The sequence below is a fragment of the Natronomonas salsuginis genome (assembly GCF_005239135.1).
Lineage (GTDB): Archaea > Halobacteriota > Halobacteria > Halobacteriales > Haloarculaceae > Natronomonas > Natronomonas salsuginis.
This window is the reverse complement of the sequence record NZ_QKNX01000003.1, coordinates 278,227-388,889: the sequence shown is the minus strand read 5'-3', so window position 1 is coordinate 388,889 and position 110,663 is coordinate 278,227. Positions and strand designations below refer to the sequence as shown.

General features: G+C 65.1%; 119 protein-coding genes, 3 tRNA genes and 2 pseudogenes (2 of these 124 only partly in view). 62 read left to right on the top strand and 62 right to left on the bottom strand.

Features of this window, described 5'->3' with window-relative positions:
- Positions 1-860, bottom strand: partial view of an NAD(P)H-binding protein gene (locus tag DM868_RS10295; protein WP_137276791.1) — the 5' portion only. It extends 28 nt beyond the left edge of the window; the window shows 860 of its 888 coding nt (coding positions 1-860); the start codon lies at positions 858-860; its stop codon lies beyond the left edge, outside the window.
- 241 nt (positions 861-1,101) lie between these two features.
- On the opposite strand from DM868_RS10295, the gene DM868_RS10290 reads away from it, so the two are divergent.
- The 3 genes from DM868_RS10290 (at position 1,102) to DM868_RS10280 (ending at position 4,642) form a co-directional block, all read left to right on the top strand.
- Positions 1,102-1,308, top strand: a complete 207-nt coding sequence (locus DM868_RS10290; protein ID WP_137276790.1) for a DUF7561 family protein — start codon at positions 1,102-1,104, stop codon at positions 1,306-1,308.
- Between the two features lie 134 nt (positions 1,309-1,442).
- The gene (gene alaS, locus DM868_RS10285; RefSeq protein WP_137276789.1) at positions 1,443-4,232 is read left to right on the top strand and encodes an alanine--tRNA ligase; all 2,790 of its coding nucleotides are present in this window, start codon (positions 1,443-1,445) and stop codon (positions 4,230-4,232) included.
- 122 nt (positions 4,233-4,354) lie between these two features.
- Entirely contained in the window at positions 4,355-4,642 is a 288-nt protein-coding gene (locus DM868_RS10280; RefSeq protein ID WP_394347529.1) for a hypothetical protein, read from the top strand.
- Positions 4,643-4,656: 14 nt separating this feature from the next.
- On the opposite strand, the gene DM868_RS10275 is transcribed toward DM868_RS10280, so the two are convergent.
- The gene (locus tag DM868_RS10275; protein ID WP_137276788.1) at positions 4,657-4,944 is read right to left on the bottom strand and encodes a DUF5789 family protein; all 288 of its coding nucleotides are present in this window, start codon (positions 4,942-4,944) and stop codon (positions 4,657-4,659) included.
- Between the two features lie 140 nt (positions 4,945-5,084).
- On the opposite strand from DM868_RS10275, the gene DM868_RS10270 reads away from it, so the two are divergent.
- From DM868_RS10270 to fabG, 3 genes are all read left to right on the top strand, one after another.
- On the top strand, positions 5,085-5,855 hold the full coding sequence (locus DM868_RS10270; RefSeq protein ID WP_137276787.1) for a PHP domain-containing protein: 771 nt from the start codon (positions 5,085-5,087) through the stop codon (positions 5,853-5,855).
- A gap of 84 nt (positions 5,856-5,939) precedes the next feature.
- Entirely contained in the window at positions 5,940-6,101 is a 162-nt protein-coding gene (locus DM868_RS15145) for a DUF6757 family protein (RefSeq protein WP_170964479.1), read from the top strand.
- Positions 6,102-6,301: 200 nt separating this feature from the next.
- Positions 6,302-7,042, top strand: a complete 741-nt coding sequence (fabG, locus tag DM868_RS10265; protein ID WP_137276786.1) for a 3-oxoacyl-ACP reductase FabG — start codon at positions 6,302-6,304, stop codon at positions 7,040-7,042.
- 6 nt (positions 7,043-7,048) lie between these two features.
- Here the strand turns inward: fabG and DM868_RS10260 are convergent, their stop codons facing one another.
- Both DM868_RS10260 and DM868_RS10255 read right to left on the bottom strand, forming a co-directional pair.
- The gene (locus DM868_RS10260) at positions 7,049-7,708 is read right to left on the bottom strand and encodes a metallophosphoesterase family protein (protein WP_137276785.1); all 660 of its coding nucleotides are present in this window, start codon (positions 7,706-7,708) and stop codon (positions 7,049-7,051) included.
- A 12-nt stretch (positions 7,709-7,720) separates the two neighbouring features.
- Positions 7,721-8,299 (bottom strand): IMP cyclohydrolase, encoded by a 579-nt coding sequence (locus tag DM868_RS10255; protein ID WP_137276784.1) that lies wholly within the window; start codon positions 8,297-8,299, stop codon positions 7,721-7,723.
- 222 nt (positions 8,300-8,521) lie between these two features.
- On the opposite strand from DM868_RS10255, the gene DM868_RS15645 reads away from it, so the two are divergent.
- Together DM868_RS15645 and DM868_RS15640 are read left to right on the top strand one after the other, a co-directional pair.
- The gene (locus tag DM868_RS15645) at positions 8,522-8,656 is read left to right on the top strand and encodes a hypothetical protein (RefSeq protein ID WP_281280695.1); all 135 of its coding nucleotides are present in this window, start codon (positions 8,522-8,524) and stop codon (positions 8,654-8,656) included.
- A 217-nt stretch (positions 8,657-8,873) separates the two neighbouring features.
- Positions 8,874-9,002: a hypothetical protein gene (locus DM868_RS15640; protein ID WP_281280694.1), complete on the top strand. Its 129-nt coding sequence runs from the start codon at positions 8,874-8,876 to the stop codon at positions 9,000-9,002.
- A gap of 64 nt (positions 9,003-9,066) precedes the next feature.
- Here DM868_RS15640 and DM868_RS10250 read toward each other — a convergent pair whose 3' ends face one another.
- Complete coding sequence (locus tag DM868_RS10250) at positions 9,067-9,381, bottom strand: hypothetical protein (RefSeq protein WP_137276783.1); 315 nt, start codon at positions 9,379-9,381, stop codon at positions 9,067-9,069.
- Positions 9,382-9,531: 150 nt separating this feature from the next.
- On the opposite strand from DM868_RS10250, the gene DM868_RS10245 reads away from it, so the two are divergent.
- The gene (locus tag DM868_RS10245; RefSeq protein WP_137276782.1) at positions 9,532-10,350 is read left to right on the top strand and encodes a homing endonuclease associated repeat-containing protein; all 819 of its coding nucleotides are present in this window, start codon (positions 9,532-9,534) and stop codon (positions 10,348-10,350) included.
- 27 nt (positions 10,351-10,377) lie between these two features.
- Positions 10,378-10,450 (top strand) — tRNA-Gln (locus DM868_RS10240).
- Between the two features lie 108 nt (positions 10,451-10,558).
- On the opposite strand, the gene DM868_RS10235 is transcribed toward DM868_RS10240, so the two are convergent.
- The 4 genes from DM868_RS10235 to DM868_RS10220 all read right to left on the bottom strand — a co-directional run bounded on the left by DM868_RS10235 (position 10,559) and on the right by DM868_RS10220 (position 18,082).
- Positions 10,559-12,073 carry a phosphoenolpyruvate carboxykinase (ATP) gene (locus DM868_RS10235; RefSeq protein ID WP_137276781.1) on the bottom strand — a complete coding sequence of 505 codons (1,515 nt, stop codon included), beginning with the start codon at positions 12,071-12,073 and terminating at the stop codon, positions 10,559-10,561.
- Between the two features lie 134 nt (positions 12,074-12,207).
- Complete coding sequence (locus DM868_RS10230; RefSeq protein WP_137276780.1) at positions 12,208-14,715, bottom strand: heavy metal translocating P-type ATPase; 2,508 nt, start codon at positions 14,713-14,715, stop codon at positions 12,208-12,210.
- 116 nt (positions 14,716-14,831) lie between these two features.
- Positions 14,832-15,605: an SDR family NAD(P)-dependent oxidoreductase gene (locus DM868_RS10225; protein ID WP_137276779.1), complete on the bottom strand. Its 774-nt coding sequence runs from the start codon at positions 15,603-15,605 to the stop codon at positions 14,832-14,834.
- A gap of 77 nt (positions 15,606-15,682) precedes the next feature.
- The gene (locus DM868_RS10220) at positions 15,683-18,082 is read right to left on the bottom strand and encodes a DUF2298 domain-containing protein (protein ID WP_137276778.1); all 2,400 of its coding nucleotides are present in this window, start codon (positions 18,080-18,082) and stop codon (positions 15,683-15,685) included.
- Positions 18,083-18,201: 119 nt separating this feature from the next.
- On the opposite strand from DM868_RS10220, the gene DM868_RS10215 reads away from it, so the two are divergent.
- From DM868_RS10215 to DM868_RS10205, 3 genes are all read left to right on the top strand, one after another.
- Complete coding sequence (locus DM868_RS10215) at positions 18,202-19,542, top strand: outer membrane protein assembly factor BamB family protein (protein ID WP_137276777.1); 1,341 nt, start codon at positions 18,202-18,204, stop codon at positions 19,540-19,542.
- A gap of 130 nt (positions 19,543-19,672) precedes the next feature.
- Positions 19,673-22,780, top strand: coding sequence for an FAD-binding and (Fe-S)-binding domain-containing protein (locus DM868_RS10210; RefSeq protein WP_137276776.1), 3,108 nt, complete (start codon positions 19,673-19,675; stop codon positions 22,778-22,780).
- Between the two features lie 129 nt (positions 22,781-22,909).
- The gene (locus DM868_RS10205; RefSeq protein WP_137276775.1) at positions 22,910-24,415 is read left to right on the top strand and encodes a hypothetical protein; all 1,506 of its coding nucleotides are present in this window, start codon (positions 22,910-22,912) and stop codon (positions 24,413-24,415) included.
- A 24-nt stretch (positions 24,416-24,439) separates the two neighbouring features.
- Here DM868_RS10205 and ilvA read toward each other — a convergent pair whose 3' ends face one another.
- From ilvA to DM868_RS10185, 4 genes are all read right to left on the bottom strand, one after another.
- Positions 24,440-25,648, bottom strand: a complete 1,209-nt coding sequence (gene ilvA / locus DM868_RS10200; RefSeq protein WP_137276774.1) for a threonine ammonia-lyase — start codon at positions 25,646-25,648, stop codon at positions 24,440-24,442.
- Positions 25,649-25,904: 256 nt separating this feature from the next.
- The gene (locus tag DM868_RS10195; RefSeq protein WP_137276773.1) at positions 25,905-26,744 is read right to left on the bottom strand and encodes an ABC transporter permease subunit; all 840 of its coding nucleotides are present in this window, start codon (positions 26,742-26,744) and stop codon (positions 25,905-25,907) included.
- Positions 26,741-27,649, bottom strand: coding sequence for an ABC transporter ATP-binding protein (locus tag DM868_RS10190; RefSeq protein WP_137276772.1), 909 nt, complete (start codon positions 27,647-27,649; stop codon positions 26,741-26,743). The genes DM868_RS10195 and DM868_RS10190 overlap by 4 nt, the downstream gene beginning before the upstream one ends.
- A gap of 74 nt (positions 27,650-27,723) precedes the next feature.
- The gene (locus tag DM868_RS10185; RefSeq protein WP_137276771.1) at positions 27,724-27,987 is read right to left on the bottom strand and encodes a hypothetical protein; all 264 of its coding nucleotides are present in this window, start codon (positions 27,985-27,987) and stop codon (positions 27,724-27,726) included.
- A 132-nt stretch (positions 27,988-28,119) separates the two neighbouring features.
- Here DM868_RS10185 and DM868_RS10180 point away from each other — a divergent pair, with 132 nt between their 5' ends.
- On the top strand, positions 28,120-28,677 hold the full coding sequence (locus DM868_RS10180; protein ID WP_137276770.1) for a GMP synthase subunit A: 558 nt from the start codon (positions 28,120-28,122) through the stop codon (positions 28,675-28,677).
- A gap of 161 nt (positions 28,678-28,838) precedes the next feature.
- Complete coding sequence (locus tag DM868_RS10175) at positions 28,839-29,819, top strand: A24 family peptidase (RefSeq protein WP_246049053.1); 981 nt, start codon at positions 28,839-28,841, stop codon at positions 29,817-29,819.
- Positions 29,820-29,838: 19 nt separating this feature from the next.
- On the opposite strand, the gene DM868_RS10170 is transcribed toward DM868_RS10175, so the two are convergent.
- Both DM868_RS10170 and DM868_RS10165 read right to left on the bottom strand, forming a co-directional pair.
- Positions 29,839-30,435: an RPA family protein gene (locus DM868_RS10170; protein ID WP_137276769.1), complete on the bottom strand. Its 597-nt coding sequence runs from the start codon at positions 30,433-30,435 to the stop codon at positions 29,839-29,841.
- Entirely contained in the window at positions 30,435-31,364 is a 930-nt protein-coding gene (locus DM868_RS10165) for a replication factor A (RefSeq protein WP_137276768.1), read from the bottom strand. Before DM868_RS10165 ends, DM868_RS10170 begins: the two co-directional genes overlap by 1 nt.
- 129 nt (positions 31,365-31,493) lie before the next feature.
- On the opposite strand from DM868_RS10165, the gene DM868_RS10160 reads away from it, so the two are divergent.
- On the top strand, positions 31,494-31,811 hold the full coding sequence (locus DM868_RS10160; protein ID WP_137276767.1) for a DUF7091 family protein: 318 nt from the start codon (positions 31,494-31,496) through the stop codon (positions 31,809-31,811).
- A gap of 22 nt (positions 31,812-31,833) precedes the next feature.
- The gene (locus tag DM868_RS10155; RefSeq protein ID WP_137276766.1) at positions 31,834-32,094 is read left to right on the top strand and encodes a hypothetical protein; all 261 of its coding nucleotides are present in this window, start codon (positions 31,834-31,836) and stop codon (positions 32,092-32,094) included.
- Positions 32,095-32,182: 88 nt separating this feature from the next.
- Here DM868_RS10155 and DM868_RS10150 read toward each other — a convergent pair whose 3' ends face one another.
- The 3 genes from DM868_RS10150 to DM868_RS10140 are packed head-to-tail and all read right to left on the bottom strand — an operon-like array spanning position 32,183 to position 33,986.
- Positions 32,183-32,971 carry an SDR family oxidoreductase gene (locus DM868_RS10150; protein WP_137276765.1) on the bottom strand — a complete coding sequence of 263 codons (789 nt, stop codon included), beginning with the start codon at positions 32,969-32,971 and terminating at the stop codon, positions 32,183-32,185.
- Positions 32,972-33,015: 44 nt separating this feature from the next.
- Positions 33,016-33,471: a Tfx family DNA-binding protein gene (locus tag DM868_RS10145; protein WP_137276764.1), complete on the bottom strand. Its 456-nt coding sequence runs from the start codon at positions 33,469-33,471 to the stop codon at positions 33,016-33,018.
- 53 nt (positions 33,472-33,524) lie between these two features.
- Positions 33,525-33,986 (bottom strand): TRAM domain-containing protein, encoded by a 462-nt coding sequence (locus DM868_RS10140; protein WP_137276763.1) that lies wholly within the window; start codon positions 33,984-33,986, stop codon positions 33,525-33,527.
- Between the two features lie 308 nt (positions 33,987-34,294).
- On the opposite strand from DM868_RS10140, the gene DM868_RS10135 reads away from it, so the two are divergent.
- Positions 34,295-34,504 (top strand): hypothetical protein, encoded by a 210-nt coding sequence (locus DM868_RS10135; RefSeq protein ID WP_137276762.1) that lies wholly within the window; start codon positions 34,295-34,297, stop codon positions 34,502-34,504.
- A gap of 170 nt (positions 34,505-34,674) precedes the next feature.
- Here the strand turns inward: DM868_RS10135 and DM868_RS10130 are convergent, their stop codons facing one another.
- From DM868_RS10130 to DM868_RS10110, 5 genes are all read right to left on the bottom strand, one after another.
- Positions 34,675-35,667, bottom strand: coding sequence for a radical SAM protein (locus DM868_RS10130; RefSeq protein WP_137276761.1), 993 nt, complete (start codon positions 35,665-35,667; stop codon positions 34,675-34,677).
- A 54-nt stretch (positions 35,668-35,721) separates the two neighbouring features.
- On the bottom strand, positions 35,722-36,156 hold the full coding sequence (locus tag DM868_RS10125) for a DUF302 domain-containing protein (RefSeq protein WP_137276760.1): 435 nt from the start codon (positions 36,154-36,156) through the stop codon (positions 35,722-35,724).
- 55 nt (positions 36,157-36,211) lie between these two features.
- Positions 36,212-36,604, bottom strand: a complete 393-nt coding sequence (locus tag DM868_RS10120; RefSeq protein WP_137276759.1) for a DUF5611 family protein — start codon at positions 36,602-36,604, stop codon at positions 36,212-36,214.
- A gap of 26 nt (positions 36,605-36,630) precedes the next feature.
- Positions 36,631-37,347 carry a DUF7093 family protein gene (locus tag DM868_RS10115; protein ID WP_137276758.1) on the bottom strand — a complete coding sequence of 239 codons (717 nt, stop codon included), beginning with the start codon at positions 37,345-37,347 and terminating at the stop codon, positions 36,631-36,633.
- Positions 37,348-37,561: 214 nt separating this feature from the next.
- Complete coding sequence (locus tag DM868_RS10110; protein ID WP_137276757.1) at positions 37,562-38,728, bottom strand: pyridoxal phosphate-dependent aminotransferase; 1,167 nt, start codon at positions 38,726-38,728, stop codon at positions 37,562-37,564.
- Between the two features lie 93 nt (positions 38,729-38,821).
- Here DM868_RS10110 and DM868_RS10105 point away from each other — a divergent pair, with 93 nt between their 5' ends.
- The 9 genes from DM868_RS10105 (at position 38,822) to DM868_RS10065 (ending at position 49,783) form a co-directional block, all read left to right on the top strand.
- Positions 38,822-39,106 carry a hypothetical protein gene (locus tag DM868_RS10105; protein ID WP_137276756.1) on the top strand — a complete coding sequence of 95 codons (285 nt, stop codon included), beginning with the start codon at positions 38,822-38,824 and terminating at the stop codon, positions 39,104-39,106.
- A 124-nt stretch (positions 39,107-39,230) separates the two neighbouring features.
- Positions 39,231-40,511, top strand: coding sequence for a glycosyltransferase (locus DM868_RS10100; RefSeq protein WP_137276755.1), 1,281 nt, complete (start codon positions 39,231-39,233; stop codon positions 40,509-40,511).
- A gap of 42 nt (positions 40,512-40,553) precedes the next feature.
- The gene (locus DM868_RS10095) at positions 40,554-41,591 is read left to right on the top strand and encodes a lysylphosphatidylglycerol synthase transmembrane domain-containing protein (RefSeq protein WP_137276754.1); all 1,038 of its coding nucleotides are present in this window, start codon (positions 40,554-40,556) and stop codon (positions 41,589-41,591) included.
- Between the two features lie 70 nt (positions 41,592-41,661).
- The gene (locus DM868_RS10090) at positions 41,662-42,615 is read left to right on the top strand and encodes an ABC transporter ATP-binding protein (RefSeq protein ID WP_137276753.1); all 954 of its coding nucleotides are present in this window, start codon (positions 41,662-41,664) and stop codon (positions 42,613-42,615) included.
- On the top strand, positions 42,612-43,427 hold the full coding sequence (locus DM868_RS10085; protein WP_137276752.1) for an ABC transporter permease: 816 nt from the start codon (positions 42,612-42,614) through the stop codon (positions 43,425-43,427). The genes DM868_RS10090 and DM868_RS10085 overlap by 4 nt, the downstream gene beginning before the upstream one ends.
- A 76-nt stretch (positions 43,428-43,503) precedes the next feature.
- On the top strand, positions 43,504-44,775 hold the full coding sequence (locus DM868_RS10080) for an MFS transporter (protein WP_137276751.1): 1,272 nt from the start codon (positions 43,504-43,506) through the stop codon (positions 44,773-44,775).
- A 57-nt stretch (positions 44,776-44,832) separates the two neighbouring features.
- Positions 44,833-46,884 carry an excinuclease ABC subunit UvrB gene (uvrB, locus tag DM868_RS10075; protein WP_137276750.1) on the top strand — a complete coding sequence of 684 codons (2,052 nt, stop codon included), beginning with the start codon at positions 44,833-44,835 and terminating at the stop codon, positions 46,882-46,884.
- 35 nt (positions 46,885-46,919) lie between these two features.
- The gene (locus tag DM868_RS10070) at positions 46,920-47,666 is read left to right on the top strand and encodes a hypothetical protein (RefSeq protein ID WP_137276749.1); all 747 of its coding nucleotides are present in this window, start codon (positions 46,920-46,922) and stop codon (positions 47,664-47,666) included.
- 86 nt (positions 47,667-47,752) lie between these two features.
- Positions 47,753-49,783 carry a DEAD/DEAH box helicase gene (locus DM868_RS10065; protein ID WP_137276748.1) on the top strand — a complete coding sequence of 677 codons (2,031 nt, stop codon included), beginning with the start codon at positions 47,753-47,755 and terminating at the stop codon, positions 49,781-49,783.
- A 22-nt stretch (positions 49,784-49,805) separates the two neighbouring features.
- Here the strand turns inward: DM868_RS10065 and DM868_RS10060 are convergent, their stop codons facing one another.
- Positions 49,806-50,093 (bottom strand): pro-sigmaK processing inhibitor BofA family protein, encoded by a 288-nt coding sequence (locus DM868_RS10060; protein WP_137276747.1) that lies wholly within the window; start codon positions 50,091-50,093, stop codon positions 49,806-49,808.
- An 84-nt stretch (positions 50,094-50,177) separates the two neighbouring features.
- Between DM868_RS10060 and DM868_RS10055 the strand changes: the two genes are divergently transcribed.
- Positions 50,178-50,250, top strand: a tRNA-Pro gene (locus tag DM868_RS10055).
- A 22-nt stretch (positions 50,251-50,272) separates the two neighbouring features.
- On the opposite strand, the gene DM868_RS10050 is transcribed toward DM868_RS10055, so the two are convergent.
- The 5 genes from DM868_RS10050 to DM868_RS10030 form a co-directional block, all read right to left on the bottom strand.
- Entirely contained in the window at positions 50,273-50,677 is a 405-nt protein-coding gene (locus tag DM868_RS10050) for a hypothetical protein (RefSeq protein ID WP_137276746.1), read from the bottom strand.
- On the bottom strand, positions 50,674-51,261 hold the full coding sequence (locus DM868_RS10045; RefSeq protein WP_137276745.1) for a DUF7344 domain-containing protein: 588 nt from the start codon (positions 51,259-51,261) through the stop codon (positions 50,674-50,676). Before DM868_RS10045 ends, DM868_RS10050 begins: the two co-directional genes overlap by 4 nt.
- Before the next feature lie 389 nt (positions 51,262-51,650).
- Complete coding sequence (locus DM868_RS10040) at positions 51,651-52,787, bottom strand: signal peptidase I (protein WP_137276744.1); 1,137 nt, start codon at positions 52,785-52,787, stop codon at positions 51,651-51,653.
- 69 nt (positions 52,788-52,856) lie between these two features.
- Positions 52,857-53,438, bottom strand: coding sequence for a hypothetical protein (locus tag DM868_RS10035; protein WP_137276743.1), 582 nt, complete (start codon positions 53,436-53,438; stop codon positions 52,857-52,859).
- A gap of 253 nt (positions 53,439-53,691) precedes the next feature.
- Complete coding sequence (locus DM868_RS10030; RefSeq protein ID WP_137276742.1) at positions 53,692-54,009, bottom strand: hypothetical protein; 318 nt, start codon at positions 54,007-54,009, stop codon at positions 53,692-53,694.
- Positions 54,010-54,163: 154 nt separating this feature from the next.
- On the opposite strand from DM868_RS10030, the gene DM868_RS10025 reads away from it, so the two are divergent.
- The 6 genes from DM868_RS10025 (at position 54,164) to DM868_RS10000 (ending at position 63,196) form a co-directional block, all read left to right on the top strand.
- Positions 54,164-55,345 carry a DUF5305 domain-containing protein gene (locus DM868_RS10025; RefSeq protein WP_137276741.1) on the top strand — a complete coding sequence of 394 codons (1,182 nt, stop codon included), beginning with the start codon at positions 54,164-54,166 and terminating at the stop codon, positions 55,343-55,345.
- Positions 55,346-55,504: 159 nt separating this feature from the next.
- A complete protein-coding gene (locus DM868_RS10020; RefSeq protein WP_137276740.1) occupies positions 55,505-60,757 on the top strand; it encodes an LAGLIDADG family homing endonuclease in 5,253 nt (1,750 codons plus the stop codon).
- Entirely contained in the window at positions 60,758-61,012 is a 255-nt protein-coding gene (locus DM868_RS10015) for a DUF7854 family protein (protein ID WP_137276739.1), read from the top strand.
- 39 nt (positions 61,013-61,051) lie between these two features.
- Positions 61,052-61,390 (top strand): DUF7855 family protein, encoded by a 339-nt coding sequence (locus tag DM868_RS10010; RefSeq protein ID WP_137276738.1) that lies wholly within the window; start codon positions 61,052-61,054, stop codon positions 61,388-61,390.
- Complete coding sequence (locus DM868_RS10005) at positions 61,387-62,688, top strand: DUF7856 family protein (RefSeq protein ID WP_137276737.1); 1,302 nt, start codon at positions 61,387-61,389, stop codon at positions 62,686-62,688. Before DM868_RS10010 ends, DM868_RS10005 begins: the two co-directional genes overlap by 4 nt.
- A 25-nt stretch (positions 62,689-62,713) precedes the next feature.
- A complete protein-coding gene (locus tag DM868_RS10000; RefSeq protein WP_137276736.1) occupies positions 62,714-63,196 on the top strand; it encodes a metal-dependent hydrolase in 483 nt (160 codons plus the stop codon).
- Here DM868_RS10000 and DM868_RS09995 read toward each other — a convergent pair whose 3' ends face one another.
- Genes DM868_RS09995 through dcd form a run of 3 tightly spaced genes read right to left on the bottom strand, consistent with a single transcriptional unit; the run spans position 63,197 to position 65,384 of the window.
- The gene (locus tag DM868_RS09995; protein ID WP_137276735.1) at positions 63,197-63,895 is read right to left on the bottom strand and encodes a class I SAM-dependent methyltransferase; all 699 of its coding nucleotides are present in this window, start codon (positions 63,893-63,895) and stop codon (positions 63,197-63,199) included.
- Entirely contained in the window at positions 63,892-64,791 is a 900-nt protein-coding gene (locus DM868_RS09990; RefSeq protein ID WP_137276734.1) for a thiamine-phosphate synthase family protein, read from the bottom strand. Before DM868_RS09990 ends, DM868_RS09995 begins: the two co-directional genes overlap by 4 nt.
- Positions 64,788-65,384 carry a dCTP deaminase gene (gene dcd / locus DM868_RS09985; protein WP_137276733.1) on the bottom strand — a complete coding sequence of 199 codons (597 nt, stop codon included), beginning with the start codon at positions 65,382-65,384 and terminating at the stop codon, positions 64,788-64,790. The genes DM868_RS09990 and dcd overlap by 4 nt, the downstream gene beginning before the upstream one ends.
- 112 nt (positions 65,385-65,496) lie before the next feature.
- On the opposite strand from dcd, the gene DM868_RS09980 reads away from it, so the two are divergent.
- The gene (locus tag DM868_RS09980) at positions 65,497-65,958 is read left to right on the top strand and encodes a DUF7109 family protein (protein ID WP_137276732.1); all 462 of its coding nucleotides are present in this window, start codon (positions 65,497-65,499) and stop codon (positions 65,956-65,958) included.
- Positions 65,959-65,979: 21 nt separating this feature from the next.
- Entirely contained in the window at positions 65,980-66,579 is a 600-nt protein-coding gene (locus tag DM868_RS09975; RefSeq protein WP_137276731.1) for an NUDIX hydrolase, read from the top strand.
- Between the two features lie 33 nt (positions 66,580-66,612).
- Here the strand turns inward: DM868_RS09975 and DM868_RS09970 are convergent, their stop codons facing one another.
- Positions 66,613-68,790 (bottom strand): ATP-dependent DNA helicase, encoded by a 2,178-nt coding sequence (locus tag DM868_RS09970; protein WP_137276730.1) that lies wholly within the window; start codon positions 68,788-68,790, stop codon positions 66,613-66,615.
- A gap of 65 nt (positions 68,791-68,855) precedes the next feature.
- Positions 68,856-69,017 (bottom strand): preprotein translocase subunit Sec61beta, encoded by a 162-nt coding sequence (locus DM868_RS09965; protein WP_137276729.1) that lies wholly within the window; start codon positions 69,015-69,017, stop codon positions 68,856-68,858.
- Between the two features lie 93 nt (positions 69,018-69,110).
- Between DM868_RS09965 and DM868_RS09960 the strand changes: the two genes are divergently transcribed.
- Positions 69,111-69,377: a thioredoxin family protein gene (locus DM868_RS09960; RefSeq protein ID WP_137276728.1), complete on the top strand. Its 267-nt coding sequence runs from the start codon at positions 69,111-69,113 to the stop codon at positions 69,375-69,377.
- A 4-nt stretch (positions 69,378-69,381) separates the two neighbouring features.
- Here the strand turns inward: DM868_RS09960 and argF are convergent, their stop codons facing one another.
- The 10 genes from argF to DM868_RS09910 form a co-directional block, all read right to left on the bottom strand.
- A complete protein-coding gene (gene argF / locus DM868_RS09955) occupies positions 69,382-70,275 on the bottom strand; it encodes an ornithine carbamoyltransferase (RefSeq protein WP_137276727.1) in 894 nt (297 codons plus the stop codon).
- Positions 70,276-70,278: 3 nt separating this feature from the next.
- The gene (locus DM868_RS09950; protein WP_137276726.1) at positions 70,279-71,385 is read right to left on the bottom strand and encodes a [LysW]-lysine hydrolase; all 1,107 of its coding nucleotides are present in this window, start codon (positions 71,383-71,385) and stop codon (positions 70,279-70,281) included.
- On the bottom strand, positions 71,382-72,509 hold the full coding sequence (locus tag DM868_RS09945) for an aspartate aminotransferase family protein (protein WP_137276725.1): 1,128 nt from the start codon (positions 72,507-72,509) through the stop codon (positions 71,382-71,384). Before DM868_RS09945 ends, DM868_RS09950 begins: the two co-directional genes overlap by 4 nt.
- Before the next feature lie 13 nt (positions 72,510-72,522).
- Complete coding sequence (locus DM868_RS09940) at positions 72,523-73,344, bottom strand: acetylglutamate/acetylaminoadipate kinase (RefSeq protein WP_137276724.1); 822 nt, start codon at positions 73,342-73,344, stop codon at positions 72,523-72,525.
- A complete protein-coding gene (gene argC / locus DM868_RS09935; protein ID WP_137276723.1) occupies positions 73,341-74,384 on the bottom strand; it encodes an N-acetyl-gamma-glutamyl-phosphate reductase in 1,044 nt (347 codons plus the stop codon). Before argC ends, DM868_RS09940 begins: the two co-directional genes overlap by 4 nt.
- A complete protein-coding gene (gene lysX / locus DM868_RS09930) occupies positions 74,381-75,244 on the bottom strand; it encodes a lysine biosynthesis protein LysX (RefSeq protein ID WP_137276722.1) in 864 nt (287 codons plus the stop codon). The genes argC and lysX overlap by 4 nt, the downstream gene beginning before the upstream one ends.
- 128 nt (positions 75,245-75,372) lie before the next feature.
- Positions 75,373-75,555, bottom strand: a complete 183-nt coding sequence (lysW, locus tag DM868_RS09925; RefSeq protein WP_137276721.1) for a lysine biosynthesis protein LysW — start codon at positions 75,553-75,555, stop codon at positions 75,373-75,375.
- 172 nt (positions 75,556-75,727) lie between these two features.
- Positions 75,728-77,230 (bottom strand): argininosuccinate lyase, encoded by a 1,503-nt coding sequence (argH, locus tag DM868_RS09920; RefSeq protein ID WP_137276720.1) that lies wholly within the window; start codon positions 77,228-77,230, stop codon positions 75,728-75,730.
- Between the two features lie 4 nt (positions 77,231-77,234).
- A complete protein-coding gene (locus DM868_RS09915; protein WP_137276719.1) occupies positions 77,235-78,434 on the bottom strand; it encodes an argininosuccinate synthase in 1,200 nt (399 codons plus the stop codon).
- A gap of 255 nt (positions 78,435-78,689) precedes the next feature.
- A complete protein-coding gene (locus DM868_RS09910; protein ID WP_137276718.1) occupies positions 78,690-79,538 on the bottom strand; it encodes a DUF7345 domain-containing protein in 849 nt (282 codons plus the stop codon).
- Here DM868_RS09910 and DM868_RS09905 point away from each other — a divergent pair.
- Both DM868_RS09905 and DM868_RS09900 read left to right on the top strand, forming a co-directional pair.
- Positions 79,537-79,716 carry a DUF7554 family protein gene (locus DM868_RS09905; protein ID WP_137276717.1) on the top strand — a complete coding sequence of 60 codons (180 nt, stop codon included), beginning with the start codon at positions 79,537-79,539 and terminating at the stop codon, positions 79,714-79,716. The two genes, DM868_RS09910 and DM868_RS09905, sit on opposite strands and share 2 nt — an antisense overlap.
- Positions 79,716-80,204, top strand: coding sequence for a 2'-5' RNA ligase family protein (locus tag DM868_RS09900; protein ID WP_137276716.1), 489 nt, complete (start codon positions 79,716-79,718; stop codon positions 80,202-80,204). Before DM868_RS09905 ends, DM868_RS09900 begins: the two co-directional genes overlap by 1 nt.
- A gap of 58 nt (positions 80,205-80,262) precedes the next feature.
- On the opposite strand, the pseudogene DM868_RS09895 reads toward DM868_RS09900, so the two are convergent.
- From DM868_RS09895 to DM868_RS09885, 3 genes and pseudogenes are all read right to left on the bottom strand, one after another.
- Positions 80,263-80,568: pseudogene (locus tag DM868_RS09895) on the bottom strand (phosphoribosylglycinamide synthetase C domain-containing protein); the annotation flags it as partial.
- A gap of 133 nt (positions 80,569-80,701) precedes the next feature.
- Positions 80,702-81,226, bottom strand: coding sequence for a hypothetical protein (locus DM868_RS09890; RefSeq protein ID WP_137276715.1), 525 nt, complete (start codon positions 81,224-81,226; stop codon positions 80,702-80,704).
- A complete protein-coding gene (locus DM868_RS09885) occupies positions 81,223-81,987 on the bottom strand; it encodes a nucleotide-binding protein (protein ID WP_137276714.1) in 765 nt (254 codons plus the stop codon). The genes DM868_RS09890 and DM868_RS09885 overlap by 4 nt, the downstream gene beginning before the upstream one ends.
- A 158-nt stretch (positions 81,988-82,145) precedes the next feature.
- Here DM868_RS09885 and DM868_RS15140 point away from each other — a divergent pair, with 158 nt between their 5' ends.
- Positions 82,146-82,286, top strand: a complete 141-nt coding sequence (locus DM868_RS15140) for a hypothetical protein (RefSeq protein WP_170964478.1) — start codon at positions 82,146-82,148, stop codon at positions 82,284-82,286.
- A gap of 45 nt (positions 82,287-82,331) precedes the next feature.
- On the opposite strand, the gene DM868_RS09880 is transcribed toward DM868_RS15140, so the two are convergent.
- Positions 82,332-82,994 carry a DUF7095 family protein gene (locus DM868_RS09880; RefSeq protein WP_137276713.1) on the bottom strand — a complete coding sequence of 221 codons (663 nt, stop codon included), beginning with the start codon at positions 82,992-82,994 and terminating at the stop codon, positions 82,332-82,334.
- Positions 82,995-83,077: 83 nt separating this feature from the next.
- Here DM868_RS09880 and ncsA point away from each other — a divergent pair, with 83 nt between their 5' ends.
- Complete coding sequence (gene ncsA, locus DM868_RS09875) at positions 83,078-84,061, top strand: tRNA 2-thiolation protein NcsA (protein ID WP_137276712.1); 984 nt, start codon at positions 83,078-83,080, stop codon at positions 84,059-84,061.
- 119 nt (positions 84,062-84,180) lie between these two features.
- Here ncsA and ftsZ read toward each other — a convergent pair whose 3' ends face one another.
- The 3 genes from ftsZ to DM868_RS09860 form a co-directional block, all read right to left on the bottom strand.
- Positions 84,181-85,365, bottom strand: a complete 1,185-nt coding sequence (gene ftsZ / locus DM868_RS09870; protein ID WP_137276711.1) for a cell division protein FtsZ — start codon at positions 85,363-85,365, stop codon at positions 84,181-84,183.
- Between the two features lie 3 nt (positions 85,366-85,368).
- Complete coding sequence (locus DM868_RS09865; RefSeq protein ID WP_137276710.1) at positions 85,369-85,542, bottom strand: ribbon-helix-helix domain-containing protein; 174 nt, start codon at positions 85,540-85,542, stop codon at positions 85,369-85,371.
- 227 nt (positions 85,543-85,769) lie between these two features.
- Entirely contained in the window at positions 85,770-86,330 is a 561-nt protein-coding gene (locus DM868_RS09860) for a double zinc ribbon domain-containing protein (RefSeq protein WP_137276709.1), read from the bottom strand.
- Between the two features lie 132 nt (positions 86,331-86,462).
- Here DM868_RS09860 and DM868_RS09855 point away from each other — a divergent pair.
- The 10 genes from DM868_RS09855 to DM868_RS15895 all read left to right on the top strand — a co-directional run bounded on the left by DM868_RS09855 (position 86,463) and on the right by DM868_RS15895 (position 92,227).
- Positions 86,463-86,536, top strand: a tRNA-Tyr gene (locus DM868_RS09855).
- A 175-nt stretch (positions 86,537-86,711) separates the two neighbouring features.
- The gene (locus tag DM868_RS09850) at positions 86,712-86,939 is read left to right on the top strand and encodes an RNA polymerase subunit sigma-24 (RefSeq protein ID WP_170964477.1); all 228 of its coding nucleotides are present in this window, start codon (positions 86,712-86,714) and stop codon (positions 86,937-86,939) included.
- Complete coding sequence (locus DM868_RS09845; RefSeq protein WP_137276708.1) at positions 86,936-87,328, top strand: hypothetical protein; 393 nt, start codon at positions 86,936-86,938, stop codon at positions 87,326-87,328. Before DM868_RS09850 ends, DM868_RS09845 begins: the two co-directional genes overlap by 4 nt.
- On the top strand, positions 87,325-88,983 hold the full coding sequence (locus DM868_RS09840; RefSeq protein WP_137276707.1) for a DUF7845 domain-containing protein: 1,659 nt from the start codon (positions 87,325-87,327) through the stop codon (positions 88,981-88,983). The genes DM868_RS09845 and DM868_RS09840 overlap by 4 nt, the downstream gene beginning before the upstream one ends.
- 338 nt (positions 88,984-89,321) lie before the next feature.
- Positions 89,322-90,266, top strand: a complete 945-nt coding sequence (locus DM868_RS09835) for a hypothetical protein (protein ID WP_137276706.1) — start codon at positions 89,322-89,324, stop codon at positions 90,264-90,266.
- Positions 90,267-90,546: 280 nt separating this feature from the next.
- Complete coding sequence (locus DM868_RS09830) at positions 90,547-90,804, top strand: DUF7692 domain-containing protein (RefSeq protein ID WP_137276705.1); 258 nt, start codon at positions 90,547-90,549, stop codon at positions 90,802-90,804.
- 71 nt (positions 90,805-90,875) lie between these two features.
- Positions 90,876-91,175: a type II toxin-antitoxin system HicB family antitoxin gene (locus DM868_RS09825; protein WP_222845520.1), complete on the top strand. Its 300-nt coding sequence runs from the start codon at positions 90,876-90,878 to the stop codon at positions 91,173-91,175.
- Positions 91,172-91,417: a type II toxin-antitoxin system HicA family toxin gene (locus DM868_RS09820; RefSeq protein ID WP_137276704.1), complete on the top strand. Its 246-nt coding sequence runs from the start codon at positions 91,172-91,174 to the stop codon at positions 91,415-91,417. Before DM868_RS09825 ends, DM868_RS09820 begins: the two co-directional genes overlap by 4 nt.
- Before the next feature lie 433 nt (positions 91,418-91,850).
- On the top strand, positions 91,851-92,012 hold the full coding sequence (locus DM868_RS15135; RefSeq protein WP_170964476.1) for a hypothetical protein: 162 nt from the start codon (positions 91,851-91,853) through the stop codon (positions 92,010-92,012).
- Positions 92,013-92,014: 2 nt separating this feature from the next.
- Positions 92,015-92,227, top strand: a complete 213-nt coding sequence (locus DM868_RS15895) for a DUF7563 family protein (protein ID WP_449289566.1) — start codon at positions 92,015-92,017, stop codon at positions 92,225-92,227.
- 140 nt (positions 92,228-92,367) lie between these two features.
- On the opposite strand, the gene DM868_RS09815 is transcribed toward DM868_RS15895, so the two are convergent.
- Both DM868_RS09815 and DM868_RS09810 read right to left on the bottom strand, forming a co-directional pair.
- Positions 92,368-92,601 (bottom strand): hypothetical protein, encoded by a 234-nt coding sequence (locus tag DM868_RS09815; protein ID WP_137276703.1) that lies wholly within the window; start codon positions 92,599-92,601, stop codon positions 92,368-92,370.
- The gene (locus DM868_RS09810; protein WP_137276702.1) at positions 92,582-92,800 is read right to left on the bottom strand and encodes a hypothetical protein; all 219 of its coding nucleotides are present in this window, start codon (positions 92,798-92,800) and stop codon (positions 92,582-92,584) included. The genes DM868_RS09815 and DM868_RS09810 overlap by 20 nt, the downstream gene beginning before the upstream one ends.
- Positions 92,801-93,149: 349 nt before the next feature.
- Here DM868_RS09810 and DM868_RS09805 point away from each other — a divergent pair, with 349 nt between their 5' ends.
- Positions 93,150-93,905: an orc1/cdc6 family replication initiation protein gene (locus tag DM868_RS09805; RefSeq protein ID WP_187349121.1), complete on the top strand. Its 756-nt coding sequence runs from the start codon at positions 93,150-93,152 to the stop codon at positions 93,903-93,905.
- Positions 93,906-94,416: 511 nt separating this feature from the next.
- On the opposite strand, the pseudogene DM868_RS09800 reads toward DM868_RS09805, so the two are convergent.
- Positions 94,417-94,782, bottom strand: a pseudogene (locus tag DM868_RS09800) (amidohydrolase family protein); the annotation flags it as partial.
- A 99-nt stretch (positions 94,783-94,881) separates the two neighbouring features.
- Between DM868_RS09800 and DM868_RS09795 the strand changes: the two are divergent.
- The gene (locus DM868_RS09795) at positions 94,882-95,091 is read left to right on the top strand and encodes a hypothetical protein (protein WP_137276700.1); all 210 of its coding nucleotides are present in this window, start codon (positions 94,882-94,884) and stop codon (positions 95,089-95,091) included.
- A gap of 52 nt (positions 95,092-95,143) precedes the next feature.
- Here DM868_RS09795 and DM868_RS09790 read toward each other — a convergent pair whose 3' ends face one another.
- Both DM868_RS09790 and DM868_RS09785 read right to left on the bottom strand, forming a co-directional pair.
- On the bottom strand, positions 95,144-95,584 hold the full coding sequence (locus DM868_RS09790) for a Rieske (2Fe-2S) protein (protein WP_137276819.1): 441 nt from the start codon (positions 95,582-95,584) through the stop codon (positions 95,144-95,146).
- 194 nt (positions 95,585-95,778) lie between these two features.
- Positions 95,779-95,964: a hypothetical protein gene (locus DM868_RS09785; protein ID WP_137276699.1), complete on the bottom strand. Its 186-nt coding sequence runs from the start codon at positions 95,962-95,964 to the stop codon at positions 95,779-95,781.
- A 274-nt stretch (positions 95,965-96,238) separates the two neighbouring features.
- Between DM868_RS09785 and DM868_RS09780 the strand changes: the two genes are divergently transcribed.
- Entirely contained in the window at positions 96,239-96,670 is a 432-nt protein-coding gene (locus DM868_RS09780) for a lasso peptide biosynthesis B2 protein (protein ID WP_137276698.1), read from the top strand.
- Between the two features lie 22 nt (positions 96,671-96,692).
- Here the strand turns inward: DM868_RS09780 and DM868_RS09775 are convergent, their stop codons facing one another.
- Positions 96,693-98,501, bottom strand: coding sequence for an ABC transporter ATP-binding protein (locus DM868_RS09775; protein ID WP_137276697.1), 1,809 nt, complete (start codon positions 98,499-98,501; stop codon positions 96,693-96,695).
- 137 nt (positions 98,502-98,638) lie between these two features.
- Between DM868_RS09775 and DM868_RS09770 the strand changes: the two genes are divergently transcribed.
- From DM868_RS09770 to DM868_RS09760, 3 genes are all read left to right on the top strand, one after another.
- On the top strand, positions 98,639-98,923 hold the full coding sequence (locus tag DM868_RS09770; RefSeq protein ID WP_170964475.1) for a PqqD family peptide modification chaperone: 285 nt from the start codon (positions 98,639-98,641) through the stop codon (positions 98,921-98,923).
- A gap of 508 nt (positions 98,924-99,431) precedes the next feature.
- Positions 99,432-100,346, top strand: a complete 915-nt coding sequence (locus DM868_RS09765) for a hypothetical protein (RefSeq protein WP_246049052.1) — start codon at positions 99,432-99,434, stop codon at positions 100,344-100,346.
- Positions 100,340-101,563, top strand: a complete 1,224-nt coding sequence (locus tag DM868_RS09760) for a nucleotidyltransferase domain-containing protein (protein WP_137276694.1) — start codon at positions 100,340-100,342, stop codon at positions 101,561-101,563. Before DM868_RS09765 ends, DM868_RS09760 begins: the two co-directional genes overlap by 7 nt.
- 4 nt (positions 101,564-101,567) lie before the next feature.
- On the opposite strand, the gene DM868_RS09755 is transcribed toward DM868_RS09760, so the two are convergent.
- Entirely contained in the window at positions 101,568-101,954 is a 387-nt protein-coding gene (locus tag DM868_RS09755; RefSeq protein ID WP_137276693.1) for a cupin domain-containing protein, read from the bottom strand.
- Between the two features lie 112 nt (positions 101,955-102,066).
- On the opposite strand from DM868_RS09755, the gene DM868_RS09750 reads away from it, so the two are divergent.
- From DM868_RS09750 to DM868_RS09740, 4 genes are all read left to right on the top strand, one after another.
- On the top strand, positions 102,067-102,816 hold the full coding sequence (locus DM868_RS09750) for an alpha/beta hydrolase family protein (RefSeq protein ID WP_137276692.1): 750 nt from the start codon (positions 102,067-102,069) through the stop codon (positions 102,814-102,816).
- A 152-nt stretch (positions 102,817-102,968) separates the two neighbouring features.
- A complete protein-coding gene (locus DM868_RS15130) occupies positions 102,969-103,112 on the top strand; it encodes a hypothetical protein (protein WP_170964474.1) in 144 nt (47 codons plus the stop codon).
- 48 nt (positions 103,113-103,160) lie between these two features.
- Positions 103,161-104,642, top strand: a complete 1,482-nt coding sequence (locus tag DM868_RS09745; protein WP_137276691.1) for an Hvo_1808 family surface protein — start codon at positions 103,161-103,163, stop codon at positions 104,640-104,642.
- 57 nt (positions 104,643-104,699) lie between these two features.
- Positions 104,700-104,948 (top strand): glutaredoxin family protein, encoded by a 249-nt coding sequence (locus DM868_RS09740; RefSeq protein WP_137276690.1) that lies wholly within the window; start codon positions 104,700-104,702, stop codon positions 104,946-104,948.
- Between the two features lie 15 nt (positions 104,949-104,963).
- Here DM868_RS09740 and hemL read toward each other — a convergent pair whose 3' ends face one another.
- Positions 104,964-106,304 carry a glutamate-1-semialdehyde 2,1-aminomutase gene (hemL, locus tag DM868_RS09735; RefSeq protein WP_137276689.1) on the bottom strand — a complete coding sequence of 447 codons (1,341 nt, stop codon included), beginning with the start codon at positions 106,302-106,304 and terminating at the stop codon, positions 104,964-104,966.
- Between the two features lie 400 nt (positions 106,305-106,704).
- Here hemL and DM868_RS09730 point away from each other — a divergent pair, with 400 nt between their 5' ends.
- Complete coding sequence (locus tag DM868_RS09730; RefSeq protein ID WP_137276688.1) at positions 106,705-107,220, top strand: phage tail protein; 516 nt, start codon at positions 106,705-106,707, stop codon at positions 107,218-107,220.
- Between the two features lie 6 nt (positions 107,221-107,226).
- Here DM868_RS09730 and DM868_RS09725 read toward each other — a convergent pair whose 3' ends face one another.
- From DM868_RS09725 to hemB, 3 genes are all read right to left on the bottom strand, one after another.
- Positions 107,227-107,697, bottom strand: coding sequence for an Lrp/AsnC family transcriptional regulator (locus tag DM868_RS09725; RefSeq protein WP_246049058.1), 471 nt, complete (start codon positions 107,695-107,697; stop codon positions 107,227-107,229).
- Positions 107,698-107,708: 11 nt separating this feature from the next.
- The gene (locus tag DM868_RS09720) at positions 107,709-109,529 is read right to left on the bottom strand and encodes an ammonium transporter (RefSeq protein ID WP_137276686.1); all 1,821 of its coding nucleotides are present in this window, start codon (positions 109,527-109,529) and stop codon (positions 107,709-107,711) included.
- 326 nt (positions 109,530-109,855) lie between these two features.
- A protein-coding gene (gene hemB / locus DM868_RS09715) for a porphobilinogen synthase (protein WP_137276685.1) crosses the window boundary here: on the bottom strand, positions 109,856-110,663 show its 3' portion. The gene runs 173 nt beyond the window's last position; the window shows 808 of its 981 coding nt (coding positions 174-981); the start codon falls outside the window, past its right edge; its stop codon occupies positions 109,856-109,858.

The following is a 110,663-nucleotide window of genomic DNA, read 5'->3' as shown; positions in this document are numbered from 1 at the left end:
GACCGGATCGCCTCGTCGAACGGGGTCAACTCGACGTCAACATGCTCGTCGATGCCCCGATCCTCGACGACGACGGTGTTTCTGAGTCCCGCGATGAGCGGGCGGGCGACGCCCGTCGGGACGTCGGTGAGAAGCCGGAGCCACAGCGCCGAGATCCGAGGCGACAGAACGGGAACCGGGACGATGTAGGGCGGGCGACCCGAGAGGTGTTCGGCCGTGTGTTCGAGCATTTCGCGGTAGGTCAACACGTCCTGGCCGCCGATCTCGAAGGTCTCGCCCGCGGTCTTCGGCGTCTCCAAGACGCCGACGAGATAGGCGACCACGTCGTCGATGAAGATGGGTTGACATCTCGTCTGAATCCACCGCGGCGTCACCATGACCGGCAACCGCTCGGCCAGTTGCACGATCAACTCGAAGCTCGCCGATCCGTGCCCGACGATGATCGCGGCTCGCAGCGTCGTCAGGTCGAAATCTCCGGTTTCGAGGGTGTGTTCCACTTCGCGCCGCGATCGGAGGTGCGCCGACAGTTCGTCGGTGTCGTCGCCCAATCCGCCGAGGTATATCACGCGACCGATGCCGGCGGCGTCGGCCGCGTCGACGAAGGTCCTGGCGGCGAGGCGATCGCGCGCCGCGAAGTCGTCCCCCGAACCCATCGAGTGAACGAGGTAGTAGGCTGCGTCGACAGCCGGGAACTCGATCGGCGGGTCGAGGAGATCGCCCTCGAGCAGTTCGACGTCGTCGGGGCCGTCGTACCGAGTCGCGTCTCGAACCAACGCGACGACCTCGTGGCCCCGGTCGAGCAACGTCGGGAGCAGTCGGCTCCCGACGAAACCCGTCGCCCCCGTCACGAGCACGCGCATACTCAAACGCACGGCCCGTACCATCTTAAACGACCCGCGGGTCGGACCGCGAGACGACTGAGATCGTCGGCAATGTGATGATCGGGGCCACTGTGGCGTCTGTATAACGTATCGGCGGCGGGCTCGTCACGCGGTCAGTTCTTGTGGGCTGATTAGTGGCGACCCCGCCGGCGCGAGAGCCGATCACCGGACTCGACCGCCGACTCGGATGGCTTTTGTCTCGTCAGTTCGAAACCGGACCATGGCCACGGATCCGTGTGACGCCTGCGGTGCGGCCGTCCCGATCGGCGGCGGGATCGCCGGCATCTGGTCGTCCGACCCGGACGGGACCGGCGGAATGACGCTGGCGTTCGACGACGGCAGCGAGTACTTCCTCTGCTTTTCGTGTATCGACGATCTCCCCGACGAGCCAACGGCGGCGGATCTCGCCGATCTCGGCGGCGAGTGACGGTCAAACGAGCGTTTCGATGGGGCGTTAATCCGGATAGATGGGCTGAACCGGGCGAAAAGAGAGATCACGACGAGTCGAATCTCTTTGGACACTCGAAAACCCTTTAGCCGATCACGGGCGAAACGGGTGTAATGAGCGAACTCGACGAGGAATATCAACTCGAGTATTTCCACCAAGAGGGCTTCGAGCGGAAGGAGTGTCCCTCCTGCGGGGCGCACTTTTGGACGCGGGATCACGATCGGGAGCGATGCGGTGAACCGCCGTGTGCCGAATACGAGTTCATCGACAACCCGGGATTCGACGAGCCGTACAGCCTAGAGGAGATGCGCGAGGCGTTTCTCTCATTCTTCGAGGACCACGACCACGAGCGGATCGATCCGTACCCGGTCGCGGCGAACCGCTGGCGCGACGACGTGCTGTTGACGCAGGCGTCGATCTACGACTTTCAGCCGCTCGTCACGTCCGGTGAGACGCCGCCGCCGGCGAACCCGCTGTGCGTCTCGCAACCGTGTATCCGCATGCAGGACATTGACAACGTCGGGAAGACGGGGCGGCACACGATGGCCTTCGAGATGATGGCCCACCACGCGTTCAACGCGCGTGAGGACATCGAGAACCCCGATACGTACGCCTACGAGGGCGAGGTGTACTGGAAGAACGAGACGGTGCGGTACTGCGATGAGTTCCTCGACTCCCTCGGTGCCGACGTCGAGGACGTGACCTACATCGAGGACCCCTGGGTCGGCGGCGGCAACGCCGGCCCGGCGATTGAGGTCATCTACCGCGGGCTCGAACTCGCCACCCTCGTCTTCATGTGCATGGAGCAGGACCCCGGCGGCGAGTACGAGCTCAAAGACGGGAACACCTACTCGTTCATGGACACCTACATCGTCGACACGGGCTACGGGCTCGAGCGGTGGACCTGGATGTCCCAGGGGACGCCGACCGTCTACGAGGCGGTGTACCCGGAGATGATCGACTTCCTGAAAGAGCACGCCGGGATCGAACACAGCGACGAGGAGGCCGAACTGATCGGCAAGGCCGCGCGGCTCTCGGGCCAACTCGACATCGACGACGTCGACGACGTTGAGGCGGCACGCGGTGAGATTGCGGCGACGCTGGGCGTCGACGTCGGGACGCTCCGCGACCTCGTCGAACCGCTCGAGAACATCTACGCCATCGCCGATCACTGCCGGACGCTCGCGTACATGCTCGGCGACGGGATCGTCCCCTCGAACGTGGGCACCGGCTATTTGACCCGGATGGTGCTGCGCCGAACGAAGCGGCTGGCCGACACCGTGGGCGTGGACGCGCCGCTCGACGAGCTGGTCGACATGCAGGCCGAGCGACTGGGCTACAGGAACCGCGATACGATCCGCGAGATCGTCCGCACGGAGCTGGAGAAGTACCGCGAAACGCTCGAACGCGGCGGCCGACAGGTCGAACGGCTCGCCGCCGAGTACGCCGACCGCGACGAGCCGATCCCCCTCGAAGAGATCATCGAGCTGTACGACAGCCGCGGGATCCAACCCGACATGGTCGAAGAGATCGCCGCAGAGCACGGCGCAACCGTCGAGATCCCGGACAACTTCTACTCGCTCGTCGCGGCGCGACACAGCGGCGATGACGACGCAGAAGACGGCGGCGGCCCGACGGCTACAGGCGACGAGCGCGTCGCCGAGTTACCGGAGACGGAGAAGCTCTACTACGAGGAACCGGAGCGAGCCGAGTTCGAGGCGGTCGTTCTCGACGTCATCGAGCGCGAGGACGGCTACGACATCGTCCTCGATCAGACGATGTTCTACCCCGAGGGCGGCGGTCAGCCGGCCGACGTCGGAACGCTATCGAGCGACGACGAGACGGTCGAGGTGCTCGACGTCCAGGAATCGAACGGCGTCATCCTCCACCGGGCGGACGGCGATCCCGGGAAGGGCGAGTTCGTTCGCGGGGCGATCGACAGGACCAGACGGCGACGGCTGATGGCCCACCACACCGCGACGCACATCATCGGCGCGGCGGCGCGCGAGGTGCTCGGCGAACACGTTCGGCAGGCGGGCGCACAGAAGGGGGTCGAGTCCTCGCGGTTCGACATCCAACACTACGAGCGCATCTCCCGCGAGCAGGTAAAGCGCATCGAGCGCGTCGCGAACGAGATCGTCACCGACAACGTCGCGGTCAAACAGGAGTGGCCCGAGCGCCGGGAGGCCGAGGACAAGTACGGCTTCGATCTCTACCAGGGCGGGATTCCGCCGGGCGAGAAACTGCGATTGATCCACGTTGCGGAGGACGTTCAGGCGTGCGCCGGGACGCACGTCCTCCGGACGGGCGACATCGGGACGATCAAGATCCTCTCGACCGAGCGCGTCCAAGACGGCGTCGAGCGGATCGTCTTCGCGGCCGGCGACGCCGCGATCGAGGCGACCCAGCGGACCGAGGACGCCCTCTACGCGGCGGCGGAGACGCTCGACGTCTCGCCGCAGGAGGTCCCCGAGACCGCGGCGCGCTTCTTCGAGGAGTGGAAGGCGCGGGGCAAGCGCATCGAAGAGCTCAAAGAGCAGCTCGCAGCGGTGCGCGCGGAGGGCGACAGCGGCGGTGAGGAGGTCGATCTCGGGGACGCGACGGCCGTCATCCAGCGAGTCGATGCCGACATGGACGAACTGCGGGCGACGGCGAACGCGCTCGTCGAGAGCGGCTCCGTCGCGGTACTTGGCAGCGGTCTCGACGGCGCGACGTTCGTCGTGGCGGTGCCCAGCGGCGTCGACATCAACGCGGGGGCGGTCGTGAGCGAACTCGCCGGCCGCGTCGGGGGCGGCGGCGGCGGCCCGCCGGACTTCGCGCAGGGCGGCGGTCCCGACGTCGAGGCGCTCGACGACGCGCTCGACGATGCGGCCGACGTGTTGCGCCGGCTTTTACAGGCTTGAATTGTGAACGGGCGGTCCGCACTGTGTTATAAAAGCCGGGCGTACCGGGTGGCGAAATGGTCACTGCGTTCATCGGCTCGATCGTCGCCTTCGTCGTCGCGTTGCTCGTCGGCTGACTCGCCATCCGCGTCAGCGCGAGCCTCGTCGCCGACGTCCAGGACTACGGCCACGCGGTCGTGACGGCGCTCGTCGGCTCGATCGGCTGGGCGCTGCTTTCGTGGATTCCGCTGATCGGAACGCTGCTCGCGCTCGTCGTCTGGGTCGGCGTGATCAACTGGCGGTATCCGGGCGGCTGGACGCGAGCGGCGATCATCGGATTCGTCGCGTGGCTGTCGGCGCTCGTGATCCTCTTCGTGTTGAACGCGGTGTTCGGCCTCGGTATCGGGGCGTTCGGTGTCCCCGGCGTCTAAAATCGTGAACCCGTTCAGAAAGAAACCGGCTCGGGGCCCGTCTCGCCGATCGATGGCGCGTCGCGGTCCGAGTAGTTCGGTCGGCCGATCGCGTCCTTGGAGACGGCGGAGTACGCAGCGAGACGCGCGTCTTCGGCGTCTTCGAACGTCGTATCGCCGAGCCGTCCCAGCGCGTCGCCGAACGTCTCGTCGCCGTTCGGCAGTTCGAGGTCGACGTCGCCGTAGGCGGCGATGAGTTCCTCGGACGTCGCGGGATAGCTGTGGGCGTCGATCCGTTCGTTGAGAGCTGCGAGTGTTCGCATACATCACCAAAGTTCAGGATCCTTCATGAATGTTTGCTATAAACTCATTGGTCAGAGGTAAGGACATTTAGTGTCATTATATTCCATGATGGTTGCGGCGAAGCGGCGGCGCTTTGCCGGTTCGCACCGAACCGGACGACATGGTCGTCGCCGATCTCCACGTTCACACGACGAACTCTGACGGCTCGCTGACGCTCGAGACGCTCCCCGCGGTCGCCGAGGCCGTCGACGTTTCCGCAGTTGCGATCACCGATCACGACCGGTTGCACCCCGATCTTTCGACCCCGGTCGCCACGGTCGGCGGCGTGACGGTCGTCCACGGAATCGAACTCCGGGTCGATGCGGGCGAATTTCGGGTTGATCTGCTCGGCTACGGCGCGCGACGAACGCCGGCCTTGGAGGCGTTGATCGAGCGGTTACAGGCGGATCGGATCGAGCGCGGCCGGGAGATAATCGCGGGGGTCGAGGACCATCTCGGCGTCGAACTGCCGATCGAACCGCGGCCGGGACTCGGCCGACCGCACATCGCGGAGGCGATCGCGTCGGTGTCGGAGTACGACTACGCGGGCGCGTTCGAGGCGCTCATCGGCGACGGCGGTCCGTGTTACGTACCCAGAGCGATTCCGGCGTTCTCCGAGGGGCTCGACGTGTTGGAGAGCGCGTGTGGACTCGTCTCGCTCGCCCATCCGTACCGATACGACGATCCCAAGGAGGCGCTGAAGCTGTGCGTGAATCTGGATGCCGTCGAGCGGTTTTATCCGTACGACCGCGAGATCGACCCGCGGCCGATCGAGCGTGCGATGGCGCGATACGACCTCGTCGCGACCGGCGGGAGCGACGCCCACGGCGAGACGTTGGGGGCGGCTGGACTCGATGCCGACGCGTACCGCCGGTTCCGGGGCGCGCTCTGATCGCGGCGGAGCCGTCCGCCGTTCGTCCGACGGTCGAATGACGCGAACGCTGGGTTCAAACCGTTCGACCGCATACGGCGCAGTATGCAGTGTCACTACTGTGACGAGGAGGCCGCGGTCGCGGTCGAGAAGGACCACATCAAGGTCGGCCTCTGCAAGCCGCACCTCCGCGATCGAATGGAGGAGCTATCGGACTCCGAGTGGCTCGAGGAGTTCCAATCGCAGATCGACGACACGCTCGAGTGATCGGCGTGGCGTCCGGATCGAAGCCGATACGATCGAGTTACGAGGACGGCTGATCGCAGGGATCCATAGCTCTCCACCGAAGAAACGAGAAGCGCCGCCCAAAGGCGGGCCTCGAATCCGTCGGTTGGCTGCGGTGCGCCCTACGAACGGGCGGAGATTGCATCAGCAACCCTTTTGCCGCTCCCATCGACAGGGGAGATATGCTCGAAGGGAAGACCTGTCTCGTCACCGGTGGATCGCGCGGGATCGGCCGCGGGATCGCCGAGGAACTCGGACGCTGTGGGGCGAACGTGGTCGTCAATTACCGCTCCTCGGCAGCCGAGGCCGAGGCGACCGCCGCGACAATCGTCGATGCAGGCGGTGACGCGCTCACGGCGCAGGCGGACATCTCCGAGTACGACCAGGTCGAGTCGATGTGCGAGTCGGTGCACGAGCGGTTCGGGGCGGTGGACGTGTTGGTGAACAACGCGGGGATCACGGTGGACAAGAAGTTCGAGAACATGACCCGCGAAGACTGGGACCGCGTCATCGATGTCAACCTCGGTGGGACGTTCAACTGTACGCACTGTTTCTTCGACGATATCCGGTCGGCGGCAGAGGGGCGGTTGATCAATATTTCGAGCGTGGTGGGCCAGCAGGGCAACTACGGGCAGGCGAACTACGCGACCACGAAGTCGGGGCTGTTCGGCTTCACCCGCACCCTCGCGCTCGAACTCGCCTCCGAGGGCTCCACCGCAAACTGCGTCGCCCCCGGCTTCGTCGACACCGGGATGCTCGAGATCGTTCCCGATCGGGTCAGAGAGAAGATCCGCCGTCGGATTCCGCTGGACCGGTTCGCGACGCCGGAGGACGTCGCGGGCATCGTCCGGTTCGTCGCGAGCGACGATTCCAGCTACATGACCGGGCAGATCCTCGCGGTCAACGGCGGCATGGAGTGGTGAGCGCGGTCATCGGCCCTTCCGAAGCCGCGCACCCGTCGCCTCCGGGAGCCCGACCGCCTCGATCTCCTCGATGACGGACTCGATGTCGTACTCGACGCGGCGTTCGGAGACGGTCATCGCCTCCAGATCGACGAGCGCGTAGGCGGCCGTCGGCTCCCCGTCTCGTGGCTGGCCGACGCTGCCTGGATTCAACACGATCCCCTCATCGAACCGCTCGTGGGCTTGCACGTGCGTGTGCCCCATGATGAGCACGTCCTCCTCGCCGAGCAAGCGAGCGGAGAACAGCGACGGATAGGTGTAGCGGTTCGGGTCGTCAGGGTGGCCGTGGACGATCCGAACTCGTCCGTCGAAGCAGTACCGCGACTCCGGGAGCCCCGCGAGCCACTCGATCCGATCGTCGTCGAGGACGTCCAGCGCGTATCGAACGCCGGCGTCCGCCATCCCGTTGCCGCCGAACCCCGTTTCGGTGACGACGGCGCGGTCGTGATTCCCCATCACCGTCGGCACGTCGTGAGACCGCATCTCGTCGACGCACTCGGCGGGCCAGGGGTTGTAGCCGACGACGTCGCCCGCGCAGACCATCGCGTCCACGTCGGGCATGTCGTCGAGCACCGCGTCGAGCGCGATCCGGTTGGCGTGGATGTCAGAGAGGACGCCGACGAGCATACCGGATCGTCGCTACGCGCCGTGATAAAAGCCGGTCTCGAAGCCGGACTCGTCGGCGGCGACCGCGGCCGCACAGACCGGGTGCTCGAACTCGGCGTCGTAGAGTTCGCGGGCCATCGCGTCGGGATCGGTCGCGTTCAACTCGATCGGTTCGGGCGCGTCCGCCTCGTAGGTGGCGACGAGCGTCGGTTCGGCCACCGCCTCGACGAGCACGGCGTCGCGGCGGACGATCCCGACGTAGCTCTCCTCGCCGACGACACCCGCGATCCGCGGCGTGTCGTAGTCGTCCTTCTCGTAGTCGAGCGCGAGCAGCGACTCGGCGAGCGCGTCCCGCGGCGGGTAGCCGAGGTCGAGTTTCTCCGTGATCGGATCGACCTGCGTGCCGTTGCCGATCACCGCGTGCTCGCCGTCCGTCGTGGTCCGGAGGCAGTTGTACGAGATGTAGGGGTTGTCCGTCTCGGGGGCGTCCTCGGTCGGGGCGACGGTGAGCGCCCCCTCGCGCGCGATGACCCGCCGGTTCGGAAACGAGCGCGAGGAGACGCGGTAGGCCGCACGATCGGGCGCGACGACGATGAACCGTCCAACGTACATACGGAGTGGTGTTCCGGGGGGAGTATGTCGGTGTCGGTCCGAAGTGGGGACCGGACCTCCCCATCGTTTTACCGTTCGTCCTCGAAGTCGAGACGGGTACACAGGTGGTACTAAACGGCATACCGGTGTCCGTGGCATCACGCTCGCCGGACGGCATGGCCAGTTTGGCGGCGAGACGGGGAGCGACCGGTGAAGATCTGAGGGACCGGCGGGCGCGTTCGAATGAGGGTGTGGGAGGCGACGATTGTGGCCGTCGGTACGGTGGGGGCGTTCGCCGGCGCGTGGCTATCGGGGCGAGGGCCGTGGGCTGTCGGCGTCGTGACGGTCGCAGCGGCGCTCCCGCGATCAGCGGTCTAGCGGCTCTCGGACCGACCCCCTCGGACCGTTTCGCCCCCGTGCTCGCACACGCCCTGCTCGGGCTCCTCGCGCTGTTCGCCGCGCTCGTCGTCCTCCCGATACTCATGTTTCGAGCGGATCTCAGAGCGCGACGGAAGAACGACAAACTGGAGTAGAAGACGGGGCGCTCGGTAACCCACGCGAAACGATTAGGCAGATTGGACGCCTAACCGCTAGTATGGGGGACACACGGGAAGGCCGAGACAAGAAGGGCCACGACGCCGAGACAGAACAGCGCGAGGAAGAACTCGAAGACGAACTGGAGTACGAAGCCGAGGCCGAAGAGCGCCGCGAGGAACACGAATAGGCCGAACGATCGTTGGGCGACGACGAGTGAGCGACGAGCACGGGACCGCTCAGACGGCGGGCGGCTACGCGTGCTCCAGTCGCTGGAGCTCGTATCGGTACGTCCGGTGAGCTTTTTTCACGAGGAGATACTGCGCGTCGTCCGTCCGTTCGAGCCGATCGAAGTGCTCGCCGAGATCGCCCGGATTCAGGGAGTCGCCTGGCGATTCGATGGCGAAGTACAGCGTCGCTGCCTCCCGTTTCACGTCGTCCGCCCGCCTCGCCTCGACCGCGAGGAGTTCGCCGCGGTCTCGGACGTCGACGGTCCCCGTGAGCTCCCACGCGTGATCGAGATAGCGCAGCTCCTTCCCCTGCAGCTCCGGCCAGTGCGTTTCGACCATGGAGGAAGTCGTCACTAACCGGTCGTAGGTGTTTAGCTGATTCGCAGCGGCTGCCGCTCACCGGAACCGTTTTATCGAACGTGGCAGCGGATCGCACAGCGGGACCGCTCAGCCGATAATTCATATACCCGGACGCGACCACTACCGCGTATGCCGACGACCGACGCGGCGTGTCTCGAAGCGCTCCGCGAGGCCGCCGAGCGTCTCGGAGCGTCACCGACGAAGGCACAATACGAGGAGCTGGGCCTGAAGCCGGCATCGGCGACGATTATCCGACAGATCGGTGGGTGGAACCGAGCCAAAGAGCGTGCCGGGTTGGAGACGAACGCCTCCAGGGGATCGCGGGTACAACCGAAACCCGAAGGGATCGAACTGCCCGAGGAGTTACAATGGGAAGACCTGTCGGTCGATCAGCGGTGGCACTATCGGAACAGGGAGTGGAACGCCGAACGGACGCGCCGTCGGCGGGCAACGCTGCGACGTTGGGTCAACGAGAAGAAGAGACGGGAGGGCTGCACGCGGTGTGAGGTCGATGCCCCGGCGTGTCTGGATTACCACCATCCAGAAACGGTGGAAAAGCGGATGAGCGTCGGAACGATGGTCACCTACGGATACGGGAAGCAAGCGCTCGAATCGGAGATACGGAAGTGTGCGGTGTTGTGTGCGAACTGCCACCGGAAGGAGCACCACTCACCCCCGACCGGAGAACTTCGGAGGTGGGTGTACGAGCGAAAACGCGCCGGCAGTGGCTGTTCGGCGTGCAAAGTCGACGACGCGGCGTGTCTCGAATTTCATCACGAAGCCGGCGAGAAGGTCGATACGATCGCTCGGATGCTCGCCGACGGGCGGCCGAGGGCCGTCGTTCGGCGGGAGCTAGAAAAGTGCACCGTCCTCTGTGCGAACTGCCACCGAAAACGGCACTTCGAGCCCCCCGAACGCCCGGACGGCGAACACGACAAAAATAAGTAGGCTGACGGCGTCGCTTCTAATGTCTGAAGTCCTGTGGTGTAGTGGCCAATCATAAAGCCTTCTGGGGGCTTTGACGGAGGTTCGAATCCTCCCAGGACTACTTCTTCGACCGTTCGAATCGGTGAGCCGCAACGCCGAGTGGTGTTCTACCGATATCTATCCGAGGATCTCAAGATCGTTTTCTCCGAAACGACGAACGCCGCCCCGTCTAATAAACGGCCGCTTCGATCTCGTTGTCCAACTCCTCGAAGGCCGCGAGATACGCTCGGCGCTCCGCGCGCAGGTCGGCGAGTTTCTCCTCGCAATCCTCGACGTGATCGGACACGGCGAACTGCTCGATATCCATTCCCGGCACCGACGCCGGGATCGTGAGTCCGATCGACTCGTCGACCGTCCACTCGACGGTTCCGCGGGCGATCTCCCGCAGCAGCGTCACCGAATCCTCGACGCCGATGTCCTTCGCCCGGTCGCCGAGGTGGCCGGTGTTGAGGACGAAACAGTCGAGGTCGAGGTCCGCGATGAGATCTCGGAAGCGGTTCCCCTCCGCGCCCTCCGAGCCCATGATGAAGGGGTTGGTCCCCACGACGCGGATCGACTCGCCAGCCTTCGAGGGGTCGCCCGCGCTCGTCTGGATCGACTCGCCGAGCATGAACGCGACGGCGGCCTCCTCGGGCGAGAGCTTCGCGACCGGCGGCATCACGGGGTTGCGCGTGATGAAAAAGACCTGATCGACGCGGTCGAGATCGATATCCTCACCGGCAGAAGAGAGGTGCTCGCGGCGGATGACCGCCCGTCCGTTCGTGGTGTGTTCACCGCTGTCGAAATCGACGGTCCCAGCGGCGTCGACGGCGACGTTCTCGAGGATCGCCGACTCGTGGGTCGCGGCGTCGTACATCGCGGGCTGTTCGTCGCGGTCCAGCCCGATCGTCTTGATGTAGAGGCCGTTGCCCTCACTGCCTGCGACGGTCCCGTCGGGCAACAGCGCACAGACGTCGTCCTGCAGCATCGTCGCCGATTCGGGCTCGTCGAGCCACAGGCCGTGGGCGGTCAGCGTGGACTTCCCCGTCGCCGAGAGCCCGAGGAACACCTGGCCGACGTCTTGGAGTTCGTCGGCGTCGTTCTCGAGTGTCACGCGTTTGCTGCCGGCGTGTAGGCCGAGCCCGCCGGCTTCCTTGGTTCGGCGCATGAACAGCCGGAGAAACGACTTCTTCGCCTCGCCGGAGTAGTCGCTTCCTAACACGGCGGTGACGCCGGATTCGGGGAGCACGCGAATGGCGATTTCGTCGGCCTCGGGCACCTGTACGGTGAGGAAATCGGGCGCTGCGCCCGTCTCGGCCGGTTCGAAGAGGTTCGTGACCGCGAGCGCGATGCGAGCGTATTTTTTCGGGACGTAGTACCGGCCGACGTAGGTGTGGTCGGGGTGTCGGCCGATCCGCCGATCGACACAGACCATCTCGTGCGTTTGGGCGTACTCGAGTGCGGTCTCGACGTGGGCGAGATCGTCCGCGTCGAACTCGTCGTCGATGGCGTTTTTCGTCCGATCCGAACAGCGCGAGCGCTGTTCGCTCACGTAGGCTGGAGAACTGAACTCGGTCGTCGTCTCGAGTTCTCGGGAGAACTCCCGGAGCCGCCCAGGCGACGGGTTGTATGCCACGTTTTTCGCTTCCGCCGGATCGGGAAGCGCCGTGTCCGGGGACGGAGACAGCAGACCGGAATCTGACATTGTATGAGAAAGGCGGACCCGAGAACGGATAAATATAGAGTATCTATCCCGGATGTGGGACGGTGTAGCCAACCACTTGCGGCGTTTCGCGTTCAGCTCCTTCGGCGACCGATCCCCGTTCGGGTCTCCGAAGCTCAGGACCGCGACTCCCCAGAGGGATCGGAATCGTCGACGAGTCGTCGCGAGGAGTTGCTCACGACGAGCAGGCTGCTCGTCGCCATCGCGGCGGCGGCGAACAGCGGATTCAACAGTCCGGCCAGCGCCAGCGGGATCGCGATGCCGTTGTAGCAAAAGGCCCACCCGAGATTCTGTTTGATCCGCGTACCCGCAGCGGCCGACAGTTCGAACACCGTTTCGACCGATTGGAGGTCGTCGTCGACGATCGCGACGTCGGCAGCGTCGACGGCCATCGCCGTGCCGCCGCCGAGCGCGATGCCGAGGTCGGAGCGCGCCAACGCGGGCGCGTCGTTGGTCCCGTCGCCGACCATTACGGTTTCGCCGCGGTCGCTCAGCCGGGCGACCGTTTCGGCCTTGCCTTCGGGTGGCACACCCGCGAACACACTGTCGATCGCCGGGTGCTCCCGGAACGTCGCGGCCGCGCGCTCGTCGTCGCCGGTCAACACGACGACCTCGATGCCGCGCTCGGAGAGCGATCGGATCGTCTCCTCCCAGCCGTCACGGAGTTCGTCGCCGACGACGACCAGGCCCCTCGCGGCCCCGTCGCGGCCGACGACGACCGGCACGCGGCCCATCTCGCTGGCCTCCCGCGCGGAGTCGGCGAGGTGCTCGGGGAGGTCCCAGCCGAGATCGGCGAACAAATCCGGATGGCCGACGACGACGTGACGGCCGTCAACGAGGCCGGAAACGCCGGTATCGTGGCTCTCGAAGGACTCGACGGTGAGACCGTCGTCGGACATCGAAGCGTCGACGCGCCGATCGAGTTGCCCGCCGTCAGTGGCGAGATCGGCCTCGGTCGAATCCGGGTCGGCGAGGGCGGCGATTGCCTCCCCGACGGGGTGCGCAGAGCGGCGTTCGAGGATCGCGGCGTCGTCGAGCAGGTCGTCGGGGAGATCCGACGCTACGACGTCCATCTCGCCGGTGGTGAGCGTGCCCGTCTTGTCGAAGACGATCGTGTCGGCCCCGCGGAGCCGCTCGAAAACGGTGTCGTCGAAGACGACGATCTGTCGTCTGAGCGCGTCGCGGAGCCCGGCCGCGACGGCGAGCGGCGTGGCGAGTCCCAACGCGCACGGACAGGAGACGATGAGGACCGTCAGCCCCACGAGCAGCGCCTCGGCGACGCTCCCGCCGAAGACGAGGTAGCCGACCGTCGCGACGGCGGCGAGCGAGAGCACGAGCGGGACGAACACCGTCGCAAGCCTGTCGGCCAGCCCCTGAATGCCGTGGTTCGAGCTCTGGACGTTCCAGACGAGTTCGGTGATCCGATCGAGGCTGCTGGTCGCCTGATCGTCGATCGAGACGGTGATCGCGCCGTCGGTCAGGACGGTGCCGCCGATGACCCGATCGCCGTCTCGTTTGGCGACGGGCATCGACTCGCCGGTGATGAGGGACTCGTCGACCGCCGCCTCGCCCTCGACGACCGTCCCGTCGACGGGGATTCGATCGCCCTTCCGCGCGGCGAGGCGGTCACCCACCTCGAGCTCGTCGACGGCGACGAGGTCGTGGCTCCCGTCGGGACGAAGGCGGCGGGCCTCGTCGACCTGCACGGAGGTGAGCTCGGAGAGCCGGTCGGTCGCGCGGCGTTTGAGGGTGGCCTCGTGGTAGTTCCCGACGGTGACGACGACCACGATCGCGACCGTCACGTCGTAGTAGACGTGCGGCTGCTCGACCACGATGACCGCGAGCGTGCTGTACAGGTAGGCGCTCACGGCGGCGATAGCGACGAGGAGATCCATGTTCGGTGTTCGCGTCCGGAGGGCGACGTACGCGCCCTGAAGGATCGGCTTCCCGGTCACGAGCAGGATGACGGTGGTCAACACGCCGACGATCGCGAAAAAGTAGTTGCCGCTCCCGTGGGCCATCGCGTCCATGAGGAACTGCGTCGTTCGCTCGTCGTAGTAGAGCCCGCCGAAGTACGTCGGGTAGATGATCGCGACGTACTGGAGCATGACCGCCATGCCGACCAACACGCCGACGGCGACCCGAACGGTCTCCATGTGGTTCGCCTGTCGCTCGCTGAAGGCGTCCTCGCGGGGGAAGGCGGTGTAGCCGAGTCCGGAGATCGCCTCGCGCAGTTCATCGGCGGTGGTCAGTTCGGGATCGTGGTCGATGCGGACCGTCTCGGTCACGTAGCTCACGCTCACCGATCGGACGCCGTCGAGTTCGGCGGCGACCGACTCGATGAACGCCTCGCAGGTGGCGCAGTACATCCCGTGGACCTTGAGGTAGGTCCGTTCGAGCGACTCGTTGGGCGTCGAATCGTCGAGGTCGGCCGGTTCGCTCCCGGCGTCGTCGAGACGTGACCGGACGTCGCCGGCGTCGACGTCTTCGAGATCGCCGAGCGTATCGTACACGTCGAGACAGCCGCGGCAGCAGAATTCGTTGCCTGCGTCGTCGGTGACGTCGACCCCCTCTGTCGGGAGCTCACACAGCGTACAGCCGGGGGCAGTGGTCTCGTCAGTCATACGCGATGTGGGACGGCCTCGGCGGCGTCATTGCCTCGCGTTAGGGTTCGAGCGGTTCTAAAGCTTCGTGTTGGCGAATATCCAGCGCACCGAACGGGGATTCGACCGCCGTCGACTCAGTACCAGGCCGACCCGCCGTCGACGTTGATGTCCTGGGCCGTCACGTGTCGACCGCGCTCGCTGGCGAGGTGAGCGACCATTCCGGCCACATCCTCCGGTTCTGTTAGCCGTCCGAGCGCGGTGTCGTCGGTGAACACCTCGCGCTTCGCCGCCTCGAAGGAGACGCCGCGCTGTTCGGCCTGGTTCTCGATCACGCGGTCGATCCGCGGGCCCCGGGTCGCGCCGGGACAGACGGCGTTGACGGTCACGTCATCGTCGCCGAGTTCGAACGCCAGCGTCCGCGTGAGTCCGATGACCGCCATCTTCGAAGTCGTGTACGGAGTTCGGCCCTCCAGGGGGCGCTTTCCGCTGATCGAGGAGACGTTGACGACGCTTCCTCGGTCGCTCGCCCGGAGGTGCGGAGCCGCGTGTTTGACACAGCGGAACATGCCGGTCACGTTGACGTCCATCGTGCGCTCCCACTCTCCGACCGTGACCTCCTCGACTGGCGCGGTGGGGCCGGCGATGCCCGCGTTGTTCACGAGACAGTCGAGTCCGTCGAACGTCTCGACGGTCCGCTGGATCGACGCGGCGACCGACTCCTCGTCGGTCACGTCCGTCTCGACGGCGAGCGCGCGCGAGTCGTCGAAGGCGGCGGCCGTCTCGTGAATTCCCTCGCCGCGGGCGGCGAGGGCGACGTTCGCGCCCTCCTCGGCGAGCGTCAGCGCGATAGTTCGCCCGATACCCTGGCTCGCGCCGGTGACGAACGCGGTCGTCCCGTCGAGCGTCATCGTCCCTCCCTGTTCATAGGTCACGCACATCAGGCAGGCGGTTAAATCCACGCGTTTTCGACGCTTCAGCGGGGGGACTACGATTCCTGACCGGAAACGGAGAGGGCGTCGCGGTCGATCTCGTAGATCGTCACGTTGCCGCCCTCGAACGCGACGGGGAACGCCTCGCGGTCGAACGAGCGCATGTCCTCGCCGTATCGTTCGATCTCGTTCGGGCCGACGTAGACGTAGGTGACGTTGTAGCGGGCGAGGTGGGCGGCGGCGACGTCCCACTCGGCGGTGTAGAGCTCGTCGACGTGGGCCACTCGGCGCTCGTACGCCTCGGCGCTGCGGTACTCCGCTTGGTGGTCCCAGCCGATCACCCCCGGGAGCCCCGAGTACGTCGCGGCGGGACTGGTCCAGCGATAGGAGTCGCCGGGCGCTTCGACGACCGTCGGGTGGCCCGATCGCTCGTCGAGCCACCGGAGCGCGTCGTACTCCTGCGGGTGAAACGCCTCGACGTAGGCGAACCCGTCGAGCGAGGAATCGTAGCGCGAGTCGTCCAGCTTCGAGCCGACCTCGACGCTGAACACCATCGCCGGGAACACCGCGCTCGCGAGGACGACCATCGCAACGAGAGCGATCGTGCCCGCCGCCCGGAGCGTCGGGACGGGATCGCGGTCGGCTGTCGGACCGTCGTTTGACGCCGAATCGGCGGCGGTCGATCGCAGGGACTGCACGCCAGGTGCCAGCCGCTCGGCGGATCGGGCGAGGAGGACGGCGATCGCCGCCCCCGCGCCGGCCGCGCCGAGCGTCCACCCCTGCACGGCGACCTTCAGCGACGTGTTCCAGCGCGGTTGGGGGATCAGCGGGAGGCGCGCGTGGACGACCTCGAAGGAGAGGAGCAGCCCGGTTCCGGCGATCAGCAGGACGACGGCGAAGTCGCCGCGACCGGAGCGGACCAGTATCCAGCCGGCGAAGATGAGCGGGCCGAGCACCGCGAGAACGGCGAAATCGAGGGCGAGGATCGTCGCCGCGACGGCCGCGAGGAGCGCGAGCGCGCCGCCGGCCACCCATCGACCCGGTACATCGGCGATCGCCGGCCGGCCGCGCGTCGCGACGTAGAGCCCGAAGACCGCGACGAGACCGCCGTAGATGACCAGGAAGGGGCCGAGCGAACTCCGCGGCGGGAAGAACCCGATCCCGTCGTTCGTCGGGACGTGGCCGAACACGAGGAACGGCGAGGCGACGGCGACGCCGACGAGGAGGACGACGCCGCCGGCGACGACGGCCAGCGTCAGCCGCCGGAGTTCATCGAGGAGGCGGGGGCGGTCGTCCGCGGCGGTCGCCGAAAGCGAAAGTCGCTCGCGCCACGACGCCGGCAGCAGCGTGTCCGGATGGGGATCGGCGAGCGCGACGGCCAACACGGTCAGGCCGGCGACCGTCGGCAGCGACCACGTGTTCATGAAGCCGAACAGGCCGGCGATCGACCCGAGGCCCCCGAAGAGGATCCCGGCCCGGAGCCGGCGGTCGGCGGCTGGGGTGACGTAGTAGGCGAAGGCGAGCGCGCCCGCGAAGAGGACGTAGCCGTTCGCGAACGCGTGCCCGTGGAGGTCGGCCTTGACGAACGAGTACAGCGGCACCTCTTGGATCGTTCCGGGGACGACGTACCTCGTGTACCACCAGTACCACTCGCCCGGGTTCGACAGCTCCGCGACCGTCCGCGCCAGATCGCCGCCGTTGAACCGGCTGGCGACGAAGCCGAACGCGGCGCGAGAGACCGGTTCGGCGATCGCGTCGGGCAGGTGCGGCGTCGCGAGGCGAATCGTCGTCGTCGTCGGGCCCGCGAGCGCAACGAAGAACGCCGCGAAGACGCCGCCGAGACGGTGCGAATACCCGCGGCGGTGGACGATCGCGCCCCCGAGCCCGTAGGCGACGACGAACAGGAGCCCGTAGAACGTCGCGATGCCGAGGTTGAATCCGTAGCGAACCGGCGTCCCGGTGAGCATCGAGAGGCCGGTGACCTGCAGTTGCGTCCCGTAGTAGTACTTCAGCGGCTCGCCGGCGAACCACATGTCCTCCGGCGGCAGGCTGTTCGCCCGTTCGAGGGCGTTGACGAGGCCGAAGTGGAGGAACTGCTCGCCGCCGACCGGCGTGAGCCCCGGACTCGCCGCCCGGAAGACGACCATGACGAGAAAACCGACGACGAAGACGCCGTACATCGACGCCACGGCCCGCCACTCGGGGGCGACACCCGTCCTGAGCGCGGCGACCGAGCCGGCCAGCACGACGGCGACGCCGAGCGCGAGCGTGTGGAGGCCGAACGTGAGTTGGCCGATCCAGAAGACGGCGATCGCGAACGGGGCCAGCGCCGCCGGAATGGCGAACGCCGCGCCCCGGCGAGGGAGGTGCCGAAAGCACAGCGCCGCGATCGGCGCGCCGAGGGCGGCGAACACCGCGAGCGCGAGGAGGTACGCGACGACCAAGGCCCACTCCATACTATCTCGGTGTAAACGGATCGCTCATAAGTGCTTTCTGCAACCCCGACGCGACGGCTGGAGGCGGCGAGAGCCACCGACCGGGACCACTATATCGACGGAGACCATCCCGCGAACTAATGTCGGACCGATCGGACGGCGGTAGCGGACTGACCCGTCGTGGAGCGCTGGCGAGCCTCGGCGCACTCGCCGTCGGCAGCGGGGCCGGCTGGGCGCACCTTCGAAGCGACTACGATCGCACACAGGCGGACTTCGACCCGGCGCTGTTGCCCTACGACGAGACGTACCCCGACGACGACGGCATCACGATGTTCAGACAGGGGCTGCGCCGGCTCGGGTACTACCCCGACGCGGTCGTCGCCGAGCGCGTCGAGATCGAGTGGTCGATGCCGGTCAACGGGATCGGCCACACCGCGGCGAAATCCAGTCCGCGACCGACGCCGGACGGCGAGACGGTGTTGATCCCCTCCGACACCGGGATGCTCCACGCGGTGCGCCCGGACGGCGAGCGACTGTGGTCCGTCGAGACCGGCGCGTCGAGGGGGCTCGGCTTCCATGGGACGCCGCTCGTCGTCGACGGCACCGCCTACATCGGCGGCTACGACGGATCGGTGTACGCCTACGATGTCGAAACCGGACGGCGCGTCTGGAAGACCTCGAACTGGCGGCTCGACGCGGCGGTCGCGATCGGATCGAGCCCGGCGTACTGGGACGGGATCATCTACGTCGTCGCCGAGTACAACTTCCCCTGGGAGCCCCCCTCGGGGAAGATGTGGGCGCTCGACGCCGCGACCGGCCAGCCGCTCTGGAAGGACGGCCGGCTGTGGGGGATGCCCCACCCGTCGACGTCGATCGACCCGGCGACCGAACGCATGCTGACCGGCTCGAACGACGGGGTGTGTTACGCCTGGGAGTTCCCGTCGCTCGACCCGGCCTGGGAGTTCCAGACGGACGGGGAGATCAAGGGCACGATCCCGACCTACGAGGGCCACGCGTTCGTCGGCTCGTGGGACGGCCACTTCTACTGTCTCGACCTGCGGGACGGCACCGAGAAGTGGTCCTTCGAGACGGGACGGGTCATCATGTCGAACCCCGGGATCGACCCCGACGCCGGCGTGGTCTACATGGGCAGCGACGACAACCGCGTGTACGCGCTCGACACGGAGACGGGCGAGGAGCTGTGGTCGACGAACGTCGGCGGGACCGTCCTCGGTTCGCTGACCGTCACCTCGGGGACGATCCTCGTCGGCTCCTACGACACCCACCTGTACGCGCTGGACAAGACGACCGGGGAGGTGCGCTGGCGCGTCGAGGGCATCGGGCACGTGACGAGCGAGGCGGTCCCGCACGGCGACCGGATCTTCTTCGCCGAGCGGGGGGACATCTCGGGGTACTGGGATTCGGACGAACCGGAGACGCTACACGAACGGGGACGAGCGTACAGTCTCGTCAGGCGTTAGCCGGACGCGCCGTGGCGGCCTCGCGACGCCGTCCAGCGACGTTCTTCGCGGGACCGTGCTGAGACGCCGAGAGGGTTCTGGCTGCATTTTTCGTCGCCACGCTGATTACCCCACACTCCGTGGTCGGACCATGTCGAAACACGTGCGCACGAGCGCCGACGGAGATCCGGCCGGTGACTCCCGGGTTCGGTACGATTACCGCGACGACGGGGTCGACCGCCCGGATCTACTCCGGGGCCTCGAAGGCGTCGTCGACGGCGACGTCCGATTCGATTCGTACTCGCGGTCGCTGTACGCGACCGACGCCAGCATCTACGAGGTGACGCCGATCGGGGTCGTCTTCCCGACCTCGACCGACGACGTCGCGGCGACCGTCAGCTACTGCGCCGAGCGCTCGATTCCGGTACTTCCTCGGGGCGGCGGCACGAGCCTCGCGGGGCAGACCGTCAACGAGGCGGTCGTCCTCGATTTCAGCCGGTACATGAACGATCTCGTCGAGACGGACCTCGAGATCGAAACGGCGACGGCCCAGCCGGGGATCTACCTCGGGACGCTCAACGAGGCGATCGAACCGCACGGGCTGAAGTTCGCCCCCGACCCGGCGTGGGGCGACAAGAGCGCGCTCGGCGGCGCGATCGGCAACAACTCGACGGGCGCACACTCGCTGCAGTACGGCAAGACGGACGCGTACGTCGAGTCCGTCGAGGTGGTGCTGGCCGACGGGACCGTGACGACCTTCGGTGAGGTCGACCTCGACGACCTCCCCGAGCTCGCCGACGGCGACGACCTCGAATCGTCGATCTACGCCGAGATCGCGCGGATCCTCGACGAGACGGGCGATCTGATCGAGGAGCGGTATCCGGACCTGAAGCGGAACGTCTCGGGGTACAACCTCGATTGGCTCGTCGAGGACGCCCGCGGCGCGACTCGCGGCGTCGGCGAGCCGGATTCGGACGGCGGGACGATCAACGTCGCGAAACTGCTTTGCGGCAGCGAGGGGACCCTCGCGATCGTCACCGAGGCGACCGTGTCGCTGGAGCCGATCCCCGAAACGAAGGGGATGGTGCTGCTCGCGTACGACTCGGTCGGCGACGCCATGGGAGACGTCTCCCCGATCGTCGAGCACGACCCGGCGGCGACCGAGGTGATCGACGACGTGTTGCTCGACCTCGCCCGCGAGACGCCGGAGTTCGCGCCGGTCACGGAGATGCTTCCGGAGGGGACCGGTGCTGTTCTCATCGTCGAGTTCTACGCCGAGGATCGCGAGGAGGCCGAGCGGAAGGTCGCCACGCTGCTCGCCGATCGGCTACCCGAGTACGAGCCGGCGAGCGAACCGGCCGAGGCGGTGCCCGAACCCGACGCCGAGCGGCGGGCGTTCGACGCCATCGAGGCCTACGACGAGGAGAGCAGAGCGAAGGTCTGGAAGCTCCGCAAGTCCGGACTCCCGATCCTCCTGAGCCGGACCACCGACGAGAAGCACGTCGCGTTCGTCGAGGACACCGCGATCCCGCCGGAGAACCTGCCCGGCTTCGTCGCCGACTTCCAGGCGATGCTCGACGAGCACGACACCTACGCCAGCTTCTACGCCCACGCCGGCCCAGGCGTGTTGCACATCCGCCCATTGGTCAACACCAAGACCGAGGTGGGCCTGGAGGCCATGGAGTCGATCGCCGACGCGGCGACGGATCTCGTCGTCGAGTACGACGGATCGGTGTCGGGCGAACACGGCGACGGCCGCGCGCGGACCCAGTGGAACCACAAGCTCTACGGCGACGAGCTCTGGGCGACGTTCCAGGAGCTGAAGACGGCGTTCGACCCCGAGTGGCTGTTGAATCCCGGACAGGTCGTCTTCCGGGAGGACGAGCCGACGGATATGACCGAGGATCACCGGTTTGGTCCCGACTACGCGTTCGACGCCGGATTCGATACCGAACTGAACTGGGACAACGAGAACGGCATGCAAGGGATGATCGAACTCTGTCACGGCTGCGGCGGCTGTCGGGGCGAGCAGTCGACCACCGGCGGCGTGATGTGTCCGACGTTTCGTGCGTCCAAGGAGGAGATCACGAGCACTCGCGGGCGGGCGAACGCCCTCCGGGAGGCGATGAACGGAAACCTCGATCCCGAGGAGGCGTTCACCGACGAGTTCAAGACCGAAGTGTTGGATCTCTGCGTTGGCTGTAAGGGCTGTAAGATCGACTGTCCGAGCGGCGTCGACATGGCGAAGCTGAAGGCCGAAGTGACGCACGAACACCACGAGCGACACGGACCGAAACTCCGGGATCGACTCTTCGCCAACTTCGAGACGGCGGCGAAACTCGGCAGCGCGCTCGCGCCGGTCGCCAACGCCGCTGCGGCGCTTCCGGGCGCGCGAGCGCTGCTCGAACGGACCCTCGGGATCGAGCCGAACCGCCCGTTGCCGGAATTCCACCGGAAGACGTTCCACGACCGGTTCGAGGCGCGCGGCGGCGAGGAGGGGTCGGTCGCGCGAGCCGTGGCAGCGACCGACGGCGACGATCCCGTCCGATGGGCGGCGCTGTATCCGGACACGATCACGAACTACTGCAACCCTGCCGCTGGGGAGGCGGCCCTCGAAACGCTCGAAGCCGCGGGCGTCGCGGTGACGATCCCCGACGGCGTCGGTGATACGGGCCGACCAGCCTTCTCGAAGGGGTTCATCGACGCGGCGAAGCGGACGGCGCTCGACAACCTCGACGTGCTGGGGCCGCTCGTCGCCGACGGCTACGACGTCGTCGTGATCGAGCCCTCCGACGCCGTGATGTTCCAGTCGGATTACCTCGACCTTCGCTCCGGGGACGTGGTGGAAACCGTCGCCGGGCACACCTACGGCGTCTGTGAGTATCTCGACACTTTCGGTCTCGATCGGAACCTCTCGTTCGACGCCGACGAGGACTCGCTCGCCTACCACGGCCACTGCCACCAGAAGGCGACGGCGAAGGACCACCACGCCGTCGGGGTGCTCCGGCGGGCCGGCTACGACGTCGAGCCGCTCGATTCGGGCTGCTGCGGGATGGCCGGCTCGTTCGGCTACGAGACCGAACACGGCTCGATGAGCGACGCGATCGCGAACATTCTCTACGACCAGCTCGACGACAGCGACGGCGATCGGGTGGTCGCCCCGGGCGCATCCTGCCGGACGCAGCTACACAACCGCGAGAGTGTCTCCGAGGAGCCGCCCACGCCGATCGAACTCGTCGCCGACGCGCTCGCGCGGTGAGCGGAGGCGGCCGAGCGTCGGCGTTCTCGCGATGTCGTGCGGCTGCGTTCGCTTCCTCGGACCGTTCTGACCGCGGTCCGACGACCGCGAGTCACACGTTTCAAATCCCTGCCGCGCCCAGAGACGAGCATGTCCGCTTCCGAGCTCGCGTCGCAGATCGTGGAGGCGCTCGATATCGATGCCGAAGCGTTCGCATCGCGGATCGAGGCCGAAACCGCGTCGTTGCGCGAGGAGATCGACGACGGGACGTTCGATAACCCGCAGGCGATCGTCGGGCTGGAGTACGAGTTCTACGCGGTCGACGCCGAGACGGACGCGCTCATGCGAGTGCCACGACGACTCCTCGAATATATCGGATTCGAGAAGGAGCTCGGACTGCACAACGCCGAACTCTCGACGGCACCGCAGCCGCTGTCGTCGTACGGGCTTCGCGCACAGGAAGCGGAGGTGCAAGCGAAGCTCGACGCCGCCGAGATGGAGGTCGCCCGGGAGGGGATGACCCTCGTCAGCGACGGGATGTGGACGGTGCCGCCGATCGGCGAGACGGCCGCGACGTACCTGACCGACAGCATCGAGCAGGACGGCGTCCGCATGGCGACGAACATGTCGCGGGCGGTGCGGTATCACGCGATGGCCAACACCGACTACGCCGCCGAGTTACAGCTCGACGCGCCGCACGTCTCGCTGTTGGCCGACACCGTGATGCCCGAGAGCCTCATCACGTCGATCCAGCCGCACTATCAAGTGTCGCACGCCCACGACCTCCCGGAGCACTTCCGGTACGCCCTTCGGGCCGCCGGACCGCTGCTCGCCGTCTCGGTCAACTCGCCGTTCTTCCCGCCCGATCTCTACGACGCCGACGGGGCAACGGTACTCGAGGAGTGCTGGATGGAAAATCGAGTCCCGGTGTTCGAGTCGGTGCTCAACCCCGCGGACATCAAGAAGGTGACGTTCCCGGAGGACATCGATAGCATCGACGAGGCGCTCGATCGGATCGCGAGCGACGAGACGGTTGTCCCCGCGGAGCTCGAACCGAAGGGCCGCTTCGACGACGAGTTCGCCCACTTCCGGCACAAACACGGGAGCTTCTGGCGGTGGGTTCGCCCGGTATTCGGCGGCTCGACGCGGACGAACGCCAACGCCCGAATCGAGTTCCGGCCACTCCCGGGGCAGCCGACGATTCGGGGGACGATCTCGCTGCTCGCAGTGTTCGCCGGCCTCCTCGAGAGCCTGCCCCGGCGTGAGCACCCAGTCTACCAACAGTCGTGGGAGACGGCGCGGGAGAACTTCTACGCCGCCGTTCGCGACGGTCTCTCCGCGGAGCTGTCGTGGATCACCGCCGACGGGACCGAGACGACGGACACGGACGAGCTGTACGCCGAACTGTTCGAACTCGCCCGCGATGGGCTGGAGCTCCGGGGGCTCGACGCCGGGGAGGCGAACCGCTACATCCAGCCGCTCAGAGAGCGCGTCGATCGCCGGATGACGCCGGCCCAGTGGAAGCACGATCGGGTGCGGACGCGCATGGACGCGGGCGAGCCGTTCGCGCAGGCGATCTGGGGGATGCAGTCCGATTACATCGACGCGCAGTCGGAGACGCTGATAAACGGGACGTTCCTCGAGTGGCTCGAGTGAGCGTCGGTTCGGAGTGAACGGCGATTAGGAGACGACCTCGACCTCGTAGCCGCGGTCCTCCAGTTCGCCCAACAGCTCCGCGACGTGCTCGTGGCCGCGGGTCTCCAGGTCGAGTTCGACCTCGGCGGCGTTCATCGCGATGTCCTTCGAGGCCCGATCGTGTTCGATCGCGTGGATGTTCGTCCGGTACTCGGTGAGCAGTTCCACGAGTTCCTCCAGCGCGCCGGGACGATCCTTCAGCACGGTCTTGATGCGAAGGAAGCGGCCGCGCTCGACCAGCCCGCGGGTGATGACCGTCGTGAGCACGTTGAGGTCGATGTTGCCGCCGCAGAGCGCGAGAACGATCGTCTCCCCATCGTCGTACTCGAAGCGGCGTTCGAGGACGGCCGCGAGCGGGACCGCGCCGGCCCCCTCGACGAGCGTCTTCGAGCGCTCCAACAGCGAGGTGAGCGCGTTCGCGATCTCGGGATCCGTGACCGTGACGACCTCGTCGACGCGCGCTTTGATCACCTCGAACGTCGACTCGCCGATTTTTCTGGTCGCGATGCCGTCGGCGATCGTATCGACCGACTCGCGCTCGACGACCCGGCCGATCTCCAGCGAGCGAGCCGCGCTCGCGGCACCCTCGGCCTGCACCCCGATCACACGGGCATCGGTCAGTTCCGTGATCGCGGTCGAGATGCCGGCGATGAGGCCGCCGCCGCCGATCGGGACGACGACCGTGTCGACCTCCGGGCACTGCTCGGCGATCTCGAGGCCGATCGTGCCCTGCCCCGCCATCACCGACGGATCGTCGAAGGCGTGGACGAACGTGCGGTTCTCCTCGCGTTCGATCTCGTGGGCGCGTTCGGCGGCCGCGTCGTAGTCGACGCCGTGGAGTTCGACCGTCGCCCCGTACGATCGCGTGGCGTCGATCTTCGAGATCGGGGCGTACTCGGGCATCACAATCGTCGAATCGACGCCGATTTTCGTGGCCGCCAGGGCGACGCCCTGCGCGTGATTGCCGGCGCTCGCGGCGACGACCCCGGCCTCGCGTTCGGCCTCGCTCAGGAGGGCGATCCTGTTCGTCGCACCGCGGATCTTGAACGAGCCGGTCCGCTGGAGGTGTTCGAGTTTGAGTCGCACGTCCGCGCCGGTTCGATTCGAGAACGTGCTCGAGCGTTCCAGCGGGGTTTCGCGGGCCGTCTCGGCGACGCGCGCTCGGGCCGCCGTCACGTCAGCCAGTCCGATCATACCCGATCTATCCGGGCGGGCGTGGTATGCCTTCCGGGGCTCGAATCGGATCGTCGAAGCCGTCGGCTCCAATGATAGCGCCGACAGAAGGGAAGGAGCGTGTGCAACCTGTTTGAAGGCTGGATATATTATAAAACCCGTGCATGCAGGGCGAAAGTGAAACCGCAGTACGGAAGCTCGGCGGAACTGGTGTCAGACGATCGTTCGACGGGTGACGGACGGCGATCGAAACGAACGTGTTCGGGCGCGATCGATCCTACAGATCGACCGAGTCGAACCGGAGGTAGCCGACGACGAGCGGGACGACGATCCAAAACGCTAACACGACGAATCCGAACCACGGCTCAAGATAGAAGGCGTCGGCGGCCTGTTGTTGAGTGCTTTGATCCTCGGAGACGCGACGGAGGAGCCACGCCGTCGCCTGCTGCCAGCCGGTCATCGGATTGACGACGAACAGCACCTGCGCCCACTCGGGAGCTTGTGCGCCGAAGGCGGGCGTCTCGAAGCCGTTGACCACGTATCGTGCGAGAAAGACGAGTCCGCCCCAGGCGAACTGGAAGACCACGAAGAGGCCGAATCCGCCGATGGCCGCGGAGAACGTCGAATCCGAGAATGCCGAGACGCTCACGGCGATGCTGACGAAGACGATCGTCAACAGCAACACCGCGAGCATGAACGTGAGGATGACGTCGGCCTGGATGTCGCCCTCGAAGGTGATCGCCGTCGCGAGCAGCATCGACACGAAGCCGATGACGACGGCGACGCTCAACACGCCCAGCCGACCGAGAAACTTGCCGATAACGACGTCGAGCCGCGAGTTCGGTAACGAGAGCAGGAGCTTCAGGCTCCCGCTCTCCCGTTCGCCCGCGATCGACTGATACGCAATCCCGATCGCGATCAGGGGGATGAAGATGCTCATCCCGCTCAACAACACCTGCAGGATGAGGACGACGACCGCCCCGCTCTCGATTCCGAACGCGGATCCCAGCGCGATGCCGCCGCCGGTGAAGGCGACGAAGATCACAGCGACGGCGAGCATCAGTCGCGAGCGGATCGCGTCCGAGAAGTCCTTCTTCGCGACGGCGAGCCAACTCATTGGTCGCCCTCCGTGTAGGCCGTGAAGAGATCCTCGAGCGACGCTTCCTCGGTCGAGAAGTCCGAGACGTCCGCCCCGGCGTCTTCGAGTTCGGAGACGGCGTCCATCTTGACGTCGTCCTCGCAGGTGATTCTGAGCGTCGTTCCGTCGACGGCCACCTCGGAAACCCCGTCGAGGCTCTTCAACCGATGTTCGGCGTCGTTGGGCACCGAATCGACCTCGACGACGAGCGTCGAACCGCTGCCGACGTTCTCTCTGAGCCCGTCGATCGTGTCGACGGCGACCAACTCGCCGTCGCGGATGATCCCAACGCGGTCACAGATGGCCTCGACCTGACCCAGAATGTGGCTCGAAAAGAAGACCGTCGTCCCGCCGTCGGCCTCGCTCTCGACGATCTCGCGGAGTTCGCGCGCGCCGTTCGGATCGAGCCCCGAGGAGGGCTCGTCGAGTATCAGGAGGTCCGGATCACCGACGAGCGCCATCGCCAGCGCGAGTCGCTGCCGCATTCCGGTCGAGAACCCGCCGGCCCGCCGGTCGGCCGCGTCCTCGAGGCCGACTCGCTCTAAGATCGGGTACGGCTGTTCGTCGGCCTCCTTCGAGTCGATGGCGAACTGAACGTGTTCTTTCGCGGTCAGCCGGTCGTACACGTCGAACCCCTCGGGCAGGACGCCGGTTCGTTCCCGGACCGCGACGCTGTCCTCGCGGGCGTCACGGCCGAGCACGCGAACCGATCCCGCGTCGGGACGGACGAAATCCAAGAGGATGTTGATCGTCGTGGATTTTCCCGCGCCGTTCGGACCGAGAAACCCAAAGATCTCACCGTCGCCGACTTCGAGATCAACGCCGCGGAGCGCTCGCACGTCTCCGAACGACTTTTCGACGCCGTCGAGTTCGATGGCGGCCATATTGTCTCTCGGTTCCGTCCGACGCGTTATATGCCTTGAGGCTTCGACGGCGCGTGAAAGAACCTACCAAAGGATCAGAGCACGTCCTCGGGATCGTGTCGATCCCGGACGCGGTCGACCTCCGCGGCGTATCGCTCGCGCGTCTCCGGGTCGCCGACTGATTCGAGCCGATCAGGGGCGACCTCGATCGCGGCGGTGATCTCCTTCGCCCGAAGCAGTTGGACGCTGAAGTGTTTCACGACGCAGTGGGCTCCGTCGGGCGTCGCGTACACGAGTTCGACGAGCGACTCGTCGCCGTACTCGCGGGCCACGAGCCACAGGCGCTCGGTGTCTGCCATTGTCGGCGGTGCGGGTGGACGCCGTTTGTAGCTACCGCTCCGCACCGTCGCGACGAGCCCGAGTCGAGCGCCAAATAGCGTTGAATCGCCGTATCAGACCATTTTTACCCACCGGTCCGATACGGACACCCAATGACTCGAATCGTCGTGGTCGACAACCACGGGCAGTTCACCCACCTCGAACACCGCGCGCTGCGCGATCTCGGTGTCGACACCGAGATCGTGGATAACGACACCCCACCAGAAAGGGTCGACGCCGACGGTGTCGTCCTCTCGGGCGGCCCGGACATGGATCGAATCGGACGCTCCGCCGACTACCTCGATCTCGACGTGCCCGTGCTCGGGATCTGTCTCGGCATGCAGCTCATCGCCGCGGAGCTCGGCGGACGGGTCGATTCGGGCGACTACGGCGGCTACGCCGACGTGACCGTCGAGATCGAGGACGAAGACGACCCGCTCGTCGGCTCGCTCGCACCGGAGACGCGGGTGTGGGCCAGCCACGCCGACGAGGTGAAGGATCTCCCCGAGGGGTTCGTCCGAACCGCCAAGAGCGACATCTGCGGGATCGAGGCGATGAGCGACACGGACTGCGATCTCTACGGCGTCCAGTGGCACCCCGAAGTCGCCCACACTGAGGAGGGCGAGGCGGTCTTCGAGAACTTCCTCGCGATCTGTGACGCGGCCGAGTGACGGGGCGGCGCGGGATCCACTCCGACGGCGACTCGCTGTGGGTAGCCCCTCCGCTTCCGGTGGAGATCGTCTGACCGGCTGCCGGCGCGGTCGTTCACCGCTCCGTTCCGCATCGTGATCGATGACGGGCGTTTATAAGGGAGCTGAACGCAAAGACGGACGTGTCCTCGTCACTGCTGTTCGGGGTCGCGACCGGCCCCGATCTCCTACGTCTGCTCGCCGTCCCCGTCTTCGCGTGGGCCGCCGCCCGCGATCTACGGACCCGTCGCGTCCCGAACTGGACGTGGTACCCACTCGTCGCCGTCGGACTGATCGCGCTCCTCTGGGACGTGCTCACGATCGGGGATCTCACGGGGGTTCAGCGGCGGCTGTTCGCCGTCCAAACGGTCCTCTCGCTCGGGTTCGTCGCGCCGCTCGGCTACTTCTTTTGGCGGATCGGCGGCTTCGGCGGCGCGGACGCGAAGGCGATCATCACCCTCGCGGTTCTGTTTCCGGTGTACCCGACGTATCAGGTGCTCGGCGGGACGTATCCGGTGTACGGCGCGTCACTCGGGGTGTTCTCCTTTAGCATCCTCTCGAACACGGTACTCGTCGGGCTGCTGTATCCCGCCGCGCTCGCGGTGCGAAACCTCCCGCAAGGGACGTTCACGCCCGCGATGTTCGTCGGCCACCCCGTCTCGCTACGCGACGTGCCGACGGCGTACGGGCGGCTGTTGGAGACGCCGGACGGCTTCACGCGCAGCGGGCTCGACATCGACGCACTACGGATGTATCTCCGGTGGCGCGGGATCTCGTTTTCCGCGCTTCGCGCGGACCCGCAGCGATACCGCGGGACGGTGCCGGTTGACGCGAACGACCCGGGCGACGGCTCGCTCGGTGATGGGACGATCGACGAGGACGGCCCCGTCGACCCCGTCGACGACGATCCGTGGGGTGCGGCGGCGTTCCTCGCCGAACACTCGGCGTACGGGACCACGCCGACAGAGCTCCGCGAGGGGCTCTCGACGCTCTCGGAGTCGGATCGCGAGTCGATCTGGATCACGCCCGGCATCCCGTTTATCGTCCCGATGTTGGCCGGCCTCGTGGTCGCGTTGGCGTTCGGCGACGTGATGTTCGCGGGGCTGTCGGCGGTCGGAATCTAGCGCCGAACCGGGTGAGGAGCTACGGTTCCGGAGCGACCTCGGCGTCGGATTCGAGTTCGAGGTCCTCAAGCGCCGCGATTACCGCATCGCGGTACACCGACAGGTCCGACCCATACTGGGTTTCGGCCATCGTGGCGTACTCGTTGGTCCCGTCAAACGCCTCGATCCGATCGAGCGTTCGATCGGCCGTCTCGACGACCCAGCGGTTCCGCGTCGCGTCGTCGACCACGGAGATGGATTCAGGACGGAGCGAGACGTTCACGTCGCCCTCGTCGGTCTCGTACGTGCGGGGTTTCCCGACGACAGTCACGTACGCCGGCGTCTCCGCCTCGCGGAGCACGGAGGTCGCCTCGGGCTGGTACTGCCCGGCGTAGGTGAAGAAGGTTCCAGTCGGATCGACGATCCGGCCGCGCCAGTACTCGGAGTCGTTGCCCACGTCCTCGGTTTCGGTCAGCGTGCCGGCGACGAACACCCGGTTGGCCGGCTGGCCGGTCGGCAACAGCGAGTAGACCGGGGCGCGGTCGTCGTCGGACTCTTTGAATGTGTACGTTGCGTCGTTGAACTCGGTCGCGAAGGCGCGTCGGGCGACCTCGCGGGTGGGGACGGATGCACTCATTACAGGGACCTCGCTTTGATCAGCACGCTCTCGGCGTCGGTCGGCGCGCCGAGTCGCTCGATATCGTTCGCCAGTACGTAGCGGCCGAGCGTCGGGCCGGACACGCGGTAGTAGCGGCCCAACACCGCCTCGCGCATCTCCTCGACGACAACTTCGGTGTCGAGAGCGTCCATGGCCATCTGCTGGGCCTCGTCGAGGGTGATACCGGTCAGCTCCTCGGTCGACTCCTGGTTGAAGATCGTCTCGTGAATCTCGACGCCGTCGTCGAGGACGCCCTTGATCCGGAGGTCGAACTCGCCGTCGACCTCGCCGTGTTCCGAACAGCGGCCGTTCTGGAGAACGCGGGTGCAGTTCTCCTCGGGACAGCGTTTGATGAGTCCGGAGCCGGACTGGATATCGACGAGCGCGCCCTCGACCTCCGTCGAGTCGTCGCCGACTTCGATGTCGGTGTCGAGCTCCTCGACCGTCGTCGAGGAGTTGAGCTTCACGGAGAACCGACCCTGATACTCGTCAGTGACGACGCTTCCGAGCCGGTAGACCGCGCTCTCCTCGAGTTCCGGGAGGTCGCTTTTGGCCCACTTGGTGAACTTGATCGTGCCGGTCTCATCGCCGAGGAGCCCGACCTGTGCGATCGAGTCGGCACCCGGCTCCCAGAGGTCGACGATCTTGACCGTGAGATCGAGCCACTCCTCGGGCGCGTCGACGTCGGCGACGGTGGCCGCTTCGGTCGAGCCGCCGGAGAGGTCGTCTCGGTCCATGTCCGCCTCGTCGAGGTACGACGAGACGATGCTTCGGTGGGCCTCGTCGATCGGGACGCGGTACTCGGAGACGAGCGTCTCGAGGCGGTCTTCGATCTCGTCGACGGTGAGATTGAGGCTGTCGGAGAACTGTTCGTGTATGTCTGCTGCGTGCTTTCGCAGGTCTGTCATGGGTGTTTCCGTCTCCGCGTGTTTTCAGTGGGAGACGTACGCTGGTTGGTTCCTGATGGTATAAAAACCGTCGGTAGCGCGGTGAAAGTGAAGCCGAGCACGGTTGGGATGCAGAGGATCACTCCTATTATGTTTGCGCCCCTAGTCGCCGGTGTGAGCAATCGTCGTCGTCTCGAACGCCTCCTCCGGACGAAACTCCACGCGGTCGGGAGACAGTACGAGGAGACGAAACGCGCCTACACCGACGCGAAAAGCGCGGCGCTCGCGAACCTGCCGACCGACGACGAGGGGCGGGCACGGGTCGTTTGTCGGCGCCACGCTGAAAAGCGAGCCGTGTCGCTCGACTCGGATGCCCGCCCGTCGTGTTACGATCCCGAGCACCCGGACTGCCGCGGCTGCGTCGAGGACATCCGCGAGGAGCGAATCGAAACGTGGGGGCCGAGGTGACGATCCGTCCCGCGATGGGCTAATGGCCGATTCCGAAGATAGCCGAACCGTGGGCGTTCACAGGGGCTGCGTCCAGGGGGCACTCGCCGCGATCGCGTTCACCGTCGGCGCCAGTCTCGCCGTCGCCGCCGGAGCGCTCGTATTGTTCCTCGTCGTTCGACACGGCGAGCAGTTCGTCGACTCGGAGCGGATTCGGAGTCTGCTCGCGCTAGTCAGCTTCGTCGTCTTCATTTCGATCCCCGTGTATCTGCTTTCGATCCAGTGCATCAGAAGGTCTCGTTGATGTGGCGTTGGATGGCCTCGACACGAGCGGCCGATGAAATACCGTCTGGCTTCGCCGCTGTATCGCCGATTGCGACGCCGTATCGAGGTCAGATCCCCCGCATGGATCCACCGTCGATTGGCACGGCAACGCCGTTGACGTAAGACGCCCGTTCGCTCGACAGCCAGGCGACTGCGTCGCCGAGTTCGCCGGGATCACCGACGCGGTCGAGCGCGATTCCATCGGACCACTCGTCGAGACCATCGCCGTACGTCTCGTACTCGTCTCGGTCGACGCCGTCTTGGATCAACTCCTCTATCCGGTCCGTCTCGTGGGCGCCGGGCAGCACGCTGTTGACCCTGATCTTGGGAGCGAACTCGTCGGCCAGCGTCTTCGTGAGCCCGAGTACCGCTCGCCGAACCGAGTTCGAGAGCACGAGGTCGTCCAGCACCTCCCTGACGCTGCGGGAAGTTATCGTGACGATCGTTCCGCCGCCGTCGGCAGCGAGCGTCGGCTGTGCGGCGCGAACGGTCCGAACGACACTCATCACGAGGAGGTCGTAGGCGTCGTACCAATCCTCGTCGGTAGTGTCGAGAAACGCCCCCGGCGGCGGGCCGCCAGCACTCGTGACGACGTGGTCGAGTCGACCGAACCCGTCGATCGTCCCCTCGACGAACGCCTCGATATCGTCGGGGGCCGTGATGTCCGCTCGCATCGCGAGTACGTCCCCGGAGCCGGCCGCCTCGAGCCGTCTTTCGGCACGCTGGAGCCGATCGCCGCTGCGGCCGCAGACGGCGACGTCACACCCTGCGCTCACCAGCGCCTCGGCGCTCGCGAGCCCGAGCCCGGCGGTTCCGGCCGTAACCAACGCCGCATTCTCCTCGATTCCGAGATCCATATCGGCCACACGCAGCGGGTCGTATAAAAATCCGGTCGCCTCGACTACATTCGGACGGTCACGCGACCGTCGTGGGTGACGGTGACGGTGATGTCGCGTCTGACCTCGCGGCCGACGATGGCGTCGCCAGCGGCGTCGCCGATGAGCTTCATCAGCTCCGGAGCCGTTCTGTTCACCTTCACGTCGGCGTCGTCGCAGGCTGAATACACCTCGTTCGGCACGTCGTAGAGATCGGTACCGCGTTCGACGGTCAGCCGGACGGGGGCCGTCAGCGCCTCGGCGAACGCGATGGTCTCTTTCGCTTTGGCGATGTTTTCTCGCGCGCTCGACTCGACGCTCGACACGTTCGCCCTCGACGTGCCGAGCGCCTCGGCGATCTCCGCCTGCGGAATGTCGCGCTCGCGGAGCGCGAACACCTCAGCCTGTCGGCGGGTCAACACGCTGGTCTCAGCGTCGAATCCGACCTCCCCGAGCAGTTCGTCCGCGTCAGGAATCGTCATCGAATCTCACACCGTTCGACGCGTCGATAGTGGCACACTCGCGGCACCGGGCGCTAGTTGCCCCAGAAGTTCTCGCGGCTGCCCAACCGCCCGCGGTCGAGTGCCTTCTCGCGGTCGCTTCGGTCGTCCGGTTCGTCGTCAGCGTCGGCGTCGTTGGCGGCGCTATCGTCGATCTCCTCGTCCATCGGGAGCCGTTCGACCTCGTCGGCGCGGGCGTGGTTCGAACGGACCTCCGTGATCTTGACCTTCGCGCGGGCGTCCGGCAACACGCCGTCGACCATCACGATGAAGCCGTCCTCGGTCCGGCCGACGCCAGCCCCCGATTCGTGGATATCCTCGACGTCGACGACGACCTCCTCGCCGAGCTGTACGGGTTGCTGTTTGAGATCGCGGATCGGTTGGTTGTAGTGGGAGCACCACTCGGCACCGCCGCGGTCGCCGTAGTGTTGACAGCCCATGCCTTCGATCCGCTCGGAGAAACTGGGGCAGTCGTCCGCGAGTGGGCATTCGGGCATACGTCATCTTGCCCGCCAGTCGATTAAACGCTTGTGGGTCCGATCTTTTTCTCCGCCGGGTTCGCCTGCGGCGAACCGCTCCTGCAAAAACATCGATCAAAAAGGCCGGACGCTCCCTTCGGTCGCGTCCGGTGAACCGCGTCCGAGCGAAGCGAGGACACGGATGCTAAAACGACCGCCGTTTCTTTTTGATTCTGAACCCTTAGAATCAGACAAGACTAGCGTGCTGTGTAGAGAGCACGCACTCAGCAAGGTGATTTAGTGGTGTATTGCCGGAATTTATATCCATGGATTGTAAATAATCAGATATGTCGACGGCCTCGGAGATTGGAAAAAGCGTAATCGGCTCAGTTTTGTTGGTGATAATATTTGCGTATCTTTGGTCCTACCTCCCAAAAGAAGGAATCTGGGGGGGATTGAGTTGGGAAATAAAAGCTGTAGTTGTATTTATTAGTGGGATGCTTGTTATTGGTCCCGGGAAAGTCGCCTTAGAGATGGTCACCGACTCAAGATGGTGACTATGCACCCTCTATTCAGCGCGGCTGTTTAAACCTATTATCAACAGGTGGACTCTACAAGGCCAGATCTTAGTGTTGGTCGAGCCGAGCGAATCGCCGCTCGAAAACATCCATAGAAGTCGATAACTTCTGATAGGCTACAACAGGGAACTGGACATGCAGCTGCTCAGTTACGCCAGCGGCGTCCGCTCGACGACCGTCCCGTCGTACGTCGGGTACTGCTCGACGATCTCGCCGCGCTCGACGTCGCCGTCCTCGATCATCTCCTCTAAGAGCCACCACGCCAACTCGACGTGCTCGGATTTGACCGTGTAGAACTCCTCGGGGACGCCGAGCTCGCGCAATCTGGCCTCCGGTTCCCACGTCTTCCCGTAGACGAGCGTCCCGTCGTCGGTGATGTCGTCGAACTCCCGGCGGATGTTCCGGGCCATCCGCTTGAGCCGCGAGCGGTGCTGAGCGGCGTCCTTGAACACGCTCGTACAGAAGTACACGCGCTCGTGGTCGCCCATCTCCTCGAGGATGTCGTGGGATCCCTCAACGGCCGACATGTGGTCCTCCTTGAGCTCGAAGCCCTGCTCTTGCATCCGCCGGTAGTTCCCGTCGGACATCTCGAACTCGTTGATGTTGCAAAAGTCGGCCGCGCCCTCGTCCAGAAACTCCAGAAACTCCGGTTCCGCGCGGATGCCGGGGATCTCGAAGGCAGGGGTGAGCCCCTCCTCGCGGGCGATGTGGAGGATCTCTTCCCATTCGGTGCCGTGCAGATCGCCCCACAGTTCGTAGGGTGGGTGAAATCGAATCTCGTCGAGGCCGGCCTCGGCCAGGCGGCGCATGTTCTGCCGGCCGCCGGTGATTCCCGTGTAGAGGTGGGTGTGGTGATCCTCGCCGAACTCTTCCTTGAGAAGGCTGAGGTATCGACAGGTCCGGTCCATGGCCTCCTGGGGCTCCCCGCCGGTGATCGAGGTGCCGAGCGCCTCCATCCGCTTGGCCTCCTCGATGACGTCCGCGTCGGACTCGACGGGGCGCTCGTTGGCGTACACCTGCGTGACGTTCTTGCGGTTCTCGCCGAGCGGGCAGTAAAAACAGTCGCGCTGGTCGCAGTATCCGTAGACGAAGAGCACCATCTTCCCCCCGACGGCGCACTGTTCACAGCCCTTCGAGATCATTCGTTGTTCCCGTTTGACCGCCGAGACGCAAAAGTCGTACGTTCCGCCCCGCCGCTACAGCTCGTCGTAAAAGGCGTCGACCAGGTCGCCGGTCTCAGCGACGATGCCTTCCCACGCGTCGTTGTCGGGGGCCAACCCGACGAGGCGGCCGATCTTCATGATCGAGGCGTGATACACGCGCTGGAGACCGGGCTCTTCCTCCCAGATGACGAAGTTGCAGGGGAAGAGCGCCCCCTGTTTGAGCGACTGATCGAGCGCCTTGTCAGCCACCGCGGGGTTGCACGCGCCCAACACGTAGTAGGGGTCGCGGTCGGCGTCTACCTTCTCGTTGAGCAGCTCCGAGGGAGAGAACTCGACGGGGACGCCGAAGCCGACCGATTCGGCCGTCTCTCGGACGTGGTCGACGGCGGCCTCGTGGTCCATCTCGAGGAGCGCCGATCGTTCGCCGATATCTTCGGACTCGAACTCCGAGGGATCGAATGCGAGCATCGTACAGTCCTGTCGGGCGCGACCGAGAAAAAACGACGGGACGAGCGGGCGGTCGTCAGACGTTGTCCGGCGTCTCGGCGTCGTCTTCGACGGAGCGTTTCATCGACTCGCGCCGCGACTTCGCGTCCCGACCGGTACACTCGAGCAGGAAGTCGTTTTTCGCCGTGTTCGCGTCGCCGGCCGCGTCGACGTCGCCCGTCTCCATGAGGTCCTGCAGCTCGCGTTCCTCGAAGTGGACGGCGAGTTTGTCCTTCTTACCGGAGTACGAGACCGCGCCCGCGACGATTCGGGTGAACACCGGATTGTCCGGTTCACCGACGATGTACAGGTCGCTACCTTTGAACTCCTCAGTGCCCGTGATCGGTCCGAAGTACTCCTCGATCGTCGCTTTCAGATCGGGGACGCGCTCTTCGAGATACTCCCCACGTCGCATTTTGTACTCTTCCATGTCGAGGAATATCGAAACCCGACGGTTTACTGGTTTCGTTCGGCTTCGAGCCACGCGTTGCACTCGGGACAGGGGTCTCCCTCGCGGTACCCCGAGTTGGCCTCGATGCTGAACGAACACTCCGGACAGACGATCCTCCCCTCGGGGACTGTGAGGCCAGAGAGCGATTCATTGCCCGGATCGAGCGGGGCGTCAGACCCGTCGGTATCGACGTTCGAATCCTCGGGATCGTCGGGCCACTGGCCGGGGCGTCGTTGCTGCTCGTCGTCGTCATCGGTGAGGATCTCCGCGTCCTCCGTCTCGGGGTCCGGCGGCGTCTCGTCGTAGTCGTCACCCTCGTCGTCGCCCGCAGCATCGAGCGGCGCTTCGGCATCGGTCGGAGACGCAGGGGATGCCGGCTCGTCCGTACCGGCGGTCGCCGAGGTGGTCTCCGAGTTGTCGAGCGCCTCGCCCTCGACGCCGCTCCGTTCGACCGCTCCGGCGATCCCGCCGGTTGCCGATTCCGCACTGTTCGTATCGTCGGTGTCGATCGCGTCGCCGCCCCCGGGTTCGATCCCGACGTCGTCGGCGTCGACGACGGCCGCGACCTCGGTGTTCTCGGAGACGACGCGCTCGGCGCCGCAGTGGCGACATTGCTCTATCTCGCGCTCGGTGGTAACCACCTCGCTGCCCTGTTCTTCTCGTTCGCGCTCTACCCCAGCGTCCTCGAAGGCGTGGCCGAGTATCGAACAGCGGAGTCCCATTACCGAAACGTGGCCGTGACGAAGGTATAAAGCTTGACTCTGTGGCCACGACACTGATCGGTCTCTGGCTGTAAATCGGCTTTATCAACCCAGTTGTGGACGGGAGATCATCGACCTCGTGGCAGACCTCGCCGACCCGCCAGTGGCGGTCGACGGGACGGTCGAGCATCTCCCCCGCTCGTGGGTCGAGGACGGGGCGTGAGGTGGACGCGCGTCAGTTCCCCGCCTCTGACGGGATCTCGCCGTACGTCGAAAGCGCCGCGTCGATCCGCTCGATCGCCCCCTCGATCGCCTCGATGTCCGTCGCGTACGAGAATCGGAGATAGTCGGCGGCCCCCTCGCCGAAATCGACGCCGGGGGTGACCGCGACGCCGGCCTCTTCGAGCAGGAAGTCCGCGACGTCGAGGGCGTCGCCCGGAAGCTCGCGCACGTCGACCAGCAGGTAGTACGCCCCCTGCGGCGTGTAGCCGAGGTCGAGCCCCCACTCCGCGACGGCGTCGACGAGCAGGTCGCGGCGCTCGCGGTAGGTCTCGCGGATCTCGACCAGCCGGTCCGGCGGCGTCTCGAGGGCGGCGACGCCCGCGTCCTGGACGAAGTTCGGCGCGCAGATGAGGAGGTTCTGCGCGAGGCGGTTCACCGCGTCGACGTACGCCTCGGGGACGATCAGCCAGCCGAGCCGCCACCCGGTCATCGCGAAGCGCTTCGAGAAGCCGTTCAGTACGAACGCGTCGTCGGTGTACTCGAGCATCGTGTGCTCGTCGACGTCGTAGGAGAGCCCGTGGTACACCTCGTCGACGACCGGCGTCGTGTCGGTGGCCTCGGCGAGGTCGGCCACGTCGGCGAGCGTCTCGCCATCCATCACCGCGCCAGTCGGATTCGCCGGCGAGTTGAGGAGCAACGCCCGCGTCAACGCCGACAGCCCCGCCTCGAACGCGTCAGCGCGCGGCTGAAAGCCGTCCTCAGGTCGCAGCGGAACCGTCCGAACGGTCCCACCCACGGTCCGCACGAAGTTCGGATAGCAGGCGTAGTGGGGGTCCGTGAGGACGACCTCCTCGCCCGGATCGACGAGCGCCGCGAGCGCGAGGAGCAGCCCCGGCGACGTGCCGGGCGTCACGACAATGCGACCGGGGTCGACCGCGACGCCGTACTCGCGGTCGTAGTGGGCGGCGATCGCACGCCGGAGTTCGGGTTTCCCTCGCGCGGCGGTGTAGTTCGTGTTCCCGTCGCGCAGTGAGGAGATCGCCGTCTCGAACACCGCCTCGGGCGGCTCGAAGTCCGGCTCGCCGACCTCGAGATGCACGACGTCGTCCAGTTCGTTCGCCCGTTCGAGCACGTCCATCGCCATGAAGGGCGTCACCTCACGCGCGCGCTTAGAGACCATCTGAGGCGGCGTACGGGCGGCGGGAGTATATACGTCGGGATCCGCCGCGACGACAACGCATTACCCGCGCCGGCACGAACACGCGAGACGAGCATGCCGAACACCCAGCCGCCACCCGAGGATCCCTACGACGTCGGCGACCGGGTCCGCGTCCGACTCACCGACGCGGACGCCGAGAGCCCGTTCGACGGCGAGATCTGTCGCGTCGTCCACGTCTTCGTCGACGGGCCCGATCGCGATGAGGTCGTCGACGGGGGAAGCGGACCCGAACGCGAGATGGACCGCGCGTCGTATCGACTCGAAGCCGTCGAAAGCGGCGAGGTGCTGCCGGTCGTCGTCAGACACCGGGACGTGGTTCCGGCCGAAGATGACCCCTAACGGGTGCGACTGTCGGCTCCCGTGCGAGAACTGACGGCAGAAATGGTGAACCCGTTCGCCATCCGAAGCCGCGCTCGAACCGGATGAAAATGTTGAAATGCCGTCAGGGCACAAATCCCGGCCAATGCTGCCGAGGATCGCCCACGTCGCCGAGAAATCCGCGACGAGTCTCGGGATCGTCGGACTGCTGGGGCTCGGCGTGTACAGCTTCGCGGACATCTGGACGATTCGGATCGGGTGGCTCGTCATCACCGTGCTCGAAGCACTGCTGTCGGTCGGCGCGTTCAGTGTCGGCGTTGCCGCGACCGGGCTGCTGTTGATCTACGAGGTCTGGCGGAGCGGCACGCCCGACGACGAGCGAGTCACCGCCGGACCGCCCGTCGAGGCGATCGTCCCCGCCTACCGCGACGCCGACGTCGTCGATCGGAGCGTGTCGAGCCTCCTCGACAACGACTACGGGCCGCTCTCGATCACGATCGTGGTCGAACCGGACGACGGAAAAACGCGCGAGCGGGCCGTCGAGTTGGCCCGCGAACACGACGCGGTCGAGTGGCTCACGAACGCGGTCCCCGGCTCGAAGGCGACGGCGATCAACACCGCCGTCGAGGCGAGCGACGCCGATCACTTCGTCGTCTTCGACGCCGACGAGCGGGCCTCGCCAGCGTTCGTCTCGACGGCGATGTGCGACCTCACGGGCGAGGCGGACGTCTTTCAGGGACGTCGCGTCCCGCGCCCGACGGACGCGGTCGGGACGATCGCCTACTGCGAGCGCGTCATCGTCCAGGCGGGCTATCTCGTCGGCGAACTGGTCGGATTCACCCACTGTCAGAGTTCGGCGACCGGGTTCACCCGCAAGGCGTTCGACGCGGTCGGCGGCTACGCGGACATGCTGACCGAAGATATCTACTTCTCCCACCAGTGTCATCGCGCCGATCTGACCGTCGCGCGGAACAGTCGCTGCACGAGTTCGATGGAGACGCCGCACACCCTCCGTGATCTGTGGGGCCAACGCAAGCGCTGGCGGATCGGCCACGTGCAGGTCGTCCACAGGCGGATCCGCGAGGCGCTGGAGGGCGACCTCGGCGGGACGGACCTCGTCACGATTGGCCGATCCGTCGGCGCGGTGCTCGCGGGCGCGATCCTGCTCATTCTCTCGGCGCAGGTGCTCCTGCTGTTCGTCTTCAGCTGGGAGACGGCGCTGCTTCCGTTGGCGAGCATCTTCGGCACGATCCTCGGCGTCTGGGGACGGGACGTCCTCGACGGACGCGTCGGCGTCCCGTCGTGGTCGATCGCGCTGGCCCCGATCATCTACTTCGGCCACGGCGTGCTCACGGTCAAGGCGCTGTTCGAGTATGCGCTCACGTGGGACGGCGAGTGGTATCAGGTGACGAAGACCGGCAACTGACCGGCGAACGAACCGACGGGTTGTTCGAGACGGAACGGAGACGTGTACACAGTGACTCACGACGGCGGCCTCGGCGCCGGGCTCATCGACCGGCGGACAGCGCTCAAAACCCTCCTCGGGTTCGCCGTCGCCGTCCTCCTCGTGTATCTCCTCGGCGCGGTCGTCGGATGGGAGCGAGCGATCGAACGGCTCCGGGTGGCCCGCGTCGAGTGGGTGCTCGTCGCCTGCGGCTCGACGCTCCTGTGTCTGTTCGCGTGGGCGAAGACGTGGCAGATCGTCCTCGAACGGGTCGGCGTGACCGTCGCCTACCGGCGGCTCGTCGTGACCTTTTTCGCCGCGACGTTCGCGAACTACGTCACGCCGATGGGGCAGGCCGGCGGCGAGCCGTTCATCGCGTACATCCTCTCGCGAGACACCGACGCGACCTACGAGCAGGCGCTCGCGAGCGTCGTGGTCGCCGACCTCGTCCGCCTGCTCCCGTTTTTCACCGTCGGTATCGCGGGGCTCGGCTACCTGCTCGCGACCGCGGAACTCACGGCGCGGATACGGCCGCTCGCGATCGCGCTCGTCGGGGTCGCGGTGGCGTTGCCGCTGCTCGTCGCCGTCGGCTGGCGGTTCCGCGCCAGAGTTCGCGCCGGCGCGTTGCGGTGTCTCGCGCCGATTGCCGGACGGACGGATCGCTTCTCGGTCGAGTCGGTCGGCGACCGGATCGACCGCCTGTACGCGTCGATCGACCTGATCGCGGGGTCGCCGCGGGCGATCCTCGTCGCGGTCGGCTTCGCGTACGTCGGCTGGGTCCTATTCGCGCTGCCGCTGTACTTCTCGGGGATCGCGCTCGGGGCGGCCGTCTCGATCCCGCTCGTCTGCTTCCTCGTTCCCGTGACCGTGATCGCCGGGTCGACCCCGCTGCCGGGCGGGATCGGCGCGATCGAGGGGACGCTCCTCGTCCTCCTGCCGGTTCTCGCTGGCCTGACGGCGACGGACGCCCTCGCGGTGACGACGATCTACCGGCTGACGAGCTACTGGTTCGTGATCGCCGTCGGCGGGATCGCGACGCTGTGGGTGGTCCGCCGGGTGTGACGATCCGAGAGCGACTCCCGAACGCGCGGCTTTCACGCCGCTTAACCGCCTCGCGACCCGACCGTTCGGTATGCAATCGGAACCCGCGATACGCGCCGACGGCCTCCGGAAAGCCTACGGCGATGTGCAGGCGCTCGACGGATTGACGTTCGAAGTCGACCGCGGGGAGTTCTTCGGGCTGCTCGGCCCGAACGGCGCGGGGAAGACGACGTTCATCAACGTCCTCGTCGGCCTCGTCCGCAAGGGCGGCGGCGTGGCGGAGGTGTTCGGCTTCGACGTCGAAACCGACTACCGGCGGGCCCGCGATCGGATCGGGATCGCGCCGCAGGAGTTCAACGTCGATCGATTCTTCCCGATCCACGAGGTGCTCGAACACAAGGCGGGCTACCACGGCGTTCCGCCCGCGGAGGCCGAGCGCCGCGCCGAGGAAGCGCTGAAGACGGTCGGCATCTGGGACAAACGCGAGACGCGGTTCGACTGGCTCTCCGGCGGGATGAAACGGCGCTTCCTGCTCGCGCGAGCGCTCGTGACTGACCCCGAGCTGCTCATCCTCGACGAGCCGACGGCGGGCGTCGACGTCCAGCTCCGCCGGGACCTGTGGCACGTCATCGAGCGACTCAACGCCGAGGGGACCACAATCTTGCTCACCACCCACTACATCGAGGAGGCCGAACGGCTCTGCGATCGGGTCGCGATCGTCGACTCGGGCCGGGTCGTCGATGTGTCGACGCCGGACGAACTCCGCTCGCGCGGCACCGATCAGGTGCATCTGACGCTCGCAGATCGGCCGGCGAGCGTCCCGGAACTCGGCGTCGAGGGGATCGTCGAGACCCGCCTCGACGGCTCGACGCTCGTCGTCACGGCACAGGGCGGCGGCGCGGTCGCGCCGGATCTTCTCCGGGCGCTCGAATACGAGGGCCACGAGGTACTCGATCTGGACATCCAGCGAGCCTCGCTCGAAGAGGTGTTCGTCGACATGACCCGGACCGAGGAGAACGCCGAGCCGCTGGGGGTGATCCAGTGAGCGCCGACACGGGTACCTCTCGACCCGCAGACTCGGCGGCGGCCAACGGCGTCTTCGGCGTCGGCTTTCGCTCGCTGCTCCGACGGGAGATCCTGCGGTTCGTCCGGCGGCCGACGAACACCTTCGTCCCGCCCGCGATCACGAACGTGCTCTACTTCGCCGTCTTCGGCGTCGTCTTGGGCCAGCGGATTGACAACATCGCCGGCTTCGACTACATCGTCTTCCTGCTGCCGGGACTCGTCGTGTTGGGCGCGATCTCGAACGCCTTCGAGAACGCGTCGTTCTCGATCTTTCACGGCCGATGGAACGAGTACATTCACGAGACGCTCACCTCGCCGCTTTCGTACACCTCAATGGTGCTCGCGTACATCCTCGCGGCCGCCCTCCGGGGCGTCGTCGTCGGGGTCATCATCGTCGCGATCGGCCTGATATTCACGCCGGTGCCGATCGCCGAGCCGCTGTATCTCGCCGCGTTCATGATCGTCGTCCCGCTGCTTTTCGCCTCGCTCGGCGTCATCGGCGGGCTGGTGGCGAACGACTTCGACGACCTGACCGTGATGAGCCAGTTCATTCTCCGACCGCTGGTGTTCTTCGGGGCGGTCTTTTACTCGCTCGACATCCTACCGCCGCTGTATCGGACGCTCTCGCTGCTCAATCCGATGGTGTACATGGTCAACGGCGTCCGGTTCGGCTTCCTCGGCTACCAGGAGGTCGATCCGCTCGTCTCGTTAGGGGTGTTGAGCGGCTTCGCGGCCGCCGTCATCGCGCTGGACGTATACCTGTTCAAGCGGGGCTACGGCCTGATAGACTGAGTCCGGTTTGACCCTCACTCGGCCGCTCGCTATCGTTAAGTAATCGACAGACGACCGGGACAGTGATTCGACACGAATGAACGGCAACGACCGATCGATCCTCTCGATCACGATGTTGGGACACGGGATGGTTCACATGTACGAGTTGGCCATCCCGATATTCATCACCGCCTGGATCGCCGGCCTGGGAGTCGGCTCCGCGACGCTCGGCATCGCCGTCGCCGTCGGGTACGCCCTCTACGGCATCGGCTCAGCTCCGAGCGGTATCGTGACGGACGCGTACGGCTCGAAGCGGTTACTCGTGGGCTGTTTGCTCGGGATGGGGGCGTCGTTCGCCCTGCTCGCGGTCGTCGACGGCCTTGCGGGCGTGACGCTCGCACTGGCGGTGTGGGGGCTCGCCGCGAGCGCCTACCATCCGGCCGGACTCCGGCTCATCAGTACGGGCGTCACGGAGCGCGGCGCGGGGTTGGGCTACCACGGTATCGCGGGCAACGTCGGCATCGCGCTGGGGCCGCTCGTCGCGACCACGCTGTTGATCGCCTTCGAGTGGCGACTCGTCGCGGCTGCCATGGCGGTGCCGGCGTTCGCCGCCGCGGTCTACACAATCTACGTCTCCGTCGACGAGTTGGCCGCCGTCGAACCGGTCGGCGGGGGCGAAGCCACCGACGGCGGCGAAGACGAACCGACCGCGACCGACCCGGAGGACGCCCCCGGATCGCTCCCGCCGATCCGAGGGATCCTGGGTGACACGCGGACGATCTTCGCCGGCGGGTTCCTCATCGCGTTCCCGATGTTGATCCTCGAGGGGTTCTTCTACCGGGGCGTGTTGACGTTCCTGCCCGATATGCTGGCGAGCTACGAGAGCCTCGCGACCGTCACGATCGCAGGCGAGTCGGTCGAACCGTCCGGCTACGTGTTCGTCGGCCTGCTGGTCGTCGGCATGGGCGGCCAGTACGTCGGCGGCCGGTTGAGCGACGCGATGCCCCCCGAAAAAGCCGCCGTCGGGGCCTTCTTCGCGCTGACGGTGATCAGCGTCCTGTTCGTGCCCGCCGCCAGCAGCGGGCTGCTCGCGCTGTTGGCCGTGAGCGCGCTGTTGGGCTTCGTGCTCTTCGGCGAGCAGCCCCTCCTGCAGGCGATCGTCGCCGACTACTCGACCTCCGACGTTCGCGGGCTTTCGTACGGCTACATGTTCGTCGGCGTCTTCGGCGTCGGTTCGCTCGGGGCGGCCTTCAGCGGCGCGATGCTCGCGTACACGACCCAACGGGCCCTGTTCGTCCTCCTCGCGGTCGTCCCGCTCACGGCCGCACTCATCTCGGCGGCGCTGTGGCGGTCGAACGACGCGAGATAGCGAGTCGGGCCCGCCGCGAACGCACACCTGAAGTGTCTCAACCCCCACTACCCGACAATGAGCGACACCGGCCCCCTCCAGCCCGACCGCCCCGATCTGGACCGCCCGTTTCGGGTCGACGCGCCGTTCGAGCCGGCGGGCGACCAGCCCGAGGCGATCGAGGAACTGGTCGCCGACTACGAGGCCGGAGCGGAAAAGCAGACCCTCCTCGGGGTGACCGGCTCCGGGAAGACGAACACCGTCTCGTGGGTGATCGAACAGCTCCAACAGCCGACGCTCGTGCTCGCGCACAACAAGACGCTCGCGGCGCAGCTGTACGAGGAGTTCCGGAACCTCTTTCCGGACAACGCCGTCGAGTACTTCGTCTCCTACTACGACTACTACCAGCCCGAGGCGTACGTCGAGCGCACCGACACCTACATCGACAAGGACATGTCGATCAACGAAGAGATCGATCGCCTGCGACACTCCGCGACGCGGTCGCTGCTCACGCGCGACGACGTGATTGTCGTTGCCTCGGTGTCGGCGATCTACGGCCTCGGCGACCCCACGAACTACGAGGGGATGGCGATGCGGCTCGAGCCCGGCGAGGAGGTGGGCCGGGAGGGGCTTCTCGAGCGGCTCGTCGACCTGAACTACGAGCGAAACGACGTCGACTTCCAGCAGGGGACCTTCCGCGTCCGCGGCGACACCGTCGAAATCTACCCGATGTACGGCCGTCACGCCCTTCGTGTGGAGTTCTGGGGCGACGAAATCGACCGGATGATGAAGGTCGACGTGCTGAACGGCGAGGTCGTCTCGATGGAGCCGGCCGCCTTGGTCCACCCCGCCGAGCACTACTCGATGCCCGAGGAGACCCTCCGGGAGGCCATCGAGGAGATCGAGGAGTTGCTGGAGCGGCGGGTGGGGTACTTCGAGCGACAGGGCGACCTCGTCGCCGCCCAGCGCATCGAGGAGCGGACCACGTTCGACATCGAGATGCTCGAGGAGACGGGCTACTGCTCGGGCATCGAGAACTACTCCGTGCACATGTCCGATCGGGAGTCCGGGGAGGCCCCGTACACCCTGCTCGATTACTTCCCCGACGACTTCCTCACCGTCGTCGACGAGTCCCACCAGACGATCCCGCAGATCAAGGGCCAGTTCGCGGGCGATAAATCCCGAAAGGAGTCGCTCGTCGACAACGGCTTCCGACTGCCGACCGCCTACGACAACCGCCCGCTCACGTTCGAGGAGTTCGAGGAGAAGACCGACCGGACGCTGTACGTCTCGGCGACGCCCAGCGACTACGAGCGCGAGCACTCAGAGGGCGTCGTCGAGCAGATCGTCCGGCCGACTCACCTCGTCGATCCCGAGATCGAAATCACCGCCGCGGACGGGCAGATCGAGGACCTGATGGAGCGTATCGAGACGATCCCGGAGGGCGAGCGCGTCCTCGTGACGACGCTCACGAAGCGGATGGCCGAGGACCTCACGGAGTACCTCGAGGGCGCAGGCGTCGACGTCGCCTACATGCACGACGAGACGGACACGCTCGAACGCCACGAGCTGATCCGCTCGCTGCGGCTCGGCGAGATCCAGGTACTCGTCGGTATCAACCTCCTGCGGGAGGGCCTCGACATCCCCGAAGTGAGCCTCGTCGCCATCCTCGACGCCGACCAGGAGGGCTTTCTCCGCTCTGAGACGACGCTGGTGCAGACGATGGGACGGGCGGCGAGAAACGTCAACGGCCGGGTCGTCCTCTACGCGAACGAGACGACGGATTCGATGCGGTCGGCGATCGAGGAGACCCGCCGCCGTCGGGAAATCCAGACCGATTTCAACGCCAAGCACGGTCACGAACCGCGGACGATCGAGAAGGCCGTCGGCGAGACGAACCTGCCCGGCTCGAAGACCGACACCGACGGCGTCTCCGGGCTGGAGGCCAATTCGATCGAGGAGGCCGAGGAACTCGTCGAGCGGCTCGAGCGCCGGATGAACGAGGCCGCTGCGAACCTCGAGTTCGAACTCGCCGCCGACATCCGGGACCGGATCCGAGACCTCCGAGAGACCTTCGACGAACTCGACGCGCCCGACGAGGGCGTGCCGACGCCGGACGACGAGTTCTGACACCCTTTTTGTTCGCTCGCGTCGACGCCTCGGGTATGACAACGGGTGTCCGTGCGTACGTCGGCTCCCCGGTCGCGCTCGCGTGGACGCTTCTCGGAGCCGCCGCCGTCGGGGGTGTCGTCGCTACCGGATGGCGATTGGTTCGCGCCGTCACCACATGGACGACCCTCACGGACCCGACCGTTCTCGACGGACTGGGATCGGTGCTGGCGTGGGCGCTTGGCTCAACAGCCGTCCTCGCGGTCTGCGGTGCGGTCTGGCTGCCGTGTAGCGTGGCCATCGCCCACGCAGTCGGCGGGACGCATCGGGGGCGGCCGCCGACGGGAGCCGAAACCGCCCGCCGGGTCGCCTCGCGGGCCGAACCGCTGTATCGGTGGGTGAAGACCCGCCTCGCGGTCGGTCCGCTGGCCGAGCGACTGCTCACCGAGGACGACGTGTCGGCCGTGGAGGTCGCGGTCGGCTGTGACGCGTTCGTCGTCCCGGCGATCGCGCTCGACGCCCCGACGCTGCCGTTCGCGGTCGAGCGGGCGAACCGAGTCGTCCCGGAACCCGGGCGGCGTCAGGTTCAGTTCGTCGGGGTCGGCGCGACAGCGACGCTCGTCGCCGTCGCGTGGGGGCTCGGCGTCGCGCTCGGCTCGACGCTAGGCGCGGGAGTCGTATCGTCCGCGACGCTCGCCGGTGGGGTCGGCGTCGTCGGGCTCGTCGTGACGGCCGCCGTCGACACGGCTTGGCGAGCCGGCGTGTACGCCACGTCGGACCTCGACGAGGGGTTTTCGCGGTGACGTGCGTCGCGGTATCGTGACGCCAACGTCCGAACGTCGAATCCGGAGCCGAACCCCTGAAATACCACGATACACTACGGTGACACGTGTCGAAACAGGTCGCAGAGGTGGGGACGCTGTTCCTCCACGGGGGCGACGGCGAGTACGCCGTCGTCGTCCGCCGTGACGGCGAGCGACTGCTCCATGGGCGGCTCGATCTGAAGGAGACTGACGCCGGACCGCGACCGGGACGGTTTCGAATCAAAGACGGTGACGACGAGATCCCGCGGCGGCCCGAGCAGTTCGTCGAGATGGCTCGGCGCGCCTCACGGATACGGATCTCCGAGCAGACCCCACGAGCGGGCCGCGAGGAGATCGAAGCGATGTTGGCCGGCTACCAGCTCGACGCCAAGCAGGTCCGGACGTGTCGGGTCTGTGCGGGGAAGGGTCGGTACTCGCCGCTGACCTCCGAGACGGCGATCAAAGCCGACGACGAGTATATCTGCCCGGACTGCGCGAAGCGGGAACTAGAGCGGGAGGCGAACTACCGCGGGCTCCGTTCGGGGGCTCGCGGCCGACTGGAGGAGCTCCTCCTGGAGGTGGGCGACCTCGAACGGGTCGCCAACCTCCTGTCGGGACAGCTCGATCCCGATCTGACGAAGTTCGACGAGATCAGCGCGACGACCGACGAGATCGACCTCGTCTCGACGCGGGATCTCGACGTCCACGGCGAGTTGAAGTCGCGGCTTCAGGCGTTCGACGAGCTGCTCCCGGTGCAGAGTCTCGCCGTCAGAAACGGCCTCCTCGAGGGGCGCGACCAGCTCGTCGTGAGCGCGACGGCGACCGGCAAGACGCTCGTCGGCGAGCTCGCCGGGATCGATCGCGCGCTGAAGGGCGAGGGGAAGATGCTGTTTCTCGTCCCGCTCGTCGCCTTGGCGAACCAGAAACACGAGGACTTCGAGGCCGACTACGGCGACGTCCTCGACGTGACGATCCGGGTCGGAGCCTCGCGCATTCGCGACGACGGCAACCGGTTCGACCCGGACGCCGACGTGATCGTCGGCACCTACGAAGGGATCGACCACGCGCTCCGGACCGGCAAGGACCTCGGCGACATCGGCAGCGTCGTCATCGACGAGGTCCACACCCTCGGTGAGGAGGAGCGCGGACACCGCCTCGACGGGCTCGTCTCCCGGTTGAAACACTACTGCGAGACGGCCGGCTCGGACACCCAGTGGGTGTACCTGTCGGCGACCGTCGGCAACGCGCCCGAACTCGCCGGACAACTGGACGCCCAGCTGATCGAGTTCGAGGAACGGCCGGTCCCGATCGAGCGCCACGTCACCTTCGCCGACGGGAGCGAGAAGGTCGACATCGAGAACAAGCTCGTCCGCCGGGCGTTCGACGCGAAGTCCTCGAAGGGGTATCGCGGACAGACGATCGTCTTCACGAACTCCCGGCGGCGCTGTCACGAGATCTCGCGGCGACTCGACTACGAGTCCGCGCCGTACCACGCCGGGCTCGACTACGGCCAACGAAAGCGCGTCGAGCGCCAGTTCGGCGAGCAGGAGCTCGCCGCCGTCGTCACGACCGCCGCGCTCGCCGCCGGGGTCGACTTCCCCGCCTCGCAGGTAATCTTCGACTCGCTGGCGATGGGGATCGAGTGGCTCAACGTCCAGGAGTTCGAGCAGATGCTCGGCCGAGCCGGCCGCCCGGACTACCACGATCAGGGAACGGTGTACCTCCTCGTCGACCCCGACGGGACGTACCACAACTCGATGGAGATGTCCGAGGACGAGGTGGCGTTCAAACTGCTGAAGGGCGAGATGGAGCCCGTGATCACGGGCTACGACGAGACGGCGGCGATCGAGGAGACGCTCGCCAACATCACCGTCGCCGGGCGGAAAGCCAAGCGGCTGAACGACCGGATGGTGGGCGAGGTGCCGACGAAACACGCCCTCGGCAAGCTCATCGAATACGAGTTCATCGACGGCTTCGAGCCGACGCCGCTGGGACGGGCGATCACCGAACACTTCCTCGAACCGTCGGAGGCGTTCTTCATGCTCGATGCGATCCGCTCCGGCGAGAGCCCCGACGAGATCGTCGCGGGGATCGAGTTGCGCGACGAGGATCGGTAGGCGATACGAGCGCCGACCGAACTTACACCAGCGCCAACACGCCGACCGGAACGGCCATTCCCGCGAAGGCGATCCCCAGATACGCCAAGAGAATGACGAGGATCGCGCCGGGGATCCCGCCGACGGCGCAGATCAACACCGCGATCGGGGTGATCTCGACGCCGATGCCGAGGAAACTCGCGATCACCAACACAATCAGGCCGACCACGGCGTTGACGATGAACGGCTTGACCGCCTTGATGATCCGGTACGCGCCGAACAACAGCGCCAACACCGCGACCAGCAGGGCGACCTCGATCGTTGTAACCATACGAAACCGTTCGCAAAGTGGCGCTAAATCCCTTGGGGCCGAGAACGAAACGTTTTCACGGTGGCGGCGGCTACGGACGGGTGCGGGACCGTGGGGTAGCTTGGTATCCTTCAGCGTTTGGGACGCTGTAACCCCGATTCAAATTCGGGCGGTCCCACTCAGTTACTGCGGCGACGTTTTTACGCACAGGCCACCGCGCGCTCCAGTTCGATGCCAAGATCGCTTCCGGACGCTTCGATCTCCGCCGTGGCGTCGCAGGGGACCGACTCGAACGTGTGCGAGACGGCCCCGCCAGGAGCGACGGGACCGCCACCGCCGAGATCGACGGTCGTCCCGTTGATCGTCACCACGATGGTCGTGAACGCCGCAGTTGGATGTCGGTTGGTGATTCGCACCTCGAGGACGGCGGTGCCGGCGTCGGCGGTGGCCGTCTGTTCGATCCCGAGGTAGGCGCGCTGGTCGTCGACGATGGCCCCGTCGATCCCTCGGGTCATCGTGACCGAGCTCACGCCGCTGGTCCCCGTCACGAGCGCGAGACTGATGACGAAAGCGCCCGCGAGCAACAGCATTCGGCGGCGGCTCATTTCCGTCCAACCTCTGGCGGTTTCTCGCGCGATCCCAGCCGCATCCGGTAGTAGTTGTCGTAGAAGTGTCCGAGCGATGAAACCACGAGAACGGTGACAAAAAAGACGCCACATTCGAGCGGCGAGAGATAGGTGAACGGGAACAGACCCATCCAGAGCCCGGCCACGCAGGCGATCCCCAACCCCGAGAGGCCGAGATAGTAAACGCTCCAGGGGATCTCGCCTCCCGTGAGCGAATCGACGTAGAAGTCCTCCCTGGCGGCGGCCGCCGAGAGCGCGACGGTCCCGCGCTGGACGTCGTACTCGAGGAACCCGTACTCGTCCATCTTGGGCAGGTGAAACTGCCGCAGGGCGTTCCGGACGCGCTTTCGTTCCCGGTGTGTGAGTTCGTCGATCTCTTTGTCGTTCTCCCAGCTCGCCACCCGTTCGGCGAGTTCGGAGACGGTCGTCTGTCCGCCGTTTCGCTGTTTGAGGTAGTGGATCGCGAAGCGACGGCGTCGGTTGCTGAGCACTTCCAGCGTGTCGTCTCTTGAGAAGCGGACGGCGTCGGACGAGCGCTGGACCGACGGTCCGTTCGATCCCACGCTGCTCATGGTTGAATCGCTGTCCTAAATTCCTCAGTGATGACCAGTGCCCCCATGTCGTTCGCCACGTCACCTGACGGGTACTTTGCTATGAACTCCCAACATCGTCCACAAACACTCTCTACGAGCGGGAGAGCGATGATCCAGTATCTTATACTTCACATGTATATGAATGCCGGTACCCGGCTACTGAGCGGAGTATGTGGGGGATACACCATATTATATGCGAGAGATACTTTTCGGAATGTCGGTCGGAGAATGCCGACGGATCGAAAGCGAAATCTACCGATGGTAAGGGGCGTCAACGGTTCGCCGTCGGGGGCCTTTCGCGACGACGGACGACGATCCTCGGCAAGAGTCCGATCGTCGTGTGCGAAACGACCGGTCGATCAGTACAGTTCCCGAAACATCCGGCGGACGCGCGTGAGGACAGGAAGTTCCCGGTCCCGAGATCGGTTCCGGATCCGACCCGTCCCGAGCAGTCCGATCCCGAGCAGATAGAACGGCACCGCGATCAGCGCGTCGATGACGAGGATGGGGGCCCAGGGGTGGAACCGATAAAGTGTCGTCAATATCGGTTGCGGAAGGAGGGCGAAGTATCGGCGTTCATCGAGATAACGACGCATATCATCCGCGCTCTCCGGCGGCGGCAGGACCACCTTTGCCTCTTGGGAGGACTGCGACGGGACGTACAGACGTTGTGGATCGACCGTGATCGACCCGCTGTTAGATTCGAAGTGTACGACCACCGGAAGGAATCCCGCGTTATCGACGTTCAACGTCACCGTTTCGCTGTCCGATGTGATCGCTTCCAGTTCGTGTGTCGTACTCGGGAGCACCATCCCGAGTGTGGTCGCGGTAACCAACATCAGGATGATGGCGACGACGAACACGTGACTACTCATCCCCGTGGATCGAGTCGAATCACGTTCGTACTCCCTTCCGGGGCGTTGAGCGGTCTCTTGCAGAGTTAAGCCGATATATACGAAAAAGAGGAGGATCGAGGAGAGTATCGCTATCCCGTGCGCTCCGAGAAATAGTCGAGTTCCGAAAAGGCCCGCGAGACGAAGTTGCGTCCCCTCGACTACACCCTGTATGGTCTCGACCAGCGCGCCGAGATTCGGAAGCACCACGAGCTGTCCGTTTATTTGAAGCGCTTTCGCCACGATCTGCTCGTTTTGTACGGGAGGCTCTCCGCGTCCGGATTGGTCCGCGATCGGATTCGCGTCCCCTTTCGTGATGTATCCGGAGTCGGTCTCTCCAACGACACGGTGGGTGACTAATCCCCCACCGTGGAGGAATTCAGCCTGGAATACGACGACATCGTTTTCGTGTATCTCGCCGCTGAGTTCCGCAGGAATCGCAACGAATCCGTCTCCGGGATCCAGCGCTGGAGACATGCTGTCAGTTTCGACGTAGCCGATCAAAATTGGCTGGCCCAACAATCCGCTCAGAACGAGTGAAACGACGAACAAGACGAGGAGGCCGCTCAGTAACGTCGAGATATGATGTTTCTTGAGCGGCATAGCAGGAGTGCTTCGAATAGCGTCGAAAAAAGTAAAGAGGCCATATCGTCGTTTTCGTACTCGTTCTATTTACGGTGGACTTCCGTTCGTCTTCTCCATGTGAATGACGAACTCATCGTTCGGGTCGAACAGCGACTGGAGATTATCACCCGCAGTCAGCCCGGAGTCAGTCAGGTCGATGTGGACGCCTACAGGCGCGCGCACGGGATCGTCGTTCCCGCTACCCATCGACTCGGCGTTCGAGATGCCTTCGATCGAATTGCCGGGTTGACTGTCAAGGTAGAACGTCAGCCTCGGGTGCGAGTTCTCGATCCAGAGCCAGAATTCGTGGACAGGGTTACCACCTGGATTCTGATTCTCCACCTCGAAGATCGCGTCAAATCGATTGTTCGAATCGGGGTTGAGTCCAGCGCCTCCGCTTCCGAGATCACCGAAGAACAGGCGCATCTCTCCCGTCGACTGGTTGAATTCGAGGTGTTCTCCGTTAAGTAACGGGTTTATTGCCACGTACGCGCTATTCGGACCATCAGCGGCGACCCGTCCGCGAACCCCTCGTTCCATACTCGTTTCCGTGATCGCGCCGGTGCCGACCACGGCACTAGCCCCGGCCGCGAGCGATCCCAAACCGATTACGAATTTGCGTCGTTGCATTGGTGTTCTCCCTCGGTTGTCGAGCGCCGCGTCCAGTTCGGTGTGTGAGCACCCACCGACTGCGGCGCGCACTCCAGCCTTTGTGGGTATCCCCCTTTGGAATAGAGAACAAGCGGAATCGGAAGAGAGCCCCATCGAAGCCGACAAACGGTCTGTTCGGCGGCCGCAGAGACTGTGTGCGGCTGAGTTTGGCTCGGCTTACGCCGTCGATCACGCGGTGATCGCGAGGCGGAGGGCAACGCGGGCAATCCGATCAGATCGACTTCAGAACCCGGAACTCACCGCCGTAGACGGTCTGAACCCACTCGTCGAGAGCGGTGTCGAGTCGCCTGTCGGCCGCGACGAGGTCGTCGGCGTCGACCGACGCGAGCCGCGTCCACCGTCCGTCCGAGTCGTCGACGCCGAGTGCGTGTGCGGTGTCGTCGGTCGCGACCTTGATCGTGCAGATACGGATCGAATCCGCGTCGGGAATTCCACCGTACGGAACGGCGTCGAGCCGATCGTCGGCGCACAGTGGGGCGATATCTCGTTCCCGGAGCGGTCTGCTCGGGAGGTTCGCGATCGTGTCCATGAACGGAGCGTGACGCGACGCACGCAAAGTTATACGCCGCAAAGCGGAGTTCGAGATCGATCGACCCCCACGACGACGCCCGTTGCGTCGTAAGCGAGTCCTACGGGAGCCAGTAAGCGCATAACAAACCGCAGGGGACGCATGGATTCCGGAGATGAGCACCGGATCTCGCCGACTTCGAGCGCTGCTCGACGCCCAATTTCCGATCGTCGTCGCCGTGTTGGTCGTCCTCGTCGTCGGCAGCGGCGGGCTCACGTACGTGACGTACGCCTCGCCCCCCACGACGACCGAGGAGCGTCCGGGCTCGTCGTGGGAGACGACCGGGGCGTTCGAGCACTCGGCGACGGTGACCGAGGACACCGCCGCCTATCCCGCCGGGACCACACTCGAGGATCGGTCGGTCTACTTCACCGAAGTCACGCCGTGGCTCAACGGGACGTACGCGTTCGAGTACGAGGCGAGCGACGGCGGCGAGTTGAACACGACCGTTCGGGTGCAACTCGTCCTCCGCGGCGTCGAGCAGACTCGCGAGAACACGACGGTCGTCTGGGAGACGAGCGAACCGCTCGAAACGAGTCGAGACGGGGCGCTCTCGCCTCGAGGAGCCATCGAGGTTCCGTTCGCGATCAACATGAACGAGACGGCGAATCGGACCGACCGAATCGAGGAGCAGCTCGGCGACCCGCCCGGGCAGGCCGAGGTCGAGATCCGTGTGGTCGTCGAGATGGTGGGGAGGGTCAACGGCCGGGAGGTCGAAGCGTCGCGAGAGCACGCGTTACCGATCTCGCTCGAGGAGGGCGTCTACCGACTCGACGATCCGGGGGAGCTGACCGACCGCAGCGAGGCGATGCGAACCGTCACGGTCGAGCGGTCGCCCGGACCGCTTCGAAGTTTCGGATCGCCAGCACTGCTGGCGGTTTCGCTCGCCGCGCTCGGCGGGCTCGTGGTCGCCCGCGGTCGAGGGGAACTCGCGCTCACCCCCACAGAGCGGGAGCTGCTCGCCTACGAGGACGATCGGACGGATCTCGACGAGTGGATATCGACGATGCAACTCCCGAAGGAGGCGTTCGATAGACCGCGGGCCGCGGCGACATCGCTGAGCTCGCTGGTGGATTTCGCTATCGACACCAACAACAGCGTCATCGAGGACCCGAACGAGGAGGCCTACTACGTGCTTCACGACGGCTATCTCTACACGTACCGACCCGCCACCCCCGGTGACGGACGGCCAGAGACTGAGGGAGTCGACGCGGACGGTACGGAGCCGGGCGAGGGAGGAGCGCCCTCAGAACCGGATGATGGCCCGGATCCGGAGGTCCCTCCGGCCGACGAATGACGGCTGACGCGAACGCCGAAACCGATCCCGCAGGACGACGGCTCGTGGCGAACGTGACGCGCTCGATACCCCTCGGAGGGAGACACGATCGCGGCGTTCACTTCCGGTCCGGTGAGGCAAGGTTCTTATTCGATCACGCGCGAAGGGAGTGTACGCAGAATGGCTCGCGCGGAAAACACGGAAGTCATCGACAAGTTCGAAGGGTTCTACCGGGACTACTACCGCAACGAGATCGGCCAACTCGCCCAGAAGTACCCGAACGAGAAGCGCTCGCTGTACATCGATTGGGACGATCTCTACCGGTTCGATCCGGATCTCGCGGACGACTTCGTCGCCCAACCCGACCAGATGCGCGAGTACGCCGAGGAGGCGCTCAGACTCTACGATCTGCCGGTCGACGTGAAGCTGGGTCAAGCGCACGTGCGCGTCCAAAACCTCCAGAAAACGACCGGCATCCGCGACATTCGCGCGCGCCACCGCGGCCAGCTCGTCGAGGTGACGGGGATCGTCCGGAAGGCGACCGACGTGCGCCCGAAGGTCACCGAGGCGGCCTTCGAGTGCCAGCGCTGCGGCACCCTCACGCGCATTCCGCAGACCTCCGGCGATTTCTACGAACCACACGAGTGTCAGGGCTGTGAGCGGCAGGGCCCCTTCGAAATCAACTTCGACCAGTCGGAGTTCGTCGACGCGCAGAAACTCCGGGTACAGGAGTCCCCGGAGGGACTCCGCGGCGGCGAAACGCCGCAGAGCATCGACGTCCACATCGACGACGACATCACGGGACACGTGACCGCGGGCGATCACGTCCGCGTGACGGGCGTCCTTCACCTCGACCAGCAGGGGTCGAACCAGGAGAAGTCCCCCATCTTCGACGTGTACATGGACGGGATGTCCGTCGAGATCGAGGACGAGCAGTTCGAGGACATGGACATCACCGACGAGGACAAAAAGCGGATCATCGAGCTCTCGAACGAGTCCGACATCTACGAGAAGATGATCGCCTCGATGGCCCCCTCGATCTACGGCTACGACCAGGAGAAGCTCGCGATCATCATGCAGCTGTTCTCGGGCGTGACGAAGCATCTCCCGGACGGATCACGGACGCGGGGAGATCTGCACATGCTCTTGATCGGTGATCCCGGTACGGGTAAGTGCGCGAAAGGGGACACGAGAGTTACACTTTCGGACGGGAGCGAAGTTCCGCTCAAAGAACTCGTAGAATCGAATCTCGACGATCCAAAACCGATAGACGACGGCGTCTACGACGAGGTCGATTTTGCGGTCCCGTCGATGAGCCACGACGGCGTTCTCAGACATCAACGCGCGACGAAAGTATGGAAACGCGAGACGCCAGAACGGATGTATCGAGTCGAAACAGCAACCGGACGAACGTTGGAAGTGACGCCGAGCCACCCATTGTTCGTTAGCTCTGACGGGGGTATTCGTGCCCGTCAGACGAAAGATCTGGAGGAAGGGAAGTTCATCGCCGCACCGCGCTCGTTACCGGTGGCGGGCGATGACACCCTCGACGTTTCCTACCGCAGATCGAAATCGAACAACGCCGTTCGGCTGGAGGCACCCAATAAACTGACACCCGAACTCGCCCGGTTGATCGGCTATATCGTCGCGGAGGGGTACGTCGAGCACCGCGACGACAACACGGGCGGCATCTGGCTGACGAACAACGACGCAGAGATACTCGATGATGCGGCATCGGTCTTCGATCAACTCGGAGTAAACTATTTCGAACGGAAACCACATGGTAAAAAGACTGCGAACGAACTGGTCTGTTCGTCCGGAGAGCTCGTTCGATTCCTCGAAAGCATCGAGCCGGCAATGCTCGAAAGCTCCGCCGAACAGCGCGTACCACCAGTGGTATTCCGTGCCACGCGCCCCTGTAAAGCAGGATTCTTGAGAGCGTACATCGATGGTGAGTGCACGGTTTCGGATACGGAACGCGAACTCTCGGTTGCCTCGACGAGTCGGGAACTGTTAGAGGGCGTTCGAAGCCTGTTGCTTTCGTTCGAGATTCAAGCACAGTTACAATCGAGGGCAAACGGAAGTTATCGACTCAGGATCAGCGGTCAGGATTTCGAGCGGTACAGAGCTGAGATAGGGTTCGTCACCAACCGAAAATCCGATGCAGCCTCGGCGTTCGAAGAGGTTTCCGTGAACACGAATACGGACATCGTTCCGAACGTCGGCAACGAGCTGCGAGAGATTCGAGAGCGGCTCGAACTGTCGCAGTTCGACTGCGGGATTCCGCGAACTACGTACCAACATTACGAGCAGGGTGACAGAAATCCGAGCCGTTCCAGCCTCCGTACGGTTCTGCGTGCCTTTTCGAAAAGGCTCGACGAGTTATCGGAGCTTCGCGAGTCCGTTTCCGCTGGTAATTGGAACACCATCGTCGAGAGCCGGGATGAGCTGAACATCTCTCAGGCCTCGTTAGCCAGCGGGATGGGCGTAGAGCAGTCCGCCGTGAGCTACTACGAACGAAACGAAGTCGTTCCGGACGGTGGACGCGTGGCTGGTGCGGAAGAGGCCGTATTAGAGCGGATCGACGCGGCGTTGTCGGTGAAGGAAGCTATCGAACGACTTCGGGCGCTCGTGGATAGCGATATCGTCTGGGATCGGATCGACTCGATCGAACCCGTCGACCCTGATTACGACTGGGTTTACGACCTCGAAGTCGAGGGAACCCACAGCTACGTCTCGAACAACGTCATCTCGCATAACTCCCAGCTACTCCAGTACGTCCGTAACCTAGCTCCACGGTCGGTTTATACCTCTGGTAAAGGTTCGTCCAGTGCGGGACTCACCGCCGCCGCGGTTCGCGACGACTTCGGCGACGGCCAGCAGTGGACGCTGGAAGCCGGCGCGCTCGTGTTGGCCGATCAGGGAATCGCCGCTGTCGACGAGCTAGATAAGATGCGCCCGGAAGATCGCTCGGCAATGCACGAAGCGCTCGAGCAGCAATCATACCACCCTGACACCGAAATCCTGCTCTCAGACGGTCGACGCATCAATATCGGGGACTTCGTGGACGAGCGGATGCAGGCGCAACCCGAGGCGGTCGTCGACGGCATCGACTGTGAGATCCTTCCGATCGACGGTGTCGGCGTTCACTCCGTCGATTTCGACACCAACGAGACGAGCAAGCGTCCCATCGATCGGGTGAGCCGTCACGAGGCTCCTGACGAGTTCATCCAGGTAACGTTTTCGAACGGACGATCCGTGACCGTGACGCCCGAGCATCCGATGTTCGTCGACGATGGAACCCAAACGGGAACGATTCCGGCCAGGGAGATGGTACCGGGGACCTTCGTACCCGCACCGCGAAAGCTTCCAAACTCGAGTGCGGCGGTCGAGCTCGACCCGGAAGCGCACGTGGGGAAAGAAAAGGACGTCCGACTCCCGGAGACGCTAACCGGTGATCTCGCAGAAGCGCTCGGATTCCTCGTCGCCGAGGGGCACTCATACGCTGGCTCGGCTCACGAGATCGGCTTTTCGAACCAAAACGAGCGATTGTTGGATCGGATGGCCGACCTTATGTCGTCGGTGTTCGGAATGAAAAGCTCCCATACGACAAACGCGGCTGGAACGGTAACAAAACGATGGATCTCGACCAAACTGTACCGCTGGTTCGAGCGGAACTTTCCGGAGTTCATGCACACAGCACGCGATAAACGGATTCCGGCGCAGGTGCTCGGGAGTTCCGAAGAGAACATCCGCCGCTTCCTAGTCGGGGCGTTCGCCGGGGACGGGGGCGTCGAAAGCGAAGCGATGTCGTTTTCTACGGCGTCGACAGGACTGGCGAGAGATTACGCTGACGCACTCTCGAAACTCGGTGTTAGCTCCCGAATTCACTACGACATCGCGGAGGACTCTTGGAAAGTGTACGTGATGGGCGATTCGACCGAACGATTCGTCAATCGGGTCGTCGAAGCCGCGGACGAGCGCTACGACGACGCCGCTGCGTTCGTCACGAGGAGTAACGAGACGTTGCGGCACCACGACGTACTGCCGACAGGTGCAGCTAAAGAGATCAGAGAGCTCAAACGGTTACTCGGTGTCCGGCTTACTGGTCGGTTTAAGCCGCATCTCGACGAGGGATACGGCGTCCAGATTGAAACAGTCCGAAAAGAACTCACAGGGCTTCGGGAGCGAGCGGAGGAGATCGAAAGGAGAATTCGAACGGCAAAAACGCTTTCCGAGGTTCGCGAAGTCGTCGGTTGGTCGGGTCGGCAACTGGCGGAGCGACTCGACGGCGAAACGACGAGCGCGATACACTACGCCGAGAGCGGTGGATACGATCAAAAGCGACGAACGAGACTGGCCGAGCTAGCGAAAAAAGCCATCTCAGAGGCTCTCGAATCGTTCGACAAGCGGGCATCTGACCTCGAAGAACGCTGCGAGCTTCGATACTACCGGGTGCGCGATGTAAAGATAGTCCCGAACGAGGGAGAGCACGCCTGCGAGTGGGCCTACGACGTGACCGTCGAGCCAACGAACACCTTCATCAGTCAAGGCGTCGTTCTGCACAACTCGATCAGCGTCAGCAAGGCAGGAATTAACGCCACCCTCAAATCTAGATGCTCACTTTTGGGCGCTGCGAACCCCAAATACGGCCGTTTCGATCAGTACGAGTCGATCGGCGAGCAGATAGATCTGGAGCCGGCGCTCATCTCGCGATTCGACCTGATCTTCACCGTCACGGATCAGCCCGACGCCGAGAAGGATGGAAACCTGGCGGATCACATCATCAACACGAACTACGCGGGTGAACTGTTCACCCACCGCGAGAACACGACGACGTCGAACGTCACCGAGGAGGAGGTCGAGAACGTCACCGAGAACGTCGAACCGGAGATCGACGCGGAGTTGCTTCGCAAGTACATCGCCTACGCCAAGCGGAACTGCTATCCGATGATGACCGAGGAGGCGAAAGTCGAGATACGGGATTTCTACGTCGATCTGCGCTCGAAGGGCCAAGACGACGACGCGCCGGTACCGGTGACGGCCCGGAAACTCGAAGCACTGGTCCGGCTCTCGGAGGCCTCCGCGCGGATGCGGCTGTCGGATACGGTCGAGCGCGAGGACGCCGAGCGCGTCATCGAGATCGTCCGATCGTGTCTGCAGGACATCGGCGTCGATCCCGAAACCGGCGAGTTCGACGCGGACGTGGTCGAGACCGGCCGGAGCAAGAGCCAGCGCGACCGCATCAAAAACATCAAATCGCTGATCGCGGAGATCGAGACGGAGTACGACGAGGGCGCGCCGATCGAGACGATATTGGATCGCGCCGAGGAGATCGGCATGGAGCGATCGCAGGCCGAACACGAGATCGAGAAGCTCCGCCGGCAGGGCGACGTGTACGAACCGACGACGGACCATCTCCGGACGGTGTAGATGGACCGAATCGCCACCCTCCGCCGGATCGAAGGAGCGCTGTCGGCGCTGGAAGCCGGCGAAGTCGACCTGGAGACCTGCGAGCGGCAGATCCGAGCCGCGGTTCGAACGTTCGCGACGGAGTTCGACGGCGAGCTTTCGGCGTATCGCTCGGACGAGGGGACGATCGTCGTCGCCGCCTCGGAGCGGGAGGCGAGAGATCGGATACGAGCGTTGACGGACGCCGATGCACCGACCGTTCGGCCGCTCGAATGAGGGCGTACGTTTAAGCTCGAAACGCGTCCAGTGAGTACCGTGTTGTTGGTCGTGACGTACTCGCAGGGCGCTCGAACGTCGCTCCGAAACGCGTGTCGGACCCACCGAGGGAGTGTCGTCCGCCGACTGGGGCGGGCGGCGCTGCTCGACGACACCGAGCACGGTGCCTTTCTCGCGCTCCGGCTGCGCGAAAAGCATCCGGACGACGTGCAGGTGGAACGAACCGAGCCGTTCAACGAGTTCCGCGACGTCCGCGAGCCGGTTCGCGATGCCGCGCGGGCGTACGAGAACCGTTCGAACGAGCACGTCGCCTACGCAAAGTTCGCGGTCGGTTCACCGCACCCGGATCCGGCGGCGATGAAGCGACGAGAGCTGTGAGCCTCTACGACCACGTCGGCGTCGTTGCGCCCGGGCTCTCGCTTCGCCGGGTGGACGCGCTCGCAGCAGTCGCGCGATCGCTGGACGTCGAGACGAGCGTCGATACCGAGCGCCGCGAGACGCGATCGAAACTGGAGGGACTTGCTGAGCCGGTGCCGTCGCGAACGGCGGGCCGCCGACGAGTCGCGGAGACGGCCACCGAGCTCGAATCGAAACGCGAGCGCGTCGCGACGCTCCGTGGACGATTGCAGGAGGCCGATGACGGCTCCCTCCGCGACGAGTATCGCGATGCCATACGGGAGCTGTCGGAGGCCGAAACCGACCACGTCGCCGCGAAAGAGGCGCTCGCCGAGGCCAGACGCCGTGCCCGAGCCGTCCGCGATTCGAGGGAGACACGGCTCCGGCTGGAGGACCGGCTCGGAAACCTGCGCCGAACGGCGCGCCGAGAGCGGCTCGAAACGGTCGAGCCGATGGTAGACGCCGCGGTGGCGAAGGTCCCCGACAGCGACGCCGAAAGGTACGCCGACGCCGATCCGATCTCGGCCGCGCTCGCGCTGATTCGTATCGGCCGGGTCGAACCGCCGATCGTGTTGGCCTGTGGACGGTTCGAGAGTCGCCGTGAAGCAGCGCGGTGGCTGGACGCGTCGGTGTATCGGATCGCTCCCGAGCCCCATGAGTTTATCAACGAAGGGGCCGCCAGACGGCGTATGCCGACGCTGACGGTCGACACCATCGAGGCCGAACGGGTGACCTTCGTGGAGGTCGTGATCGAGGCCGAGCGTCCCCACCGAATCCGGCTCGAACCAGCGTTCGACGGCACGATCTGGCCTCCGCGAATCGACGGCGAGCCGCTCGGCGGGTGGGACGACACCGGGGTGACGACCCGAATCGCCGCCGGACGAACGCCCGTGGGGTTCGCCACGCCGGTTCGACCGACGCCGCCCGCGGTCGAACTGGTCTACGCTGAACCGTGTACAGATGGCGTCCCGGACGGGATGGCTGGCTGGATCGACCGCATCGAGGACCGCCTCGAAACCGCAGAACGGATCGAGCGAGCCGACTGCCTCGCGTCGGCGACCGAGTCGATGGCCGCCGTCGGCGGCGTATCAGGCGTCGAGACGCTCGCGGCGGAGATCGCCAGGGACAGACGGCTCGCGGCGCGGCTCTCGATCGTCCCCGACGATCTCAGCGAACGCCTCGACGCCGTCGATGTGCCGGCGACGACGCTGGCTCGAATCGCGCGGTCGTCGGAGCCGCCGAGCGCCGTCGCGTCGGCGCACCCACCCCCGGAGCGTTGATACGGTTCGACGCGAAACGGAGGGTATGTACCGGTGGGGACACGTCGGAGCGGCGCTGTTCGTCTACGGACCCGTCGGCGCGGCGTTGAGCCGCGGCGCCGACCCGTGGCTGGCGGCGTTCGGCGCTGCCGTCGCGGTGGCGTGTTCGACCGCTCCCGACGCGGACGAGCTGTTGCCGATCGACCACCGGGGGCCGACGCACACGATCTGGTTCGTGCTGGGTGGGACGGCGGTCGTCGCGTCGATCGCCGGCGTCGCCGGCGCACCGATCGGCCGACAGGTAACGGTGGCCGCGACCGCCGGCACCGCGGCGGCGCTCTCGCTCGGGTCACACCTGCTCGCCGACAGCATCACGCCGATGGGGATCCGGCCGCTGTATCCGCTCTCGGCGTGGCACCACAGCTTCGACATCACGCCGGCCGCGAACCCGCGCGCCAACACGTCGATGCTCGGCGTCGGGCTCTCGTTCGCGCTGCTGTGTCAGGCGATCGCGCTCGGGATACCGTAGTTAGCCCGCTCGGTGATCGATTTCAGCCGCCTCGACGGTGCCGGCAAACAGGCCGACGAAGCCGAGCCCGAACGTCTCGAAGGTTCGATCGACCGTTCGGTCGGCGAGCGCCGTTCGAGACGCCTCGACGCGGCGCGTCAAGGGCTCATCGAACCGGCCGAACGGGGCCGAGAGCACGTCACCGAGACCGCCGTCCGGAGCGCCCGCCGCGACGAACGCCCTGAACAGCGGATTGAGCGGCCGTCCGCGCGGATCATCGCTCGTGGTCGCGTCGAGAACCGCGACGCGACCGCCCCCCGGACCGATCACCTTGCACCACCGATCGACGACCCCCGCCGGATCAGAAAGGAGCCCACAGACGAACGTCGCGAGGACGGCGTCGACACGCGCGATCGGCGGGACCGTCGCATCGCCGCGGACGACGGCGACGTTGTCGTACCCGTCGACCCGATCTCGGGCGCGATCGAGCAGCGGTCGAGCGATATCGACGCCGATCACGTACCCGTCAGGCCCGACTCGGTCGCCGAGATACGGCAGGTTCGCGCCGGTCCCACAGCCCATCTCGACGACGACGTCGCCCTCGGTCGCGGTCCGTTCGGCGGCGGCGCGACGCCATCGAGCCACCCCCGGCGCGGTCGCGAGACGGTCGTACAGCCCGGCCCACCGACCGTAGAAATCGGCGATATCGCGGGCCGTCATCGCGCGACGTGCCGAACGGCCTCGACGACCGCGGAGGCGTCGGCGTCGAGCAGATAACAGATCGGCTCGATCCCGAAGCCACCGGTCTGATAGAGGACGTCCGCGTCCGGCGTCTCGGCGAGGGCGTCGGCGACGGCGGCCTCGAGGTCAGCGTCGGCGTCGAACTCGGCGACCACGTAGCCGGCCGATTCGAGCGCGTCGATCGTCTCGGCGTCGTAGCTGACGTTGAGCGCCGCGCGTGCGTCCGATCCGGCGGCGCGGGTGGCGAGTAGGAGCGAGGCGACGTGCGCCGAGACACCGAACTCCGGATCGCCGGGCACGGTCGCGCGACCCTTGATATCGAGGATCCGTCCGGGGACGCCCGCGACCTCGTCGATCGTCGTCGCGCCGGGGAGCGCCTCGACGAGATTCGATCCCACAGCGGGGATGAGCGCGGCGAAGCCGCTCGTATTTTCGAGCGTTCTGACGCCGCGTCTGACCGACGACCTGACACGTTCGGTCATCCGCAGTTCACCCTCGGGGTCGTGAATGTCCAGCGGCCCGTCGTACGCCGCGATCGGCGGATACGCAGCCTCGTGGCGGCGGGCGAGCAGATCGCCGCGTTCGAGCCGCCGGATCAACACCTCGGTCTCGACGAGCGCCTGAACGCGGCTCATATCGCCGGACGAAAGCCCTCCAGCGAGTCGTTCGACCAACTCTATGACGCGATCGTCCGACTTGATCGCGTCGTTGACCTCGACCTCGCCGTGAGCGTACTTCGAGACGGCGCTCTGGCTGATCCCGAGCAGGTCGGCGACCTCGCTTTGAGTCCGGCCGCGCTCGCGGAGCGCGCCTGCGAGCATGGTTCGAAACGTCGGGAGGAACTCCTCGACGACGACCTCCTCGATGAATTTCATCGCTCCAACTGTTCGCCGCCGAACTCCTCGTCCGACTGGATCCGCGACGCTTGCGGGCCCGTCTGATCCTGATACTTCGAGCCGCGGTCGCTGCCGTAGGGCGACGACGCGGCGCTTTTCAGCTCCGTGAAGATCACCTGCGAGATGCGCATGTCGGGGCTCAACGCGACCGGTGCCGTCCCGAGGTTCGACAGTTCGAGGGTGATCTGGCCGCGGTAGCCGGGATCGATGATACCCGCGGTCGCGTGGATGACGATCGCGAGCCGGCCGAGCGAGGAGCGCCCCTGAACGGTCCCCAGGAGATCCGGCGGGATCTCGACGCGCTCTTTGGTCGTCCCGAGGACGAAGTCGCCGGGGTGGAGGATGAACTCCTCGCCCTCCTCGACGTAGGTCTCCTCGACGTACTCGCCGACTTCCCCTTCGCGGTTCGGGTGGATGCAGGAGATGTTGGTGCGCTGGAACTCCAGGAACTCCCGGCCGAGACGGAGGTCGATGCTCGCCGGCTGGATCTGTAGTTCCGGATCGGCGAGCGGTTCGACGACGAGATCACCGTCGGTCAGCCGCCGCCGGATGTCGGTGTCGGAGAGGATCATATCCCGACAGGGGTCCCCGAGACCTTAAAATCGAACGGTCGGGCGCGGGGCGGTCGGCGCGTTCCGCGCCTCCTCCGGAACGTTCACGGCGATCGGCGGCGGAGAACCGGACATGTTCACGCCCGACGAGGTTGCCGGCGTCGTCGATCTCTTCGGGGCGTTGACCCGCGAGCAAGCGAATGCCGCGCTCTCGGAGCTCGCCTACCGGCGCGGCGAGGAGCCGCCGGAGGACGCCATCGACGACGCACTCGCGGCCTTCGCGCTCGTCGGTTTCGACCACGATGGGGATCGGCTCGTGGCGCCCGGACCGGCCGCCTTCCCCGAACTCCCCGAGGGCGCGGAGGACCTCCCGCACATTCTCGACATCGACGGCGGCGTGGTCGACAGGGCGGCAATCGCCGACGCGGCGGTCGATCGACTCCGGACGGAAGCAGTCTGTGCGGCGACCCTCGACGCGAGCAACCGGGCGACGGCGCTTGTCGATATCAGCTACGACATCGAGACGTGGGGCGGGCCCGACCTCGCGGCGATCAGAGCGCTCCTCGACACCGTCCGAGATGGGACGAACTATTAACGTCGACGGTTTATGTTACCCATGGACTGGGAGCGGGTCGTGAACTACGGACCGGTCGAAACCGTCGAGGGGGACAGGGAGGCGGCCGTCCTCGTCCCGGTCATCACCCGCGCCGACGGCGAGTACCTGCTCTTTACGAAGCGCGCCGACCATCTCGGCGAGCATCCGGGACAGATGAGCTTCCCCGGCGGGGGGCGCGAACCCGACGACGACAGCCTCGAAACGACTGCGAAGCGCGAGGCCCTCGAGGAGATCGGACTCGACCCCGAGGCGGCCGAGATCGTCGGCCGCCTCGACGACATCCCGACAGTGTCGAACTACGCGGTCCGACCCTTCGTCGCGCGGATCCCGGACGCGGAGTACGTCCCAGACGAGCGCGAGGTCGCCGAGATCGCGATCCTGCCGGTCGCAGCGCTTACCGACCGCCGAAACTACGAGTCAGAGCGACGCGATCACCCCTTCTACGACGACATCCGGGTCCACTACTTCCGCGTCGACGGCTACACGGTCTGGGGGGCGACCGGCCGGATGTTGGTGCAGTTTCTCGAACTGGCCACCGACTGGCGGATGCCGGCCGAGCCGGATCGCGTCGTCGATCCCGACGCCGAGTATCCGGTGTAGAGACGCGCGACTCGGCCGGATCGCACGGGGCGATCACGGGGCCGGCGGCGACCCGTCCCAGGCGTCCATGTCGGTGTAGAAGTTCAACATCGCGAACTTCAGTTTCGCCGGCGCGATGTCGATATGCTCGTCGCGCTCCTCGGGCGGGAAGCTGGGGTAGACGCTGTACTCGTCCAGATCGTGGCGCTTCGAGCCCGTGTAGCGCTCGTCGACGAGCACGCGAACGCCGAAGTCCTCGGGCGAGCGGACGACCCGGCCGAGCGCCTGCCGCGTCTTCCGAACGGTTGGAATCTCGACGGCGTACCGCCAGCCGGCGTCCCCGTCGTCCGCGTCGCCATCACCGAACGCGCCCTGATAGGCGCGCTGGACGGCCTCCATCCGGTCGTCGAGGTGTGGATACGGGACGCCGACGACCAACACGCTTCGGGCGTCGTCGTCGTCGAAGCTGACGCCCTCCGCCAGCGTGCCCCAAAGCGACGTGAACAGGACCGAGTCGTCGTCCGCGATGAACTCCTGTCGGAGCTCCTCAGCGCGAGTTCCCGGTCGGTCGAGATACGGGGTCGATTCGCCCGAAAATCGGTGATAATACCGCTCGGCCTCGGCGTAGCTCGGGAAGAACGCGAGGGTGTTGCCGGGGGTGAACCGGACGGTGTCCTCGATGACGTCGCCGATGGTCGCCTGCACCCCGGGATCATCGCGCTGGCTGGCGAAGAGCGCCGGTGTCTCGACAGCGTAGGTTCGCCGCCGCGACTCGGGGAACTGCTCGCCGTAGGCCATCGTGAGCGGGTCGTCGAGCCCCAACACGTCCTCGGTGACGTCGAATGGCCGAAGCGTCGCGCTCATGAGGATCGTCGAGTGGAGCTCCTCGAACAGCGGTTCGGTGACCTGTCTCGGCAGGCAGGTGTACAGCTCGGCGCGGCCGACGACGCCGGTTTCGGTGCGCCGGACGCCCATCACCGGGTACTGGCCGGGCTCGACGCTCGACTCCATCCATCGCTCGATGAACGCCGCCGCCGTGAGCGTCGGACAGTCCTTTCGTGTCGTCTCCTCGCCCTCCTTGTAGGCGCGCTCGTAGCGGCGGTCCAACTCCTCGCCGAGCGCGAGCGCCTGCTCGAGATCCACCTCGAACCCCTGTCCCGTGTAGTTCTGGAGGAACGAAACGGAGAGGTCGTCCCGACCGGTGTCGTTGTCGATCGGCACGTCGGTCCACTCCTCGTCGACCGCCTCGCGGTCGCCGAAGCCGAACGACGCCTCGTACGTGTCGACCAACGCGTCGCGGAACGTCCCGATGACGTTCGTTGCCGGATCCGCGCGCGCGTCCTCGGCCCCGTCGAGTTCGTCGAGCGCGCCGTCGATGGTCCGCTCGGCGAGCGTTCGTGTTGCGTGGTCGCGGGCGGCGTCGGCGACGTTATGCGCCTCGTCGAAGACGACGACGATATCCTCCGGATCGCGGCCGAGCCACCGGAAGAACTGTTCTCTGATCATCGGATCGAGCAGGTGGTGGTAGTTGCAGATGACCAGATCGACGCCCTCCATCCCGTCTTTCAGCAGTTCGTAGCCACAGAGGTCTCGCTCGTGAGCGTACTCGTAGATCTCGTCCGGCGTCCGAACGTCGTCGTAGAGCCACCCGTAGAACGCGTCGGTGTCGCGAGCGAGGTTGTTGTAGTAGCGCTCGCAGATGTTCTGTTCGTCGCGGATGGCCTCGACCCCGATCTGGAGCTCTTCGAGCTCGTCCATCACCGACCCACGGGCCGCTGCCGCCTGGCCGTCGCCGGAGCGGCTCGCGTCGAGGAGTTCGCCCTCCCGTTGCTCCAACTCCTCGATATCCTGCTCTTTGTCGACCAGTTCGCGGGTCGTGTCCCGGAGCGCCTGACACTCTTCGTAGCCGACGTCGATGTGACACATCGATGCCTTCCCGCGGAAGACGACCGCACGGATCGGCTCCGCGTCGGCGATCGCGCGCGCTTCCTCGATGAACTGGCGGGTCTGTTGGTGGACGTTCGTCGTGATGACGACCGTCTTGCCCGCCGCCTGCCCGTACTCGAGCGCCGGCACGAGCGATGCGAGCGTCTTGCCCGTTCCGCAGGCTCCCTCAAAGAGCACGTCGCGCTCCTCGACGAGCGCCTCGCGTATCTTCCCCATCGCGTCCGTCTGGTGGTCGTACGGCTCGTCGTAGGGGAAATACCGCCGGTAGCCGTCCGATGTCGCCACGACTCGTCGTTCGTCGCTTTCGGTTAAAAGGGTTCGGCGGCCGCGGCGAAAGTGATCCGCGCCGATCAGGCCGTCGCGTTCAACATCAGTACGAGTACGCCCAAGAGGACCCCGAAGGCGACGACGGTCCGCGGATCCATCGTCGGCGTGTTGCTGCCGTCCGAGTCGAAGTACCGCACGAGACCAGCACTCGACATGAGTCCGCCGGAGTTTTGACCGCTGCTCATACGTCACGATTCGTCCCCGGCATCCTAAGCGTTTCGACCGATTTTCGTGCCGTTTGGAAAACCCTTATGCGCTCGGCTGGGATAGCGCTAGCCATGTCCGTCAGGCTCAAAGACTTCTACGCGGACTGGTGTGGCCCGTGTAAGACCCAGGACCCGATCCTCGACGAGATCGCCGAGGAGTACCCCGACGTCGAGTTCGAGAAGGTCGACGTCGACCAGAAACAGGACGTCGCGAACGAGTATCAGGTTCGATCGCTGCCGACGCTCATCATCGAAAACGACGACGGCGTCGTCGAGCGGTTCGTCGGCGTCACCCAACGCGACGATATCGAAGCCGCGCTTGGCAAAGCCGGTGCCTGAGCGCTCAGGCTAACAGGTACGTCAACAGCCCTTTCTGCGCGTGCAAGCGGTTTTCCGCCTGATCCCACACGATCGAGTTGTCGCTCTCCAACGCCGCGTCCGTCACTTCCTCGCCGCGGTGGGCCGGCAGACAGTGCATGAGGAGCTGATCGTTCAACAGATCCTCGGTCACCTGAAAGCCGGCGCGCGAGAAGGCGTCGAGCTTTTCCGCCCGCTCGGACTCCTCGCCCATGCTCACCCACACGTCGGTGTAGAGGACGTCTGCCCCGTCGACGGCCGCCTCGGGGTCGGTGACTACCTCGGGGGCGCTCCCGAGCTCGGCCGCCCGATTCAACACCGCGTCGTCGACCCCGTACCCCTCGGGCGTGGCGACGACGAGATCGAGCCCGACCAGCGCCGCGCCGAGGACGAACGACTGACAGACGTTGTTCCCGTCGCCGACCCACGCGACGCGGGCGTCGAACCCGTCGAAGCGCTCCCGTATCGTCAACAGATCGGCGAGCGTCTGGCACGGATGAGCGTCGTCGGTCAGCCCGTTGACGACCGGGACGGTGGCGTACTCGCCCAGCTCGACCACGTCGGCGTGATCGAAGACGCGGGCCATGATCACGTCGACGTACCGGCTCAGCGCCCGCGCGGTGTCGCGGACGGGTTCGCCGTGCCCCAGGTGGATGTCGTCGGGGCCGAGAAAGATCGCGTGCCCCCCCAACTGCGTCGCGCCGGTTTCGAACGAAACCCGCGTCCGCGTCGAGGGCTTCTCGAAGATCATACCGAGGGTCTTGCCGTCCATCGCCTCGGCGGTCTTGCCGCGGGCCGTCCGCTCCTTCAGATCGGTCGCGCGCGTCAGTACGTCGTCGAGTTCCTCGCGTGTCAGATCGTCGATGTTCAGGAAGTTCATAGGTTATGGCGTCAGTTCGGCCGCGACGGTCTCCAACACCGCCACGGCGCGATCGAGTTCTCGGAGTTCGAGGTGTTCGTTCGGTGCGTGATCCAGGTCCGAATCCCCGGGACCGTACGTCGCCATCGGGCAGTCCCACGCGCCGGCGTAGACGTTCATGTCGGCCGTCCCGGTCTTTCGGAGGAGACGCGGATCGCCGCCCGCCCGCCTGATCGCGACGCGAAAGGCACGCGCGACCGACGTTCTCGGGCTCTGCATCGTCGGTTCGACGGCGTCGGTCCAGTTGACCGTCCCCGCCGTGAGTTCGGCGTCGGCCAGCTCTCTGACCTCTTCGGTGGTGTAGCGCGGCGGCACGCGAAGCTGGGCGTCGAGCGTCGCCTCGACCGCCAGCCCGTCGTCGCTCACGCCGCCCTCGATCGCGACCGGCTTCGGCGTGACGCGCTCGAAGACCGGCACTTCGCCGGCGTCGTCGGCTTCGTCTCGTTGCTCCTTCGGAGCAACGCCGTACTCGTCGCCGTCGAATCTGTCCTCGACGGCCGACCACCACGCGATCGCCTCCTGGATCGCGTTGTTCTCCGGGCGGGAGGTGTGACCCGACTCGGAGGTGCAGAGGTAGGTGCCGCTGAGTATTCCTCGATAGCCGAGCGTGATGCCGTCCCAGCCCGAGGGCTCGCCGTTGACCACCGCGTCGGGCGCGTCGCGGTCTTCGACGAGGTGGCGCGCCCCGCGGGAGTCGACCTCCTCGCCGACGACGCCGACGAAGGAGACGCCCGTCCGGACGGCCGCGACGGCCAGCGCCGCGAGCGGCCCCTTCGCGTCCACCGAGCCGCGACCCCACAGTTTTGGACCGTGTTCGCCCTCCTCGATCTGGACCGGGATGTCGCCCGGCACCGTGTCGATGTGGGAGGTGTAGAGGACGCTGTCGTCGGCGGGCGCGCGAACGTTGCCGACCTCGTCGACGAACACGTCGCGGCCGTGCTCTTCGAAGAAGTCAACGAGCGCCGCGGCACACGCTTCCTCGTTGGGCGTCGGCGAGGGGATCGAGACGAGTCGTTCCAGCAGTTCGCGGGCCTCGGTGTCGGCGGTCGAGCCGGAGCCCGACTCGCTCACGCCAGCACCGCCTCCAGCGCGTCGAGGAGCGCGTCGGCGTGTTTCTTCTCGACCGTCAGCGGCGGCAGCAGTCGGAGGACGGTCCGGCCGGCCGGCAGCGCCAACACGCCGTGGTTCAACGCGAGGTCGCGCAGCAGCCGGTTCGAGCCGCGCTTGACCTCGATGCCGATCATGAGGCCGTGGCCGCGAACCTCTCGGATATCGTCGCCCATGCGCGTGTCGATACCGTCGCGGATGTACGCGCCCATCTCGGCGGCGTGGGCCGGCAACGACTCCGATTCGATCACGTCGAGGGTCGCCCCGGCGGCCGCCGAGACGACCGGCCCGCCGCTGAACGTCGAGCCGTGGTTGCCCGAGTCCTCCGCGATCCAGTCGCGACACAGCGTCGCGCCCATCGGGAGGCCGCTCGCGAGGCCCTTCGCTGTCGTCAACACGTCGGGGACGACGTCGTACTTGTCGGCGGCCCACAGCTCGCCGGTGCGGCCGAGGCCGGTCTGGATCTCGTCGAGGATCAACGCGGCCCCCGAGGTCGCCGTCTGGACGCGGACTGACTGGAGGTACTCCTTCGGGACAGGGTTGATCCCGCCCTCACCCTGCAGGGGTTCGATGATGACCGCGGCGGTATCGTCGTCGATCGCCTCCGCCATCGCCTCGCTGTCGCCGTACTCGACGAACTCGACACCGCCGGCGAGCGGGCCGAACCCCTCCTTGTACTCGTCTTTCCACGTCGCCGCGAGCGCCCCCATCGTCCGCCCGTGGAAGGCGCGTGTCGTGGCGACGATCTTCGACCGGCCGGTCGCGTGGCGGGCGAACTTCAGCGCCGCCTCGTTCGCCTCGGTGCCGGAGTTACAGAGCCAGACGTTGTCGACGTCGCGCGGTGCCACGTCGGCCAACTGCTCGTAGAGTGCGGTCCGCGCGGCGTGTGGGTAGGAGGCCTGTACGTAGAACAGCCGTTCGAGTTGACTGGTCGCCGCGTCGACCACGTCCGGGTGACAGTGGCCGACCGGCGTGCAGGCGTAGCTCGCGCCGAAGTCGAGGTACTCGTTGCTCTTCGTGTCGTAGAGATACACTCCCTCGCCACGCTCGATGCCGATCGGTTTCTCGGAGAAGACGAAGCCGCTCATGATTGGTGTGGTGTCATTCGATCGCGCCGGAAGTTATGTGTGTGCCGCCGCCGTCGAGGGCCGAACGGATCGGCGATTCGGCGTTCGCGTCCGCGATGACGACGCGCGCTGCGCCGCCCTCGAGCGCCTCCGTCGCCGCCATCACCTTCCGGCCCATGAACCCCTCGGCGGCCGATTTCAGTTCCTCGTACGCGTCCGGGGTGTCGACGTCGTTGATGACCGTCGACGGGTCGTCGGGGTCGCGGTAGACGCCCGCCACGTCGGTCAGTGAGACGAGCGTCGCGTCGAGCTCGGCGGCGACCGCCGCGGAGGCGCGGTCCGCGTCCGTGTTCACGGCGACGCCGTCATCCGCCAACATCGGTGGCGAGGCGACCGGCGTGTAGCCGCCGTCCAACAGCGTCTCCAGCAGGTCGCCGTTGACCGACTGAATCGAACCGGAGTGGTCGCCGCGACGGATCTTCTTCTTGCCGTCTTCGAGGACGCGGACCGCGGACTTGCGCGGCCCGGTGAGCAGTCCGCCGTCGACGCCCGAGAGCCCGACGGCGTCGCAGCCCTCGTTCTGCAGGCCGGTGACGAGATCGGTGTTGACCCGGCCGGCCATCGCCATCTTGAACACGTCCATCGTCTCGACGTCGGTGAACCGCCCGACCACGCCCGAGGGCGTCTCGACGTACTCGGGCTCGATGCCCATGCGTTCGAGGGCGTCGTCGACGGCCGTCGAACCGCCGTGGACGACGACGACATCGGTGCCCTCCGCGACCAGCGCGGCGACATCTGCCAGCGCGCCCTTCGGTTCGACAGCGCGCGCGCCGCCGATCTTGACGACGACCGTCATGGCGCTCCCACCGGATGCATCCCGGTGAACTCCAGCCCGGCGGTCTCCTCGAGGCCCAGCGCGACGTTCGCCGCGTGGACGGCCTGCCCGGCGGAGCCCTTCATCATGTTGTCGATCGCCGAGAAGACGACGATCCGGCCGTTGCGCGGGTCGAGTTCGAAGCCGACCTCGGCAAAGTTCGAGCCGGCGACCGCCTTCGGCTCGGGGTAGCGGTAGACCCCGGAGCCGCCCGCGACGATGCGGACGAACGGCTCGTCGGCGTAGCTGCCGCGATACGCCTTCCAGAGGTCGGCCGTCGAAACCGGGTCGTCGGGGTAGACGTGACAGGTCGCGGCGGCGCCGCGGGTCATGTCGACCGCGTGGGCGCTGAACGACACCTGCGTGCCGAGGAACGCCTCGATCTCGGCCTCGTGGCGGTGACCCGTCGGCGCGTACGGCCTGACGACGCCTGAGCGCTCGGGGTGTGAGGAGGCCTCGCCGCCGCCCGCACCGCCCTCCGAGGAGCCGACCTTCACGTCGACGACGATTCGCTCGCCGCCCGACAGGACATCGGCGTCGAACAGCGGTTTCAGTCCGAGGATCGCCGCCGTGGCGTTACAGCCACCGGAGGCGATCAGGTCCGCGTCGAGGAGGTTCTCGCGGTTGAGTTCCGGCAGCGCGTACTCCGACTCGGCGAGCAGTTCGGGACGCTCGTGGCCGTCGTACCACTCGTCGTACTCCGACTCGGTGTCGAGACGGAAGTCCGCGCTCAGATCGACAACCGTGTCAGCGGCGTCTCGGAACGAATCGATGTGTTCCATCGAGACGCCGTGGGGCGTGCACGCGAAGAGCACATCGACCGACTCGAGCTCCTCGGGGTCCGAAAAGCGGAGGTCCATTCCGCGCAGATTCGGGTGGACCGAGCCGACCGTCTTGTTCCCGTAGCTCCGGCTCGTCGCCTGCGCGATCTCGAAGTCCGGGTGCCCGTACAGCAGTCGCAACAGTTCGCCGCCGGTGAAACCGCTCGCGCCGACGACGCTCGCGGTCAGAGACTCGGTCATGCGGTCACCTCGGCGAGCTGGGCTCGCGATTCGAGCCAGTCGACGACGATGGCGGGCACGTCGACCTCCGAGACCTCGTTGAGCGCTTTGAACTCGACGGTGTGGTTGACCTCGTGGACGGTGTAGGAGTCACCGGTCTCCATGAGGTCGACGCCGAGTAAGCCGCTACCGACGGCGTCGGAGGCGCGCTCGACGAAATCGGCCATCTCGTCGGTGATCTCGATTGACTCGGTTTGGGCCCCCCGCGCGGCGTTCGTCAGCCAGTGATCGGAGGATCGGGCCATCGCCGCAATCGGCTCGCCGTCGGTGGCGAGCACGCGGATGTCGCGGCCCGGCTTCTCGACGAACTCCTGGATGTAGAACACCTTGTGCTCGTAGTGGCCGAGGGTCTCCTTGTGTTCGAGGATCGCCTCGGCGGCATCCCGGGAGTCGATCTTCGCCATCAGCCGCCCCCACGACCCGATGACGGGTTTCAGCACGCAGGGGTAGCCGAACGTCTCGATGGACTCCATCGCAGACTCTTTGGTGAACGTGACCTCGGTTCTGGGCGTCGGTACGCCCGCCTCGGCGAGCGCGAGGCTGTTCCTGGCTTTGTCGGCGCAGATCGCCGCGGTCTCCGGATCGTTCACGACGGGGATGTCGTAGGCCTCGACGAACCGGGTGACGTACCGCGAGCGGCTGGTCGCGAGACAGCGATCGACGACGATGTCGACGTCGTCGAAGGCCTCGGGCGGCTCGTGGACGCTGAAGCGCTCCTTGCGGACGTCGATCTTCGTCACCTCGTGGCCGCGGTCGCGAAGCTCGCTCAACAGGAGCTTCTCGTCGCGGCGGATCCGTGAGTAGATGACGCCGACGTTCACGAGCGATCACCCCGTGATCGCTCGTGAGCTTGAGACGATGTCGTCGGCTCGGCGTTCACGTGGCGTCGACCCCCAACGCGACCTGAGATGCGGCGTTCGAACGGCGATCCGCGCCGACGTTCATCGCCTTACTCCCCCCAGTCCTCTTCCAGTTCGGGAGCCTCTTCGAGGACGACGGGGTCGACGGAGACGACCTCGAGTTCGGCACCCGTGATGGGGCTGTCGATTATCTCGCCGACCTCGACGTTGGCGGGGATCTCTATCTCGTCGCCCGTGATGGGGTCTTCCGCGGTGATCGTATCGTCTGCCATTGTACCGTATACTCCTCCACACACCTACTTAAAAGCTTCGAACTTATCAGAACTACATAATAACTAATACCGACACCTAACGGTGCAAGTGTCCCGATTAAGGGTTTAACTCCACATCAATGTCAGCTATATTTTATTTACTCGTGGAGCCGGGCCCCGTCGCAGTCGTCGGCTACGCACGGCGGGACACCTCCTCGTCGAGTCTGGATCCGGCGCGTCCGAGCGCCTCGCGGCGCTCTCGAAGCATCGTGCGGTCGGCATCCAGCCCGTCCGCGACGCGGGTCAGTTCGCGTTCGACCGTCGCGGGTGCCGGCCCGCCGACCGAATCCCGTGAGGCGACGCTCTGGACCGGATCGAGCGCGACCTCGACGGTGTCCCGATCGACGCGAGCGTCGAGCGGCGCGTCGAGCACGTCCTTCGCGGCGGCGTCGAGGGCCGCGTACGCGGCGTCGACGTCCGCGCCGCCACCCATCCGCTCGGCCGCGAGCGCGACCAGTTCGTGGGCGGTGCGGAACGGGAGCCCCTCCATCGCGAGCAGATCCGCGACGCCGGTCGCCGTCGAGAACCCCTCGGAGGCGGCGGCTTCGAGCGTCGATTCGTCCCACGCGGCTGTCGCGACCGCGCCGGCCGCGACCTCGGTCGCCTCGGCGACGGCGTCGACCGCCTCGAAGGCGTGCGGGTGGGCGCGCTGGAGGTCGCGGTTGTACGCACGGGGCAGGCCCTTCAGGATCGACAACAGCGCGTTCAGCCCGGCGGCCGCCTCGCCCGCCGTCCCCCGAACGATTTCCATCGTGTCGGGGTTCTTCTTTTGGGGCATGATCGACGACGTCGACGCGTAGGCGTCGTCCAACTCGACGTAGCCGAGGTTCGAGAAGACGACGAGGTCCTCCGCGAGCCCCGACAGCGTCGTCGCGAGCGCGGCGACCGCGGCGGTCGTCTCGACGAGAAAGTCCCGCGCCGAGGCGGCGTCCATCGAGTTGCGGACGAGGTCGTCGAAGCCGAGCAGTTCCGCGGTCCGCTCGCGATCGATATCGAACGGCGTCCCCGCGAAGGCCGCTCCGCCGAGCGGCGAGCGGTTGATCCGGCCGTAGGCGTCGAGCAGTCGCTCGGTGTCGCGCGCGAGCGCGGACTCGTACGAGCACAGGTAGTGTGCGACCGTCGTCGGCTGAGCCGGCTGGAGGTGCGTAAAGCCCGGCATCACCGTCCCGGTGTGGTCCTCGGCGACGTCGGCGAGCACGTCGCGGGCCTCGACCGTCGCCTCGGCCGCGTCGAGGACATCCTCGCGGAGCCGATACCGGATGCACGTCGCCACCTCGTCGTTGCGGGATCGGGCGGTGTGCATCCGGCCGCCGCGGTCGCCGATCCGCCGGATGACGGCCGTCTCGATGGCCGCGTGGACGTCCTCACCGTCGGGGAGGTCGGCGTGGCCCGCCGATTCGACGGCATCGAGCGCGCCGAGGATCGCGCTCGCGTCCTCGCGGTCGATGACGTCCTGCTCGTCGAGCATCACGACGTGCGCGCGGTCGACAGCGACGTCGGCCGCGAAGATGCGCTCGTCGGCCGCGAGGCTCGAGAGGAACCCGCGGGCCGGGCCGCCGCTGAAGCGCTCGCGGCGGACGACGTCGCCGGAGCCGCCGGCCGAACCGTCGATCGGATCGCCGTCCTCGTCACTCATGGACTCACTCGTTGTGCTGACCGATCACGCGGTTCGCCAGACGCTCTTGGAACCCGTGGTACTTCGCGACCCCCGTCGCGTCGCTCTGCTCGATGCTCCCCGTGATGTCCTCGGTGTTGAACGAGGCCGCCTCCGCGGAGTACACCGCGTACGGCGAGGATCGGCCGACCGGGCGGGCCTGCCCGCCCTCGAAGCGGATCGTCACGCTGCCCGTGACGCGGGTCTGCGTCTCGGCGATGAACCCCTCGAGCGCGCGGACCAGCGGCGCGTTGACGAGGCCCTGATACCCCTTCTCGGACCACTCGTGGTCGACCCGCTTTTTGAACGCGCGCTCCTCCTTCGTCAACACGAGGTCCTCGAGCGCGGCGTGGGCGTTGAGCAGGGTCGTCGCCGCCGGGTGCTCGTAGTTCTCTCTGACCTTCAGTCCGAGCATCCGGTCCTCCATGATGTCGGAGCGACCGACGCCGTAGCCGCCGGCGAGGTCGTTGAGTTCCTCGATGAGCGCGACCGGCTCCATCTCGTCACCGTCGAGACTGACCGGGTAGCCGTCCTCGAAGCCGACCTGGATCTCGAGCGTCTCGGCGGTCGGCGCGGTGGTCCACTCGTAGATGTCCTCCGGCGGAACGTAGCTCGGCTCCTCGAGCTCCGAGCCCTCGATCGAGCGGCTCCAGAGGTTCGTGTCGATGCTGTATTTCCCCTCGTCACCGCCCTCGATCGGAAGGTCGCGCTCCTCGGCGTACTCCTGTTCGAACTTTCGCGTCAGCCCGAGTTCGCGGACGGGGGCGATGACCTCCAGATCGGAGTCGCGCCAGACGGCCTCGAAGCGCAGTTGGTCGTTGCCCTTCCCGGTCGAACCGTGTGCGAGGCCGGTGCAGCCGTGTTCTTTCCCGACCTCGAGGATCGCGGTGGCGATCACCGGGCGCGCGAGGGCGGTCCCGAGCGGGTAGCCCTGATAGGAGGCGTTCGCGCGAACGGCGTCGAAACACAGCTCGGCAAACTCGGCTTTCGCGTCGACGACGTAGTGGTCGAGGTCGAGCGCCTCGGCGGTCTCCTCGGCCTCGGCGAACTCCGCTTCGGGCTGACCGACGTCGACCGTGACGCCGATCACTTCGTCGTAGCCGTATTCTTCTTCGAGCAGCGGTACGCAGACGGTCGTGTCGAGCCCGCCGGAGAAGGCGAGTGCGACGTGTTCGGTATCTGACATTGTGTGGTTGGTTGGGGACCGTCGGCCGGACGGTCATCGTTGAAATCGGGGCGAGCGCGACGGGGGAGTGGATACTATTCGGGCCTACCGGCCCGCCGCGGTCGCGAGAGAAGAGTGGACCTACCGCTGGAAGCGATCGCGCCGGTGCGGTAGGGTCGCGTCATGTACTCGTGAGTATCCACAGAGCGGTATTAAATGCTTGCGAAACGCCGGTCGAATGGGACGCGATAGCACGACCGTGCCGCGATCGACGAACTACCGCTCCCGACCGACGAGAAGCGAGCCGAGAAGGAGCACCGCGACGCCGAGTGCGATCGGTGCGCCGCCGTAGGTGTCCGCGTTCGCCGGGGAGTGTGAGACGGGATCGAGATCGGCGGTCGTCTCGGCTGCGGCGGAGCCGTTCGCCCCGGTCGCGACGACCTCGAAGCGCTCGCCGAACTGCGTCAGCCCCGGCCACGTCGCGGCTTCCTCGCCGAGCCGTTCGGGGCGCGGAGAGACGCTCGTCAGCGCTTCGCCTTCCGGGGCGATGACGACGAGTTCGCGATCGAGGCTGTCGTACGTCGAGAACGGCTCCGACAGCACGAGTCGGTCGCCCTCGATGCGGGCGAGGTTCTCCCAGCGGAACTGGTAGGCGACGATCCCCGTCTCGCCGTCGACGGCCGTCTCGACTGTCACCTCGCCGACGCGGAGTTCCCGATCGAGGTCCGCGCTCGCCTCGTCGGAGACGAACTGCATCTCCCCGCGGAACCGTTGGGCGGCCGCCGCGCGAAGCTCCGCGTTGCTCTGTGCGTCCTCGAAGACGGCTCGATCCTCGGCGTCGGTCAGGTCGAACTCGTCCGTGAACACGACGTTCGCGTCGCCGTTCGGCTCGAGTTCGACGATGAATTGGCCGGCCGCGGGAGCGTCGACGGCGGCGGCGCTGCCGGCGAACCCACAGAGCGCGAGGGCCGCGATACAGCAGACGACGGCGATTCGGGCGGCGGTGTGCATCTGTCCGGAGATGGCCGCCAGGGGCCAAAAGCCGACCGGTTGCACGTCGTCGAGGGACTGCCGTGTCGGATCGGCCGGAGCGCTTTTTATCGGGGCGGCCCCACGGATCAGCATGTTCGACAGGGGCGCACTCGAAGTCGAGGACCTGCTGAAGATCGTCCTCCTGCTCGTGATCGCGATACTCGTCTTGGAGATCGTCGGGGAGTTCATCAGCATCCTCGCGTCGATCGGCCCGGTCATCGCGATCGTGATCGTCGTCCTCATCGTCGCGTACTTCCTCGATTATCTCTAGTGTACAGCTGTAACGCGCCGGTACCGGCAGACGTATCCAGACTCGCGCGCGGCCTCGCGAGCGATTGTTTCGACGCGACGCCCCGAGATCGACACACGCTCGTCGTCAAGCGACTCGGCGACGGCGCACCCGCAAGCCTCGCCCGACGGATCAGGCGTGAACTGGCGGGTGTCGGCCCGTTCGACGCCCGGACCGGCGGCGTGGGCGTCTTCCGATCGCCGCCGGTCGGCCGCGGTCCCGTCGCGTATCTCCGGATCGAATCGCCTGGGCTCCTCGAGTGTCATCGGCGACTCTGTACCGCGTTCGATCCGATCGACGGGATCGAAGGCGACGACTACGTTCCGCACGTGACTATCGCTCGCGGCGGCGACGCCGACCGGCTGGCCGGACGCGAGTTCGACGACGTGACGTGGACGGTCGAGTCGCTGTGGGCGTGGGCCGCGGAGTACGGCGAGGCGGTCGAACGGATCTCGCTCCCGATCCGGTGAGGAGCGCGTCCGGAGGTGTGCCGTCGCGAGTCAGTTCTCACCGACTGCGACCAGTCGCTCACCCGTCGTTCGGCCCGAGATACCCCCACGCGAGGGGGCGATCGCCGTCGCCGTCGATCCAGCGTTCGCCGATGTCGTCGCGGTAGTACAGGTTGGGGATGACGATGTCGTCGATGCGGTCGTAACACTGCTCGCGAGCCTCCTGCATCGTCTCGCCCTTCCCGGTCACGACGAGCGGCATCCCGCTGTCGCCGGCCACCCGCCACTGCCCCTCGACGTTTTTGACGTCCTCGATGTGTATTCCCTCGCGGCTGTCGGTCTCGAAGACGACAGCCGCGTTCCGCGAGCTCTCGATGTAGTATTTCACACCGTGTCCCTCCCTGTGGACCTACAAGCCGACGTCGCCGATGATCGCCGCGTCGAGCGAACAGAACAGAAAGTTCTTCGCGTCCATGGCGGACCGAGGCGGCCGATCGAATAAAGCGTGGCGGCGGTTCTCACCCGTCGATCGCGTCGGCGAAGCCCCATTCGTCGGCCCGGTCGAGCGCGTCACGGCGCGCGTCGTCACGGAGTTCCGACACCGCCTCGGCGTCATCGAGGAACGATTCGACGGCGCTGATGTCGGCCGGTTCGGTGTCGTTCGCCGTCCCGCGGATTCGGCCGGCGAGTTCGGGGTCGTCGGCTAACCGATCGGCGACCGTCCCCGGCGGGATGCGGAGAGCGTCGGTCCGATGCGGGAGGTCGAGCGCGTCGGCATCGAGCGCGTACAGTTCGAAGTGATACGGCGGCGATCCGGTGTCGTCGAGGGCGGTCGGTCCGCCGCGATCGGTGCCGGTGTGGTACGCGAGCGTCGCGACGCCCGCCTCGAAGGTGATGACGCCGCACTCGTCGGCGTCGCCGAGCAGCGCGTCCCGAGGCGACACCAGCGCGTAGCCGTCGAGTCGTTGCTCGAGAGCGTCTTCCAGCGCCGGCGAGAGATCGGTGAGCACCCGCGACCGGCGCAGCTCGCCGTCGGGGATCATAGCGGATCGGGGACCACGACGTTTCGGAACCGGTCGGCGACGGCCGCGGAGTCGCCGTCGTTCACCGAGAGCCGATCCGCGGCGGTCCGGAACGCGTCGGCGGCCGGCGTCTCGGGCGCGTGTGCGAGGAGCGGTACACCGGCCGAGCGGGCCGCCCGAACGGCGTCGCTCTCGGGCACCGTCGCGAGCGTCGGCCCCTCGAAGTAGCGCTCGGCCTTCTCGCGCACCTCGGTGATGTCACCGCGGGCGCGGTTGAACACCGTGCCGGCGATCTCCGAGCCGTACGACAGCGCGTACTCCTGCACTTTGAGGCCGTCGGAGATCGACGGAACTGTCGGGTTGAGGACGACCACGACGCGGTCGGCCAGCACGATCGGGAGGACGGCGCTCTTCGAACCCAGCGTCGCGGGCGAGTCGAGCAACAGGACGTCAGTGTCGGCGGCGAGGTCGGCGACGACGTCGCGGAGCCGTTCGGGGTCGGCCGCTTCGAAGGCGGCGAGGGAGGTGCCGCAGGGGACGACGGACATGCCGAACCGCTCGTACGTGGCCGCCTCGACGGGCGCGCCGCCATCGACGAGAACGTCGTGTAGCGTTGTTTCGACGTCCGCGAGCCCCGCGTGAAACAGGAGGTTCGCCATCCCGGTATCGGCGTCGACGACGGTCACGTCGTAGCGTTCGGCAAGCGCCATTCCGAGCGCCATCGTACTCGTCGTCTTGCCGGTGCCGCCCTTGCCAGAGGCCACGGCGAGCGCTTCGACCATTCGTTGCTTGCGAGTGAGTCGAATTCGGATATAAGGGTTGGGTTCAGCGGTCGGGCCGGTGGTCCCCTCGAACCAATCGAGCCGATCGGCAGTATTTGCCGCAAACATCACCAACAATCATTAACATTTAAGACCGTGAAGGTTATTGGTCAACGTAGATGACGCGAAACGAGATCGCGCCGATGGTTCCGGTGATGCCACGAGCGGACACGATGACCGAGATTCGAGCTGACGGCGGGCCGCGCAAACGCTACGACGTCAACGAAGTAGAGGCTCCGGTCGTTCCCGACCTTCGCTGAGCAGAACGACGTTTTTCGTGCCGATCGAGTCTCGGAGCGACAGCGCTACACCACGTCACCGCGAACGCTGACGCCGTCGCGATCGGAGCGCTGCTCGCGGAGCGTCTCGGCGGCGCGTTCTGCCTCCTCGTCGTCCATGCCGAGCATCGACAGGCTGGCCGACAGCGTCGGGAAGACGAACTCGCCGGTTTCGAGCTTCCGGAACGCCTCGGCGCTCGTTCGGCCACCCTCGTCGGTGTCGACCCACAGACAGGCGGCGCGCGGGTCGAGCAGCTGTGTGTAATCGCCCCTCGCCTGCGCGCCCCTCAATCGCTGAGTGACATTGTCCTCGAAGCCGGTGTTGCAGACCTCCACGTGGACGGGCTCGCCGTCGTCGAACAGATGGGCGGCCAGACAGCGCTCGGGCGCGGCGTGACCCGCGGCGTTCGCCCGGACGCGCTCGGGGAACGCGTCGGCCCATTCCGCGGAGACCGTCTTCCCCACGCCAGAGACGCCGAGGCTCGATTCGAACTCCGCCTCCCGCTCCGGGGCGTCCTTGAACAGGAGCTCCTTCGTCAGGTAGACGCCGAGGCGATCGATCGGGTCCATACCGAGCACCGCGTCGCCGAAGACCCACACCTCGCGGACCGGGACCGGCATCGGTTCGGACTCGACCGTCTCGATGACGTTACGGAGGCGCTCGACCGCGTCGGCCCGACTATAGCTCATCGTCGAACCGGAGGGGCCGACGAAACAAACGGTTGTCCCTCCGAGCCGAAACCCGTATCCGATCGACCCGGCAATTGGGGATAATGCAGTGCGATAAATGCGGCGAGGATGCGGTCATGCACGCCGCGTACTCCGGGCTTCACCTCTGTGAGAGCCACTTTCGCCGGTCCGTCGAGTCGCGCGTCCGACGGCGGATCCGCGACGACGCGCTCATCTCCGATACCGCGACCGGCGAGAACCCCGAGACGTGGCTCATCGGCCTCTCGGGCGGCAAGGACAGCGTCGTGCTCACCCACCTCCTCCACGAGACGTTCGCGGCGGACCCGCGGATCGAACTCGTCGCGCTCACGATCCACGAGGGGATCGAGGGCTACCGGGACGCCTCCCTCGACGCGTGTCTCGAACTCACCGACGACCTCGACATCGATCACGAGGTCGTCAGCTACGCCGACGAATACGACGTCGAGATGGACTCGGTCGCCGAGGACGACCCGCTCGGGATGGCCCCGTGTGCGTACTGCGGCGTCTTCCGACGCGACGCGCTCTCACGGTACGCCGAGGAGTACGGTGCGGACAAGCTCCTGACGGGACACAACCTCGACGACGAGGCTCAGACCGCGATGATGAACCTGCTGTCGGGCGACGTCCGACAGGTCGCGAAACACTTCGACGCCTCGCTCGGGAGCTTCAACCACCGAGAGGTCGACGACGATCCGTTCGTACCGCGCGCGAAGCCGCTCCGGGACATCCCTGAAAAGGAGGTCGCCCTCTACGCCCACCTCGCGGCGCTCCCGGTACACATGGCAGAGTGCCCTCACTCGAGCGAGGCCTACCGCGGAGAGATACAGGAGCACCTCTACGAACTCGAGGACGGCCACCCCGGAACGCGGCACTCGATCATGTCCGGCTACGAGGAGCTCGCGCGGCTCGCAGCGGAGGCGTATCGCGGCGACGAGAACGCGCCGCGCGGTGAGTGCGACCGATGCGGCGCGCCAACGAACAACGAGGTCTGCCGGAAGTGCGAACTCGTCGACGCGGTCGGCGGCGAGCTGCCGAGTGACGACTGATCGCTCGTCAGCCGAGCGTCATACGCGGTGTTTACACCCGATATATCAGACCTATAGACCCGACTATAGAAATAAAAAGTCGGTTACTGAGAGCAGATAAAAATTATTTTAAGTCTGACTTATCTGACAACGTCAATACCGTTGTTCTGCTCGAGTTCCGAGCGGCCGCCGTCGGTCTCGCCGACGTTGAACTGGCCGCCGGAGTTGCTCGAGGAGCTGAACTCGTCGTCGTCGATACCCTCGATCGCCTGCCGGGAGGCGTCGGCTTGCTTTTGTGTCGTCGGGCCGAGAATCTGGGCGGACTGAACGCCGGTCATGATCGCCATGACGCGGACCTTGCCCTTGTACTCCTCTTGAATGCGCGCGCCCCAGATGACGTTCGCGGAAGCTTCGAGGCGTTCGGTGATGTTCTGAGCGATTCCCTCGGCCTCTTTGAGGGTGAGGTCCGGGCCACCCGTGATGTGGACCAGACCGCCCGAAGCACCTCGATAATCGACGTCGAGAAGCGGGTGGTTCATCGCGTCGTTGACGACCTCCTTCGTCTTGTTCTTGTCCTGGGTCTCGCCGACTAACATCACCGCGACGCCGCCCTGATTCATGATCGACGTCATGTCGGCGTAGTCGAGGTTGATGAGCGACGGTTGCGTGATCGTCTCCGAGATCCCCTTGACCGTCTCGGCGATGATCTGGTCCATCACGGAGAAGGCCTTGCCGATCGGAAGGTTCGGGACGTAATCGAGCAGCCGGTTGTTGTCGAGGACGATGATCGAGTCGGCCTCGTTGCGGAGCTTTTCGAGCCCCTCCTCGGCTTTCACCGTGCGGGCGCGCTCGACGTTGAACGGCGTCGAGACCATCCCCACGACTATCGCGCCCTGCTCTTTGGCGATCTTCGAGACGACCGGTGCGGCCCCGGTTCCGGTGCCACCGCCCATGCCCGCGGTGACGAAGACGAGATCGGCCTCGCCGAGGACCTCCTTGATCGTCCCTTGGGCCATCTCGGTGGCGCGCTCGCCCATCGAGGGGTCGCCGCCGGCCCCGAGCCCGTTGGTCAGGGATTTGCCGACGAGGATCTTCGTATCCGCCTCGATCATCTTCAGGTGCTGTTTGTCGGTGTTGATCGCGACGGTGTCCGCACCGTCGACGCCGATGTTGTACAGGCGGTTGACGGTGTTGTTACCCGCGCCGCCACAGCCGACGATGACGATCCGCGGATCGCCGAACTCATCGTCGTCAGCCAGGTTTGCGTCCATGTCTCGCTGTTCGGCTTCGGCGTTCTCCAGCGCGGAGTTGACGATGTCCTGCATCGTCTACACCTTCGCCCACGGACGGTTCTTTTCGCGAGGCTCCGTCTCCTGCTCGTTTATCATCTCGCGCACGGCGGAGCGAATCGCCTCGCTCCGGTTCGGGAATTGCCCCGTATCGACCATGCGTTCGACCTGTTCAATCTGCTGCTTCGGGATTCGTAGTGTCACACGCTCCATATTGTTCCCCTCTGTTTCGTCAGTAAGACGACGTTGCACACGCGATCGAATCACGTTTACACTGACAGCGGGTTTGAAACCCGGCGTATGCCGGCCCACTGCCGTATGTAAGACGCGTCGTCTTACGCAAACGTACGCACAGATGGAGGATACTTAAATCTTTTTGTAGGCGTAAGACAGTACAGCTAAACCACCGTTTACAGCCCCCTGTGGGCGCTTTTCGGCGTTTACGAGTCTTGGAGAACGTCCGCAGCGGGCGTGCGTCGGCCACATCCGGGGCAGAATCCCCAGTCCGACCGGAGCTCGTCGCCGCACTCACAGAAGACACGATGGCTCGCTTTCTCCCCACAGTTTGAGCAGTAAACGGCAGACTGCGGTAGGTTTTCCCCACATTGTTTACACTCGTCATCCCGATCGTCGGACGCGTTTTCACGATCGACCGTCGGCGTCTTACGCGTCTCGTCCGACTCGTGAGACACATCGGTAGAATCACCATCAAGCGTGATGTTTACGTTCACGTCTTGGGGCGTTGGAGGCGTATACGCGTTCGTCAACCGCTCGGCGATTATTTCGTCGACTCGCTCGGCGATGATGTCGTCGAGCGAGCCGTCGGATGCGTCGCGCGTCGTCTCACCTTTCGAGCGTTCCTCGGGCGCGTTTACGCCAGAGCCGTCGTTCTCGTCGAGATACGTCCGGAGCGCCTCGCGCATCACCTCGCTCTTCGAGGCGTCGAACTCCTCGAGCTGCCGGATGAGCTCGTCGTCAGCCCGGAAGGTGATCTTGCTCATTCGTTGTCCGACAGTTGTGTGTGACGGTATTTCAATCTTCGCGCGCCGTCCGACAGCCACCCGTCAGACGGCGAGGGGAACGGATCGAGGTCAAAACCGTTAAGTCACACAGTCGTCTCCGTTCGAGTACGACCGCCCTTAGCTCAGACTGGTAGAGCAGTCGACTGTAGATCGACTTGTCCCCCGTTCAAATCGGGGAGGGCGGACTGCCTTTTCAGTCGAAGTACGGAACCCCCTTAATCCCGCGTTTACGCAACTCTTAGCTACTGAGAAGCACGTTTACGATTTCGGAAATCGGGCTCAAAATCTCGAGTGGAACTTGGTTCACAACGCGGGGCGACGCCCTCTTGCACTTTTTGTAGCTGAAACGGAGGGGTTCGCGTGAGCCCGCAGCTGAGCCTCACCGACTTCGACGACAACGGGCTCAGAGACCTCTCAGCGCTCACCGACGCAGAACGAGAGGCCTACGTCGCAGTCGAGCGCCAAAGCGTTCCTGTCCGTCAGCTCGCCCGCGAGACTAACCGCCGTCCCGGTACGATCGGCAACCTGCTCAAACGCGCGCGCCTTCGACTCGACGATCGCGAAGCGGAGGTGTCGGACACGTGGTGACCGAGCTGCGCAACGATCGAAACGGACTCGGTCGCTTCAACGTCACACCGGCTCCTGTCGTTCGCGCACCCGCGCGCAACCCCGACGGCTCCGTCATCTGTCCCGAGTGTGGATCGGACATCAGCTCCAGTCGCGGTACCCAGCGGCTTCGAAAGCCAGATTTCGCAGATCGTACACTCCAACAGCAACTCGAAGAGCCGCTACTGCTCTACGGCTGGCTCTGTACCCGACACCAGTACGACATCGTCATACCAGCTGCCTGTCGCGGCCGTGACGCATCGAACCTTCCCACTGGATGGATCGGTGTCAGACTCGTCTTCACCGACGAGATCGTCCGCTGGGCCCCGACACCGCGAAAGGAACTTCGCGAACAGGGAGTCGATCGATGAACGCCGCATTCATCGACCCAGCGTGGCACGAGGTCGCGGTCAACCTCGTCTTCGGTGATCGCGGTGCATGCTGTCAGCACGGTCTCGAGCCGTTCTACGCAGCCGAAAAAATTGTCCGCGATAACGATGGCTCAAAACGCGCGCGCTGTCGCGTGGGCGATCACTCTGTCTCCCTGAAACTCTACTACCAGAACTCTGGGATCGGATCGCTCAATCATTCCTCGTCAGCTCTCGAGACGATTCGAGAATTTCGTATCGCGTGGGAAGTGATCGATGAGAATGACGATATTGGGGAGCGATCCGGCAACATCCACATCGCGCCTCGAACGCCGAACATGACTGATCAGAACGGTAAGTCAATCTCAACGCCGAAGGACCTCACAGGTGTCAACTGCCGCATCCTCGGGAGTAACTTCCCGCTCGATCTCTACGGAGAGCTGTTACAGCGAGCGACGACAGCGCTCGGCTTCGACTCGCAGTACTTCGCTCAAGAGCGGATTCACCAAGGGTATAGCAACATCCAAGATGCGGCTCGATACGTCCGTTTGATCCGCGGCGAATCAGGACCGGTTCACTCTGTTGACGGCGTGCTCGCCCGGATCTCGAACCTGCTCGCGAACGATCGCGAAGGCTATCGGAAGTACGTGGCTGATGACACCGAGACTCCCGGCTATTACCACACGGCGACGATCGGCCCGAAGCGCGCTGGCGAACTGATCCATCAGCACCATCTCCCGAAAGAGTTCAAACACTATCTCGCTCGAGAAGCCGACAGCCTCGATCCTGAAGATCCGCTGTATCACCCGAAAGTCGAAGTCTCGTTGCAGACATCTCGAACAGACGATCCGATCCGCTGGGAAGAGCGTGAGCGAGTTGCTCGCGAACTCGACGAAGCGCTGTTGAATCTGCTACAGTGGGAGGACTATCCCATTACTGACGACGATCTCGATGACGACGATCGCGATGGTGGAGATCCACCCGGTGGGATTGGTCCGTTCGTCGAAGATCAATACTTCCTCGCCGAGACGAACCAGCGACAACGACGGGTGTTCGATGATCCAACACCCGAGCTGCAGAGCAGCCAAGAATCACTCGTGATGAAACATGTTGTCGATGGCTTCGAAGAGAGCGACGACGATGTGCTCGCGACACTGGTGACGGACGGTGGTCAAATCTCGCCAGAAGATATCGCGGATGAACACGGCTGGCACATCCAGACAGTGTATCGGGCGATTGATCGCCTCGAAGATCTCGTCGAGCACCACTACGGCAAGCTGTCGCTTCGATCGAACCACATCGCTCAACAGGTACATCAGTACGTACAGGCAGCGCGTGAGCACGCGACAGACGCGATGGATACGCTCGCCCGCTCGCTCGAGCACGAGATCGGGCTCGAGTTGTCAAACGACGCGCTGTTGGAGTGGCTCGATCAGTTCGGTGTGGACGTCGACGTTCGCCGTGAGGCTCAGCTCGAACTCCGATTCGGGAACGTCGACATGTACCGTAGCGAGTTCGCCGTTGATCTGACGACTGGACTGTACCAGTGGATGAAAGCAGGCTGGGAACGCGAACGATTCCTGAATGCGACGGTTGACGTGCGGCTGAAAGACGGCCAGTATCGGATGTCGGCCCAGGAGTTGTTGAAGAGGCACTGATACACGACGGTTGAGAGGCATCACTATCGATCGATTTTACCGCAATTTCTAAACCCCCGCATCCGGTCCTGTCTGTACAATTTACGAAGTTTACCTTGTTTTCAACTGGAGTCTTCGATCCGGCCGATTAGGGTGATCAGCGGGATAGAGAGCCAGATCACCGTCGCGAATTTCGAGGGGACCCTTTACTTCGCTCTTAGAGGTGTGGATAAGTCCACACAATTCAAACTACAGACAGCGCCGCAGGCGGAAGCGCAAATGAAACGCCCCTGAGTGCGCGCGAAATTTTTTCAGACCGTACCGACACTTGATAAGGGCGTGTATCTACATCGAACGCAATGCCTGAATCCAATGAGGGTGTACAGGGGGCTGGAGAACAATCTGTTGTCCAACTCATTCTCCAAAAGAATCGAACAGTATCTGTCGATTTCGAGGTGGCGCTCAATGCTCTACTTGCGACAGGTGTGTTTACAACTGCTTCGCCAAATTCGCCTATTTATGCTGTCTTACTGATATTCGCAGGTTTATTGCTCTTTTTGACTTTGGTCCGGAGAATGGGGGTTACTGGTCGGTTCGCACGGGAAGGATATATTATCTCAAAAACCCAGAAGTCCATCGAATTTTTCTCACTTGTATGCGTATTCCACATTGTACATCATATTGTCACTAGCTCGGCACTTCTTCTTGGACTCCAATTCGAGACTCTCATCCCAACATCATTAATCGCAATAACACTTATTTTTGTATTTATATTTCTTCAACAAATACTCTTCAGGGACTATTTTTTGTTTTTTGGAGCCTATTTTTTTGCTCACGCAGCTCATTTTAAGCGCCAAGAACAAGAGGATAAACAGGCAGATCTCCTTACAGAACAAATCCGAGAGCCAATGGCAGATGCCTTCGCATTAGTGGCTTACAAGGCTCTAAAAGGCAATATTCCCGAATCTGATTCCAGCGAGATCGAAGATCTCAAAGAATTCGTGAGGAATCTCGATGACATTGTAGAGAAGGAGGAGACTGATGGTTCACTTTTCGGGGTGATGATGGTCTCGATAGGGTTCTTAGCTGTCTTAGTTGCCATACCAATATTACTCGTTACTTCTTTCCTAAGTTCCATCATTGAATTCGGCCTTCTAATCATCGCAGTTGCTGGCCTCAATCACGCAATCGGGTTCCTCTATCTTGGCTACGGTATTCCTTCCAAAAAGACTCTCAGCGGTTTAGAATGGCAGATTGGAAGAACTGTAGTCTATGCTATGGCGATTATTCTAATGTACTCGTGAGCATTACCAGAGCGTCTGACAATCGATGGCCGAACTCACACCCCACTTATCAAGAAGCCCAAAGAATATTCCAAGACCCACCCCGGGGACTCACACGTCGAAGATCGTCCTTTCGTCGATATGCACACGAGCCGAGCAAACTCGTGTGTATATTCTACCCAGTTGCGCTGCCACAACGGCGACCGTTACCCAAGATCCCGAGCGATCACATACCAGTTTATAAAGTACCACCCGGTTCGTGAGCCGAAATAACTAGAATATCGCGCTCGTGTGTACGAGCATGCGTATTCGAACGGACGGCAAACACAGCCATCGCGACGGGACCATCGACCGAGCCGCTGACTTCTGGAGCTGCAACAAAACGACCGCACTCATGAAATCGGCGGAGTTCACTTACCGGATGGACCAAAATATCCGCGAACTCTTCGAGCGAGATGATCTCACCATCCGGCAGAAACGCGAGATCGCAGACACGCTCACCGTCCCAGCGACCTACGAAATCGAGATCGCCGAAGAGGTCCAGTTGCACACCGAGTAGCGAGGTTTCCCACTGAAACAATCGCTCAGAGCCACCACAGATTGAAATACGACTCTCACATACATCTGGGTATGGCAGTCCACGCTGACCGGGACGATGCGAAAAACGAAGGCGTCGAGTTCATCCACGAGGATGACGGCTCGATCACCGCTCGCGACATCGAAACCGGCGTGGCATCCTTCGGCGACACCAAAGCAGAAGCCCTTTCGATGCTCGCCGAAGCGCTTGCTCTTCACAGCGGCGAGGCCGGCGAGCCCGTCACTGATGAGGATTTTCGAGAGATCGGCATCGATCCCGAGACCGTCTCGGACGATCTCGAACCTTCGACGGCACCGTGGTTCGATAGCGACGACGAATCTGACCACTCGTGAGCCGGCAACGCTTTACTGGCGAGGAAATCGTCAAAGCCCTCACCAAGATGGGGTTCGTTCCAGTCGACCGAACGGGGAGCCACTTCAAACTCCGATACATTCATTCCGAAACCGAAGAAGTACGCAACGTCACCGTCCCAATGGGTGGGGAGATCCCGCCCGGAACCCTTCGATCGATCGCCGACCAGTGCGGTGCCGACGACTTCCATGCGTGGTGCGAATGGATCGACACCCACGCCTGAAGCCGATTTCTCCCGGTTTGTTCGACGGAAGACTCTAGGAACCGCAGATCCCAGCCTGTGATAGAGTCACCGCATGAACGCTCGAAAACTCAGACCGATCACTGCAGGCTCAGTCGTCTTCACTGTCCCCGTCGAATTTGTCCGCGAGTTGGGTATCCCAGAGTGGGTTGAACGCACCGGCAGCACTGATTACACCGTCTAGCTGACGTGGCTGCCCGAGCGCGAAGCTATCTCGTACTTCTTCCCCGAGCCGGACAGCCCGCAACAGCCCGATGCCGCGATCTCGCGACAACTGCAGATCAAGCCGCTGCAGGATGGCAACCGCGTCTACCTCGTTACAATCCCCGCAAAGATCCTCACATCGCGCGGCATCACCGACGAGGTTCTCGACGATGGCTACACGGTCTTCCCAGATGCCTCGATCGACGATCGCTTGCTGACGATCGAACTGGAGCGGCCCGACGAGCGAGCAAACCCCTGGAGCGGCCTCGAGAACGAAACGCCAGAATCGCCGACGTCCGACTGGCTGCTCGAAGGGACCAAACCCGACGGCACTGAGCCAGAACCCGCCAACCCGCTTCAGCGGGGTGACTGAGGATGGGTGACGATCTCCACTGCGAACAGTGCGGCAACTCGGTCAGCGAGCAGTTCGCTCGTGTCTTCGGCGACAACTCGAACACGGTCCATGCGTGCTACAGCTGTGAATCGCATCAGGCGATCGAGCGCGGCGCTGCCTCGGATGCAACCCCTGCCATTTCGGGCTCACGCACGCGATCGTCTAACTCGACCAGTTGGGCTCGGAACTCCTGAGTTAATCGCGTGGTCTTGTTGAAACCCCTACACAGTGATGGGTTTCAGAAATAGTGCTGCATACAGAGCATGAGTTCAGCACTCGGCTACCGTTGATTTCACACATTCTCATGTGACCAACTGTTCTGTCGAACATGCTATCAGCCCATCCCCCGTAAGATGCTGATGATCAAAGCTCCAACCCCAACACTGCCGACAGCCAGCACCAGCGCCGAAGCAGTGCTGACCCGCAGTTGTTCGGCAGTATCTGAAAAGAAGCCGTCAACGGGTGGAATAGCACCCAAAATTTGAATCCCAACTAGAGCGAGGATAGCTACAGCCAGTATAGAAACAATAGTACCGACCGCCCGCATATCAGAATCCTCTCGAATCATTCAATAACCACAACCCAACGACACCGAATCCGACGACTATACTTCCGACTACGAAGGGGGTAATATCAACTATGGCAGATTTGATTGCAAAAGGGCCATCTTCAGGCAATATTTTATACATATATGACAAAACCACAACCAACAATAGCGCACCGATTAGGCTCACAGATATTTTCCGCGCCATACCGACGAGATCCATATCGAAAAGGGGTCCTTCGAATTAATAAATCCACTACTACTGACTGATCACTGAATCCCCTGCATTGAGCGATTCGAGCTTAGCTGAATCTACTGGAACTTCGTGCAAGACTCGCGCGCTGTATTCAGCAGACCACTCCTATCAAGCACTGGGAATTTCAACACAGCTAATCGCGAATATTCCTCAGCACGAGATCTCGCCTCGACTACGCGCGCGCGTATACCAGGTTAGATAGGAGAACCGCCCGGGGGGTGGTCAGCCTGCCCGAAATCATGCGAACTACCACCAATCCGGACAAGCGGACACGCCCCGCGTCCGCTTAAGTGATCCCCAGCAGAACGGTCTCGATATGATACAGGACGCGCGGGTACTCCAAGACGAGTTCATCCCCCGCGAGATCGTCCACCGACACGAGCAGATGAATCGGCTCGCCGCCGCCCTCGAGCCCGTTGTCGAAGACGGTACACCGCAGGATGCGCTCCTCGTCGGTCCCTCCGGTGCAGGCAAAACCTGTCTCGCTCGCCACTCGCTCGACAAACTCAACGAACAGCTGCTCGACGTCGACGATCTCGATCTCGAAGGAGATCGGCCAAATGCCACGGGACCGGGAATCAAGTTCGTCCATCGGCCAGATCAAGGAACGCCGCTGAAGAACAAGCACAAGAGCGAGCGCTGGAACAGCATCAGTGCCGGCGTTGCTCGAGTGCTCGATGACTACATCAGCGACCAGCGGGTCGAAAGTTACGATGAACACGGGAGAGAGCCGCTGATTTCGACCAAGCACGGACGAATGACCCATAGCTCGATTCGAACCAAAATGTACCAGGTCTCTCGCCCGTGCTGGTACGGGGACGGGTGTCCGCACGATCGCGAGATCGAGACGTGTGAGGCAACCGAGGTGGGAAAGCGAAGTCGCTGTCCGTCAGCTCGCTCCCCGCACGACTTCCGAAGTGGGAGGCTCACTTACTACAGGATCAAGGAAGTCGACAAGACGGTGGTGAGCGATCGGATGGATGCGAGCGAGAAGGTCCTCGACAAACACTACGATCGCCGATCGGAGCGACAGAAGGCTGAACAGCGCCGTTCGCACCTTCCAGATCTATGATCGGGAGTGAGTTCGGCACTTCTGCGATACGGTGTAGAGGGTTATTTGGGCGGGGAGGGCGGACTTGTCCTACTGACGATTTGTGACCGAGTGTAGATCGACTTTTCTGTCCTCGTGAGCGAAGCGAACGAGGGCTCAGAAGTCGCGCGCAGCGAAGCGAGCACGTCTTCCGGTTTTCACATCGGGGAAGGCGGACTCAGTTTCCATGATTATACACGACGAGCGAAGCGAGTGCGTAGACTCATCAAGAGCGATCCCGACGGTGAGCGAATCGCATCAGCATCGAGGAGATCAACTCGACGGGGCGTCACTCCGAAGCCCGCGTCACGAGTTCGCTCGCGCGCTCGGCGGCCTCGCGTCGGACGCGTTCCTAGTCGAGCGTGAGGAGCTCCCGGTCGCGCATCACCGCGTCGCCGTCGCAGACGGTGTGTCGCACGTCCGACCCCCGAGCGGCGTAGACGAGATGGCGCACGGGATCGTGAATCAGGGTCAGGTGCAGAGCCTCGAAGTCGACGCCGAAGTACATGTCCGCGAAGGTCGTCGTCCCAGAGCGGATCATCTCCACGGTACCGAGTTCAGCGCCGGCGCGGATGTCGGGCCCGGTCAGCTCGGCCTCGATGGGCCAGACATCCTCGCGCAGCCAGGCACCGACCGGCTTGTCGTCGGCGTAGCCTCGAAAGAGCGTCATCGGAGCGTGGGTGTGGGCGCTGACGAAACCGGGGATGACGAGGTCGCCCGTGGCGTCCAGTTCTGTGTCACCCGTGAGATCCGGGCCAACGTCGAGAATCTCACCCGCCGCGGGATCGACCAGCACGTCAGCCTCGCTGGCCGAGAGATCGGGGAGGAGCACCCGTCCGCCGCTGATACGGAGCGTCATGAACGGTGTATCCGGCTGGGGTGGATACTCCGATTGGTTTCGCGTCGGCTCGCGGCGTTTCCAAGTGGTTTTATCCCTCGTTTCGCTCAAGTATATACAATGGGAGACACCGGAGGGCTGCGTGCAGCCAAAACCACGGGCACGTTCATTCTCGTCGGGCTATCGATGTGTATCGTCGGCTGGCTTCTGAGCACGATCGTCCCCTCGCTCGCGGTTCTCCTGTGGCTCTTCGGCATCCCGATCGCCATTTTGGGGCTGCCGATCGGGGCGGTCGTTTGGTTCGCAAGCCGACGCGAGGTCGACGACTGATCGGTCGCGCGCCTGCCGGGGACGACCGAAACAGTGAGCGCGCCGGAGACAATCAGAATCGGAGGTGAGAGGTCGAATCCGGCCCGTCCCCGGAATCGTCGGCATCGTCATCCGCGCTCGGACCGTCGTGGAGATACGTCGCGTCCTCGTCGGTCAGATACACCTGTCCGTCGTCGACGGTGACCTCGATCGAGGCGAGCGTCGACCCGTCGGCGGGGCCGTTTTCACAGTCGCCCGAGCAGCTATCGAATATCGAGCCGTGTTTGGGACAGACGACGCCGCCGTCGCGGACGACGACGCCGACGCCCTCGCGGTACAGTCGTTGGTCTTCGTGGGTGCATCGATTGATCCACGCTTCGATGGTGGAGTCGGCGTCCTCGCAGGGGACGAGGACCACCTCGATGTCTTCGCCGCGACCGTCGCGGGCGGTGAACAGCCAGGAGCCGGAATCCAGCACGGTTTCGACGCTCGTGAGCCGATAGCGCATCGCCATGTCGTCGGGGAGGGCCGTGGACGGTTTCGAACTGTCGGTACCGGCCACCGAGAGTCACCCGGATCCCGGCGGTCGCCGAGAGCGGGCGTCTATCGGCGGTCGACGAACTCGACGATCTGCTCGGCGCACGCGCACTCAAAGAAGCGGGTCGTCGGTGGGTGGCGGGCGAAAGGGCGACAGTCGAAACGATCCGGTCAGGCGTCGGGATCGAACGGCATCGGGAGTTTCGTCTCGTCGCCTTGATCGGCGATCAGGTCATCGAACCCGGAGACGTCGTTGCCGATCAGCTTCGTGCTCGAACCCGACGGGTGAACCGCCTTGGGGTCAAGCCCCGAGGCACTCGGCCTGCTCAGCCTGTAGAGGACCGCCGGACCACTCAAACGGAAACGATCCTAACTGAGAGCGGCCACAGTTCTGGCTGACCCGTCGAACTGGTCGACGCTTCCGACGCGGTGTCGGACGTCGATCGATTTCGACGGTAGCGACGGATCCGGATCGGTCGCGAGGGGGCGCGATAGGGCCCGCACCCGTCCCGGTAAATCGGGCTATAACTAATCCAGGGCGGGGTGTGATGTCGCACCATATGGAGCCACGAGCATCGTCTCTCCGGACGCCGGTCGGTATCGAGCAACAAACAGAGAGGCCCGGGGAGTAATGATCACCACAGCTCGTAAACTCGTCTCGTTATCCCGGGGTGAGCTGCTCTTACTCGGAACGACGACGGTGTTACTCCTCACGAGTCGAGCGTTGCTCACCCTCGTCAGGTTGGATTGGACCCACCGGGCGCTCGATCGGCTCGTTCGCGTCCTCCCGCCTTACGCGTCCGTACGCGATCCGGACACGATTCCGTGGGTAGTCGCGGTTACGGACGCCTACATCCCGATCTACTTTTCGTGTCTCATGCGTGCGCTCGTCGGCGAGCGGCTGTTCGCGGTGAACGGGTACCGAACGCAGATCCACCTCGGCGTGGCCAAAGACGACGAGTTCGAAGCCCACGCGTGGGTCGAGCGTCGCGGGGAGATCGTGATCGGCGAACTCGACGAACACGCCAGATTTCGGCCGTTGGATACGTACTGTCCACCGTGAGCCGGGGGACGGATTCCCCACCTCAGGCGTGCTCGATGCTGCCGTCCTGTATTGAGTGGAGGTGCGCGTACTTCCCGTCGTTTTGAATCAGGTCGTGGTGGGTACCGGATTCGGTGATTCGACCGTGTTCGACCGTGTATATGCGATCGGCACCGCGGACCGTCGAGAGCCGGTGGGCGATGGCGACGACCGTTCGGTCGTCCCCGAGGCGTTCGATCGTCTCGTGGATGCGCCGTTCGAGATCCGAGTCGAGATCGCTCGTCGCCTCGTCAAGGATCAAAAGCTCCGCATCGCTCAACAGGGCGCGAGCGAGCGCGACGCGCTGGCGCTGTCCACCGGAGAGTTTCACGCCGTTGTCCCCGAGGACAGTGTCGTAGCTGGCCGGGAGATCGTCGAGAAAGTGCGCGATCTGTGCGACCTCGGAGACACGTTCTAGATCGCGGTCAGGGACGTCCCGGCCGGTCGTGAGGTTGTACCGGAGCGTGTCGTTGAAGATGTGGGGGTCCTGTCGCACCATCGCCACGTTGTCGCGCCACTCGCGAAGGTCGAACTCCTCGACCGGCGTACCGTTGGCTCGGATCTCCCCGTCGGTCGGATCGTAGGTCCGAGCCAAAAGCGAGACGATCGTCGATTTGCCCGCCCCGGAGGGGCCGACGATCCCGACGAACTCGCCACGGTCGATACGGAGCGAGATATCGTCGAGGACGATCTCACCGTCGTCGTAGGCGAACGACACGTCGTCGAATTCGACGGTGTCGATTCGATCCGGTGCCGGCCGCGTTCCGTCGTCCGGCTCTTGGTTGTCCGCCAGCCGATCAACGAAACGGTGGGTTCTGACGAGGTGCGGCAGGTTCCCCTCGATGGCGTAGATCGCCGAGTTCAGACCGCTGATCCGCGGACCGAGGCGGAACATGGCGAACAGGAACACGCCGAGCGCCGAGATCGACAGCGCGAGGTACGTGATCGCGACGTATATCAGCCCGAACAGGACGATCGCCACGCTGAGTTCGTAGAAGCTTCCGATCGCGATCTGATTTCTGTACAGCGCGATCCGAGAGGTCGTGTATCGATCGACGATCTCGTGAAACTCTTCGAGGAGATGCTCGGTCATCCCGAACAGTTTGATATCACGGATTCCCTGCGTGCCGGCCTGGACGTTCTCCTGGACGCGCTCGTTCGCGCTCGCGACCCGATCGCCGACGGTGTAGCCGGGTTCGATCACGTGACGGATGAGATACGTCAAACCGCCGAAGACGACAGTGGCTAGCACCGTCAGGGCGGGCGCGATGAAGAGCGCGATCGCCGCGTACATCAGACACAACAGCGTCTGCTGGACGAGCGAGAGGATCTGTTGGATGGCTCCGCTGGCGTACTGCGTCTGCGTGATGATAGCGTTCAGAATGTCGTCTGATCCCTCGTCATCGTAATAGGAGACGGTCGCGCCCAAGGCGAGTTCGTAGGCGTGCGTCCGGAGGTACCGCTCGTACTCGACGGTGAGCATCGACGCAAGCCAACTCGAGAGAAACGTCACGGAGTATCGAACGACCATGACGGCCGCGAGCCCGCCGATCAAAAACTCGAGCGTGAACGGGAGCCCGAGCGCCAGATACGCCTCGAGGAAGAGCCCCGTGACACCGCCGGCGTTCTGCGCCGCATCGCCGCCGGCCTGGGCGGCCTCGATGATAGGGAACAGGAACGTGAGTCCGATCCCTTCGAGCAGCGTGCCGAGAAGACTCAACACGAGTACGAAGCCCATGAACACTGGGCGGTGGTGAGCGACCGCCTGCAACGAGCGCAGTTTTTCGGTCGTCGAGATGTCCGGCTCCGTCATATACGCGTACCTGCGAGTACCACAGGATAGTTATGAAGTTGTTATAGAGCGCGACTAACACGAGTCGAGGAGAGCCTCCGACTGAGACGTGTCGTAATCGATGAATAACTATGATGCATCCGTGCCGACGGAAGCGCATGTCCGCAGTCGACACGACCACGACCGTTACGGCGAGCGATCACCCGACGACGACCACCGTCGACGGCGAGTTGATGCTTCTCAACACCGACACGGGGATGTATCAGGGGCTCACCGGCGTCGGCCCCCGAGTCTGGGAACTGCTCCAAGAGCCGACGACGGTGCAGCGGATCGTGGAGACGATCACGGAGGAGTACGACGTGCCGGCCGAGACCTGTGAGCGAGATGTCCTCGAGTTCGTCCGGACGATGGCCGACGAGGAACTCGTCGAAATCGAGCCGTAGGGGAGCGTGTGGTACCGGCGGCGGCCGCGTGTATACATTAGAAGCGGTGAAAGTATCCAAGAAAGCACGTTCTACTGAGCGAGACAATAATCGAATAGAGGTTATAACAATGATAGTACTGGATGAGTGCTATGTGGGTGTCAAACCCATGGAAGACTACGCAGCACCGACGGTCGAAACGTACGGGAGCGTCGAGGAGCTCTCCGAATCGATGGACGACGGCGGCTACGGTGACAACAACTACAACGAGCAGTCGTGATCGGTCGTAACGCGGCCGCCGATGGACGCTCGGGCTGATTCGCAGGACCAGTCCGCGCTCCACACCCTACACGGACACCATTTTTGCAGTCGAACACGGGAGCGCGCCGGCATGCGAAACCGCGAGTTATCAAGCGCATAAATATACTCGACCGAGGTGATAGACGTAGCGCATGTGGGTGGACGCCAGCGAGCGTGCGTGGGTCGACGGAGTATCAACCGAGCGATGCGGAGACGGGAGGTGTCCCCCGTGAGAGCGACCGCGACCCCGTCGTACGCCGCATTCGGGCTGACGGTTCGTTCGGATCTCGACCTCCCGGAGCTTCCGAGACGAGACGGATCGGCGGGCGAGCAAGCGGACGTGACGATCACCGTGGGCGAGATCGGTCGACCCGAGGGCGCGAGGGCCGACGAGGGGACGATCGAGTACGTCGGCCCTGACGAGTACTATCTGACGTTCGAGGTCGTCGATGTCGCGGTTCGGGACGGGCGCGAGATCGTCGTCGCTCCGAAGGGGGACGTGCCGAACGAGGTCCTCAGACACGTCGTCCTCGGGCCGGCGTTCAACCATCTGCTTCACCAGCGCGGACACTTCGTGTTGCACGCGAGCGTCGTCGACGTCGAGGGCTCCGCGGTCGCCTTCCTCGGCGAATCCGGGCAGGGGAAGACGACGACCGCGATGGCCTTCCTGCTGGATGGGTACCGAGTCCTGAGCGATGACGTGGCGACGATCGCGTTCGGCGACGACGGGGCCGCGGTTCGCGGCGGCTATCCCGCGATCAAACTCGATCCGGCGGTCGTCGACCGCTTCGACGTCCCCGTCGGCGAGCCTCGGGGGATCAGCGACGCGCGGGAGCGACACTTCCATCCGCTTCCGTACGAGCAGCCGTCCGAACCGGTTCGGCTGGAGCGCGTCTACGTGCTGGAGGACGGCAAGCGCTTCGAGGTCGCGGGGTTCAGCCCCGAGATGCGGATGATGAAACTGATCGAGAACACCTACACTGCCGGGCTGCTTTCGGACGACGCGACCGCGGTCTCGAACTTCGGTCAGTGCGCCAAACTCGCGGCGGCGGTCGACGTCAAACGCCTCCGACGGCCGCGCAATCTCGGGGGGTTGCCGCGGCTCGTCGAGCGAGTGATCGGGGACCTCGAAGACACATGTTGACCGAGGCGACCCCGGAGTTCGAACTCCTCGCGCGGTGTGTCCGACCCGACGGTGCGGTGGCGACGGGCGAGCGCCTCGACGCGGTGCTCGCCCGAGACCCCGACTGGGATCGAGTCCTCGAGCTAGGCCGGCGACACGGCGTCACGCCGCTTTTGAACCGGGGCGTACAGGAGCTCGACGCGTCCGAAGCCGGGATCGGCGTTCCGGAGCGCGTTCGGTCGGCGCTGACCGAGCGGACCAGATCGACCGCGATGCGCAACATCCGGTCCGCATCGGAGCTTCGCGAACTCCTTGAAGCGTTCGAGGCGCGCGGCGTTCGCGCGCTCCCGTTCAAGGGGCCGGTGCTCGAAGCGTTCGCCCACGGCGAGATCGGAATGCGCGCGTACGGGGACCTCGACGTCCTCGTCCCTCGCGAGGACGTTACCGCGGCCGTGGACGTGCTCGAGGCCGCCGGGTACGAGTGGGTGGACGCGCCGAGACTCGACGACGCGGCGATCCTTGGCGGGCCGTTCACGAAGCCGCTGGTGGCCGAGTACGAACTGCAGCGCGACCGGGCGAACGTCGAGGTTCGGTGGCGCATCGGCGACGCCGACCAGCCGTTCGCGCCGGACGTCGAAACGTGCTGGGAGCGCCGGGAGACGGTCGCGGTCGCCGGCTACGACGTCCCCGCGCTCGCCCCCGAGGATCGGCTCCGAATGCTGGCGTTTCACGGCACCAAACACAAGTGGCACCTCCTGAAGTGGGCCTGCGACTTCGTCGCGGCACTGGCGGCGACCGACGTGGACTGGCCGGATCTGCTCGCGGAAGCGCGGCGGCACGGCGACGAGAGACGGCTGCTCATCGGGGCGGCGCTGATCGATCGGCTCTTCGACGTATCCGTTCCCGACGCCGTTCGCTCGCGTGTCGAGGCCGACTCGCGCGCCGATCGCCTCGCCGCGGCGGCCGTCGAGGAGCTCTGCGCGGAGCGGACGACCCGCCCCGAGCGGCGCGATCGGGTCGCCTACACGGCGCGGGCGACCGACTCGGTCGGCGATTCGCTGCGAACCGTGCTGTACCACTCGCGGCTGCACCCGGGGCTCTCGGAGTACCGACTCGTGCCCCTGCCGGGCGCGCTCCACCCGATCTACTACCTCGTCCTCCCGCTTCGACTCCTCGCCGAGCGGTCGCCGTTCTCGCTCGGTGAGGCGCGGGACGAGGGGCCGATCGACCGGGTGTGACCGATCATGCCTCGGGCTCGTAGCCGTGCGCGTCGTCGACCGTGGGCGCGCCGATCGCCAACGCCCGGACGGGGGCGTCGGCGTCCTCGGGGTTGTGCGCGCGGTGGGCGTTGCCGGGGTCGACGACCAACACCTCGTCGGCGTCGACAACGAACTCGCCCCTAGGCGTCTCGACATGGAGCGTCCCTTCTAGGACGTAGAACGCCTCCGTCTGTTCGTCGTGATAGTGATACCGCAGCGGGAGCTGTTGGCCCGGTTCGGCCTCGTAGACGCGGAGCCCGAAGGGCGCGTTCTGAAAGTCGAGGCCGGCGGCGACGCTGATCGATCGCACGTCCGCGTCTCGGTTGTCCCACTGATCGAGGTCGGAGACTGCAATGTGATGGTAGCTCATACCACACGTTCCACACGGGGGTCTTAGAACGTTTCGGGGCGGGGATCGTGTCGGGGGCAACGGCCGAGAACCGACGGGAACAGATACGGTGGCGGAACGCGGAGCGTCGACAATGCAGGTCGAACACGAGATACCAGTCGACGGGAAGACTGTCTCGGCGGTTCACCACGAGGCGGCGAGCGATGGCGACCAGTGGCTCGTTTTCTGTCACGGGTTTCGCAGCGACAAGACGGGAAGCTACGAGACGCGGTGCGAGCGCGCGGTGGAGGAGGGCTACCACGCCGTCCGGTTCGACTTCCGGGGGAGCGGCGAGTCCGACGGCGCGTTCGCCGACGCGACGCTGACGACCCGGATCGACGACCTGCTCGCCGTGGTCGAGCGGTTCGATCCGCCGTCGTACGCACTGTTCGGCTCCAGTTTCGGAGCGAAGGTCGCGTTTCACGCGGCCGCACGGGCGGGCCGACCGAGCGGGATCGGCGAACCGGTCGTGATCGTCGCTCGAGCGCCGGTGACGTACAATCGCGCGTTCGACGAATACCGCGAGATCATCGACTCCGAAGGCGTCCTTCGGTACGACGCCGACCACGCGATCGACCGCCGCTTTTTCGACGACTTCGACGGGTACGCGTTCGCGGACGTGGTGGACGCGCTCGATCTCCCGGTGGCGCTCTTTCACGGGAGCGACGACGAGTCGGTCCCGATCGCCGACACCTTCGAGGCCGCCGCGGCGCTGGACGCCGACGTGCTCGTTGCGAAGTACGCGGGGGAGGGCCACCGATTCTCCCGGGCCGGCGAGAAACGACTCCGGGCGCAGACGTTCGGTTGGTTGTCGACCGTCTGGCCGGCGGCCGGACCCGACTGAGCTACCGAACCGATATCCACGAACGTGTCCAACACGCCGCAGTCCATCGGTTGAAAGGTCGGCCCCATTATTAGCGCTCCGCCACGAACGACGGATGAGGCCGTCGGAGCCGCGGCGGGCCGACCGGCGCGACCGACGGAGGGGAAACAGCGATGACACTGCTCACACGCGTCCGAACCCTGCTCGGGAACGATACTGTCTACGAGTGCCGCCACTGCGGGACGACGCTGGAGTCGGAACTCGACGAGTGTCCGACCTGCGGAAACGGCACGGTCGCCCGCTACGAGATCCGGTGACGGAGACTCGCGGCGGGTTTTTGATACTGCGGTCCCGTAGTCACGGCAATGACTCGACGGCCGACGGTCGCCATCGCCCTGCTCGTGGCGGTGGTGCTGGCCGGATGCACTGTCGGCTACCAGCCGGGACTCCCCGACCGGCCAACCTCCCCGACCGAGGAGCACCTCGGCACCTACGACGGCTACCGCTACGACGAGACGATCGAGATCGATCAGTCCGACGGCCTCACGGATCGCGAAACCGAGGCCGTCGTCTCGCGGGCGATGGCTCGCGTGCAACTGCTCCGAGGGCTCCGCTTCGAGGAGGACGTCGAGGTCGAACTCCTCACCCGCGAGGCGTTCCGCGAGGAGTACGACGACGTCTGGCGCGCGCCCGACGAGGACGTACGGGCGCTCGACAACGCCCAGTACGAGGCGCTGTTTCTGGTCGGCCCCGACGAGGATGTCGTCGATGTCCGCCGAGGGAATCGCGGCGGGACGGTGCTCGGCTTCTATCAGCCCAGCACCGAGCGGCTCGTCATCGTGAGCGGCAACGACCCGGCGACGCTGGACGACGAGTTGACGCTCGCCCACGAGTTGGTCCACGCCTTACAGGACCAACACTTCGATCTGGGGTCGATCGAGGCGACGACGCTCGACGGGACGAACGCCCGAAACGGGCTGATCGAGGGCGACGCTTCGGTGGTCGAGCAGGCCTACGAGCGCAACTGCGAGACGGGCGAGTGGCAGTGCGTCGAGACGGATGTGAGTTCCGGCGGCGGGCTGTCGCCCGATTTCCACTGGGGCGTGTACTTCCTCGGGTTCTTCCCGTACGCCGAGGGGCCGACGTTCATCGACCACCACCGCGAGGCCGGCGGCTGGGACACGGTCGACCGAATGTACGACGAGTACCCGACGACGAGCGCCGAGATCGTCCGCCCGGCGAGCTACGGGACGGACGCCTACGGCGACGTGATCGTCCGCGACCGACACGACGGTGGCTGGGAGCGCGTCCGGGTCGAGAACGGCTCCGACGCCGCGAGCGTCGGGCGAGCCGGGCTCGCGACGATGTTCGCCTACACCGCCTACGCCGGCGATTCACCGAGCGTCGTCGACAGGGAGGCGTTCCGAAACGCCGGAGCGGACGGCCTCGATTCGACGCGGCCGTACACCTACGACGTCCCCTACACCGAGGGCTGGTACGGCGACCGCCTCCACGCCTACGAGCGAAACGGCGAGACGGCACACGTCTGGAACGTGACGTTCGACGACGCCGAGAGCGCGAGAGTGTTCGCGGAGGGGTACGGACGGGTCGCGGCCCACTGGGACGGCGAGCGGGCCGACAAACCGGCCGGCGGAACCGTCTGGACGTTCGACGAGCTGGGTCGGTTCGACGGCGCGGTCTGGATCGACCGCGACGGGAACGCGGTCACCGTCGTGAAGGCACCCTCGGTGTCGGCGCTGGGCGAGGTGTACGCGCCGGCGGCGGCGGACGGAACGGGAGCGCAACCGAGCACACGCGCTCCACCGGCATCTGCTGTCGCGGATTGACGCGGGACGGACACAACACCGTCGCGCTCTTTAGTGACCCGCGTCTACGGACGGGCGATGGCGAACATTACCTTGTACGAACTGCCCGGCTGTCCGTACTGTGCGAAGGTCGTCGACAAGCTGAACGAACTCGGTCTGGAGTACGATAGCATCGAAGTCCCGCGAGCGCACGGCGAGCGGACCGAAGTCGAGAACGTGAGCGGTCAGACCGGCGTCCCGGTCATCGTCGACGAGGAACACGGCGTTGACGGGATGGCCGAGTCCGACGACATCGTCGCCTATCTCGGCGAGACGTACGGGGCCTGAACGGCGAAGAGCGGACTACAGCGCCTCTTTGTACGCTTCGAGCGTCTCCTCGACGTCAGATTCGGTGTGGCCGTAGGCGACGAAGTTCGCTTCGAACTGATTCTGCGAGACGAGGATTCCCTGTTCACGCATCGCCGGCCGGAACAGCCGGGCGTACCGGTCGGTTTCGGCGCGGCGCACGTCGGTCCCTCGCTTCGGGCAGGCGTCGTACCGGCTACACGCGTGATCCTGCCGGCAGCCGTTCGCACAGCACTCGTCCTGCGGTGCGCCGTCGGCGCGGGTGAAGACGAGTTTGAACAGCGAGTCCGAGCCGACGACGGTGTACTCCGGAGCGTGGTCGGCGACGATGTCGGAGAGCCCCTCGCGGAGCCGTCGACCCAGCCCGTTGACGTGATCGTACACGTCGTTCTCCGCACAGAATCGCAGCGTTTCGAGGCCGGCGGCCATCGTCACCGGGTGTCCCGAGAACGTCCCGGCCTGAAACACGTCGCCCGCGGGCGAGAACTGCTCGACGTACTCGGTCTTGCCGCCGATCGCGCCCACCGGGAAGCCGCCGCCGATGATCTTCCCGAACGTCGTGAGGTCCGGATCGATATCGAACTTCCCCTGCGCACACTGGAGGCCGCCGACGCGGAAGCCGGTGATGACCTCGTCGAAGATCAACAGCGAGCCGTACTCGTCACAGAGGCTCCGGAGCTCGTCGTGGTAGCCGTCCTCGGGGTAGACGATCCCCATGTTCGCCTGAATCGGCTCGACGAGCACCGCCGCGATATCGTCGCCGTGCGTCTCGAAAGCGGCCTCCGCAGCGGCGGGGTCGTTGAACGGCACCGGAACCGTGTGGTCGGCGAACGCCTGCGGAACGCCGGCGCTCGATGGCTTGGGATCGTCGGCGTCGCCCGACACGAGCGTCGTCTCCTGTGCGCCGTGGTAGCCGCCCTGCATGATGAGGATCTTGTTTCGCCCCGTGATCGCGCGCGCGAGGCGGCAGGCCGACACCGTCGCTTCGGTCCCACTGTTGACGAAGCGGATCATCTCGACGCTCGGGACGTGCCGGCAGACGAACTCCGCGTGTTCGACCTCGATTTCGGTCGGCATGCCGTACATCGGTCCCTCGGCGGCCCGCGATTGGACCGCGGCCTGCAGCCCCTCGGGCATGTCGTGACCCAAGAGGAGCGGGCCGAGCCCCTGTATCCAATCGACGTACCGGTTGCCGTCGGCGTCGATCACGTGGCCGCCGTCGCCGCGGTCGACGAAGATCGGATACGGCTGCGGCGCGGCGCGGACCGAGGAGTTGACGCCGCCGGGCATGACCGACAGCGCCCGATCGTACAGCGACCGCGAGGCTTCGTGGTTCATGTCATGCCCTTCTCCCCGTGCCCCGAAAGGCTTACTGTCAAGTCCCATCGCCGGTCACGAGATGCCGTCGTTCGGGGACATCCACACGGACGTCCAACATACGGCCCGATAGTAGGCCGAATGATCCGAATTTTGCGGTGGGAAAGCGAGTATTGCAGGGTTCGATCGAGCGATATACGTCGGTGTCGTACGGCCGCGTGCCGCGACGGTCGCGGTATCGGTCGCGCACAGCGCTCTCAACACGAACCGAAACGGCTGGCATCCGTCGGTTCCTCCGTGGGGTCCAACCCGGACCCGATTTTCCGCGCCGAACGCTGACGCCGGAACCCTTTCGACCCCCGTCCGCGCAGGTGGGTCGATGACGCTCAAGAGCTTAATACACCGTCTGCGAGGGTGGGTCATGGTACGATTCGCCGTGAACACGCACAGACGTGCCCCGTACAAGCGATTCAATTTCAGCGTCCAGTGGGACGGCCGACCGGTCCCGGGGATCACGCGGGTGAGCGGACTCCGACGGACGACGGAACCGGTCGCCGACCGAAGCGGCGGCGGGTCGAACGCCTCCGAGACGAGTCCGGGGCTGACGAGCCACGACCCGATCGTGCTCGAACGCGGACGGACTCAGGATCGATCCTTCGAGGAGTGGGCGAACAAGGTCCACAGCGTGGGCGCGCACGGGAAGGTCTCGCTCAAAGACTACAAGAAGAACGTCATCATCGCCCTGGAGAACGAGGCCGGACAGCAGGTGATGGCGTTCGACGTGTACGGCTGTTGGCCGTCGGAGTACACCGCGCTGGGCGATCTCGACGCGGCGGCGTCGGGAACCGTCACCGAATCGATCACGCTCCAACACGACGGTTGGGAGCGCGACGACGAGGTCACCGAACCCGAGGAGCCGTCGTTCGAAAAGGAGTGACCGCGGTTAGGGCGGCGTCGAGTCCGGGATCGGACAGTCGTTCTCCCGACGCATCGAAACGACGGTGTCAGTGTCGATCCCGCACACGTCGGGATCGTCGTGCAGTTCGCGGAGGCAGGCCCCGATCGCCGCCACGTTCTCGAACAGCCCGATCGCGAAGACGCTCTCGGGGCCGCTCGTGTGATACACCGTGGTGAACGCGGAGCGCGAGCGAAGCCGATCGGTCACGCGATCCACCGCGCCGAGATCGACGCGAAGCCGGAAGATGATCGTCTCGTAGCCGAGTTCCGCGTAGTCAACCATGGCGGTGTAGCCGTCGATCGCGCCGCGTTCCTCGAGCGCCCGGACTCGCTTTTGCACCGTCGTCGGCACCGCGTCGATGGCCGCCGCGACATCGCGAACGTCGGCGCGACCGTCGCGACACAGCGCCGCGACGAGTCGCCGATCGAGCGCGAGCGATTCCGCGTCCGGTTCCATCGTCGGCACGCTCAGACCGCGTCGGTGCCGACCTCGTCCGTTCGGATCTGGTACGCCTCCTCGACCGGCAGGATGAACACCTTGCCGTCACCGGGTTCGCCGGTCTTGCCGCCCTCGCACATCGCCTCGGCGACGTCCTCGGCCGGGATGTCGGCGACGACGCACTCGACTTTGACCTTCTGGTGGAGGTCGACGCTGTACTCCTCGCCGCGCCACTGGCCGGTCTTCGCCGGCTGGGAGCCGCGGCCGGAGACGTTCGTGACGGTGAGCGAGGGGGCGCCGATCTCGGCGAGGCCCTCCTTCACATCCGAGAGCTTGTCGGGGCGGATGTACGCCATAACCATCTTGATTTCGCCGTCGTTCGGCAGTCCGCCGTCGGATAGGATCCTGTCCGACGAGGATCGATTCGCGTCGTCGCTCACCTCACCGCCATCCGCGCGGATGCGTTCGTCGACGCCACCGTCGGTGCGGATGACGCCGTTGTCGTCGCCGGTGACGCTACCGCCGTCGGTCGCGATCGCGTCCTGGCCGCCGAACTCGGGGTAGGTGTCGACGCCGTGTTCCGAAACGTCGAGCCCGTCGCGTTCGTGGTCGGGCGAGACGCGCGCCTGGCCGATCGCCTTGAACACGCCCCAGACGAGCGCCGTCGCAGCGACCGTCCAGATCGTGATGACGAGCGTGCCGGCGATCTGCGGGACGAACATCGACGCTTCGACGCTCAGGATGCCGCCGGGGACGACGCCCGCCCCGATGGGCGTCCCGCCGGTCGACCACAGCGGGAAGAGGACGATACCGAGCGCGCCGGCGCTCCCGTGGACCGGGAAGACCGCACAGACGTCGTCGATCTTGAGTCTCTTCTCGACGAACTCGAAGACGAGCGGGAGCTGGGCTCCGGCGAGGAGGCCGAGCATGAGTCCGCCCACCGGGGTGAGCACGTCCGCCGTGCCCGTCACGCCGACGAGGCCCGCGAGCATGCCGTTGGCGACGTACAGCGTGTCGACCTTCCCGGTTCGGGCGAGCGCCATCGCACCGGCACCGAGCGCGCCCATCGCCATGCCGAGCGTGGTGTTCATCGCGACGCGACCGACGATCTCCCAGCCGGCCCCGAGGACGACCTCGCCGCCCTCGACCGCGAAGACGTTTACCGAGGTGCCGACATTGAATCCGTACCAGCCGAAACACAGGATGAGCGTTCCGAGGACGGCGAACGTCATCGAGTGACCGGGGATGACGTTCACGGAGCCGTCGTCGTTGAACCGACCCATGCGCGAGCCGAGCATGTACGCCGCAGTTAAGCCCGCGATCCCACCGACGCCGTGGACGATCATGCCGCCCGCGAAGTCGTGGAATCCGAGGCTGGCGACGAAACCGCCGCCCCACGTCAGCCCGGTGACGACCGGGTAGATGACCGCGGCGACGAGGAACGTGTAGGTGACGTACGCGCGGAGTTTCGCGCGACCGGCGACGGCTCCGGAGACGATCGTCGCCATCGTCATCGCGAAGACGGCACCGAACAGCCAGTTGACCCAACCGAAGTTACCGGCACCGAACTGGCTCAGCGGCCCGTAGCTGCCGCCGGAGCCGGTCAACACCGCGACGACTCCGGAGACCCCCGCACCGAGGATGAAGAACACGACGACGCCGACCGACCACGTCAGCATGTTCTTCGTCAGCTGGTTCGCGACGTTCTTCGATCGGACCTGTCCGGCCTCCAACATCGCGAAGCCGGCGTGCATGAAGAAGATGAGGAACGTCACCACGAGGATCCACAGCCAGTTGACCCCCTCGGCGATCGCCTCGGCCCCGGTCTGGATCGGCACCGCTTCGATCATCGTCCCACCTCCGGACTGTCACGGATAACATTTCCATACACGTCCATACTTTTCCAAATTTTCGCCACGTTTGTGTTCTGCATTACGTGATAGCCTCATGAAAGAGATCTATATAAATGTTGGAGTTTACATAGACCCATATTTTACTGATTATGTGGACAGTCGTCAGATATAGGTGATAATAATAGTAATATAAGGTCGTTCCTCGTCAGAAAGTCCGCGGTCTTCGGCGTCGATTTCTGGACGAACGTCAGCCTCGAAACCCGTCGAATTCTCGTTTTTCACCCAAAATCCGCTCGCGCGCGCACCCCGATGGCGAACGCTCGCTACAGGAGCTCGGCGATGTCTTCGGCGAAGTACGTGACGATCAGATCCGCGCCGGCCCGCTTGATCGACAGCAGCGACTCGTGGGCGACCTCCTCGAGGGAGAGCCAGCCCCGGTCGGCGGCGGCGTGCAGCATGGCGTACTCCCCGGAGACGTTGTAGGCGGCCACGGGGTGGTCGTACTCGCGGCGGAGATCGGCGAGGATATCGAGATACGGCAGCGCGGGCTTGACCATCAGTACGTCCGCGCCCTGCTCGACGTCGAGGGCGATCTCGCGTCGCGCCTCGCGCGCGTTCGCGGGGTCCATCTGGTAGTGGCGGCGGTCGCCGAACGCCGGCGCGCCGTCGGCGGCGTCGCGAAACGGCCCGTAAAACGCGGACTCGTACTTCGCGGCGTAAGACATGATCGGCAGGTTCTCGAAGCCCGCCCGGTCGAGCGCTGCCCGGATCGTCCCGATCATCCCGTCCATCATTCCCGAGGGGGCGATCATGTCCGCGCCGGCCTCGGCGTGCGAGACCGCGATCCGATCGAGCAGCTCCAGGGTCGCGTCGTTGTCGACGGTCAGGTTCGGATCGGTTTCGGCCCCGTCCTCGAGGACGCCGCAGTGGCCGTGGTCCGTGTACTCGCAGAGACAGAGGTCGGTGATGACGTAGGCGTCCGTCTCGGCGGATATCTCGCGGACGGCGCGCTGGACGACGCCGTCTTCAGCCCACGCGCGCGTCCCCATCTCGTCTTTCGACTCGGGGATACCGAACATCATGACGGCCTCGACGCCCGTCTCCATGACTTCGAGCACCCAGTCGGCGCTC

Bases quoted from the DNA above. Each gene is read 5' to 3' on its own strand.
- DM868_RS09770 (WP_170964475.1), top strand. From the start codon at position 98,639: ATGTCCGCAGTCGACACGACCACGACCGTTACGGCGAGCGATCACCCG.
- DM868_RS10250 (WP_137276783.1), bottom strand. From the start codon at position 9,381: ATGGTCGAAACGCACTGGCCGGAGCTGCAGGGGAAGGAGCTGCGCTAT.
- DM868_RS10070 (WP_137276749.1), top strand. From the start codon at position 46,920: ATGACAACGGGTGTCCGTGCGTACGTCGGCTCCCCGGTCGCGCTCGCG.
- DM868_RS10255 (WP_137276784.1), bottom strand. From the start codon at position 8,299: ATGTACGTTGGACGGTTCATCGTCGTCGCGCCCGATCGTGCGGCCTAC.
- DM868_RS10025 (WP_137276741.1), top strand. From the start codon at position 54,164: ATGAGCACCGGATCTCGCCGACTTCGAGCGCTGCTCGACGCCCAATTT.
- ncsA (WP_137276712.1), top strand. From the start codon at position 83,078: ATGCAGTGCGATAAATGCGGCGAGGATGCGGTCATGCACGCCGCGTAC.
- DM868_RS10275 (WP_137276788.1), bottom strand. From the start codon at position 4,944: ATGCGAACACTCGCAGCTCTCAACGAACGGATCGACGCCCACAGCTAT.
- DM868_RS10215 (WP_137276777.1), top strand. From the start codon at position 18,202: ATGTCGGACCGATCGGACGGCGGTAGCGGACTGACCCGTCGTGGAGCG.
- DM868_RS10125 (WP_137276760.1), bottom strand. From the start codon at position 36,156: ATGCTCGCATTCGATCCCTCGGAGTTCGAGTCCGAAGATATCGGCGAA.
- argC (WP_137276723.1), bottom strand. From the start codon at position 74,384: ATGACCGAGTCTCTGACCGCGAGCGTCGTCGGCGCGAGCGGTTTCACC.
- DM868_RS09995 (WP_137276735.1), bottom strand. From the start codon at position 63,895: ATGACGGCCCGCGATATCGCCGATTTCTACGGTCGGTGGGCCGGGCTG.
- DM868_RS09840 (WP_137276707.1), top strand. From the start codon at position 87,325: ATGAACGCCGCATTCATCGACCCAGCGTGGCACGAGGTCGCGGTCAAC.
- DM868_RS09965 (WP_137276729.1), bottom strand. From the start codon at position 69,017: ATGAGCAGCGGTCAAAACTCCGGCGGACTCATGTCGAGTGCTGGTCTC.
- DM868_RS10165 (WP_137276768.1), bottom strand. From the start codon at position 31,364: ATGACAGACCTGCGAAAGCACGCAGCAGACATACACGAACAGTTCTCC.
- DM868_RS10155 (WP_137276766.1), top strand. From the start codon at position 31,834: ATGGCCGATTCCGAAGATAGCCGAACCGTGGGCGTTCACAGGGGCTGC.
- DM868_RS09835 (WP_137276706.1), top strand. From the start codon at position 89,322: ATGCCTGAATCCAATGAGGGTGTACAGGGGGCTGGAGAACAATCTGTT.
- DM868_RS09880 (WP_137276713.1), bottom strand. From the start codon at position 82,994: ATGAGCTATAGTCGGGCCGACGCGGTCGAGCGCCTCCGTAACGTCATC.
- DM868_RS09885 (WP_137276714.1), bottom strand. From the start codon at position 81,987: ATGGTCGAAGCGCTCGCCGTGGCCTCTGGCAAGGGCGGCACCGGCAAG.
- DM868_RS10210 (WP_137276776.1), top strand. From the start codon at position 19,673: ATGTCGAAACACGTGCGCACGAGCGCCGACGGAGATCCGGCCGGTGAC.
- ftsZ (WP_137276711.1), bottom strand. From the start codon at position 85,365: ATGCAGGACATCGTCAACTCCGCGCTGGAGAACGCCGAAGCCGAACAG.
- DM868_RS10160 (WP_137276767.1), top strand. From the start codon at position 31,494: ATGTTTGCGCCCCTAGTCGCCGGTGTGAGCAATCGTCGTCGTCTCGAA.
- hemL (WP_137276689.1), bottom strand. From the start codon at position 106,304: ATGAACCACGAAGCCTCGCGGTCGCTGTACGATCGGGCGCTGTCGGTC.
- DM868_RS09790 (WP_137276819.1), bottom strand. From the start codon at position 95,584: ATGGCGATGCGCTATCGGCTCACGAGCGTCGAAACCGTGCTGGATTCC.
- DM868_RS15130 (WP_170964474.1), top strand. From the start codon at position 102,969: ATGACACTGCTCACACGCGTCCGAACCCTGCTCGGGAACGATACTGTC.
- DM868_RS10225 (WP_137276779.1), bottom strand. From the start codon at position 15,605: ATGACGCTCGACGGGACGACCGCGTTCGTCACCGGCGCGAGCCAGGGT.
- DM868_RS10090 (WP_137276753.1), top strand. From the start codon at position 41,662: ATGCAATCGGAACCCGCGATACGCGCCGACGGCCTCCGGAAAGCCTAC.
- DM868_RS09980 (WP_137276732.1), top strand. From the start codon at position 65,497: ATGTTCACGCCCGACGAGGTTGCCGGCGTCGTCGATCTCTTCGGGGCG.
- DM868_RS15895 (WP_449289566.1), top strand. From the start codon at position 92,015: ATGGGTGACGATCTCCACTGCGAACAGTGCGGCAACTCGGTCAGCGAG.
- DM868_RS10080 (WP_137276751.1), top strand. From the start codon at position 43,504: ATGAACGGCAACGACCGATCGATCCTCTCGATCACGATGTTGGGACAC.
- DM868_RS15145 (WP_170964479.1), top strand. From the start codon at position 5,940: ATGCAGTGTCACTACTGTGACGAGGAGGCCGCGGTCGCGGTCGAGAAG.
- DM868_RS09940 (WP_137276724.1), bottom strand. From the start codon at position 73,344: ATGACGGTCGTCGTCAAGATCGGCGGCGCGCGCGCTGTCGAACCGAAG.
- DM868_RS09815 (WP_137276703.1), bottom strand. From the start codon at position 92,601: ATGATTCGAGAGGATTCTGATATGCGGGCGGTCGGTACTATTGTTTCT.
- DM868_RS09810 (WP_137276702.1), bottom strand. From the start codon at position 92,800: ATGGATCTCGTCGGTATGGCGCGGAAAATATCTGTGAGCCTAATCGGT.
- argF (WP_137276727.1), bottom strand. From the start codon at position 70,275: ATGAACTTCCTGAACATCGACGATCTGACACGCGAGGAACTCGACGAC.
- DM868_RS09945 (WP_137276725.1), bottom strand. From the start codon at position 72,509: ATGAGCGGCTTCGTCTTCTCCGAGAAACCGATCGGCATCGAGCGTGGC.
- DM868_RS10145 (WP_137276764.1), bottom strand. From the start codon at position 33,471: ATGACGATTCCTGACGCGGACGAACTGCTCGGGGAGGTCGGATTCGAC.
- DM868_RS15140 (WP_170964478.1), top strand. From the start codon at position 82,146: ATGACGCGAAACGAGATCGCGCCGATGGTTCCGGTGATGCCACGAGCG.
- DM868_RS10130 (WP_137276761.1), bottom strand. From the start codon at position 35,667: ATGATCTCGAAGGGCTGTGAACAGTGCGCCGTCGGGGGGAAGATGGTG.
- DM868_RS09990 (WP_137276734.1), bottom strand. From the start codon at position 64,791: ATGAAATTCATCGAGGAGGTCGTCGTCGAGGAGTTCCTCCCGACGTTT.
- DM868_RS09755 (WP_137276693.1), bottom strand. From the start codon at position 101,954: ATGAGCTACCATCACATTGCAGTCTCCGACCTCGATCAGTGGGACAAC.
- argH (WP_137276720.1), bottom strand. From the start codon at position 77,230: ATGAGTGACGAGGACGGCGATCCGATCGACGGTTCGGCCGGCGGCTCC.
- DM868_RS10270 (WP_137276787.1), top strand. From the start codon at position 5,085: ATGGTCGTCGCCGATCTCCACGTTCACACGACGAACTCTGACGGCTCG.
- DM868_RS09830 (WP_137276705.1), top strand. From the start codon at position 90,547: ATGCGTATTCGAACGGACGGCAAACACAGCCATCGCGACGGGACCATC.
- DM868_RS10060 (WP_137276747.1), bottom strand. From the start codon at position 50,093: ATGGTTACAACGATCGAGGTCGCCCTGCTGGTCGCGGTGTTGGCGCTG.
- DM868_RS09795 (WP_137276700.1), top strand. From the start codon at position 94,882: ATGGGAGACACCGGAGGGCTGCGTGCAGCCAAAACCACGGGCACGTTC.
- DM868_RS10030 (WP_137276742.1), bottom strand. From the start codon at position 54,009: ATGGACACGATCGCGAACCTCCCGAGCAGACCGCTCCGGGAACGAGAT.
- DM868_RS10050 (WP_137276746.1), bottom strand. From the start codon at position 50,677: ATGAGCCGCCGCCGAATGCTGTTGCTCGCGGGCGCTTTCGTCATCAGT.
- DM868_RS09805 (WP_187349121.1), top strand. From the start codon at position 93,150: ATGATACAGGACGCGCGGGTACTCCAAGACGAGTTCATCCCCCGCGAG.
- DM868_RS10135 (WP_137276762.1), top strand. From the start codon at position 34,295: ATGTCGACGGCCTCGGAGATTGGAAAAAGCGTAATCGGCTCAGTTTTG.
- DM868_RS10260 (WP_137276785.1), bottom strand. From the start codon at position 7,708: ATGCTCGTCGGCGTCCTCTCTGACATCCACGCCAACCGGATCGCGCTC.
- DM868_RS09975 (WP_137276731.1), top strand. From the start codon at position 65,980: ATGGACTGGGAGCGGGTCGTGAACTACGGACCGGTCGAAACCGTCGAG.
- DM868_RS09780 (WP_137276698.1), top strand. From the start codon at position 96,239: ATGATCACCACAGCTCGTAAACTCGTCTCGTTATCCCGGGGTGAGCTG.
- alaS (WP_137276789.1), top strand. From the start codon at position 1,443: ATGAGCGAACTCGACGAGGAATATCAACTCGAGTATTTCCACCAAGAG.
- DM868_RS10220 (WP_137276778.1), bottom strand. From the start codon at position 18,082: ATGGAGTGGGCCTTGGTCGTCGCGTACCTCCTCGCGCTCGCGGTGTTC.
- DM868_RS15640 (WP_281280694.1), top strand. From the start codon at position 8,874: ATGGGGGACACACGGGAAGGCCGAGACAAGAAGGGCCACGACGCCGAG.
- DM868_RS10120 (WP_137276759.1), bottom strand. From the start codon at position 36,604: ATGGAAGAGTACAAAATGCGACGTGGGGAGTATCTCGAAGAGCGCGTC.
- DM868_RS10170 (WP_137276769.1), bottom strand. From the start codon at position 30,435: ATGAGTGCATCCGTCCCCACCCGCGAGGTCGCCCGACGCGCCTTCGCG.
- DM868_RS09775 (WP_137276697.1), bottom strand. From the start codon at position 98,501: ATGACGGAGCCGGACATCTCGACGACCGAAAAACTGCGCTCGTTGCAG.
- ilvA (WP_137276774.1), bottom strand. From the start codon at position 25,648: ATGATCGGACTGGCTGACGTGACGGCGGCCCGAGCGCGCGTCGCCGAG.
- DM868_RS09760 (WP_137276694.1), top strand. From the start codon at position 100,340: ATGTTGACCGAGGCGACCCCGGAGTTCGAACTCCTCGCGCGGTGTGTC.
- uvrB (WP_137276750.1), top strand. From the start codon at position 44,833: ATGAGCGACACCGGCCCCCTCCAGCCCGACCGCCCCGATCTGGACCGC.
- DM868_RS10115 (WP_137276758.1), bottom strand. From the start codon at position 37,347: ATGGGACTCCGCTGTTCGATACTCGGCCACGCCTTCGAGGACGCTGGG.
- DM868_RS09905 (WP_137276717.1), top strand. From the start codon at position 79,537: ATGTTCGACAGGGGCGCACTCGAAGTCGAGGACCTGCTGAAGATCGTC.
- DM868_RS10290 (WP_137276790.1), top strand. From the start codon at position 1,102: ATGGCCACGGATCCGTGTGACGCCTGCGGTGCGGCCGTCCCGATCGGC.
- DM868_RS15645 (WP_281280695.1), top strand. From the start codon at position 8,522: ATGAGGGTGTGGGAGGCGACGATTGTGGCCGTCGGTACGGTGGGGGCG.
- DM868_RS10000 (WP_137276736.1), top strand. From the start codon at position 62,714: ATGTACCGGTGGGGACACGTCGGAGCGGCGCTGTTCGTCTACGGACCC.
- DM868_RS10205 (WP_137276775.1), top strand. From the start codon at position 22,910: ATGTCCGCTTCCGAGCTCGCGTCGCAGATCGTGGAGGCGCTCGATATC.
- DM868_RS10245 (WP_137276782.1), top strand. From the start codon at position 9,532: ATGCCGACGACCGACGCGGCGTGTCTCGAAGCGCTCCGCGAGGCCGCC.
- DM868_RS10150 (WP_137276765.1), bottom strand. From the start codon at position 32,971: ATGGATCTCGGAATCGAGGAGAATGCGGCGTTGGTTACGGCCGGAACC.
- DM868_RS10015 (WP_137276739.1), top strand. From the start codon at position 60,758: ATGGACCGAATCGCCACCCTCCGCCGGATCGAAGGAGCGCTGTCGGCG.
- DM868_RS09860 (WP_137276709.1), bottom strand. From the start codon at position 86,330: ATGAGCAAGATCACCTTCCGGGCTGACGACGAGCTCATCCGGCAGCTC.
- DM868_RS09730 (WP_137276688.1), top strand. From the start codon at position 106,705: ATGGTACGATTCGCCGTGAACACGCACAGACGTGCCCCGTACAAGCGA.
- DM868_RS10190 (WP_137276772.1), bottom strand. From the start codon at position 27,649: ATGGCCGCCATCGAACTCGACGGCGTCGAAAAGTCGTTCGGAGACGTG.
- DM868_RS10035 (WP_137276743.1), bottom strand. From the start codon at position 53,438: ATGCAACGACGCAAATTCGTAATCGGTTTGGGATCGCTCGCGGCCGGG.
- DM868_RS10105 (WP_137276756.1), top strand. From the start codon at position 38,822: ATGCCGAACACCCAGCCGCCACCCGAGGATCCCTACGACGTCGGCGAC.
- DM868_RS09725 (WP_246049058.1), bottom strand. From the start codon at position 107,697: ATGGAACCGGACGCGGAATCGCTCGCGCTCGATCGGCGACTCGTCGCG.
- DM868_RS09745 (WP_137276691.1), top strand. From the start codon at position 103,161: ATGACTCGACGGCCGACGGTCGCCATCGCCCTGCTCGTGGCGGTGGTG.
- dcd (WP_137276733.1), bottom strand. From the start codon at position 65,384: ATGATCCTCTCCGACACCGACATCCGGCGGCGGCTGACCGACGGTGAT.
- DM868_RS09825 (WP_222845520.1), top strand. From the start codon at position 90,876: ATGGCAGTCCACGCTGACCGGGACGATGCGAAAAACGAAGGCGTCGAG.
- DM868_RS10100 (WP_137276755.1), top strand. From the start codon at position 39,231: ATGCTGCCGAGGATCGCCCACGTCGCCGAGAAATCCGCGACGAGTCTC.
- DM868_RS09750 (WP_137276692.1), top strand. From the start codon at position 102,067: ATGCAGGTCGAACACGAGATACCAGTCGACGGGAAGACTGTCTCGGCG.
- lysW (WP_137276721.1), bottom strand. From the start codon at position 75,555: ATGGCAGACGATACGATCACCGCGGAAGACCCCATCACGGGCGACGAG.
- DM868_RS10040 (WP_137276744.1), bottom strand. From the start codon at position 52,787: ATGCCGCTCAAGAAACATCATATCTCGACGTTACTGAGCGGCCTCCTC.
- DM868_RS09960 (WP_137276728.1), top strand. From the start codon at position 69,111: ATGTCCGTCAGGCTCAAAGACTTCTACGCGGACTGGTGTGGCCCGTGT.
- DM868_RS09865 (WP_137276710.1), bottom strand. From the start codon at position 85,542: ATGGAGCGTGTGACACTACGAATCCCGAAGCAGCAGATTGAACAGGTC.
- fabG (WP_137276786.1), top strand. From the start codon at position 6,302: ATGCTCGAAGGGAAGACCTGTCTCGTCACCGGTGGATCGCGCGGGATC.
- DM868_RS09915 (WP_137276719.1), bottom strand. From the start codon at position 78,434: ATGTCAGATACCGAACACGTCGCACTCGCCTTCTCCGGCGGGCTCGAC.
- DM868_RS10195 (WP_137276773.1), bottom strand. From the start codon at position 26,744: ATGAGTTGGCTCGCCGTCGCGAAGAAGGACTTCTCGGACGCGATCCGC.
- DM868_RS09720 (WP_137276686.1), bottom strand. From the start codon at position 109,529: ATGATCGAAGCGGTGCCGATCCAGACCGGGGCCGAGGCGATCGCCGAG.
- DM868_RS10180 (WP_137276770.1), top strand. From the start codon at position 28,120: ATGACTCGAATCGTCGTGGTCGACAACCACGGGCAGTTCACCCACCTC.
- DM868_RS10230 (WP_137276780.1), bottom strand. From the start codon at position 14,715: ATGACTGACGAGACCACTGCCCCCGGCTGTACGCTGTGTGAGCTCCCG.
- DM868_RS09910 (WP_137276718.1), bottom strand. From the start codon at position 79,538: ATGCTGATCCGTGGGGCCGCCCCGATAAAAAGCGCTCCGGCCGATCCG.
- DM868_RS09890 (WP_137276715.1), bottom strand. From the start codon at position 81,226: ATGATCCCCGACGGCGAGCTGCGCCGGTCGCGGGTGCTCACCGATCTC.
- DM868_RS10235 (WP_137276781.1), bottom strand. From the start codon at position 12,073: ATGTCAGATTCCGGTCTGCTGTCTCCGTCCCCGGACACGGCGCTTCCC.
- DM868_RS10140 (WP_137276763.1), bottom strand. From the start codon at position 33,986: ATGCCCGAATGCCCACTCGCGGACGACTGCCCCAGTTTCTCCGAGCGG.
- DM868_RS10020 (WP_137276740.1), top strand. From the start codon at position 55,505: ATGGCTCGCGCGGAAAACACGGAAGTCATCGACAAGTTCGAAGGGTTC.
- DM868_RS10185 (WP_137276771.1), bottom strand. From the start codon at position 27,987: ATGGCAGACACCGAGCGCCTGTGGCTCGTGGCCCGCGAGTACGGCGAC.
- DM868_RS10110 (WP_137276757.1), bottom strand. From the start codon at position 38,728: ATGGTCTCTAAGCGCGCGCGTGAGGTGACGCCCTTCATGGCGATGGAC.
- DM868_RS09740 (WP_137276690.1), top strand. From the start codon at position 104,700: ATGGCGAACATTACCTTGTACGAACTGCCCGGCTGTCCGTACTGTGCG.